The organism is Maribacter sp. TH_r10, from assembly GCF_033101095.1.
Lineage (GTDB): Bacteria > Bacteroidota > Bacteroidia > Flavobacteriales > Flavobacteriaceae > Maribacter_A > Maribacter_A luteus.
This window is the reverse complement of sequence record NZ_JAWMPY010000006.1, coordinates 1-115,343: the sequence shown is the minus strand read 5'-3', so window position 1 is coordinate 115,343 and position 115,343 is coordinate 1. Positions and strand designations below refer to the sequence as shown.

The 115,343-nt window shown below is 39.7% G+C and carries 87 protein-coding genes (1 of these 87 running past the window's edge); 50 read left to right on the top strand and 37 right to left on the bottom strand.

Annotated features, from left to right (window positions below):
* The 3 genes from gap to R3X28_RS14440 all read right to left on the bottom strand — a co-directional run.
* On the bottom strand, nt 1-971 hold the 5' portion of the coding sequence (gene gap / locus R3X28_RS14450; protein WP_154364969.1) for a type I glyceraldehyde-3-phosphate dehydrogenase. It extends 31 nt beyond the left edge of the window; 971 of the gene's 1,002 nt are visible here — the first part of the coding sequence; its start codon is at nt 969-971; its stop codon lies off the left edge, out of view.
* 22 nt (nt 972-993) lie between these two features.
* Complete coding sequence (gene pfkA, locus R3X28_RS14445) at nt 994-1,977, bottom strand: 6-phosphofructokinase (RefSeq protein WP_317665180.1); 984 nt, start codon at nt 1,975-1,977, stop codon at nt 994-996.
* Between the two features lie 158 nt (nt 1,978-2,135).
* The gene (locus R3X28_RS14440; RefSeq protein ID WP_317665178.1) at nt 2,136-6,521 is read right to left on the bottom strand and encodes a translocation/assembly module TamB domain-containing protein; all 4,386 of its coding nucleotides are present in this window, start codon (nt 6,519-6,521) and stop codon (nt 2,136-2,138) included.
* A 90-nt stretch (nt 6,522-6,611) separates the two neighbouring features.
* On the opposite strand from R3X28_RS14440, the gene tsaD reads away from it, so the two are divergent.
* The 9 genes from tsaD to R3X28_RS14395 all read left to right on the top strand — a co-directional run bounded on the left by tsaD (nt 6,612) and on the right by R3X28_RS14395 (nt 20,605).
* Nucleotides 6,612-7,673, top strand: a complete 1,062-nt coding sequence (gene tsaD / locus R3X28_RS14435) for a tRNA (adenosine(37)-N6)-threonylcarbamoyltransferase complex transferase subunit TsaD (protein ID WP_411556614.1) — start codon at nt 6,612-6,614, stop codon at nt 7,671-7,673.
* Nucleotides 7,674-7,683: 10 nt separating this feature from the next.
* Nucleotides 7,684-8,034 (top strand): TfoX/Sxy family protein, encoded by a 351-nt coding sequence (locus R3X28_RS14430; protein WP_282056612.1) that lies wholly within the window; start codon nt 7,684-7,686, stop codon nt 8,032-8,034.
* A gap of 15 nt (nt 8,035-8,049) precedes the next feature.
* Complete coding sequence (locus R3X28_RS14425) at nt 8,050-8,757, top strand: 16S rRNA (uracil(1498)-N(3))-methyltransferase (protein ID WP_154364980.1); 708 nt, start codon at nt 8,050-8,052, stop codon at nt 8,755-8,757.
* Nucleotides 8,758-8,780: 23 nt separating this feature from the next.
* Nucleotides 8,781-9,431 (top strand): DUF4159 domain-containing protein, encoded by a 651-nt coding sequence (locus tag R3X28_RS14420; RefSeq protein ID WP_317665173.1) that lies wholly within the window; start codon nt 8,781-8,783, stop codon nt 9,429-9,431.
* 3 nt (nt 9,432-9,434) lie between these two features.
* Complete coding sequence (locus tag R3X28_RS14415; RefSeq protein WP_317665171.1) at nt 9,435-10,523, top strand: AI-2E family transporter; 1,089 nt, start codon at nt 9,435-9,437, stop codon at nt 10,521-10,523.
* Nucleotides 10,524-10,596: 73 nt separating this feature from the next.
* Complete coding sequence (locus R3X28_RS14410; protein WP_317665169.1) at nt 10,597-11,712, top strand: THUMP-like domain-containing protein; 1,116 nt, start codon at nt 10,597-10,599, stop codon at nt 11,710-11,712.
* 363 nt (nt 11,713-12,075) lie between these two features.
* Complete coding sequence (locus R3X28_RS14405) at nt 12,076-15,267, top strand: TonB-dependent receptor (RefSeq protein WP_317665167.1); 3,192 nt, start codon at nt 12,076-12,078, stop codon at nt 15,265-15,267.
* Between the two features lie 9 nt (nt 15,268-15,276).
* Nucleotides 15,277-16,971, top strand: coding sequence for a RagB/SusD family nutrient uptake outer membrane protein (locus R3X28_RS14400; RefSeq protein WP_317665165.1), 1,695 nt, complete (start codon nt 15,277-15,279; stop codon nt 16,969-16,971).
* Nucleotides 16,972-17,275: 304 nt separating this feature from the next.
* Nucleotides 17,276-20,605 (top strand): VCBS repeat-containing protein, encoded by a 3,330-nt coding sequence (locus R3X28_RS14395; protein WP_317665163.1) that lies wholly within the window; start codon nt 17,276-17,278, stop codon nt 20,603-20,605.
* A 97-nt stretch (nt 20,606-20,702) separates the two neighbouring features.
* Here the strand turns inward: R3X28_RS14395 and R3X28_RS14390 are convergent, their stop codons facing one another.
* From R3X28_RS14390 to R3X28_RS14380, 3 genes are all read right to left on the bottom strand, one after another.
* Nucleotides 20,703-22,211, bottom strand: a complete 1,509-nt coding sequence (locus tag R3X28_RS14390; RefSeq protein ID WP_317665161.1) for a sulfatase — start codon at nt 22,209-22,211, stop codon at nt 20,703-20,705.
* Nucleotides 22,212-22,216: 5 nt separating this feature from the next.
* Nucleotides 22,217-23,944, bottom strand: a complete 1,728-nt coding sequence (locus R3X28_RS14385) for a glycoside hydrolase family 9 protein (protein ID WP_317665159.1) — start codon at nt 23,942-23,944, stop codon at nt 22,217-22,219.
* A 265-nt stretch (nt 23,945-24,209) separates the two neighbouring features.
* Nucleotides 24,210-32,828: a T9SS type B sorting domain-containing protein gene (locus R3X28_RS14380; RefSeq protein ID WP_317665157.1), complete on the bottom strand. Its 8,619-nt coding sequence runs from the start codon at nt 32,826-32,828 to the stop codon at nt 24,210-24,212.
* Nucleotides 32,829-32,968: 140 nt separating this feature from the next.
* On the opposite strand from R3X28_RS14380, the gene R3X28_RS14375 reads away from it, so the two are divergent.
* Nucleotides 32,969-34,090 (top strand): PQQ-dependent sugar dehydrogenase, encoded by a 1,122-nt coding sequence (locus tag R3X28_RS14375; RefSeq protein ID WP_317665155.1) that lies wholly within the window; start codon nt 32,969-32,971, stop codon nt 34,088-34,090.
* Between the two features lie 10 nt (nt 34,091-34,100).
* Complete coding sequence (locus R3X28_RS14370) at nt 34,101-34,502, top strand: c-type cytochrome (protein ID WP_246200132.1); 402 nt, start codon at nt 34,101-34,103, stop codon at nt 34,500-34,502.
* 6 nt (nt 34,503-34,508) lie between these two features.
* Here the strand turns inward: R3X28_RS14370 and murQ are convergent, their stop codons facing one another.
* Nucleotides 34,509-35,321: an N-acetylmuramic acid 6-phosphate etherase gene (murQ, locus tag R3X28_RS14365; RefSeq protein WP_317665152.1), complete on the bottom strand. Its 813-nt coding sequence runs from the start codon at nt 35,319-35,321 to the stop codon at nt 34,509-34,511.
* 5 nt (nt 35,322-35,326) lie between these two features.
* Entirely contained in the window at nt 35,327-36,076 is a 750-nt protein-coding gene (locus R3X28_RS14360; RefSeq protein ID WP_154365004.1) for a DeoR/GlpR family DNA-binding transcription regulator, read from the bottom strand.
* Nucleotides 36,077-36,260: 184 nt separating this feature from the next.
* Here R3X28_RS14360 and nagB point away from each other — a divergent pair, with 184 nt between their 5' ends.
* From nagB to R3X28_RS14340, 4 genes are all read left to right on the top strand, one after another.
* Nucleotides 36,261-38,189, top strand: coding sequence for a glucosamine-6-phosphate deaminase (gene nagB, locus R3X28_RS14355; RefSeq protein WP_317665150.1), 1,929 nt, complete (start codon nt 36,261-36,263; stop codon nt 38,187-38,189).
* 65 nt (nt 38,190-38,254) lie between these two features.
* Nucleotides 38,255-39,775 (top strand): glycoside hydrolase family 10 protein, encoded by a 1,521-nt coding sequence (locus R3X28_RS14350; RefSeq protein WP_317665149.1) that lies wholly within the window; start codon nt 38,255-38,257, stop codon nt 39,773-39,775.
* Nucleotides 39,772-41,046, top strand: coding sequence for an MFS transporter (locus R3X28_RS14345; RefSeq protein WP_317665148.1), 1,275 nt, complete (start codon nt 39,772-39,774; stop codon nt 41,044-41,046). Before R3X28_RS14350 ends, R3X28_RS14345 begins: the two co-directional genes overlap by 4 nt.
* On the top strand, nt 41,039-42,634 hold the full coding sequence (locus tag R3X28_RS14340) for a glycoside hydrolase family 3 protein (RefSeq protein ID WP_317665146.1): 1,596 nt from the start codon (nt 41,039-41,041) through the stop codon (nt 42,632-42,634). Before R3X28_RS14345 ends, R3X28_RS14340 begins: the two co-directional genes overlap by 8 nt.
* 91 nt (nt 42,635-42,725) lie before the next feature.
* Here R3X28_RS14340 and R3X28_RS14335 read toward each other — a convergent pair whose 3' ends face one another.
* A complete protein-coding gene (locus tag R3X28_RS14335; protein WP_317665144.1) occupies nt 42,726-43,532 on the bottom strand; it encodes a DUF1080 domain-containing protein in 807 nt (268 codons plus the stop codon).
* An 89-nt stretch (nt 43,533-43,621) separates the two neighbouring features.
* Nucleotides 43,622-45,133, bottom strand: a complete 1,512-nt coding sequence (locus R3X28_RS14330) for a Gfo/Idh/MocA family protein (protein WP_317665142.1) — start codon at nt 45,131-45,133, stop codon at nt 43,622-43,624.
* 347 nt (nt 45,134-45,480) lie between these two features.
* Between R3X28_RS14330 and R3X28_RS14325 the strand changes: the two genes are divergently transcribed.
* Nucleotides 45,481-46,557: an anhydro-N-acetylmuramic acid kinase gene (locus tag R3X28_RS14325; RefSeq protein ID WP_317665140.1), complete on the top strand. Its 1,077-nt coding sequence runs from the start codon at nt 45,481-45,483 to the stop codon at nt 46,555-46,557.
* 10 nt (nt 46,558-46,567) lie between these two features.
* Here R3X28_RS14325 and R3X28_RS14320 read toward each other — a convergent pair whose 3' ends face one another.
* Together R3X28_RS14320 and R3X28_RS14315 are read right to left on the bottom strand one after the other, a co-directional pair.
* Nucleotides 46,568-47,236, bottom strand: coding sequence for a 3'-5' exonuclease (locus R3X28_RS14320; RefSeq protein WP_317665138.1), 669 nt, complete (start codon nt 47,234-47,236; stop codon nt 46,568-46,570).
* Nucleotides 47,237-49,147, bottom strand: coding sequence for a DUF294 nucleotidyltransferase-like domain-containing protein (locus tag R3X28_RS14315; RefSeq protein WP_317665137.1), 1,911 nt, complete (start codon nt 49,145-49,147; stop codon nt 47,237-47,239).
* A 195-nt stretch (nt 49,148-49,342) separates the two neighbouring features.
* Here R3X28_RS14315 and R3X28_RS14310 point away from each other — a divergent pair, with 195 nt between their 5' ends.
* From R3X28_RS14310 to acs, 10 genes are all read left to right on the top strand, one after another.
* Nucleotides 49,343-49,762 carry a terminase gpP N-terminus-related DNA-binding protein gene (locus R3X28_RS14310; RefSeq protein WP_154365022.1) on the top strand — a complete coding sequence of 140 codons (420 nt, stop codon included), beginning with the start codon at nt 49,343-49,345 and terminating at the stop codon, nt 49,760-49,762.
* Nucleotides 49,763-49,870: 108 nt separating this feature from the next.
* Nucleotides 49,871-51,091, top strand: a complete 1,221-nt coding sequence (locus R3X28_RS14305) for a hypothetical protein (RefSeq protein ID WP_154365024.1) — start codon at nt 49,871-49,873, stop codon at nt 51,089-51,091.
* Nucleotides 51,092-51,104: 13 nt separating this feature from the next.
* The gene (locus tag R3X28_RS14300) at nt 51,105-51,365 is read left to right on the top strand and encodes a DUF4212 domain-containing protein (RefSeq protein ID WP_154365026.1); all 261 of its coding nucleotides are present in this window, start codon (nt 51,105-51,107) and stop codon (nt 51,363-51,365) included.
* A gap of 29 nt (nt 51,366-51,394) precedes the next feature.
* Complete coding sequence (locus R3X28_RS14295) at nt 51,395-53,170, top strand: sodium:solute symporter family protein (protein WP_154365028.1); 1,776 nt, start codon at nt 51,395-51,397, stop codon at nt 53,168-53,170.
* Between the two features lie 84 nt (nt 53,171-53,254).
* On the top strand, nt 53,255-53,449 hold the full coding sequence (locus tag R3X28_RS14290) for a hypothetical protein (protein WP_154365031.1): 195 nt from the start codon (nt 53,255-53,257) through the stop codon (nt 53,447-53,449).
* Nucleotides 53,442-56,132 (top strand): sensor histidine kinase, encoded by a 2,691-nt coding sequence (locus R3X28_RS14285; protein WP_317665135.1) that lies wholly within the window; start codon nt 53,442-53,444, stop codon nt 56,130-56,132. The genes R3X28_RS14290 and R3X28_RS14285 overlap by 8 nt, the downstream gene beginning before the upstream one ends.
* Before the next feature lie 19 nt (nt 56,133-56,151).
* On the top strand, nt 56,152-56,514 hold the full coding sequence (locus R3X28_RS14280) for a response regulator transcription factor (protein ID WP_154365035.1): 363 nt from the start codon (nt 56,152-56,154) through the stop codon (nt 56,512-56,514).
* A 51-nt stretch (nt 56,515-56,565) separates the two neighbouring features.
* On the top strand, nt 56,566-56,790 hold the full coding sequence (locus R3X28_RS14275) for a hypothetical protein (protein WP_154365037.1): 225 nt from the start codon (nt 56,566-56,568) through the stop codon (nt 56,788-56,790).
* A complete protein-coding gene (locus R3X28_RS14270; RefSeq protein ID WP_317665133.1) occupies nt 56,787-58,679 on the top strand; it encodes an acetate--CoA ligase in 1,893 nt (630 codons plus the stop codon). The genes R3X28_RS14275 and R3X28_RS14270 overlap by 4 nt, the downstream gene beginning before the upstream one ends.
* 13 nt (nt 58,680-58,692) lie before the next feature.
* Entirely contained in the window at nt 58,693-60,600 is a 1,908-nt protein-coding gene (gene acs / locus R3X28_RS14265; protein WP_317665132.1) for an acetate--CoA ligase, read from the top strand.
* Nucleotides 60,601-60,667: 67 nt separating this feature from the next.
* On the opposite strand, the gene R3X28_RS14260 is transcribed toward acs, so the two are convergent.
* The 4 genes from R3X28_RS14260 to R3X28_RS14245 all read right to left on the bottom strand — a co-directional run bounded on the left by R3X28_RS14260 (nt 60,668) and on the right by R3X28_RS14245 (nt 65,570).
* The gene (locus R3X28_RS14260) at nt 60,668-61,885 is read right to left on the bottom strand and encodes a multidrug effflux MFS transporter (RefSeq protein WP_154365043.1); all 1,218 of its coding nucleotides are present in this window, start codon (nt 61,883-61,885) and stop codon (nt 60,668-60,670) included.
* Nucleotides 61,886-61,997: 112 nt separating this feature from the next.
* A complete protein-coding gene (locus tag R3X28_RS14255; RefSeq protein ID WP_154365045.1) occupies nt 61,998-63,539 on the bottom strand; it encodes an acyl-CoA carboxylase subunit beta in 1,542 nt (513 codons plus the stop codon).
* 3 nt (nt 63,540-63,542) lie between these two features.
* Entirely contained in the window at nt 63,543-64,985 is a 1,443-nt protein-coding gene (accC, locus tag R3X28_RS14250) for an acetyl-CoA carboxylase biotin carboxylase subunit (protein ID WP_154365047.1), read from the bottom strand.
* 99 nt (nt 64,986-65,084) lie between these two features.
* A complete protein-coding gene (locus R3X28_RS14245) occupies nt 65,085-65,570 on the bottom strand; it encodes an acetyl-CoA carboxylase biotin carboxyl carrier protein subunit (protein WP_317665131.1) in 486 nt (161 codons plus the stop codon).
* Nucleotides 65,571-66,060: 490 nt separating this feature from the next.
* On the opposite strand from R3X28_RS14245, the gene meaB reads away from it, so the two are divergent.
* From meaB to R3X28_RS14230, 3 genes are all read left to right on the top strand, one after another.
* On the top strand, nt 66,061-67,065 hold the full coding sequence (gene meaB, locus R3X28_RS14240; RefSeq protein ID WP_154365051.1) for a methylmalonyl Co-A mutase-associated GTPase MeaB: 1,005 nt from the start codon (nt 66,061-66,063) through the stop codon (nt 67,063-67,065).
* A gap of 38 nt (nt 67,066-67,103) precedes the next feature.
* The gene (locus tag R3X28_RS14235; RefSeq protein WP_317665130.1) at nt 67,104-68,192 is read left to right on the top strand and encodes a glycoside hydrolase family 76 protein; all 1,089 of its coding nucleotides are present in this window, start codon (nt 67,104-67,106) and stop codon (nt 68,190-68,192) included.
* Between the two features lie 185 nt (nt 68,193-68,377).
* Nucleotides 68,378-69,967, top strand: a complete 1,590-nt coding sequence (locus R3X28_RS14230) for an aspartate:alanine exchanger family transporter (protein WP_154365056.1) — start codon at nt 68,378-68,380, stop codon at nt 69,965-69,967.
* A gap of 110 nt (nt 69,968-70,077) precedes the next feature.
* Here the strand turns inward: R3X28_RS14230 and R3X28_RS14225 are convergent, their stop codons facing one another.
* From R3X28_RS14225 to mce, 10 genes are all read right to left on the bottom strand, one after another.
* Nucleotides 70,078-70,317, bottom strand: coding sequence for a cysteine-rich CWC family protein (locus tag R3X28_RS14225; RefSeq protein WP_317665128.1), 240 nt, complete (start codon nt 70,315-70,317; stop codon nt 70,078-70,080).
* Nucleotides 70,310-71,014: an ATP-binding protein gene (locus R3X28_RS14220; RefSeq protein WP_317665126.1), complete on the bottom strand. Its 705-nt coding sequence runs from the start codon at nt 71,012-71,014 to the stop codon at nt 70,310-70,312. Before R3X28_RS14220 ends, R3X28_RS14225 begins: the two co-directional genes overlap by 8 nt.
* A 183-nt stretch (nt 71,015-71,197) precedes the next feature.
* On the bottom strand, nt 71,198-73,327 hold the full coding sequence (gene scpA, locus R3X28_RS14215) for a methylmalonyl-CoA mutase (protein WP_154365059.1): 2,130 nt from the start codon (nt 73,325-73,327) through the stop codon (nt 71,198-71,200).
* Nucleotides 73,328-73,332: 5 nt separating this feature from the next.
* Nucleotides 73,333-75,123: a methylmalonyl-CoA mutase family protein gene (locus R3X28_RS14210; protein ID WP_317665124.1), complete on the bottom strand. Its 1,791-nt coding sequence runs from the start codon at nt 75,121-75,123 to the stop codon at nt 73,333-73,335.
* A 55-nt stretch (nt 75,124-75,178) separates the two neighbouring features.
* On the bottom strand, nt 75,179-76,465 hold the full coding sequence (locus R3X28_RS14205) for an acetyl-CoA hydrolase/transferase family protein (RefSeq protein ID WP_154365061.1): 1,287 nt from the start codon (nt 76,463-76,465) through the stop codon (nt 75,179-75,181).
* A gap of 44 nt (nt 76,466-76,509) precedes the next feature.
* Nucleotides 76,510-77,832: a sodium ion-translocating decarboxylase subunit beta gene (locus tag R3X28_RS14200; protein WP_282056557.1), complete on the bottom strand. Its 1,323-nt coding sequence runs from the start codon at nt 77,830-77,832 to the stop codon at nt 76,510-76,512.
* A 77-nt stretch (nt 77,833-77,909) separates the two neighbouring features.
* Nucleotides 77,910-78,329 (bottom strand): biotin/lipoyl-containing protein, encoded by a 420-nt coding sequence (locus R3X28_RS14195; protein WP_282056556.1) that lies wholly within the window; start codon nt 78,327-78,329, stop codon nt 77,910-77,912.
* Between the two features lie 59 nt (nt 78,330-78,388).
* Entirely contained in the window at nt 78,389-78,757 is a 369-nt protein-coding gene (locus R3X28_RS14190) for an OadG family protein (RefSeq protein ID WP_154365064.1), read from the bottom strand.
* A complete protein-coding gene (locus R3X28_RS14185; protein ID WP_154365065.1) occupies nt 78,754-80,313 on the bottom strand; it encodes an acyl-CoA carboxylase subunit beta in 1,560 nt (519 codons plus the stop codon). The genes R3X28_RS14190 and R3X28_RS14185 overlap by 4 nt, the downstream gene beginning before the upstream one ends.
* Before the next feature lie 30 nt (nt 80,314-80,343).
* Entirely contained in the window at nt 80,344-80,751 is a 408-nt protein-coding gene (mce, locus tag R3X28_RS14180) for a methylmalonyl-CoA epimerase (protein ID WP_154365066.1), read from the bottom strand.
* A 458-nt stretch (nt 80,752-81,209) separates the two neighbouring features.
* Here mce and udk point away from each other — a divergent pair, with 458 nt between their 5' ends.
* From udk to R3X28_RS14135, 9 genes are all read left to right on the top strand, one after another.
* A complete protein-coding gene (gene udk / locus R3X28_RS14175) occupies nt 81,210-81,818 on the top strand; it encodes a uridine kinase (protein WP_154365067.1) in 609 nt (202 codons plus the stop codon).
* A gap of 6 nt (nt 81,819-81,824) precedes the next feature.
* Nucleotides 81,825-82,157 carry an FtsB family cell division protein gene (locus R3X28_RS14170; RefSeq protein ID WP_154365069.1) on the top strand — a complete coding sequence of 111 codons (333 nt, stop codon included), beginning with the start codon at nt 81,825-81,827 and terminating at the stop codon, nt 82,155-82,157.
* A 214-nt stretch (nt 82,158-82,371) separates the two neighbouring features.
* On the top strand, nt 82,372-83,145 hold the full coding sequence (locus R3X28_RS14165) for a ParA family protein (RefSeq protein WP_154365071.1): 774 nt from the start codon (nt 82,372-82,374) through the stop codon (nt 83,143-83,145).
* Nucleotides 83,146-84,048, top strand: a complete 903-nt coding sequence (locus R3X28_RS14160; protein WP_282056552.1) for a ParB/RepB/Spo0J family partition protein — start codon at nt 83,146-83,148, stop codon at nt 84,046-84,048. It begins immediately after the preceding gene.
* Nucleotides 84,041-84,688, top strand: coding sequence for a DUF5683 domain-containing protein (locus R3X28_RS14155; protein ID WP_282056551.1), 648 nt, complete (start codon nt 84,041-84,043; stop codon nt 84,686-84,688). The genes R3X28_RS14160 and R3X28_RS14155 overlap by 8 nt, the downstream gene beginning before the upstream one ends.
* Nucleotides 84,689-84,692: 4 nt before the next feature.
* Nucleotides 84,693-85,394 (top strand): 4-hydroxy-tetrahydrodipicolinate reductase, encoded by a 702-nt coding sequence (gene dapB / locus R3X28_RS14150; protein WP_317665114.1) that lies wholly within the window; start codon nt 84,693-84,695, stop codon nt 85,392-85,394.
* A 94-nt stretch (nt 85,395-85,488) separates the two neighbouring features.
* On the top strand, nt 85,489-87,231 hold the full coding sequence (gene lepB, locus R3X28_RS14145; RefSeq protein ID WP_317665112.1) for a signal peptidase I: 1,743 nt from the start codon (nt 85,489-85,491) through the stop codon (nt 87,229-87,231).
* Nucleotides 87,232-87,293: 62 nt separating this feature from the next.
* Complete coding sequence (locus R3X28_RS14140) at nt 87,294-87,929, top strand: WbqC family protein (protein WP_317665111.1); 636 nt, start codon at nt 87,294-87,296, stop codon at nt 87,927-87,929.
* Nucleotides 87,922-88,245: a DUF6122 family protein gene (locus R3X28_RS14135; protein ID WP_246200133.1), complete on the top strand. Its 324-nt coding sequence runs from the start codon at nt 87,922-87,924 to the stop codon at nt 88,243-88,245. Before R3X28_RS14140 ends, R3X28_RS14135 begins: the two co-directional genes overlap by 8 nt.
* On the opposite strand, the gene R3X28_RS14130 is transcribed toward R3X28_RS14135, so the two are convergent.
* From R3X28_RS14130 to R3X28_RS14100, 7 genes are all read right to left on the bottom strand, one after another.
* Nucleotides 88,225-89,244, bottom strand: a complete 1,020-nt coding sequence (locus R3X28_RS14130; RefSeq protein WP_317665109.1) for an endonuclease/exonuclease/phosphatase family protein — start codon at nt 89,242-89,244, stop codon at nt 88,225-88,227. The genes R3X28_RS14135 and R3X28_RS14130 overlap by 21 nt on opposite strands.
* Nucleotides 89,245-89,246: 2 nt before the next feature.
* Nucleotides 89,247-90,119, bottom strand: coding sequence for a rhomboid family intramembrane serine protease (locus R3X28_RS14125; protein WP_317665108.1), 873 nt, complete (start codon nt 90,117-90,119; stop codon nt 89,247-89,249).
* A 2-nt stretch (nt 90,120-90,121) separates the two neighbouring features.
* Nucleotides 90,122-90,865, bottom strand: a complete 744-nt coding sequence (locus R3X28_RS14120; protein ID WP_154365084.1) for a rhomboid family intramembrane serine protease — start codon at nt 90,863-90,865, stop codon at nt 90,122-90,124.
* Nucleotides 90,866-92,722 carry a DNA mismatch repair endonuclease MutL gene (gene mutL / locus R3X28_RS14115; protein WP_317665106.1) on the bottom strand — a complete coding sequence of 619 codons (1,857 nt, stop codon included), beginning with the start codon at nt 92,720-92,722 and terminating at the stop codon, nt 90,866-90,868.
* A complete protein-coding gene (locus R3X28_RS14110) occupies nt 92,722-93,021 on the bottom strand; it encodes a riboflavin synthase subunit beta (RefSeq protein WP_154365088.1) in 300 nt (99 codons plus the stop codon). Before R3X28_RS14110 ends, mutL begins: the two co-directional genes overlap by 1 nt.
* Nucleotides 93,022-93,144: 123 nt before the next feature.
* Nucleotides 93,145-93,627, bottom strand: a complete 483-nt coding sequence (gene ribH, locus R3X28_RS14105; RefSeq protein ID WP_317665103.1) for a 6,7-dimethyl-8-ribityllumazine synthase — start codon at nt 93,625-93,627, stop codon at nt 93,145-93,147.
* The gene (locus R3X28_RS14100; protein WP_317665101.1) at nt 93,627-94,394 is read right to left on the bottom strand and encodes a tetratricopeptide repeat protein; all 768 of its coding nucleotides are present in this window, start codon (nt 94,392-94,394) and stop codon (nt 93,627-93,629) included. The genes ribH and R3X28_RS14100 overlap by 1 nt, the downstream gene beginning before the upstream one ends.
* A 124-nt stretch (nt 94,395-94,518) precedes the next feature.
* On the opposite strand from R3X28_RS14100, the gene recF reads away from it, so the two are divergent.
* The 3 genes from recF to R3X28_RS14085 are packed head-to-tail and all read left to right on the top strand — an operon-like array spanning nt 94,519 to nt 96,316.
* On the top strand, nt 94,519-95,604 hold the full coding sequence (recF, locus tag R3X28_RS14095) for a DNA replication/repair protein RecF (protein WP_317665099.1): 1,086 nt from the start codon (nt 94,519-94,521) through the stop codon (nt 95,602-95,604).
* Nucleotides 95,601-96,020: a hypothetical protein gene (locus tag R3X28_RS14090; protein ID WP_317665097.1), complete on the top strand. Its 420-nt coding sequence runs from the start codon at nt 95,601-95,603 to the stop codon at nt 96,018-96,020. Before recF ends, R3X28_RS14090 begins: the two co-directional genes overlap by 4 nt.
* Nucleotides 96,020-96,316 (top strand): DUF721 domain-containing protein, encoded by a 297-nt coding sequence (locus R3X28_RS14085; RefSeq protein ID WP_154365098.1) that lies wholly within the window; start codon nt 96,020-96,022, stop codon nt 96,314-96,316. The genes R3X28_RS14090 and R3X28_RS14085 overlap by 1 nt, the downstream gene beginning before the upstream one ends.
* A 75-nt stretch (nt 96,317-96,391) precedes the next feature.
* Here the strand turns inward: R3X28_RS14085 and R3X28_RS14080 are convergent, their stop codons facing one another.
* Complete coding sequence (locus R3X28_RS14080; protein ID WP_154365100.1) at nt 96,392-96,811, bottom strand: nucleoside-diphosphate kinase; 420 nt, start codon at nt 96,809-96,811, stop codon at nt 96,392-96,394.
* 338 nt (nt 96,812-97,149) lie between these two features.
* Here R3X28_RS14080 and R3X28_RS14075 point away from each other — a divergent pair, with 338 nt between their 5' ends.
* The 3 genes from R3X28_RS14075 to R3X28_RS14065 are packed head-to-tail and all read left to right on the top strand — an operon-like array spanning nt 97,150 to nt 99,871.
* A complete protein-coding gene (locus R3X28_RS14075) occupies nt 97,150-98,166 on the top strand; it encodes a bifunctional oligoribonuclease/PAP phosphatase NrnA (RefSeq protein ID WP_317665096.1) in 1,017 nt (338 codons plus the stop codon).
* The gene (gldI, locus tag R3X28_RS14070) at nt 98,163-98,717 is read left to right on the top strand and encodes a gliding motility-associated peptidyl-prolyl isomerase GldI (protein ID WP_317665094.1); all 555 of its coding nucleotides are present in this window, start codon (nt 98,163-98,165) and stop codon (nt 98,715-98,717) included. Before R3X28_RS14075 ends, gldI begins: the two co-directional genes overlap by 4 nt.
* Before the next feature lie 5 nt (nt 98,718-98,722).
* Nucleotides 98,723-99,871: a peptidylprolyl isomerase gene (locus R3X28_RS14065; protein ID WP_317665092.1), complete on the top strand. Its 1,149-nt coding sequence runs from the start codon at nt 98,723-98,725 to the stop codon at nt 99,869-99,871.
* A 133-nt stretch (nt 99,872-100,004) separates the two neighbouring features.
* Here R3X28_RS14065 and R3X28_RS14060 read toward each other — a convergent pair whose 3' ends face one another.
* On the bottom strand, nt 100,005-100,472 hold the full coding sequence (locus R3X28_RS14060) for a CBS domain-containing protein (RefSeq protein WP_317665090.1): 468 nt from the start codon (nt 100,470-100,472) through the stop codon (nt 100,005-100,007).
* Between the two features lie 94 nt (nt 100,473-100,566).
* Nucleotides 100,567-102,027 carry an aminoacyl-histidine dipeptidase gene (locus R3X28_RS14055; RefSeq protein ID WP_154365110.1) on the bottom strand — a complete coding sequence of 487 codons (1,461 nt, stop codon included), beginning with the start codon at nt 102,025-102,027 and terminating at the stop codon, nt 100,567-100,569.
* A 30-nt stretch (nt 102,028-102,057) separates the two neighbouring features.
* Between R3X28_RS14055 and R3X28_RS14050 the strand changes: the two genes are divergently transcribed.
* From R3X28_RS14050 to R3X28_RS14040, 3 genes are all read left to right on the top strand, one after another.
* Nucleotides 102,058-103,170: a DUF3810 domain-containing protein gene (locus R3X28_RS14050; RefSeq protein WP_317665087.1), complete on the top strand. Its 1,113-nt coding sequence runs from the start codon at nt 102,058-102,060 to the stop codon at nt 103,168-103,170.
* 570 nt (nt 103,171-103,740) lie between these two features.
* On the top strand, nt 103,741-106,686 hold the full coding sequence (locus R3X28_RS14045) for an amidohydrolase family protein (RefSeq protein WP_317665085.1): 2,946 nt from the start codon (nt 103,741-103,743) through the stop codon (nt 106,684-106,686).
* A 25-nt stretch (nt 106,687-106,711) separates the two neighbouring features.
* A complete protein-coding gene (locus R3X28_RS14040) occupies nt 106,712-108,007 on the top strand; it encodes an amidohydrolase family protein (protein ID WP_317665339.1) in 1,296 nt (431 codons plus the stop codon).
* A gap of 9 nt (nt 108,008-108,016) precedes the next feature.
* On the opposite strand, the gene R3X28_RS14035 is transcribed toward R3X28_RS14040, so the two are convergent.
* On the bottom strand, nt 108,017-109,084 hold the full coding sequence (locus tag R3X28_RS14035; RefSeq protein ID WP_317665083.1) for a tyrosine-type recombinase/integrase: 1,068 nt from the start codon (nt 109,082-109,084) through the stop codon (nt 108,017-108,019).
* Between the two features lie 324 nt (nt 109,085-109,408).
* Here R3X28_RS14035 and R3X28_RS14030 point away from each other — a divergent pair, with 324 nt between their 5' ends.
* From R3X28_RS14030 to R3X28_RS14020, 3 genes are read left to right on the top strand one after another with little or no spacing between them, the layout of a single operon-like run.
* Nucleotides 109,409-112,222 carry a DEAD/DEAH box helicase family protein gene (locus R3X28_RS14030; RefSeq protein WP_317665081.1) on the top strand — a complete coding sequence of 938 codons (2,814 nt, stop codon included), beginning with the start codon at nt 109,409-109,411 and terminating at the stop codon, nt 112,220-112,222.
* Nucleotides 112,222-113,679 carry a restriction endonuclease subunit S gene (locus R3X28_RS14025; RefSeq protein WP_317665079.1) on the top strand — a complete coding sequence of 486 codons (1,458 nt, stop codon included), beginning with the start codon at nt 112,222-112,224 and terminating at the stop codon, nt 113,677-113,679. The genes R3X28_RS14030 and R3X28_RS14025 overlap by 1 nt, the downstream gene beginning before the upstream one ends.
* Before the next feature lie 10 nt (nt 113,680-113,689).
* Complete coding sequence (locus tag R3X28_RS14020; RefSeq protein ID WP_317665077.1) at nt 113,690-115,213, top strand: class I SAM-dependent DNA methyltransferase; 1,524 nt, start codon at nt 113,690-113,692, stop codon at nt 115,211-115,213.
* The last annotated feature ends 130 nt before the right edge of the window (nt 115,214-115,343 follow it).

The window sequence follows — 115,343 nt, the reverse complement described above, 5'->3', positions numbered from 1 at the left end:
ACCATTTTATTGGAGAAACCTGCTTCGTTATCATACCAAGAGATAAGTTTAAAGAAACCAGGGTTCAATTCAATACAGGCCTCTGCATCAAAAATACTAGTCCTTGAATCCCCAACAAAATCTTGGGAAACCACAGCCTCTTCAGTATATCCTAAAACACCTTTCAATTCTCCTTCTGAAGCAGCTTTGAATGCTTTTTTGATCTCGTCCAAAGAAGTTTCCTTAGAAACCTTTACTGTTAAATCAACAACAGAAACATCTGCAGTAGGCACCCTAAAGGCCATACCTGTCAATTTACCTTCCAAAGCCGGGATTACCTTGGTTACCGCTTTTGCAGCACCTGTAGAAGCAGGGATAATGTTCAACATAGCACTTCTACCACCTCTCCAGTCTTTTCTAGAAGGACCATCAACGGTCATTTGTGTAGCAGTGGTTGCGTGTACAGTAGTCATTAAAGCTTCTTCTATACCAAAGTTATCATTCAACACTTTAGCCAATGGAGCCAAACAGTTCGTAGTACAAGATGCATTTGAAACTATGGTATCAGATGCTTTTATCTCTTTATGGTTAACACCATAAACGAACATTGGCGCGTCTTTTGAAGGAGCTGAAATAACAACTTTTTTAGCACCACCATCAATATGGTATTGGGCAGTTTCCAAAGTTGTGAAGATACCTGTACATTCCGCAACAATTTCAGCACCAACAGCATCCCACTTAATTGACTTAGGATCTCTTTCTGCAGTAATTCTTACCGTATTACCGTCAACTATAAGGTTACCATCTTTTACTTCAACTGTTCCATCGAACTTACCGTGAACAGAATCGTACTTCAATAAATATGCTAAATGATCCACATCTAACAAATCATTGATGGCAACGACCTCTACATTATCGTTTTTCGCTGCAACACGAAACACCAATCTTCCAATTCTACCGAATCCGTTAATACCTATTTTCAATTTTGACATTTTTCACTAATTTAAATTAAAATTATATTGACATTATATCCGAAACCCTTATGAGTTCCTTATCTATTTTCGTATGACCTTTAATGGCCTTATTTATCGGGGTAAGTATTATCTCATTATCCTGTATACCCACCATTAAGTTGGTTTTCCCCTCTAAAAGTGATTCTACGGCCTTAACCCCCATTCTACTGGCCAAAACACGATCGTAACATGAAGGCGAACCACCACGTTGCATATGCCCCAGTACGGACACCCTGACATCATAGTCCGGGAAATTATCCTCGACATAGTCTTTTAGCTCAAAAATATTCTTTCCGGTTTTATCGCCCTCCGCAACTATTACTATACTTGAAGATTTACCCGACTCCTTACTTCTTTTAAGGGATTCCAACAATCTTTCCCTTCCTAAATTCTCTTCCGGTATCAAAATCTCCTCAGCTCCTGCCCCTACCCCAGCGTTCAAAGCGATATGGCCAACATCCCGACCCATTACCTCAACAAAGAACAATCTGTTATGTGAACTTGCCGTATCCCTGATTTTATCAATCGCCTCTACCACCGTATTCAAAGCCGTATCAAAACCTAAAGTATAGGTGGTACCGAAAATATCATTATCTATAGTACCGGGTATTCCGATAACCGGGAAGTTGAATTCCTGATTGAATATCATCGCTCCGGTAAAACTACCGTCACCCCCAATGACAACAAAAGCATCTATGCCTGCAGCGATTAAATTATCATATGCTTTTTGGCGACCTTCCTTGGTCCTGAATTCTTGGCATCTTGCGGATTTCAAGATCGTACCACCTTTGTTTATGATATTGTTCACACTACGTGCACCCATGGGTTTGAAATCACCCTCTATCATACCTTGATAACCTCTGTAAATCCCTATACACTCGACCTTTAGATAAGCACAGGTCCTAACAACTGAACGTATTGCCGCGTTCATGCCCGGAGAGTCTCCTCCTGAAGTAAAAACACCTATTTTTCTTATATTATTCATATAGAAAATTAAGCCAACAAAAGTAACAAACTTTTACCACAAAAAGAACTCTTTGACCCTTATTATTACACCTCAAATTACACTAAATCGTTTTCGGATATAAATAAATTTAAGAGTGTTTCAAATAACACATTACAAAGGCGTAATGTTGTAAAAAATCACAATTCTTTTGTTTTTACTTGAAAAATTATCAAACTATCCCGACCCATCACCTGAACCGGGTTGGTATTGCTTTGTTTTGGGACATCATCAACCTTATCGCGCTTGAACATTTTCCGCATGAGTTCTTTAAAACTATTGAAATCCACCTCATAGGACAACCCCACCCCTTGGGTATACCCCTGGCGATCTCCTAAGAATGCCTGAATCTCATTTTCCCTATTAAAGAACTTCGCACTCAACGTTCCTTCCTCATTTAAAAGCAACTGCAGTTCAAAGTCACCCGCAACAACGGTTTCGGTAGCACCACCAACAGGAACCCCCACCTTACCGTTTAATAAGACCCTATCGCTAATTTGGGTAGATACGGTCACCCCTATCCGGTTTTCGGTCTCAATATCCGTACTGGCGTCCTGTATGCCCTGTTCATAAGAAAGACCTAAATTGAACTTATCATTACCACCACTAAGTACCTGGTTCAACAATCCCGAAGCGGATTGGATCAAATTCCCCGTAACCGCCTGTGAATTAATACCACTTTGGTCATTGACAAACGTTCCTTGGGCCAAAAGAAAAATCGCATTCTTCTCTTCTACTTGTGGATCTTGCAGGCTATATTCCAACTCTGATTTGATTATTGAGCTCGTACCTGGGAATTCGATACCAAAATCTATCTCAGGACTCTCAAGCTTATCTGTAAGGTGAATGATCACATCGGTAGCAATTCTTCTCGTATACCCAGAATCTTCGAGTAAAGGTGCCGGGTTCGCATTTAAGGAATAAACAGCCTCCATATTCAACTCTGCGGATAAAGGATCACGATCCCATACGATAGTGCCCCCTGGTTTTACCTTAAAGGTCTTATTGATCACGCCCCCGAACTTATAATTGAACTCACCGGTGACCACAACGAAATCCCCGAACATCTCGAACCTATCCTTGGTGTTTATACGAATCAACAAAAGTCCTTCACCGGTACCCTTTAATGAACTACCTGTTTTCTGGTCGGTAACTATTTCCACTTCCGCATCTGGGGTAACGTCCAAGTTGAATTCCATCTCCAATCCTTGAATCTCATCCAAGACCCTTTGTACGTTTTCCGCATCGGTCTCATCTTTTTCAATGAATTTTATATATGAGTAATCACCAACCGTTGCAACATCACTCAAAGGTATTTTTAGAGAGGTTCCTTTAGCCGTTTTACCATCTACATTTATGGTCAAAGCTTTTGTTGAACCAAAGATATGGCCAGAGCCATTTAAAAAGCCCGTACCATAATATAATACCTCTTCTTCGAACGGAGTATCCAAAATCAAGAACCGGTCGTTATTCGTATTTACTTTTAAATCGAGCTCCCAGTCCTTAAAGAAGCTATGTGTTATTGAACCGTCTAAGGTAGCTTTGGTGTTACGGGCAACGTCGGTAATCGCTATTTCTTCAAAATTGAATGATTGCTTAGCCAGCCTCACCTTCGAATTTTGGGCAAAACCATAATCCACATTCAAATATGGAATTGCAAGTCCTGCATTGTTCAGGGTGAGCAGACCACTAAAATTAGGGTTATCTATATCACCCGAAAATTTAGCACTCCCAAAAAGATCGCCCCGGATATTGGTTATCACATCTTCCCCCAAGGGACTAAATGGCTCCAGATCAAAACCATTGAAATTAACCATTAGGTTGGCCTGTGGCAACTCGGTCTTATTCTCTATATCCCCAATGATACTCAATTTCTCTTTCCCACCATCCATTATTTGGGCATTGACCACAAAATCAGTCAAATCCCGATTACCGACTATACCTATCGACAAATCGCCCAAAGGCATATCGTTAACAGAAAAATCAGTGATTCCCAGATTTGAAGAAGGCAGATACACTTCATCCTTTTGTAAAACGTTCAACGTACCATTTACCTCACCCCCCAATTTTAAACTATCTATAGATGGTGTGATTTTATCTAGGGAAACGATCTTGAATTGAAGTTCTAAGTCCTTATAGGTCGAATCTGCCAATTGCCCTCGTAGACGAATTTGTTCGCTTTCGCTATTGTTCATCACGATTTCTTCAATCTGAATACTATCGAGTGTCCTATTTACTATTACCTTGTTCTTGGAATTACCCTCCTTATTAAGAATCCAGGTGTTGTTCTTAAAACTGATATCCGACCTTTTTAAGCCAATTACCGACCTATTCTGTTTATTGAAGGTGTGATAAAAATTAAGGTTATAACTGTCATTGTATTCACTGCCCCCTTTAAACTCTGCCCTAAAGAACAAAGTGTCTTTTAATGTCGTATTGATCAGGTTAAAATCCTTGACATCGTAATAATTGGTAGAAAGGTCCCCCACAGAGACAAATGTGTTGAACAAAGGGTTCTTGTTATCTATCTTAACATCTATATTATCGGCCTCATTGCCAAAAGCGATAATACTAGGCGATTTAAACGTGAGTTTAAAGTCGCCTTCATCCGCAATAATATTACCCTTTATAAATGTATTGGGGTCGAATTTCACTTCAGGGAAGAAAACATCCACGATTTTGTTATAGATCTTAAAATTAAATGCCAATGTTTGACCGTCAGAAATCTCATAGGGTTTATAGTTGGTGTATATGCTACCCAAGGAGTTTTGAACCAATCGACCCAGTTCCTTGACCCGGAAATTCCCTTTTAGATAACCGGTTATGATATCGGGCGAATTTATATCTATGATCCTTGTGGAATCATTCTCAAAAGATGACGAGACCTTAAAATCATCGAAGTAATAGGTATCGTTCACATTTTGAAAAACAGTCTTCGTAAAATTCACGTCCCCCACGATATTGTCCAACGAATTACCGCTTATATCAATATTCACATTTCCTTTGAAAACGGAAATACTATCATTTATGAAATTCAACCGTTTTAAGTCGGCATGTTCCACATTGGCAATGAAATTAAAATTGTTGTGATCTTCCCCAAAATCAGCCAATCCTTTAAAATTGAATTTAATGTTGGGGTCGTTACTGAATATAGATCCATCAAAAAGTTGTTCTTTAAGAACACCTGAAACCTTTAGGTTCTTATAATCATAATTATTGAAATTAACCGAGTACACTTCCCCTATTACCTCCGTATTGAGCTTTTCCTTTACAAAACCTTTCCCTTCAACATTAAAGTCCAAGGTTGTTTTCCCCAATCTTTCATTATCGACAAAATAACCCAGATCAAAATCGATTAAGGAAACAAAGCCTTGATAAGCTGCATTTTCTATGTTGTTGAAATCGGTCAATTCCAAATCCGTATAACTGCTACCTATGGCCGTATTTAAGTTTACCTTGGCATAGACCGAACTTTCGGTTACCGTAGCGTCTCCCCTTACGGTAAACTGACCGAACTTACTAAATGCCGAGGACATTGATTTACTACCTAAGAAATTCGGCATCAACGCCCGCAATTCATAATAAGTACTGGTCACATTTTTCATCTGGGCCTTCATCACAAAAGGAGCATCTTTTGAAAAGAGGTTCTTAAAATTAAAATCGCCACGCACTCCGGTATTTTCAGACAATAAAAAAAGGTCGTCTGTATTAAGGTCATTAAGGACACCGCTGACTTTTGATGAAAAAGAAACCATTTTCCCTTTCCCGAATTGATCGTAAAGCAGGTTTATTTCATCAAGGGAAACGTTTGAATCGGTGAACTCAGCCGATAGCCTTACTTTGTTCAAAAAGTCTTGAAAATCCTTTCTTTCGTAATCAAATACCAAGTTACCGATCAATTTGGATTTGGGTGTTTCGATACTTAGGGTATCGAAACTCATTCGCTGTTTGGTGTATTTAAACTTCGTTGCAAGCTTTTTTACCTCAAGATTTCTTTTATCAATGAATGACAATGCCCCTATATCGGTTGAAACCTCTGGACCTAAAATCAAAAAATCCTCTGCGGATATTTTCAACTTTTTAAAGTTCAAGGTCTCTTTGTTCTCCAGGTTTTCATCGATCAGTTTAAAAGTACTATTCGCAATTTCAACATTGGAAGAAGAAAAAAAGAAGGGAGGGGTTCCCGGGTCCCTTGGCTTTTTATCATCAAGCTTATCAATGAAAACTTCTAAATTGGTACTGCTGGAGTCTTTATAGGTAATCAACTTAAAATCAAGTCCGTCAATATCAATATGCCCAAATTCCAACCTACCATTGGCCAAATTCCTAGCACTTAAGACCGAAGTTCCCAATTCATCAATATAAAACAGTGTATCCTTCTTAAAATCCTCAATATAGATACCCTTGATGGCCACATCCCAAGAAATCAAAGAAAGACGTATCTCATCAATATTGATATTGGTACCATACTCCTTATTTAAAGTATTGGTGGCATATTTGGCAAAACGTGTTTGCACAAAAGGCATGGAAAGTATTATAGTGCCCAACACACAGATGAGCAATAATACCAAGAGTATTCTAACCAGTATTTTTCTCAGTTTTCTGATAGGGCTATAATGTTTTACCTTTGTACTTCAATTTTTATTCCAAACCTTGTGGAAACAGAAACCATTTATATTCTTGCCATAGAATCGTCTTGTGATGACACATCTGCGGCCGTTTTGTGCAATGACAAAGTCATTAGCAATGTTGTTGCAACCCAAAAAATCCATGAGGAATATGGGGGCGTTGTACCCGAGCTTGCCTCTAGGGCACACCAACAAAACATTGTTCCCGTGGTACACCAAGCTTTGCTCAGAGCAAATATCGACAAAAAACAATTATCAGCCATAGCTTTTACGCGCGGACCGGGACTTATGGGCTCACTATTGGTAGGAACGTCTTTTGCCAAGTCATTGGCACTCGGTTTGGACATCCCGTTAATAGAGGTCAACCACATGCAAGCCCATATTTTGGCCCATTTCATTACCGATGAAAACAACCCGAAACCAAGCTTCCCTTTCTTGGCCATGACCATTAGCGGAGGACACACACAGATCGTTAAGGTCAACGACTATTTTAATATGGAAATATTGGGCGAAACCTTGGACGATGCAGTCGGTGAAGCTTTTGACAAAAGTGCCAAAATACTCGGCTTACCCTATCCCGGCGGGCCTTTAATAGATAAAAACGCCAAATTGGGGAATCCAAAGAAATTTCAATTTCCGAAACCAAAGGTCGGTGAATTGAATTTTAGCTTTAGCGGATTAAAAACAAGCATTCTGTATTTTATTCAACGGGAGACCAAAACAAACCCCAATTTCATAGAGGACAACCTGAATGACATTTGCGCCTCTATACAGTATACCATTATCAATATTTTGATGGATAAACTTAAGAAAGCCGTAAAGGAAACCGGAATAAAACAAGTGGCCATTGGAGGTGGGGTTTCCGCAAATTCCGGAATACGTACGGCATTGAAAAATGCCGAAAAAAATTACGGATGGTCTACTTATATCCCTAAATTTGAGTACTGTACCGATAATGCGGCCATGATCGGAATTGTGGGCTACCATAAATACAAACAAAATGTATTTACTTCCCAAGATGTTACGGCAAAAGCCAGGTACATTATATAACAGTAAAAAAATGGCCTACGACCAAAATCTGGAGCAAAGATTGGATTATGCCTTTGACGTATTTCCTAAAGGGTTTACAAAGGACATTACAAAAAAGAAAATGTTCGGCGGATTGACCTATCTTTTCAAAGGCAAGATGACTATAGGGATTTTTAAAAAAGATCTTATGGTTCGTGTAATCGATAGCAAGATGGAAGAAATGCTAAAAAAGGATTATGTTCGCCCTATGGATTTTGCAAAAAGCCCAATGAAAGAGTTCGTTTATGTCTCCCCTAAAGGATACCGGACAGAAGAAGCCCTCCAAAATTGGATTGAATTAGGAATAGAACATGCCCAAATAAGATTACAGGGCGCCAAATAGAAACAGTCAACGATTATGCAATTATTTTATTATCCAAAATTAGACAATAGCACGGCCCAGTTTGTTTTTACACCAGAGGAAAGCCACCATATTGTAAAAGTTTTACGAAAAAAAGAAAACGACACCCTGCTTATAACCAACGGAAAAGGGCGCATTTTTGAAGCTAAGATATTATTGGCCGATGCTAAAAAATGCAAGGCACAAATAACCTCAACCAAGAAAAAACATCGAAAAATGTACTGGTTCCATTTAGTGGTAGCCCCTACGAAAAGTAACGATCGTTTTGAATGGTTCCTTGAAAAGGCCACGGAAATTGGTATAGATGAGATCACACCCATCATTTGTGATCGTTCTGAACGAAAAGTAATAAAGCCGGAACGCATGGAAAAAGTATTACAGTCCGCAATGAAACAATCTATGCAGGCCTACCTTCCAAAACTGAATCCGGCCGTAACCTATAACGAGTTCATAGAACAAGAAAGAGAAGGGCTCTTGTTCATTGCGCATTGCGAAGATGACGAAAAAATGGAATTAAAAAGACGTGTGGCCCCTGATAAAGACATAACCATCCTCATTGGTCCTGAAGGTGATTTTTCGAGAAATGAGATCGATAAGGCCTACGAAAAAGGTTTTCTCCCTGTTTCATTGGGCCAAAACAGACTCCGAACGGAAACTGCGGCCATTGTGGCCTGCACCACAGTAAACTTGATCAACAACGGGTAAATTCATATTATTATATTGTAAGAATGGGATATTCCAAACTTCTTTTTCTATTGTTTTTTACAGCGTTGGCAAACACGGGCAATGCTCAAGAAATTGCGATTCTCAAATATAAAGGGGGAGGCGATTGGTATGCAAATCCCACGGCATTACCCAATTTAATCCAATTTTGCAACTCAAATATCGGAACCAAAATCAAAGAACAACCCGAAACAGTGGAGATAGGCGATGTTACCATATTTCAATATCCGATGCTTCATATGACCGGGCACGGTAATGTTCTGTTCTCCCAAGAAGAAGCGGACAACCTAAGGACCTATTTGCTATCAGGTGGATTTTTACATATCGATGATAATTATGGTATGGAGCCTTATTTACGCAAAGAACTCACCAAAGTTTTCCCGAACACTAACCTAGAAGAACTAGGAGTTGACCACCCTATCTTTAAAGAACATTATCAATTCCCTGACGGATTGCCTAAAATACATGAACATGATGGTAAACGCCCCCAAGCTTTCGGTATAAGCATTGACGGTAGATTGGTGCTCTTATTTACCTATGAATCCGATTTGGGCGATGGTTGGGAAGACCCTTCGGTACACAATGACCCGGAAAACGTACGCACAAAAGCTTTACAAATGGGTGCGAATATCATATCTTATGCTTTTAAAAATTAACGAATGACAGCCAAAACGATCTCAGACGGCATTTTAAGGGCGATAACCATTCTACTTGGGATTAGCCTAGTATTATTGTTCTTATACAAAATACAATCGGTTCTGGCTTATTTGGCCATAGCCTTAGTAGCCTCATTATTAGGAAGACCCATAGTAATGTTTCTACGAAAACGATTAAAATTCAACAATACCTTGGCCGTCATCGTTACCATGTTATTGCTAATAGGAATCATAGCGGGGATCATAGCACTGTTCGTTCCCCTTTTGGTTGCCCAAGGCCAAAACCTATCCCTTTTGGATATTGAGGCCTTGCAGGTTAATGTAGAAAACCTTTACCGACAGGTAACTGAATATTTTGGATTAAGCTCATCGGAAATTGAACAAGGCATCAAAGAATCGAAAGTTTTCGCCAACCTGAATTTCGGGTTTATTCCTGATGTCCTCAATTCATTTGTTAGTGTTCTGGGAAGCTTGAGTATCGGTTTGTTCTCCGTTCTATTTATCGCATTTTTCTTCTTAAAGGACAGCAAATTGTTTGAGCAAGGCTTAATGGTCTTCATTCCTGAAAACAAAGAAGGCCGTTTAAAAAAATCATTGAACACCATAAAGGATTTACTTTCAAGATACTTCTTGGGACTCGTTTTACAAATCCTTATCCTGTTTGTAATCTACTCTATTGTACTGTTCATTTTCGGTATAGAAAATGCCATCGTAATAGCCTTTTTATGTGCCTTGTTGAATTTGATTCCTTACGTGGGCCCGATCATTGGCGGAGTGCTTATGATGACCTTGACGATGACCAGTAATCTTGGGTCCGATTTCAGCACGGTAATCCTACCAAAAACCGTCTATGTAATGATAGGATTCATCATAGGACAATTGGTAGATAATTTCTTTTCCCAACCTTATATTTTTTCGAATAGTGTTAAGTCACACCCCCTCGAAATCTTTCTCATCATCATCATAGGAGGATTACTTTTCGGTATCACGGGAATGATCATTGCAGTGCCAGGATACACGGCTATCAAGGTGATTTTAAAGGAATTTTTAGCCGAAAACAAGATTGTAAAATCCTTGACAAAAAATATATAGTATCACTTTGAATAAAGATATATTAAATACTGGTGTACAGGATTTTATAAACTCTAAAATACACACTGACATCATGTCAGTTTTACTTAAAAAAAGTCCTTTTCCCAGTATAAGCCCCAAAGAATTGGCCGAACAGATCCAAGCTAAGGAAAAGTGTGAAAAAAAGCTTCCCACTTGGTTCAATACTGAAAAAATTTACTTCCCCAATAAGTTGAATATTGAACAATGTTCTTCAGAAACCACAGCTGAATACAAGGCGCAAATCGTGGGTGGAAAATCACTGGTTGATATGACCGGGGGCTTTGGTGTGGACACCTACTTTTTCAGCAAGAAAATCGACGCTGTTTTTCATTGCGAAATCAATGAAAAACTTTCTGAAATAGTTGCCTATAATTTTAAGATTTTAGGACTAAATAATGTCCATACCACACCAATGGACGGTATGGAATTCCTTAACGGTACTGACCAAGAATTTGATTGGATATTCATTGACCCATCAAGACGATCCGAGAGCAAAGGAAAAGTTTTTTTATTGTCGGATTGCAGTCCAAACGTAGTAGAACAATTACCTCTTTTATTCAAAAAATCCGACCATATTTTAATCAAGACTTCTCCGTTATTGGATATTTCAATCGGACTCAACCAATTAAGCAATGTTAAAGAGATACATGTTGTTGCCATTAAAGAGGTCAAGGAATTATTATGGGTCTTAGAAAAAGATTATGAGGGTGATGTAAAAATAAAGACGATAAATTTTACCCAGCCCAAGATACAAACCTTTGAATTTGATCTTTCAGAAGAGAAAAACGCTTTAGCTTCACTTGGCTTACCTCTTTCCTATTTATACGAACCAAACGCAGCAATTTTAAAGGCCGGTGCTTTCAAACAAATTGCCAAATTTTTTAAAATAGACAAACTAGGTGATCATTCACACCTTTACACTTCTGCAAATCTTATCGAATTCCCTGGACGAACATTTCGTATTGAACAAGTAATGGGATATTCCAAAAAAGAACTTAAGCCTTACCTGGGTACGAAAGCCAATATTACGACCAGGAATTTTCCCGACAACGTTGCCAAAATCAGAAAAAAATACAGGATCCATGATGGTGGTGAGGTGTATTTGTTTTTCACAAGATTGATCAACAACAAATTAGTAGTGATACGTACCACAAAAGTAACGGAGTAATCACTTGATTAACAATTAACTCCATTTTTTCAGATTAGAACAATTCTAAATTAAGGATTGTGAATTATTCATATCTACCATTTACTTGGAAATTAATCAGTGTGTTTTACCCTGTTTACCTTCCTAACCCCCATAAACATTACGAAAACGTTTGAGTAGGGCTTTTTCGCAACTCTATTATGTTAATTTTAACAAAACAAATAATATCAATATTTGACAAAATATGACATGTTAAATCACCCTTCATTCTATAAATTTGTTAATATAACCTTAATTTATTGCGAACTATATACATTTTTTAGGCAAAAATTAAGGTTTTACTACATCACTATTTATTATTAAACTAACAAAACAACAAGGATTATGAATCAAAAACATGATTACAAATCGTTAAAGCCTAAAGGAAGATTCACTTCTTTCGGAATTGGGCTTTTATCGTTCATGATTTGCTTAAGTGCCCAAATGGCCTTGGCAAATTCTGAAACATCATTTTTAAAGGTTGATCTGGAAAGTTCCTATCAATCCATTATTACCGGAACGGTCTCTGATGAATCGGGACCACTACCTGGAGCGAGTATCGTTATCAAAGGTACGACCCAAGGAACACAAAGTGACTTTGATGGTAAATTTACATTAGAAGCGGATAGCGATGCTGTCTTGGTAATCAGTTACATTGGTTATCATACACAGGAAATTGCTTTGGATGGTAATACTACCATTAATGTGGTTTTGGCCGAGGATGCAAGTTTATTAGAGGAAGTAATCGTAATAGGTTACGGTACCCAAACAAGAGGTGACATAACCGGTTCGGTTGCATCTGTTGATATGGGTGAAGCGCTAAAAGCCCCTACGTCCAACGCTGCTGAAGCCTTGCAAGGTAGAGCATCTGGTGTAACGGTAGTAAACAACAACACTCCAGGAGCCGCTCCTAAAATCAACATTCGTGGTTTTGGTACTACCAACAATACCGACCCGCTTTATATTATAGACGGTGTACAGACTGATGACGCTAGTTTCCTAAACAACCTTAACCCAACCGATATTGATCAGATGAACGTTCTTAAAGATGGTGCTGCCGCAATCTATGGAGCAAGGGCATCTAACGGGGTTGTAATCATAACAACCAAAAGTGGTGGTTATAATATGGATAAGGCGGAGATTTCAGTTGATATGTATACCGGTTTTTCCCAAATTTCAAATGCTCCTGACCTATTGAACACACAACAACATGGAGAAATGCTTTGGGAAAGCCAAATCAATGACGGCACAACCCCCTCTCATGCACAGTATGGTAGTGGGGCAACACCAGTCGTCCCTACTTCAATTATAGGATACACAAGGGTAGAAACTTACAACCCTATTGTATACTATCCTGTTGGAGAATTGAATGCGACGGTTAAACAACCTAATGGTACCGATTGGATCGATGCACTTACCCGTACCGCTCCCATTTCCAATATGTCCGTTTCCCTTTCAAACGGAACCGAATCAGGCAAATATTTCATGTCTGTTGGTTATTTGGAAAGTGACGGTATTCTTAATGAAACTGGATTCAGTAGGGTAAGTACGAGATTGAACTCTGAATTCAAGATCGGTGAAAGATTAAGAATCGGGGAACACTTGAATGTTTCTTACTCTAATACCAGAACAGGAAATTCCGAAGCTATGGAGATGACCTTAAGAATGTCTCCGTTAGTTCCTGTTTATGATGATGAAGGCGAATTTGCCGGATCCGCTGCCCCTGGATTAGGAAACGGCAGAAACCCTGTAGCCTTGAATTATAGGACTAGAAACGATTACAATAAGAGATATGCCGTTTTAGGTGATATTTACTTAACCTATGATATTCTAGATGAATTAACCTTCAAAACAACATTGGCCGGTGGATTCAACACTTTTGATTCCAGGGCTTTCACTTCTTTGGATCCTGAATTCAGTGAACCGATATCCGATCGATCATTAACAGAGCAAGACCAAACCAATTATAACTGGATTTGGACGAACACCTTAAATTACAACAAGTCTTTCGGAGAACATAATATTAACGCCCTAATCGGTGTTGAAGCGGTTAAAGGATCTGGTAAAGGAAAAAGTATAACCCGTACAGGTTATCTCTTTGAAGACCCGGATTTCTACCTTTTAAGTAATGGTACGGGCTCACCAAACGTAGATTACGCGTATGATGGTTACAATACCTTATTTTCTGTTTTTGGTACTGCCAATTATTCATATATGGATAAATATTTCGTTTCCGCAACAGTACGTCGAGACGAATCATCTAGATTCATAGGGGATAACAAAAGTGATATCTTCCCTTCTTTCAGTGCAGGTTGGTTAATGAGTGCTGAGGATTTCTATCCACAAGATGCCTTTGTAGACCGATTGAAATTAAAAGGATCATGGGGTAAATTAGGAAACCAATCCTTACCGGTAGACAATCCTACATCCAATATTTCTATCTTAAGCGACCAGTATGCCAATTATGCTTTAAGTGGAGCCAGTATTGCGACAGGAGCAATTTTGAGTCAAGTTGGTAATACCGATCTTAAATGGGAAACCAGTGAGACTACGAATTTTGGTATAGAATTGGGAATGTTGGAAAACAAATTAACGTTTGAAGCAGAGTATTTCAATATCACTACCAAAGATTTGATTACCCAAGATTATGGAGCCATCAGTACTACCGCTATTGATGCCAGTGCACCATACGTAAACCTAGGGAACATCAAAAATACCGGTTTTGATCTAAGTGCCGGGTACAGGGATGAAACTGATTCTGGTTTATCCTATGGCATTACAGCTAACTTGTCCCATTATAAAAATGAAGTTACCGAGCTCATTGACGGTACACCTGTAACGGGATCCGGAACCAATTTAAGGGGCCAAACCCCAACAAGAACGGAAGTCGGTGAACCTTTATCCTTTTTCTATGGTAGAAATGTTGTTGGATTTACAGATGAAGGAAGGTTCCAATACGAGGATGTTAACGGCGATGGTACCGTTGATGATGAAGATAGAACAAAAATCGGATCACCGCATCCTGATTTCACTTACGGAATCAACATGAACGCTGCTTACAAAGGATTCGATATTTCCTTGTTCTTTAATGGTTCACAAGGGAACGAAATCTATAATTTCAATAAGTACTATACTGATTTCCCAGCATTTGTTAACGGTAATAGAAGTACTAGGGTTTTGGATTCATGGACTCCAACAAATACCAATGCAACATTACCTGCATTGTCAACTTCGATTACCAATAATGAAGGTGATCCAAATTCCTATTATGTAGAAGACGGTTCATACCTACGATTAAAGAATACGCAAATTGGGTACACCTTACCTCAAAAAATATCAGATAAAATTGGTATGAAATCTTTGAGATTGTATGTGCAGGCCACTAATTTATTTACCATTACAGGTTATGAAGGCTTTGATCCTGAAATTGTTTCTAATTTAGACAGTGGCGAAAGTGCCAACTTAAGTCTGGGTATTGATGGTCGGGTATATCCGGCTTCAAAGGTGTTTACTTTGGGTGCAAATATTAAATTTTAAAAAAAAAAGATGAAAAGAATAGTAACATATTTATTTATGCTAATAGGTATATTGGCATGTAGTGACGATTTTACTGAATCGCCCGCAATCGGGTCATTAAGTGATGAAGCGCTTAAGAACGAAACTGGCGTTGATCTTTTGCTGGTCGGTGCCTATTCCGCTTTGGATGGTGTTCGAAACAATGAATTTGGCGAAGGATGGTCAATGTCAGGAGACAACTGGATCATGGACGTTTTAGCAGATGATGCCCATAAAGGGAGTACCGATGGGGATCAGCCAGAATTATATAACATCGAAACCATGAACTGGACCACAGGTGGTTCTTATTTCTTAGGAAAATGGGGTGTTATTTTTGCCGGTATCAACAGGGCCAATGCCGTTATTTCATTAATCAACTCTATTGAAGAGGGAGATTTTTCCTCTCAATTGGCCGAGGCTCGTTTTCTAAGGGGCCATTATAATTTTGAACTTCAAAAAATGTGGGGAAATGTTCCTTATATCTCAGAGGAAAATTATGCAGCGACTGAATTCAACCAACCAAATCCAGGTGACATTTGGGACGAAATCGAAGCTGATTTTCAATATGCGATCGACAATTTGCCGTCTACTCAAGAAATGGTAGGTAAACCAAGCTCTTGGACCGCCAAAGCTTTCTTAGGAAAGGCTCATTTACACCAATCTGATTGGGACACCGCTTTTCCTCTCTTGAATGATGTAGTTCAAAATGGTCCTTATGACCTTTTACCTGATTTTGTTGACAACTTTAGATTGGCAGGTGACAATAGCGTTGAGTCTATTTTCTCTATTCAATTTACCACGGATGACGGGCAATCATACAACGCCAATGTCAAGGGAGCACTTAATTTCCCTAACCCAGGACCTTTTGGCTCTTGCTGTGGGTTTTATCAACCCACCCAAGATCTGTTGAATGCTTTTCAAACAGATGGTACAACAGGGTTACCTTTATTGGACACATATAACCAAAATGATGTGACAAGTGATTTTGGCATTGATTCCAGTGAACCGTTTACTCCTTATGCTGGTCCTTTAGATCCTAGATCGGACTACACTGTAGGTCGTCGTGGCATCGATTACAACGGATATGGCGAACATGTAGGAAATGATTGGATCAGAGCGGAATACACTGATATATCCGGTTCTTATCTACCTAAGAAAAACGTATATTGGTCCGGTGAAACCGGGAACATAGCAACTGGCTCATGGGGTCAACAACATTCCGGTGTCAATTACCATATTATGCGTTTTGCAGATGTATTGTTAATGGCAGCTGAGGCTGCAGTCGAGAAAAGCAGCCCTGATTTACCACTGGCACTTGAATATGTAAATAGGGTACGAAATAGAGCTAAAAACTCCAATTATATGCAAGCTGTTGATGATTCTGGTGATGCTGCCAACTATGTAATAGAACCTTATACTGCATTTTCCGATGCTACATTTGCCCGTAACGCCATTCGTTTTGAAAGACGTTTGGAATTAGGGATGGAAGGCCACCGTTTGTTCGATTTAAGAAGATGGGGTAATTTCGTAGAAGTTATGACTGAATATGCTGAAAATGAAGGCCGTACCATCCCACCATTTGGTGATGAGGTTGGCACTTATTCCGATATTCATTATAATTTTCCAATTCCAATTACCGCAATTGATCAAAGTGGAGGTATTCTAACACAGAATAGCGGCTACTAGTAAAATTATTTTTTTTCTTGAACAGGGCATTTATCAATGCCCTGTTTTTGTTTATAATCATTTTTAATCAAAACTTTAATTAATTTTTACTCTAATATTAGCCCCATGTGATTTTAGAGAATATTTGCCCAACTATACTCTAGTATTCCATTGCCCAAAACTGAAAATTAGTATCTTTTTTGTTTATCGATTTCTATTTTTTACCTTTCCATTCACTTTAGAGCGTTGCGAATTTCCCAAACACTTTCAAATAGTTTAATCAGGTCCTAAATTACCCGGCCCATAAAAAAGCAATTAATTAAAAATGAAAAAAATAAGTTTGTTTTTTCTTGTAGTGACAATATTGGTTTCATGTAATAAAAAAGAGGACACCCTATTCTCTATGGTTTCATCGGATCATTCCGGAATAACCTTTAACAATAAAATTACCGAAACTGATAGCTTCAACATATTGACCAGTGAGTATATTTTCAATGGAGGGGGTGTAGCCGTTGGGGATTTTAATAATGACGATAAACAAGACCTCTTTTTTACAGGAAACCAAGTGGCCAACAAACTGTTTATAAACCAAGGCGATTTTAAATTCAAGGATGTATCCAAAATAAGTGGTATCGAGGCATTTAACAGGTGGAAAACCGGAGTATCCGTAGTAGATATCAACAATGATGGTTTTTTAGACATCTATGTATGTACGGCATTGTTCCCCAACTCTACGGAAATGGAGAACATATTATTCATAAACCAAGGTCTTGATGAAAACGGCATTCCAACATTCAAGGATATGGCTAAAGCATATGGTATTGCAGATGCCGGAAACACCATGAACGCTACATTTTTTGATTATGACAAAGATGGCTTTTTAGACCTCTATGTGTTGAATAATGTTGATATTCATGAGCTACCATCAAACTATCGTGCAAAAATCATTGATGGTTCGGCCTTAAGTAACGACAAATTGTACCATAATAATGGTGATAACACCTTTACCGATGTAACCCTAGAAGCCGGAATCACAATCGAAGGTTATGGTCTTGGCCTGGCAATTGCCGATTTGAATTATGACGGCTGGCCAGATATTTATGTCAGTAATGATTATCTCACCAATGACCTTCTTTATATCAATAATGGTGATGGCACCTTTTCCAATAAAATCGACAAGCTTCTAAAGCATCAGGGTAGGTTCTCTATGGGTAATGATATATCGGACTACAATAATGATGGTTATTTGGACATCATGACACTCGATATGTTAGGTGAGAACAACCACAGGCTTAAGACGACAATGCGGGAAAGCAGGTACAACGATTATATTTTCAATGAAAAATTCGGATATGAATATCAGTTCTCGCGGAACATGCTTCAAACTGGTCAAGGTGATGGAATACCTTATCAAGAAATCGGTTTAATGGCCGGGATCGCCAAAACTGATTGGAGCTGGTCTCCCCTTTTTGTAGACATGGACAATGATGGTTATAGGGACTTATTGATCACGAACGGATTTCCTAGGGATATAACCGATCTTGATTTTGGGGAATTTGAATTCAATGTACGACGTTATATGAAACCTATGCAGATATTGGACTCGATCCCAATAGTCAAAATACCAAATTTTGCTTACAAGAATGATCAAAATGGTCTTTTTACCGACGTAGGCCAAGAATGGGGACTTAACGTGCCCTCTTTCTCCAATGGTGCCGTATTCGCTGATTTGGATAATGATGGGGATATGGATTATGTCGTCAACAATATCAATGACGAAGCTTTCCTTTTTGAAAATACATTGGATAAAAACCTTGACCTTGCACACAATTATCTAAAGGTAGATTTAAAAGGGCCTAAAACGAACATATCGGGAATCGGGGCGAAAATCGCGATTAGACTGCAAGATGACACTATTCAATACTATGAGCATCATTTAAGCAGGGGCTATATGTCCTCCGTTCAGGATATCGCCCAATTTGGTTTAGGAAAAGAGCATCTTATAAAATCACTTGAAGTAATCTGGCCCGATGGCAAATTTCAAAGAATCAACGATGTTGAAAGCAATCAAACCATGGTTTTGGATCATAAGAATGCGACCAAGGTAAATCCGATTGAAATCACCTTCCCTTTCATTCCTAAAAAACCAACATCTATATACGCAGAAGTTACCGATAGTTTAGGAATTGATTATGTACATGACGAAAAAGATATGATCGATTATAATGTGCAACGCATATTACCCCATAAATTAACCCAGAATGGCCCTTGTTTGGTAACAGGCGATATAAATGGTGACGGTATCGAGGATTTTATAGTAGGAAGTGCATCCGGTAATTCCCCTCAAATATTTTTACAGAAAAAAGACGGCTCTTTTAAAAATTCCCAACTTTTCACCGAATTAAAGGATATGAAGTTTGAAGAAGAAGGTTTGGCCCTTTTTGATTTGGAGAATGATGGTGACCTTGACCTTTATTTGGTCTCAGGTAGCAATGAATTTGAAAAAGGCAGTACCTTTTATTCCGATCGCTTAATGATCAACGATGGTCAAGGAAACTTTTCTTTAGCCCCTGATAAGATGCCGGAAATCAAAGCCAGTGGTTCCGTGGTAAAAGCACATGATTTTGATAGCGATGGTTATACCGACCTCTTTGTAGGTGGCCGAACGCCATTTGCGGAGTTCCCAAAGCCAGAGAGAAGCTTTCTTCTAAAGAACGACAACGGTGTTCTTAGAAATGCAACCGATGAATTATGCCCTGCCCTAAACGATATCGGTATGGTTACCGATGCAATTTGGACGGATGTTGATCAAGACGGACTCAGTGATCTTATCTTAGCCGGTGAATACATGCCTATCACAATATTCAAGAATGAAAGATCTTCTTTCCGAAAATTAAGGGAAACCGGTATAGACGGTCTAAATGGTTGGTGGGAAAGCCTATTGGCCCATGATTTTGATGGGGATGGTGACCTGGATATCGTAGCTGGTAATTTAGGGGCGAACAATTTTTATCAACCCACCAAAGAAAGGCCTGTAACCTTACTTGCCAAGGATTTTGACAATAATGGCACAGTAGATCCTGTAATGTTCGCCTATTTCAAAACCGACTTTAATGATCCAACTTATAAATCTTATCCGACAAATTTTTGGGGAGACCTTTATGGGCAAAGTCCATTATTTAGGGCTAAGTTCAATTCGTACAAAGAATATGCAAAAACCACGGAAAATGATCTATTGACCCCTAAGGAAATGAAAGATGCCATGAAATTGTCAGTTAATTATGACAAAAGCAGTTATTTCGAAAATTTGGGCAATGGCAAATTCAAAAGTCACCCATTACCACTAGAAGCCCAAATTGCGCCGATTAACCGTATGGCAGTAACGGATTATGACAACGATGATATAAGTGACCTTTTATTGATCGGAAACAACTTTGGCAATGAAGTTTTCATCGGTCGTCTTGATGCATTCAACGGCGGATTACTTAAGGGGGATGGCCATGGGGGTTTTGAGACGATCAAAATCAAAGAAAGTGGATTTTTGGTTACCGGTGATGCCAAGGACATGGTAATACTCCAAAACGCCCAAGGAAAATCCCCATACATTATCGTTTCCCAAAACAGGGGTAGGATTAAGATTTTTCAGAAGAACTGAGAATTAAAAAAATCATCCAAAAGGTTTTTGTTTGCTAACCTCTTGGATGATTCTTTAGAATATAAAACCACTTATTAATCTTAAGCACCCTTATAAATCAATACTCATTCTTATGCTTAAAATCACCTGTACGATATTTTATCGTACGCTTAAGTGGTATCTGCATTCCATTGGTGCTTTCTAACCAATCATAAATCGCAGTCGACATTTCTTTGGCAATTTCCTGCTTATCAGGATCAGCTATCAAATTGTACATCTCATCAGGATCATTTTGAAGGTCGTAAAGTTCATTACGATCCCAAATGCCTTGATACTTGATATACTTGTATTGGTCTGTTCGCATTCCGAAAACCGTAGGGGTCATAGGAAAGTCATACTCCCAATAATACTCATAAAAAACCTCTTTACGGGAAGGGGCATTGGTATCACCCGTGAGTATTGGAATAAAAGAAACTCCTGGCATATTATCGGGCTGTTTTACCCCTGCTTCTGCCAAAATAGTGGGACCTATATCTATATTCTGTACCATTTGCTCGGGTTTTTTACCCCCTTCAAACAACTCGGGACAACGAACCAATAAAGGAACTTTTACCGATTCTTCGTAAAAATGTCTTTTATCTATAAGTCCGTGCTCACCCCAACTAAATCCATTATCCCCCATATAAATGACCAAGGTAGATTCATCCAAACCTTCTTTTTTCAAGTACTCCATAATAGTACCTACACTTTCATCTACCCCTAACAAGGTCTCGCAATAATCAACTACTTTATCATAAATACCATCATTCCCATGGTACATATAATCGACCCCGTGCCAACTTACCCGCTGGTCGGCAACCCATTGGGGCCAATTTAAATCGCGATACTCCCCGGTCTTGGTTTGATCATACGTTGAAGGTAGATCTATTCTTTTACCTTTGTATTTTCCTTTGTGACGTTTGGCCGGCTTAAAAGCTGCATGTACGGCTTTATGCGATAAATACATGAAAAAGGGTTTATCCTTATCTCGATTATCCAACCAATCAACAGCATGTTCAGTAAGTAAATCGGTGATATAAGTTGAATCTTTATAAGCAACCCGTTTACCATTGATATTCAACGTAGGGTTGTAATACACCCCCTGTCCCGGAAAACTTTCCCAATGGGTAAAGCCAGGTTGGGGTTCATCCCCATGATCACCCATATGCCATTTTCCGAAAAATGAGGTCTGATAACCTGCCTTTTCGAGGTACTGTGGAAAATAAACAAGATTACCTGGATCTGGCGCCTGATTATCCACTATGGTGTGTGAGTGCGAAAATTGACCGGTCAAAATCGAAGCTCTACTGGGCGAACATAAAGAAGTGGTAACAAATGCATTGGGAAGGTAAGCCCCTTCAGATGCCAATTTATCCATATTGGGGGTTTCTAACCAAGGTACTTTTCCCGTAAAGCCCATATAATCATACCTATGGTCATCCGTTAGGATAAATATTACATTACGAGGTTTCTTTTCAACCTTTTTTACCGGAGATATGATAGTGTCCGACACGTAATGCGCATTGGCCCTATTCCCGCATAAAACCAAACAACAAAAAGTAAAAAATAATGTTCTTAATGATTTCATATTTTTCATTTCGATTCTTGTTCTAAAAATCCAAGGATGTACGTTAAAGGGGCATTCCAATTTAAACAGATTTCATTACTTGCATAACTTGGCTCTTGATCTACCCAACTTTTCATAGGCGGAGCATTATCCGGATATACTACCCCGGATGCCGCATCTTGCTTTCCAAAATTAGGTCCACCACACACAAAACCGGGCACAGGTTCCACTATTTCATCGGCTGCGCTTTGCCTATGATGAATATTCATTGGGTATTTACTACCAAATCCGGTTACGAAACTATACCCTGTCGCATTATTACCGAATATATAATCGGCACATTGTTGTACGCCTCTCAAATATTCCGGTTTAGAGTTTAAACGATACGCCTGCGCCATTATCATAGCGGCATTGAGAACATCGCTGTTTGAACCCCATTGAAAATCATCGATTGGTTGAAAATAATCCAAACCCCCTGCTTTTTTGACCAAGGCATCTGCCCTTTCACCTATACCGGTTTTAAGTGCTTTGTACAAACTCACAGGAATGTCTTCCTTGTTTTCCAACAAACTGAACATTCCCGAAAACTTCATGAACTTAGCCCAATTATCACCTTTGGCGAATTCAAAATTCAATGGATTTTTATTTATCCCGTCCAAATAAATCGCTTCCTTGGTCGCGATAAACAATTCAGCATTGGCCCAAAACCATTCCTCTTCAAAGTTTTTATCCCCATATTGTCCCGTACTTACATCTTCCGGATTTAAAAATTCAATGTTCGGGTTTTCAACGGCCCAATGATAGGCTTTTTTAGCCGCTGAGAGACATTGATCGGCATAGGTAGGTTCAATATCCTTGAACACCCTATAGGCCTGCGCGGCGCATGCAGCAAAATCCAAACTGGCCGCAGTACCTTTACCTACAATAAAGCGTTGACTTGTTGCTTTATCGGGCATTACTATTCCTTCGAAGTTCTTTGTAGTTAATTTGTGGTATAATCCGCCATCATCATCTTGCATGGTCAATAGCCAATCCATCTCATATTTCAATTCATCCAATAGATCGCTTACGCCATTACCGCTCTCTGGAATATTAAGTCCGCCATCAGTAATAATCCCTGGATACTGTTCATACAATGTATAAAACTGACCTAAGGGAAAACTCCCGTTTACAACATATTTGTTATAGTCACCCGCATCGTACCAACCTTTGGTTGAAGAAATATATCCTTCGTTTTTACCGCTGGAAGGATGAAATACCACACTATCGTCAGGGTGCCCCATTTCGCGTTTCCACTTACCGGCATATTTTTCTTCCAAAGCCATTCCCGCTCGTTGATAGTACATGGCCTTAATGGAGCCGATAAAAGCATCGTGCATAACATGGTCCCCAACTTTAAAAGGATAAGAATACCCCAACCCTTCTATATAAATGGAATAATCCCCAGACGTATTCATACCGGTAAAATCAGCTACTTGGATTTGCTCCCCAGCCAACTTCCATTCCTTTGTTTCTGTCAAAGGCCCTGAGAAAACAATTTCTTTGGTTTCATTATTTACCAATGAAAATTCTTTTAACCCCTCTCCATTTACAATAACCGCTTTTTTAGTAGCAAATGGGTAATACCCAACTTGATTCAATCGTATTTGTTCGCTGAATTCCCCATTATTATCCGGGAGTCTTTCTTTACATCCAAAAAGTAAACAGATGACCAATAACGGTAAATAAGCAAACTGGAATATAGGATATCTCATTTTATATTGTTTTAAAATCACCATGAAATTAGCACAAAACAAACTCAGAATTTTCCTTTATTTTATCACTTACCTATTAAAAACCTACAACTTTTAACCACTGGGGAATAATCATGAATAAATATACCATAAACATCATACCAAGCCGATGATCTTCATCTTACGGGAAGGTCAAATATCTTCAATAGTACTATGTTTTTGATTCCCTTAGTAAAAAAATGCCGATTGATAACAATCGGCATTTTTTGTATGAACTTAATTTTATTTATCTGTAAAGTGTAAAATGACCTACATAGCGTAGCTTGGTCTTGTCATTTGCATTGACCACGTACCAATAATCACCTGAAGGTACCGGACTACCGTCATAATAACCGTCCCAATTACTAACCGCATCGAGTTCGGCCACTACCCTACCATAGCGATCATAGATCTTGACCTCAATATTAGGGAAAAATTCACGGTTCTTTGGTGCCCAAACATCGTTATTATTATCACCATCAGGAGTGAAGAAATTAGGTATTTCCAACATTCCCGTAAACTCGAACGGAACTGTTATCAAAGCCTCACATCCATTTTGATCCACGACCCTGGCCGTAACGGTTACACTTTCGTTGGTCGTAAACACATTTTCACTACCATAGGATTCCCCTTGGAAGAAAAACTCATATCCTCCAAAACCTCCACTAGCGGTAACCGTTAACTCATTCGGACCTGTTTTGACTCCATCTATGGTCAATGGCTCATAATTTTCAAGAGTGAACTCTTCAAAACTGGTACAACCATTTTCATGATAAATGTAGATCGTATGATCCCCTGCCGGAAGGTCTCCCCAAGTGGTTGTGGTATCTGCTACATTAATATCATCAACATCCAAAGAAAATAGTAATTGTGGCAATAAATCGGTTTCCTGCATTTCTAGAGACACCGTACTATAGGGGAAGATACCTTCACAACCATATTGTACAATAGCCTCCGCAGTTAAATCGACCCCTATTTCAATTGGAATCAATGCATCGGTTCCGCACATATTCGCATCTTGGACAAAAACAATATAAGTTTCGCCCCCTGCAAGGTTTTCAAAAGTTAAATCATCATTACGAACAAAAACCTCACTACCATCCGAATCAGGACCGACCAACATGGTTTCGTAATAAGATACCGAGGTAATCGGATCTACAAAAGGTGTACCCCCAGAGACCGTTAATTGTGCGGTACCATCGGCAAACCCGATACAGGTTTCAGGCGTAGTCGCAACATCATCTATACTTACGACTGGTGGTTCCGTTACCGTAAGCACGTCTTTTTCAAAACATCCGTTTTCGTCCTGAATCAAGATTTCATAACTACCTGCCGCAAGCTCCTCGAAAGTATATGTACCTGGATTTGATGGGTCACTAAAGAATTCGTTGAAATTCGGTTCTATCGCGAATTGAATCAATCCAACACCTCCGCTGGTAACCTCAATCGTAATTGACCCGTCCTCATCTCCAAAACAACTTACCGGAACAGGATTTGCTTCGAATATAATCGGTTCAGGTCTTACAATTTCAAAAGGACCCGCAATATCACTACATGTTGCCCCACTTGTTACGACTATATAATAATCAGTACCTGCATCCAAACCTTCGAATGTTCCATGATCTTGTGGCCCACGAACAAGGGTTGCCGTTGCTGATGGACTAAATGCATCAACGGGGTCACCCGAATACAAGTAGAACTGATTACCCCCTACGCCGCCGTTAGCAAAGGATTCTATCCTTCCGTCCAATTCAGATGCACAAGAAATATCATCCGGTAAATTAGGTAATAATGTTATTCCTGTCGCATCGGTCATGGTAATACCATTGGATCTTACGGCCGGACAAATATTTAAAGCGTTTTTCTTTCTTATATCGAACTGATAAGTAATTCCGGCCACACCGGTAAATAATTGCGAAGTACCGGTCATATCGGTATATACCCCGACTTCGATCCCATTCTCAATACGAACATATTCGTAAGTAAACAATGGATCAGGGTTTTCTATGGTTAGTCGTATTTCTCCCATACCACCACAACCAGGAACTCCAGTCTGCACCAATTTAGGCTGTACGGCCGGTGGTGGATCCACATAATAAGGCTCCGTGACGAATGTACAATCAAAACTGGAAGATACTTCTATGGCATACCAGCCTTCACTAATGAAACCACCGGTTGCCCCAATGAAAGTAGGTGTATTCTGCAATCCGCTTGTAGATACTATATCGGTATTATCATTACTGTTAAGGTATAACAATTGATAGTTATATCCAGCTCCGGGATATCCTCCCGTAGCACCGGCGATTGCGGTTACTGCATCTCCCGATGATGTATCATACGCTTCCAATACGGCATTGTTACCCCCTGGACATTGTAAAGCCAATGGTTCACGAATACCAGCATTAATCTGTGGAACCGGGGCCAAATTAATTTCAAACGTATCTGTACAACCTTCTACATCTTGGATTTCAATTTGGTAATCACCACTTGGTAAGTTTTCAAATCTGCTACTGTTCGAAAATGGTACAACCTCTGTGGCATATGTTGCCCCTCCGTCAGAACTTACCAGAAGTCTGTACTCATAAGGGGAACCATCCCAGCCACCTTGACCAGTTGCCTCTATAATACCTGTATCATCATTACATCCTGTATTACCGACCTCTATAGCGGTCACCTCCAATTCCCCGTTCGGTGTTCTTATCGTAGCAACATTACTGTCACTAGAACAATAGGGTACATCATCTGAAATAACCTCAACAAAGAAATTACCGCCTGTTAAACCGGTTATGGTCTCTGGATTATTGGCCGTATCAAAACTACCCGTTGTTAATACCGTGGTTTTTCCTGTATCGCTGGCACTGTAGACATTATAAGTATAGGAACCTATATAATCCGTAACTTCTATAGACAATTCACCGTCATTGCCCGGATTGAAACAAGTTATCGCTTTAGCCTCACTTATAACAACCGTAGGACTAGTTGGCTCTACGACAGTATGTACGGGCATTGGATATGTACACCCTCCTATATTGTCGGTAACCTCAAAAATATAGTCCCCAGCAGCAGGCAAGTACATATCTACATAATCATTGCCTGCAGAATTTGTCACTGGAGTAATAGGAGCTACTGAAACAGCACTTACCGTGAAATCGGTCGTGCCCACTACTTGGATACGTACTCGTTCATCATCCCTACAGTTCAAGGCATCTACATCAATAATCGTTGAAGTAATATCATCTGGTGTAGCCAAAGTCGGTAAATCAAAAAAGGTTTGACAACCATTGCCATCAATGGCATAAACAGTAATATTTTGGGGAGAACCATTATCAACGATTTCAAAAGAATTTGATGATTGAAAATCCGAATACCCCGTAATACTATATTGATAGCCACTACCTACAGTTCCCGGGTTTGAAGGATCTACCGTTACGGTAATCGTAGTAGAGCTATATCTATTGGCACCTGTTTCACATGCAAAAGGTGGCGCTGTTGCCGTAATGACAAAATCATCCGGTTCGGTAATCTCCAAATCTCCTGAGAGGGCCTCACAATTTCTGGCAGAGGTCACGATTACCTCGTAGTTGCCAGGACCCAAATTCGTAAAAGACCCTGAATTGTTCGTTGCTATCGTAGTTCTACTTACAAAGTCGACCAATTCATAACTTATAGGTCCGTCTGCATCAGTACCAGCTTGCAAGACAATATCGATACTACCATCATTATCCCCAAAACAAGTGATATCATGTAAATTGGTTGATTCTATTACAGGAGTAACAGCTGCATCCAAATGGATAATCGGGATATCAAAAAAACAAAATATTGAACCATCGAACATTATATCATCAACTACGGTAACTGAATAGTCACCTGGAAACAAACCAGTAAATACAGTATTTCTTGTAACCAAGGGATCATTTGATTGAGTTATAGAAACCGGGTTCGAATTATAATCAAATCCTGTTAGCTCAAAAGTAAAATCACCACTACCCCCCGTAGTCTGTATAGTTATTTCCCCATCCCCATCATTACAAGTAGTATCGGTCGTAAAACTTCCTGAAGCCGATAAAAATTCGTAAACATGTGCCGTAGCCTGTGAGGTACACCCGTTGGCATCGACCACACCTACAACATAATCACCGGGGGTGGAAACAACATAGGTCCATTCATAAACACTTCCATTCAATACACCATAATGCTCCTCTCCGCCCAAACTAAATAACGGTGTATCTATCGTATCCGGTACACTTACCGTAATATCAAAAGCCGTGGATGTAAAATCACATTGATTAACAACCGTTGTAGTGATAACAGGAGGAGTATCAGTAGGAATAATACTCGCTATTGCAAAAGAGCTACAACCACTAAAATCTTTTACATAAACGTCATAGTCCCCTGCAGGCCCAAAGAAAGTGGTTGCTGAACCATAATCACTAGCAATAGGTACATCACCCTGCGGCATAAAAGCAAAGCTATAGGAAATACCATCACCTCCCCTACCTTGTACGGTAATGGATCCATCGGAATTACAATTCGCAGGGGTCGTATTTAATATATCAATAGCTGGTAGATTTTGATCTATGGTAACTGCAACTGCATCGACGCAAGTATCTGTTAAATTCTCAACAATAATCTGATAATCCCCATAAGGTGCATTATAACTTCCGGTATGTGGGGTCGCCGAAGTAGTAACAGAGGACTCTAAGGTAATTCGTGAGCCGTCCTGTTCGTTCAACAATTCAATCTGTAAAATATCCCCAACAATAAATCCTGTGATTTCATACAAAATCTGACCATCGGTACTTGGGTAACACGCAGCTGGATTTGCTGTAGCCGTCACCTCTAGGGTAGATGGACCTTCAATCGGAGGAATCTCCTGTTCATAAATACATCCAGTTCCTGTATCAGTCACCATCACAGTATATGTAACACCATATTGAATACCATCAGTCGAATTACTGAATGTATGATCGTTTACAGCTGGCGTATTGTTTAATGGGTAGTACGCCGGTTGATGCTCCAATTTTATTTCATAAGAGCCTGATCCACCACTAACACTTACGGCATAGGTAAAGCCACTATCATCACAAATAACAGGTATTGGAGGAGGAATAGGCGTAATCACCACCTCATTGGTCGTTATGGTTACTAAATCTAAATCGGTACAACCGTTGGCATCCACAGTAATTACCCTATAATCGCCTGGTATCAAGGCTGTATCGGTTATCGCGTATGGCAACGAAGATCGAGCCACATCATCTTCCCTAGTAATAAAATTACCAAAGCTATCTTCTATGACAAAACTGAAATTTTCTGTACCGTCTATAACATTGGTAATTTCAATACCACCACTGACTGCACTTAGTGAACAGGTAGCAGGTATTTCTGTAACCATAGCATTGGGTACTGGCGTAGGATCGTTGTTAATGTCAATGGTACCTGTATACAAACATCCTCTTGCATCCTGTATTTCCACATCATATGTACCTACGGCCAAATCCGAAAAAGCACTTTGGGAACCAAATCCTCGATTATCAAAATTAATTAGATAAGGAGGTACCCCACTAGTGGCATCCGGGGTGATGACTACCCTACCATTATCGATAGCACCCCCACAACTTACATCAAAAGTTTCTATTGTTGGTGGATCCAAAGAAGCCGGCGGTGCTAAATATATTGGTGCTGACTCCGCAGAACAAGCACTATTGGTCGTATTTTCATCGAAAATGCGGAATATATAGTCTCCGTCTAAAGTAGTATCGTATAAGAAACTATTGGATGTAAATGTGGTCAATGCCCCCCAAGTAGCCCCGTTATCAGCACTCACTTGATACTGTTTGGTTCCCAACCCTGAGGTATACCCCCCTGTTACACTTACCCTTATTGTTCCAGGGGTTCCTCCACATGGGATTTCAGTTTCAATACTCGTAGAAACACGCAACTGTGGCTCAATGGTTATAGAAAGATCATCACTACAATTATTACCATCAACAACCTCAATAGTATAATTCCCCGGGGTTAGCCCTGTAAATGTTGGACTAGCTTGTAGCGCTCCCCCATTAATACGATACTGATGACCACTTAAAGGTGCCGTACCAGCTGTTGATGTTACTGTTGCAGTTGCACCAAAACTAGGGTCGTAACAAAAATCGGAAGCAGCGTTATCCAAACTTATAGTTGGAGCGTTTAAAGGTTCAAGATCAAAAGTAAAGGTATCTGTACAACCTTCTGAATCTTCAACTGTTAAGGTATATACATCTGAAGGATCCAATGGGTCCGTTCCTTGGCTAAGGTTACTAAATGTCCTACCCGATTTAGGTCCCACGGTAGTACTTCCATCAGGATAAAGCAAGGTATACCTATAAGTACCCCAACCCCCAGTGGCATTAGCAACCACACGACCTAAATTACCATTGGCACAGGTCATGGCCGTTACCACACTGGTACTTAAGTCTATAGGTGAAGCCTCTTGAATATCAAATGAAGCCGTATCGGTACAACCTGTATCCGCATCAGTAACTGTAATGGTATATGTCCCCGCTCCCGAAAGTGGCAATACAACCTCACCATCGCTCTGTGGACCTCCTGAAAACAATCCACTATTGATATCATATGTATAGTTATTCGCAAAACCATCGATTAAAAATGTTCCGGTTCCATCAGTGGCCCCATTACAGACATTTAAATCCCCTCCAGATTTAACCCTTGCCCGGATAGAACTTATTACTGCTGGTGTAAACCCTTCTGTATAGGTACATCCGTTAACGTCGGTTATCTGGAATATATAAGAGGTACTGGTACTCAGACCTACGAAGGTATCACTAGCCCCATTGTCGATAACGCTAGGACTTATAACCGAATAATTGGCTATTGCCGCATTGGCCGTAGCAGTCAACTGTACATCGGAAGATCCCAAAGAACAATTGATATTGCTTTGGGCAAAATCGAGATCCGTTGGTGGATCAACATCCAAAATTGTTATTGGCGTTAATTCCAATCGGCATCCGCCCCCGTCCTCTATCATTGGCGTATAGGTTCCCGGTGATAAATTAGCATACGATGTAGTACCCGTAAAGTTTAGCCCGTCGATACTAAAAACATACCCACTACCAGAGCCTCCGGTAAAAGGCCCAACAAAATCTATTTGACCTCCATTAGTTCCTCCACTACCATCACAGGTACGATCTGTAATTTTGGTCGCTGAACCGGAAATCACCCCTACACTTGAAACTGTTACATCCGATAAGGGCAGGGTACATTCAAATCCTCCTTGTTCATAATGCACTTCTATCTCGTCATAAAGTGTACCTGAAGGCGATGCTGAAACTGATATTTCAGGAGTTGTCTCCCATGCATCCGAACTACTGACCCTATAAGATAGATTATATCCTCTTGCATCAGTGACATTAAAATTAATTTTCGCTCCACCATTGGAGCATGTACCATCTGTTCCCGTTGCTGTTACCGATGGCGGTAGCAGCGTTTCCACACTGGCCGAAGCCGTAATGGAACAACCATTACTATCGGTAATCACTATATCATATGAACCGGCTGAAGTTACCGTATATGTCGTTGATCCCGTATTGGTCATGGCATCACCAAATGCCGGTTGTGCGGCTCCCCCATTTACCGTAAAAGTATATGGTGCGGCTCCACCGGAGGTATTGATCGTAACATCAACATCTGAAATGACATTAGGGGCAATAGTACACCCAAAACTACTATGTACCTCTGTTGAGGCATCAAGAGCAATTAAACCATCACCTATTATTATCGGGTTTCCAAAATCATCTAAACTTTCTTGTGGCGGGTCTATCCCATTTAGTACATCTCCATAACATTGTTGTGTTTCTACTTGAACGGTATAAGTACCAAAACCTACCGCTGAAAAAGTATAAGGATTATCAGAAATTGGAGCTGTGTACTCTTGGACTACCCCACTCGCATCCAACAAGGTGTAAATATATGGTCCGGGTACATCATTGACCGTTACCTCAATAGAACCTGTTTCCCCATAGCATTGGGCATCGACGAAAGTCACCCCGATATCAATATTGCGTTCTTCTATAACTATAGGTGTGTAAGGATATTCACAAGTATTCGGTGTATTCTGCAATCTTGCCTTAACCACATACGTTCCAGGAGTTAAATCGGTAAAAATAGGACCTTGCCAAGGGCCATATCCACTTCCGCTATCAATACTGAACTCATATGCACTGGAAAGATTGGTTATCTGTATTCTTCCCGGTACGTCACAGATATAATCTTGCTTTACAAAGGTCTGGGTAATGGTACTTTTCTTAACCTTAAAATAATAATAGGGTCCTGATCCATTGACCCTTACCCTGAATTCACCTCCTGTAGTTGAAGAAACAGTACTAGCATCAATAGTAAAGTTCTGTGCAGTACTAACCTGAGTATAACAAGAATTTTCCGTTTCGGGACAATCCTCATTAATATCGGCAGAACAAGAACCTCCTAATATTTCCCATGACACAGAACCAAAAGGAGCTCCTGACAAGGAAACAACCCTATCATCGGAATCACCACAAAGATTGAAACGCGCAATAGTACTACCATCATTCGTACATGCAACTTCTTCATCGGCACCTTGGATTATGGTGGTGAACATGGGCATCGGTGATGAAACGTTCAATGATTTTTGTTCTTCTAAAACATTTGACGTTTTGGACGTTTTGGAAACTTCAGTCTCCGAGCTACGTTCTTCCGTAGAAACAACCTTCTCGAGGACTTCCGAAATCCCAACTACAAAATTGTAGTCATAATTTGCAATAGCCGAAGTGCAAACCGCAGAGAATAGCAACAGCAATATGGCATAAAGTATATGCCTTGGGCTTTTTGGAAACATAGGTTAAGTCAGTTATGGCAAGAATATGCTTGGATTGGGGTGCAAGTATATTCTTTAGCGTATTTATTTAAACTTATATAATTCTATTTATCTTTAGGGCTGATAGCCTTTCATATAATATTTAATTTTAACGTCAAAATATGAAGAATAGTATTACATACCTCTATTTATTCGTTATAACGCTAAATTTTTCTTGCGCCCAGGAGCCTGAAAATAAGGCAAATACACCAAATAGCATTCCTTTTACAGCAGAGCTATTCGTCGATGGACTCCAAATACCATGGGGCATGGCGTTTCTTCCTGATGGCAACATGCTCATTACGGAAAAATCCGGGGATTTGATTCACTTTCAAGAAGGGAAAAAAAACTATATAGCAAATGTTCCCAAAGTATATGTTAGAGGCCAAGGAGGTTTAATGGATATATGTTTACATCCCGATTATGAAACCAATGGTTGGTTGTACATAACCTATGCTTCTGAAGAAGGAAACGAAAAAGGAGGACATACTGCTTTAATGAGGGCAAAACTAAAAGATAACAAATTGTATGACAATGAGTTACTTTATAAAGCTGGTCCAAATACCACTAAAGGACAACATTTTGGATCACGTATAGCATTTGATAATGAAGGATATTTATATTTCTCTATAGGCGAACGAGGTGCAAGGGACGAAAATCCGCAAGATATAACCAGGGATGGGGGCAAAATATATAGGTTGAATGATGATGGAAGCGTACCCGAAGACAATCCTTTCATCAATGAAGAAGGTGCTAAAACGGCTATTTACAGTTATGGGCACCGAAATCCACAAGGACTGGTAAAACATCCTGATACAGGGGAAATCTGGGATCATGAACATGGGCCTAGAGGTGGTGACGAGATCAATATTATTGAAAAAGGTGCCAATTATGGTTGGCCTTTGGTTACATACGGAATCAATTATAGCGGAACGCCCATTACCGATAAAACCGAAATGGAAGGCATGAAACAACCCATTCACTATTGGGTTCCTTCCATAGCCCCCAGTGGAATGGCCTTTGTAACTTCTGACAAGTATAAAGATTGGAAAGGTAGTTTATTGGTAGGATCCCTGTCTTTTCAATATCTGGAACGTTTGACCTTGGATGGAACAAAGGTCACGAACAGGGAAAAGTTGTTGGAGAACATGGGCCGGGTCCGCGATGTTCGTCAAGGTCCCGATGGAATCATTTATGTGGCCATAGAAGGCAAAGGAATTTATAAATTAATCCCAAAACAGTAATCCCCCACACATGAAATTAAGACTATTGACCATCTTATTTTTTTTAATTGGCGTATTCTACACCAATGCACAAGAACCTGAATTACAATCCAGTATGGTAAGGGGAAGTGAAATATATAACGACTTCTGCGTGGCTTGCCATATGCCTGCAGGAGAAGGTATTCCTTTTGTTTTTCCTCCTTTGGCAAAATCGGATTATTTAAAACAGCAAAGAACTGCAAGTATCAAAGGTGTGAAATTCGGACAGGAAGGGGAGCTCATCGTAAACGGTGAAACATACAATAACACCATGGCCCCCATGGGATTGGATGACGGGGAAATTGCCGATGTCATGAACTATATCATGAATTCATGGGGCAATTCAACAAACGAAATGGTTACAATTAAGGAAGTGGAGGCTATTACCGAATAATAGTCCCTATGGTCTTACCGCATCCAAGGCCTTTTTGACTGAACCATGTTTTTTAAGCAATTGTTCCGCCTCGTCATAGTCTATACCTAAACCTTCGACCAAGTAACGGGTTCCACGGTCGACCAATTTTGTATTGGTCAATTGCATATTCACCATTTTATTTCCCTTAACACGGCCGATTTTGATCATCAAGGCAGTGGTTATCATATTAAGTACCAATTTTTGGGAGGTCCCACTTTTCATTCGCGTACTACCGGTAACGAATTCAGGTCCAACATTTACCTCTATAGGGATATCCGATACCACAGCTAAAGGGGAACCAGGATTGTTCGTAATGCCACCAGTTAACAAACCATGCTCTTTAGCCGCCTGAAGTCCACCGATTACATAAGGGGTTGTTCCAGATGCTGCAATACCCACGATCACATCATTTTCACAAACATTGAACTCTTTTAGATCCAACCAAGCCTGGTTTACATCGTCTTCCGCATTTTCAACAGCTTTTCTAATCGCAGTATCCCCACCGGCAATCAATCCGATTACCCGGGAGTGGGGCATTCCGAAAGTTGGCGGTATTTCAGAAGCATCCAAAATTCCGAGACGCCCACTAGTACCTGCTCCAATATAGAATAAACGTCCACCTTTATCAAAACGTTCCGCTAAGGCATCGACCAACTTTGTTATGTTCGGAATAACCTCGGCCACGGCTAGAGCCACCTTTTGATCTTCATTGTTAATACTCTCTAAAATAGTGGAAGTACCCATCTTCTCCAATTGATCGTAATTGGAGGGGGTTTCAGTAATCTTTTTATAGTCCATAAAAATTATATCAGGTGTACGTTGTTGTTCCGAAAAAGTTTAAGTTGATCATCATCCGGTGATAACTCCGTGATCATGGTGTCAACCGCTGTCATATCACAGGTTTTATATCGATGTCTCGAATTCAATTTTTTTGATATACACAAAAGTATTGTTTTTTTCGAGGCCTTCATAATTGCTTTTTTAACTTGTACAACGTCCCAATCAAAATCTGTCAACCCGTCCGAGGCATCAACATACCCCGTACCGATAAAACCATAATCCACTTTTATTTCTGATAGGGCATGGGTAGCATTGGCCCCGATGGCAATTTGTGACTCTTTGGAAATTTTACCCCCAATGAAGATAACATCGACCTTCGGTTTTGTGGTCAGCTCCATCGCCACTGGCAAACTCATGGTAAAGCAGGTCAATTTTAAATGCAAAGGAATTATCCTTGCGAACTCCATACAAGTTGTACCACCATCAATAAATATGACCGCATCATTTTTCAGCAAAGTTGCCGCTTTTTCCGCAATGGTTATTTTTTGTGGCAACGCATATATATTGGTATTCCTAGTACTACTGGTAGTAAAACCAAGGGATATGGCACCACCATGTACTTTTCGCAATTTGTTCTCTTGATCCAATTCTTTAACATCCCTTCGTGCCGTGTCAATTGATACGTCCAATTTCTCGGCAATATCGGTAAGTAGCACCCTATTATGTAATTCAACTTGGGACAATATGGCCTGATGTCGCTCTTCCTTAAGCATAACCGTTTATTTTAATCCTTCAAAGATAATAAAAGAATTTAATTGCAGTTTTATTCCTTTTTTTTAAACAAAACCCCTATAAATTATATTATAATGCAATTTACTGCAATTAAAACAGCAAAAAACAGCAATTTGTTTTAAAATACTTTATATTTGTAGCTCAATCATATTCAAGAACAGTCAAATGAGCACACTTTTAGAAAAAACAGCAAAAGACATCAGCTACAAACCCGTAGGTCAATTTGAGGAAACACGTTTTGAAAAAATTCATAATGTAATTTTCGAAGATTCCAATGAAGGCTCCATTCAGGTCGCTAGGGAAATATCAGATCTGATTCGCAAGAAACAGGCATTAGGAGAAAACTGTGTCCTTGGCCTTGCTACAGGCTCATCCCCTATCAAGGTTTATGAGGAATTAGTGCGAATGCACCGGGAAGAAGGTTTAAGTTTTTCCAATGTAATTACCTTTAATCTGGATGAGTACCTACCCATGGACAAGTCGAACATGCAAAGTTATTATTACTTTATGCACGAACACTTGTTCAACCACATAGACATTCCTGCTGAAAGCATCAATATCCCGGACGGTAGCCTTCCGCAAGAAGAAGTGGTAGACTTTTGCCTGGCTTACGAAAAGAAAATAAAGGATAACGGTGGACTTGACTTTCAACTATTGGGTATCGGAAGGACAGGGCACATAGGTTTTAATGAACCAGGGTCACATTTCAATTCAGGGACCCGCGTCATAACCCTTGACCACATCACAAGAGTAGATGCCGCACCAGCCTTTTTAGGTATTGACAACGTTCCCAGAAAAGCAATCACAATGGGGATCGCAACAGTGCGGAACGCCAAAAGAATCGTTCTACTTGGTTGGGGTGACAATAAAGCGAGAATCATTAAACAAACCATTGAAGGCAAGATTTCCTCACAAGTACCTGCCACCTATCTTCAAGAACATGATAATGTAACGTTTGTATTGGATAAAGGTGCAGGTAGCGAATTGACACGGAATAAGACGCCATGGTTAGTTGGACCATGTGAATGGACAGATAGTCTTACCGCTAAAGCAATCGTATGGTTATGCGGTAAAACTGAAAAATCTATCCTAAGCTTAACCGATAAGGATTATAATGACAACGGTATGTCCGATCTTTTATCCTTGGAAGACTCCTACGACTTGAATATTAAAATGTTCAACAAGCTTCAACATACCATTACGGGGTGGCCAGGTGGCAAACCCAATGCCGATGACACCAGCAGGCCGGAACGCGCGGAACCTGCCAAAAAACGTATCATCATATTCAGCCCTCATCCAGATGATGATGTTATATCAATGGGAGGCACATTTGACCGTTTGATCGAACAGGGGCACGATGTACACGTAGCCTACCAAACATCGGGCAATATAGCCGTTTCTGACACAGAAGCATTGAAGTTTGCCGAAATATCGAATACCATAACCCCTTCGACCGAATCCCAAAGTATAATTGACACCCTATTGAACAAGGACGAGAACAGTTTTGATGTCGCGGAGGTGAGGTCATTGAAAGGCGCTATACGTAGAGCGGAATCCTACGCAGCAACCCGTTACTTAGGATTGGAAGATTCCCATGTACACTTCTTGAACTTACCCTTTTACGAAACTGGTACAATTAAGAAAAACAACCTTTCAAATGCCGATATCGATATCATGGCAGACCTTATAAATGATATAAAACCACATCAGATTTATGCAGCTGGCGATTTAGCCGATCCACATGGCACCCATAAGGTTTGTTTGGACGCGCTTTTCGAAACCCTAAAACGCCTTAAACCCGAACCATTCATGAAAGACTGTTGGTTATGGCTATATAGGGGAGCATGGCACGAATGGGATATCAACGAAATAGAAATGGCCGTACCGATGAGTCCAGATCAGGTTTTGAAAAAACGATACGCGATTTTCTGCCATCAATCACAAAAAGACGGAGCAATGTTCCAAGGGGATGATTCAAGGGAGTTTTGGATGCGCGCCGAGGAACGCAACCGAAACACCGCTGCCAAATACAAAGCATTAGGCTTGGCAGATTATGCGGCCATGGAAGCATTCGTGCGTTATAAATTAGATTAATTACACCTCTTAATACATTTTAAAGGCCTATTTTTATTTTAAAATAGGCCTTCTTTACAATTACAATGATCAAAAAAACCAGTTTATTACTAAGCATCCTTTTTTTTGCTTCTTGCTCTGTTTTTAAACCTTTTCCCCAACCGAGGACAGAATTCAGGGGCGTTTGGGTAGCGACAGTAGTCAATATCGATTGGCCAAAGAGCGGTTCAGATTCCATAGAAAAACAAAAAAAAGATTTCTTAAACATCCTCCAATTTTACCAAGACCTTAATTTCAATGCCATAATCGTTCAAGTACGAACGGCCGGAGATGCTTTTTATGAATCAAAATATGCTCCCTGGTCCAGGTTTTTGACCGCAAAGGAAGGGGTAGCCCCAAAAAACGATTTTGATTACCTAGATTGGATGATCAAGGAATCACACAACAGGGGAATGGAGTTTCATGCATGGCTAAATCCGTATAGGGCTACTTTTGACCTTAAAACCGATATTCTGAGTCCTACCCATGATTTTAACCTTCACCCGGAATGGATGATCAAATACGGTAAAAAATATTACTATGACCCAGGCCTTCCTGAAGTTCGAAAAAGAATGGTCTCCATAATGAACGAACTGGTCACCAATTATGACATTGACGCCGTTCATTTCGATGATTATTTTTATCCGTATAAAATCAAAGATGAAATTTTCAAAGATTCGGCCACCTATACGTCAAATGCCCTACCAAACCAATCATTAGATGATTGGAGACGCAGCAACATCGACTCCTTAGTCATGAATATGCACAAGACCATAAAACAGGACAAACCCTGGGTACAATTCGGCATTAGCCCATTCGGAGTATGGAAAAACAAAAGCACGGATCCAAGGGGTTCCGATACCCAAGCAGGGCAAACCACTTACGAGGACCTTTACGCAGACCCTCTTACTTGGATGGAAAATGGATGGATAGATTATATTGTTCCCCAAGTATATTGGAGTATGGATCTTCCTGTAGCGTCCCATACCAAAATTGTGGACTGGTGGGCAGAAAACAGCACCAACACCAATCTATATATTGGAAATGGAGCCTATAAAGTCCGAAACAACAGCGACAAAGCTTGGGACAATAAAAAAGAACTTCCCAACCAATTAAAATTAGCTAGAAAGACCCCAGCAGTTGAGGGCAACGTATTCTTTAGTGCCAAAAGCCTTATGGAAAACAATCCTGATGTTGTAGAAACCCTAAAAAAGAAAATTTACCACTCCCCATCCCTACCGCCAACCTCTCCTTTGGAACCCGAATTACATAGACAAAGAGTGCAACTGGAATCTTGGGAGACTAAAAATGTAAACCACGTACTCCAATTTAAAAACACCGAGCCATATCGTTATGCAATGATTTACCGAACAGGAAAAAAGACGAAAGACCTATATCCCATGAAAAAATTGCTTTTAAAAACAAGTATCGATAACGGCAAGAGTATATCAATCCCATTCATAATACTAAACGACCAAAAAAGAATCGCAATTACGTTCATAGATAAATTCGGTCATGAAAGTACCCCTATCAACTTACCTTTAAACCAACAGAAACTAACTAAATGATACAAAAAGACAAACGGGCCTGGGCTTGGATCCCCCTGCTCTATTTTACCCAAGGACTACCTTATGTGTTGGTGGTGACCGTATCTGTAATCATGTACAAAAAACTAGGGGTAAGCAATGAAGATATAGGACTGTACACCAGTTTATTGTACCTCCCATGGGTTCTAAAACCACTTTGGAGCCCTTTTATAGACCTAAAAAGCACAAAACGGAATTGGTTTTTGGCCATGCAACTCGTTATTTCAATAGCCCTATTGGGTGTGGGTTTAAGCCTAACGACCCAAATGTTCTTTATGACCACCTTAGCGTGCTTTTGGATGGCAGCTTTTGCTTCCGCGACCAATGATATTGCATCAGACGGATATTACATGTTAGGTCTTACGGAAAAAAAACAATCCTTTTTTGTCGGTATCAGAAGCACATTCTATCGTTTGGCAATGGTTACCGGTGAAGGATTGATTGTAATCCTTGCTGGTTTTTTAGAACAGAAATACGGGGACAATACGAAAGCTTGGAGCATTACCATGACGGCAACGGCCTTTCTGATGTTAGCCTTGACCGTATCAAACTTTTTCGTTACACCCAAATACGAATCCTCAGAGGCCATTGCCAAACAGAAACCGAAAGGGTTTTGGGAAGTCTTCGCATCTTTCTTTAACAAACCAAATATTGGCATCGCATTGACCTTTATCTTAACCTATAGGTTGGGTGAGTCACAACTTGTAAAGATGGTCTCACCATTTTTATTGGATCCTTTGGAAAAAGGAGGGCTCGGATATTCAACCGAACAATTGGGAACTATTTTCGGAACGGTTGGAGTCATATTCTTATCATTAGGGGGAATTTTAGGCGGAATCTTAATATCAAGGGACGGACTGAAAAAATGGATGTTACCCATGGTCCTATCGCTTAACATACCCAATATTCTTTATGCAATACTCGCCTTTACCAAAACCACCAGTATAGTAGCAGTAACGACCACGGTAATCTTTGAGAAGTTCGGTTATGGCTTTGGCTTTGCCGCGTTTTTAATGTATCTGATATACATTGCCGAGGGCAAATCCAAAACATCGCATTATGCCATAGCTACAGGGTTCATGGCCCTGGGAATGATGTTACCCGGAATGATCAGTGGATATATTCAACAATGGCTGGGTTACGGGGGCTTTTTTATCTGGGTCGTCATAGCCTCTTTACCTGCTTTATTCTTATTGAAATTCATTACCTACCCTGCCGATTTCGGCAAAAAAACAAAAAACACCGATGCATAAATTGCTTCCATACGAATTAGCAGCCCAAGAATTGACCCCTATTGAGAAAATTGGGCAACTGTTCATGCCCGCTGCGTTCATTAATGATTCAGAAGAAGAAATAAAAATCTTGGAACGACTCATAAGCGAAAATCATATCGGAGGGCTTTGTTTTTTCCATAGTAGGGCAAGTGCGGCCACCAATTTTGAAGGTAAAAAAAAGATTGTTTACAATGAGCAAAGTTTTGAAACACTACAAAAACTTATACAACGTTACCAAAACAAATCCAAGCATAGGTTACTTATTGCCATTGATGCCGAATGGGGCTTGGCCATGCGGATTGAAAACACCCCTCAGTACCCATATGCGCTAACTCTGGGAGCAATCAAGGACAATAACGAACTTGTATATCAAGTGGGAAAGAACATTGCCTATGATTGCAAACAAGCAGGTATTCATTATAATTTAGCCCCTGTTTTGGACATCAACAACAATCCGAAAAATCCGGTTATCGGTTATCGGTCATTTGGTGAGGATAAAATTAATGTAGCCCAGAAAGCATCCGCGTATATAAGTGGTATGCAAAGTGAAGGTGTTCTCGCCAGTATAAAACATTTTCCTGGTCATGGAGACACTGCCACAGATTCCCATTTAGGACTTCCTATCATAAAAAAAACGAAGGAAGAGTTACTCGACAATGAATTATTTCCGTTTAAGAAACTGATAAATGAAGGGATTGATTCCGTGATGGTAGGGCATCTTTGTGTACCTGCGCTATCCAACGGAAAAGAAATACCTTCGAGCATTTCAAAGGACATGATCAAAGGTATTTTACGGGATGAACTTGGTTTTGAAGGCGTTGTGATATCCGACGCCCTGAACATGCATGCCGTTTCTAAAAACTACCCTATACAAGGTGAATTGGAGTGGTTGGCCTTTGATGCCGGAAACGATATTCTTTGTTTTGCAGAAGAGGTTGAAGCCGGAATGGAAATGATTTTGAAAAAAGCCACCAATCGGCAAATAGAAGAATCGTTTGCTCGAGTTTGGTCTTTGAAAGAAAAAGCTATCCGAAATGAACCCGAAACATCTTCCTTACTTAGTACACCCGAATCACTTAATGAAAAAATAGCGAAATCTAGTCTTACCCTTGTACAAGGCACTGAAAATGACATAACCTCTTTTCGGGAAAAGGGCTTCATTGGTTTTACAAATACCATGATAAGTGAAAACCCGTTTTTCCAAATGATTACCAAGGAGAATAGTTTTCATATGCATTCTTTCTTAGACACTTCTCTTGAAAAAATTGGGGAATTGACCAAAAAAGAAGAAAACCTTCTTATGGCCATTGTACCTCCACAAGCTAAACCAATCCATGATTTTGGTTTTTCAAAAACTGAAATAGACTTGTTCAACAAAATGATCCATACAAAAAATGTTGTTCTTTATTTTTTTGGCAACCCTTATGCTCTGGAACTTTTTGATTACAAAAATGCCAATGCGGTGATTATGGCCTACCAAAACTTCAATACCTTCCAAAAGGTAGCTGCCACCCATTTTTTGGGCAAACTAGCTGCCAAGGGCGAACTTCCCGTTCATCTAAAATAAAGGTCATGCCGATTGGCGAACCTATAACAACAAAAAGCCCCATAAAATCCTAAAATGATAGTATGGGGCTTCGATTATAATTATTACTTTATTACAATTCCTTGATCTTTATATTACGGAACCATACATCATCGCCATGATCTTGAAGACCAATATATCCTTTTGAAGGTACTTCGGCCCAATCAGGATTCAATGCAGGGAATTTACTACCTGCAACCATCTCCTTCCATTCTGGAGTCCATAAATGATACTCAACTACGTTCTCACCATTTTGATTATGGATAACGGTACCTTTAAACACGGTAAGTTCCACGGTATTCCATTCACCAGCAGGCTTGGCATTCTGAGGTTTTGCAGGAATCAAATCATATAACGACCCCGCCATGCGATTTCCATCTTTGCCTAATTTAGCATCAGGGTGCCGCTCATTATCCAAAACCTGCATTTCAGGAGCTGTTTTCCAGATATAATCCAACTCTTCTTCCCCTAGGTAGAAGATACCTGAATTTCCTCCTTCAGAAATTTTCCATTCCAAACTAAGTGTAAAGTTTTGGAACTTCTTATCGAAAATAATATCACCTCCATCTTTTGAACCTGCCTCGCCCCGTCCAGAGCCGATCATATGCAACGTGCCATCAACGATTTCCCATCCTTCTGGAAAGTGGTCTTTTTTATAACCGCGCCATCCTTCGGAGGTCTTGCCATCGAAAAGCATAACCCAGCCTTCGGCTTTTTGTGCTTCGGTGAGTCCATTCATAGGGGCCTCTTCAACGGTTTCCTTAACCATTTCAGCTTCGGTTGCCGCTTCTTCTTTTTGTTCTGCTTTTTTCTCCTTGCAACTATTGAGTATTGGGAGCATAATCAATCCGAAAATAAAAACTAAACTTATTTTTCTCATTGGTATCTATTTATTGATTTTAAGAACAGAACCGGCCCATAAAGGCTGGTTCTGTATTTTTAAACTTTGATATATCGCTTTTTACAATTCTATTTTGGCATATCTGGCAATGACCAACCATCCCTATAGGTATGTTTAACCAATTCCTCGGCGTAGGCATTCGCATTCATAGGATCTGTCCAATCTTTGTTAAAGGTTGGGTGACCATCGTGAATTTTGAATCCGTCTTTGATAACGGTCTTGATTTCCTCATTTGAACCGATATTGGTGAATTTCATGTTTTCACCATCCCATTCAAGTGTTTTGTTCAATGCCTGTAAACGCACGGCCAATACTCCCATTACTACCATCTCATTAAAAGGACCTGCCTCAGCAAAGTCGGATGTACATGGTTTTCTGTTTTCGGCACTTTCTTTACAAGCACGTACCCAATCCATTTCATGGGCTCCGGAATTCCAGCTTAAACCTAATTCATCCTCAACCCTACGTTCTGTTTTAGGAGCTGATATTTTTTTACCTGACAACAATTCTGGCTCAACACCATAGCAACCTACGTGAAGAATATCCTTAGTTCCATAGAAGAAGGTTCCACCACCACTTTTATTCGGGTTTTTACCTGATGGCCAATTATCGGGCAACATAGGTTTAATACCACCATCGTACCAGCTTACATCTACTTCTCCCAACTTCATTTTACCTTTTCTGCCCCTTGATGGGAAAGTAAGTTTTACAGCTTGTGACACGGGAGCCGAATCGTTCAATAACAATGAGGAACTCGCTTGCACCTTGGTCGGGTACCCTAATTTCAATCCTTCAAATACAGGATGTAAGATATGGCATGCCATATCTCCTAGCGCACCTGTACCGTAATCCCACCATCCTCTCCAGTTCCATGGATGGTATACTTCATTAAAGGGACGCATTTTTGCAGGACCCGTAAACAAGTCCCAATTCAATGTATCAGGTACCCAATCCCCTTTTTCAGGAGTATTCAGTCCTTGTGGCCAAATAGGCCTATCAGTAAATGATTCAACTTTGGTTACATCCCCAATGGCACCACTCCATAAAATCTCACAAGTTTCGGCAACACCGGCACCTGAGGCACCTTGGTTACCCATTTGGGTAGCTACTTTATGCTTATCGGCCAATTTTGTCAATAATCTGGACTCATAAACGGAATGGGTCAATGGTTTCTGCAAATAAACATGTTTACCCATTGTCATCGCATTAGCAGCTATAACGGCATGCGTATGATCCGCAGTGGCAATTACGACCCCATCTATCTGATCCGCCATTTCATCGAACATCTTACGCCAATCCCAATATTTTTTGGCGTTTGGATATCTATCAAAAGCGCCTTTGGCATATTTCCAATCAACATCACAAAGTCCTACAATATTTTGGCTTTCCAAATTCTTTAAATTGGCTAGTCCCATACCTCCTACACCAATACCTGCAATATTCAATTTATCACTCGGTGCTACATGGCCAAGTCCACTGACAGCATACGACGGTACAATCGTAAACGCAGCTGAGGCAGCCAAGGTTTTGCCGACAAAATCTCGGCGTGATAAAGTGTTCTCTTTCTTCGTCTTACTCATATTGTAATACTTTATAATTGGTTAATTAAACAGTGAATCAATTTATACTAGGAACCATCTAATTAAAGTAGCAAATGAAAATTGCCAAACTACTATCTTGGTATTTCAGATTTCTACTTTAAAAACAAATGGCTTTAAAAATTCATAATCCTAAAATTAAACATTTTTGATAAAAATGAATAGGTAAAAACAGCAGAATAATAATTTAAATTGAACTAAAAATAGATTTTTGCAAATTTCATATAAACAAATGCAAAAAATGTATCATTTGGTTTTAATATTTAAGAGTGAAACACATTACCTTTCGGTATTTTTGATACTTAACAAACTACAAAAGCATCTTCATTATGAAAACATACAAGGTCATAGGACTTATGTCGGGCACTTCTTTGGACGGACTTGACCTCACTTATTGCCATTTCACAAAGACTTTGGATCGTTGGGAGTATAAAATAATGAATAGCAAGAGTGTTTCTTATTCTCCTGAAATGAAGGATAACTTAAAAGATTCGATCCACCTTTCTGCCGATTCCCTCTTGATCTTAAACAATACCTATGGTGAATGGCTTGGTAAAGAAGTAAATACTTTCATTCTAGAAAATGACCTGCAGGTAGATTTCATAGCGAGCCATGGGCATACGACACATCATCAACCAATGAACGGACTCACCTATCAAACAGGGTCTGGCCAGCATCTTGCCAATACTTGCCATCACAAAGTAGTATGTGACTTTAGAACCAATGATGTTGCATTGGGAGGCCAGGGAGCCCCTCTTGTGCCCATAGGTGATCGATTATTGTTCGGGGAATATGATTTCTGTTTGAACCTTGGTGGTATCAGTAATATCTCTTTTGAAAAAAACGGTCAACGCATCGCTTATGATATTGGTTTGGCCAATATGATCCTAAACCATATTACACAAAAAATAGATTTGAATTATGACAAAGGAGGAGCTTTAGCGAAAAGTGGAAAACTCAACGATCAAATGCTTGAGGCATTGAACAACCTGGAATATTACCGATTACCATATCCCAAATCCACAGGATATGAATGGTTTACAGAAGAAGTAGTCCCCATTGTCGAAGCCACTAAGGATAGTATCGAAAATCTTTTGCACACCTCAGTTCATCACCTATGCGAACAGATTGCCATACAGGTCCTAGCGGTTAAGAGTACATCACCGGCCAGCTTATTGGTTACTGGTGGTGGCGCTTTAAACGACTTTCTTGTGTCAACATTAAAGTCAAAATTAGGTGAACAAGTCAACGTTGTGGTACCTTCGAAGGAATTAATAGAGAATAAGGAAGCCTTAGTGTTCGCGTTAATGGGTGTTTTACGCATGGAACGTGAAATCAATGTACTCTGTTCGGTCACTGGGGCCAAAAGGGACTCTTCCTGTGGTGTCCTATATTGGCCAAATTAAACTACGCCCATTATAACAACCCCCTGCGATCCCAATTAAAAAAAAGATCACCTAAAACCAGGATTCTATTCTTAGATAGATTCGCAACTACCTTCAAGAATACCATTGCCGTCAAGAAAGCATCACCGGCCGCCGTATGCCTATCATGTTTTTTTAGATTGAAAAGTGAACATAAACGATCTAAGGAAAAGTGTTCTTCCCTGTCTTTGCAAAAATCTGTTTTCTTAAAAACGATTCCAGTGTCGAGCACTTTATTCTTGAGCTTTGGAAGCCCCATTCTATCTAATGCTATATTGATCATCGCAATATCAAAAGCTGCATGATGAGCCACCAAAACAGCATTTTCAATATAACCCAAAAAGATTTTTATCGCCTCTTGTTCGTTTAATTTCGGAACATTGCCCTCTTTTAAGATTCCATGAATACCCACGGTCTCGGGATTGAAAATCTCCTGCTTCACATACACTTCCAAAGAATCCCCTACATCTATCTTTAAGTTATTGATAGCAACGGCCCCAATAGACAAAATACGATCTCTTCCAATATCGAGGCCTGTAGTCTCCGTATCGAAGACCACAAAACGAACCTTATCCAAATCCGCTGACGTTTTATCTTTGAAATGACGTGCATAATCCTTCCAAAAAACCGGTGTATCCCTATTAAAAATATTACTGAACATTTACATCATTTGAGCAAGGTTAAAACGTACTTTTATCAATTCCTGAATATCTTTTATAGAACCAAAACATCCTTTCAATTTTAGGCGATTGGCCTTACTGAGCGAATTTAAATCTATAAACCTTCCTGAATCACCCTGCTTAAGTCCCTCAACCGTCCTAAAACGTAATAGGATCTTGAAAGCGTCTATACAAGCGTTATAAACATCCCCATTCTGTGGTTCTAATTCGGCAAGTTTTTTAAACCTCTCAATCGTATTGTTATGATCCTTGATGTTTTTTGAAAGAACCAGGAGCCTAGCCGAATCTACCAAAGGCATCATAGCCCTAGCCTTAATATCGAAAAGATCCTTATGCTCTCCGCTGGACTCTACCAAGAACTGTCTGAAAAAACTTAATGGTGGCGGATTCTTTATGGCATTCAGAGCTAGGAAATTTAAAAATATGGTATACCTATCTATTGAGTTAAAAATGCTTTCCGACATCTGTTCAACTAAAGCCGAATCCCCATAAGCCTTTTCATAATCAAAGAAAATGGTGCAGAGCATTATCTTGTCTTCATCAGGTTTGGTAACCCAATCATTGAATTGATTATTCCATTCGGAGAGCGACAAACACCATTTCGGATTACTCGCCATCATCTGCGCAGGACAAAACTCGAATCCTACGATATTCAATTTTATAGTAACCAGTTGGGCCAATTTTAGAAAATAGGCCTTGGTTTTCGCCTCATCTTCCAAAGCTACATCTGCATATACTAGTGCATTGTCCTGATCGGTCAACAACAATTGCTCGGCCCTACCCTGACTACCCAGTGAAAGCCAAGAAAAAGCTACAGGAGGTTGACCTTGCATTTCATCTATACTTAATGAAATCGCTTTTTGGGTAATGGCCTCATTAATCGCGGATACAATTTTTGAAACGAAGCCTATTGGGATATGCTGATCCAGGTACCGCTTCATCAATCCTTGGGCTTTCATTCGAATATCACGGAGTTTTTCAGCAGTTTCGGCGCGTTTTACCTCCTTGATCAAGAAAGAAGGATTATTACTTTGGGCAACAACGATATCATGTTCAGAAAGCACACCTACCAACTCGGAATGGGGTGTCCCATTTTTTGTGATGCAGAGGTGCGTTATTTTATTGCGCAACATTGTTATTTGGGCCTCAGCTATCGATACATTTTCTGCTATGGTTATAACCGGGAAGCTCATAATACTAGTTACTATATCTGAGATAGCGAATTTACCTGTAGCTATTTTGGTTCGTAGATCCTTATCGGTGATTATCCCTATGGGTCTGTTTTCCTTAGTAATGATTATGGAACCCACTTTTTTTGCGGTCATGGTCAGTGCCGCATTCCCGATCTGGGTATTCGGCGGACAAGTCACTGGTGTTTTTTTGTAGGTAACATTCTGAATAAAAGCCAAGTGGCCAGTTTCCTTATCAAACTCACCTTCGGTGGAATATAATCCTGCTCTATCTTTATCCGAATATCGGTCCAAGGTATTGGAAGCAAAGCTCGCCATGATAAACTTATTCGCTTCAATATTGCTGGTTATGAATTCATCCAACAAGTCCGATGATATGGCATATACGATACACTCTTCAATAGCTTTGGCACTCAATCTATAATTACTCTGGCGAATTAGCGCCCTTAATCCGAATATATCCCCTTCATCACATTCATCAACAAGAACATCCAATCCCCGAAAAATACCCACAGCACCATCTTTTACGACATAGAAAGCATCATGCAAGCTTTCATTTTCCTTGAAAATATAATCCCCAACTTCATAATAACCGACTTTGACCTGCTCGCAAATGGTCATCAACTGGGCATTATCCAAGGTATTGAAAGGAGGAAAGTCCTTTAAAAAATCGTAAATACGTTCTGCAATGGTATTTTTCACATCTTAAAGATAATCAATGAAATTCACTCACAATCAAAGAATTATCATCTTCATTTAAAATTTGAAATAGTGAGATGGCCTTAATAGGTACAAAGCTTTATTAGTTATCCAATAATACGGTAAATAATCAAGTGAAAATATCGGCATTATTTATATATTTTGCTAAATTAATATATTTATGCTAATTTTATATATATGAAAATAAACAGCTGTCCCAATTGCGGATCCGAGAAGTTTGTGAAAAGTGGAATCATTAAAGATAGGCAACGCTACAAATGCAAAGCGTGTAATTATTTCTTCTCGGTCAACAAAATAGGCAAAAGCATAGACCAGTATTATGTAAACAAGGCATTGCAATTATATCTAGAAGGTCTGTCCTATCGAGAAATTGAACGTATTTTAGGTATTTCACATGTAAGTATATTAAACTGGGTTAAGAAATATAACATCAAAAGACCCTATAATCCCGACTACCACCCAACCTATAAAATATTGAATGCAGTTGAACTTTCGCACTATTTTCAGGATACCGACAATCTTTCAGGTGCTGGGGTCGTGGTTACCGAACTGGGCGACAAGTTCATGCTCATTAAATGGGAGCGATTTAGAAATTAGCTATACTTAATTACCATTTATATATATTGTTTTTTATTTAACACTTTCTTTTGAGGAGTTTAGCAAAGCACACAAAACCAATTTGTTACTAACTTAACTCCTAACTTTATGAAGAAACATGCTTTACTCCTGGCAGGGCTATTCTGTACCTTTCAGTTAATGCATTCACAAGGGTCACCCGATTATAATGGTGGCCTTAAAGTGAAACTAGATGAAGAAGGCAATAAATACCTTCGTGTCATTTCATGGGCCCAAGTACAAGGCACATACAACTCCGATGCACCGGACAATACGAGCAGCACGAGTTTCAACCTCAGAAGGGCCCGTGTTCTGATGTTCGCCCAGATCAACAAAAAATTCATGATCCTTACCCATTTCGGGCTTAACAGCCTAAATAGCGGAACTTTGTCACCGACAGGAAAAGGCGAAGGCTCCCAACTGTTCTTCCATGATGTTTGGGCACAATACAATGTTGGTGAGGACCATGTTGTTGGTGGTGGTTTACATTATTTCAATGGGATATCAAGGTTGAACAATCAGAGTACCTTGAACTTTATGACGCTGGACAATAATCGCCAGTCGTGGTCAACCTTAGGCCTTACCGATCAATTTGCCAGGCATATTGGTGTTTTCGCCAAAGGTAAATTCGGCAAGTTACAATACAGGGTCGCCATAAATGATGCGATTACCAACGGTCTCGACACCCGCACGCCCGAAGCAAACGGTGCCGCGGTTTACGCTGGCAAAAGATTACTGGGTTCAAAAGACTCCGGTAAGGCATATGCCGGTTATTTTGATTTTAATTTCTTGGACCAAGAATCGAATTTCCTTCCTTTTAAGGTAGGTTCGTACTTAGGTACCAAAAAGGTATTTAACATTGGAGCCGGATTTTTTCTACATCCTGGCGGATCGGTAATCGCGGATGCCGTTGGAAATCTGGAAAAAGAAGATGTTAGCATATTCGGAATCGATGCCTTTTACGACACCCCATTAGGGGATGACGGTAGCGCACTGACGGCTTACGCCACATACCAGAGCAACGACTATGGCAGGGATTACCTATTTAGCGCTTATGGAACGGGAAGCATGCTGTACTCGCACTTAGGCTACGTTTTTGCCGGTGATAAAACAAAAACCAGATATCAACCTTATGTGTCATTTGCTTCTAACAGCTATGACGCCACTGACGATAACAGAAATGTTTTTGGTATTGGGGCAAACGCCTATTTAAACGGTCATAACTCCAAATTAACACTGGAATACAAAAACCAAAAGTTTGGTGATACTGACACAGGGGCCATTACCCTTCAAGCAATGATTTACCTATAAAAAACCAACAACTATGAGTGAAAAACAAAAAAAGGCCACCGCCTATTGGAAAGAAAACCTAAAGTATCTGATCATACTGCTTTCTATATGGTTCGCGGTATCGTACGGCGCAGGAATACTATTCAGGGAAGCCCTAAATGAGTTTCGTTTAGGCGGATTCAAACTGGGATTCTGGTTTGCACAACAAGGTTCTATCTATGTCTTCGTGATACTGATTTTCGTTTACGTAAGATTGATGAACAAACTAGATAAAAAATACGGTTACGACGAGTAATCCATTCACTAACCAAAAAAATAAAAATTATGAGTGTTCAATTATGGACTTGGATTTTAGTTGGGATTACTTTCGCCCTGTATTTCGGAATTGCCATATGGGCAAGGGCCGGATCTACTAAAGAATTCTATGTGGCCGGTGGTGGGGTTTCCCCATTGGCAAATGGTATGGCTACGGCAGCCGACTGGATGAGTGCCGCATCGTTCATCTCTATGGCCGGTATCATTTCCTTTGCTGGTTATGATGGATCGGTTTACCTAATGGGATGGACCGGAGGATACGTGCTTCTTGCCCTACTCCTTGCACCCTATCTTCGAAAATTCGGAAAATTTACCGTACCTGATTTTATCGGTGATCGATATTATTCCAATACGGCCCGTACAGTAGCTGTTATTTGTGCATTGATCGTTTCGTTTACATACGTTGCCGGTCAGATGCGGGGTGTGGGAATCGTATTTTCACAATTCTTACAGGTCGATATTAATATCGGAGTAATCATAGGTATGGCCGTAGTTCTTGTTTTTGCTTTCTTAGGTGGAATGAAAGGGATTACCTATACTCAGGTAGCACAATACTGCGTGCTGATTTTTGCCTTTATGGTACCGGCATTTTTCATCTCTATGCAAATGACGGGTAACCCAATTCCTCAACTGGGAATGGGTGGCAAGGTCGAAGGAGGTACTTTTCTACTGGATAAGTTGGATACCCTTCATACCCAATTAGGATTTAACGAATACACCAGTGGGACAAAATCAACCTGGGATGTTTTTGCCATTACACTTGCCCTAATGGCAGGTACCGCAGGATTACCACATGTTATCGTACGTTTCTTTACCGTACCTAAAGTTAAAGATGCACGTAAATCTGCCGGATTGGCTTTACTGTTCATCGCCATACTTTATACAACGGCACCGGCCATTGCGGTTTTTGCCAGAACCAACTTGATCGAAACGGTAGATAATAAATCTTATTCAGAAATTCCCCAATGGTTCAAAAATTGGGAAGATACAGGTCTGATCGCTTGGGCTGATAAGAATAATGACGGAAAAATACAATATGTTGCCGGCAGTGCCCTAGAAGGTAAAAAACCTGCCTTCACAGATGCCCGTGGAGCCAATGGCGAACGTCTTATTTCAAATGCCAACAGTTCTTCCAATGAACTTTATGTAGATAGGGACATCATGGTATTGGCCAATCCTGAAATAGCCAATTTACCAAACTGGGTAATAGCCCTAGTGGCCGCAGGTGGCTTGGCCGCAGCTTTATCAACTGCTGCAGGATTACTACTTGTAATATCAACATCGATTTCACATGATTTGATCAAAAAACAGATTAACCCGAACATCTCTGAAAAAGGGGAGTTAATGGCGGCCCGTATCGCAATTTTGGTTGCTATCGTTATCGCAGGTCTTTTCGGTATTTATCCGCCCGGCTTTGTCGCAGCGGTTGTCGCCTTGGCATTTGGTCTCGCGGCAGCCTCATTCTTCCCTGCTATCATCTTAGGGATTTTCGATAAAAGAATGAATAGTAAAGGGGCCATTGCCGGTATGATCGTAGGTATCACATTAATGCTGTTCTATATGATTCGGTACAAAACGGGATTGATCGGTGTCATGGATGCAAGACCCGCAAGTGAATGGTGGTTTGGAACCTCTCCAGAAGGATTTGGAACCATTGCCATGATCATCAATGTAATCGTTTCAGTGGTGGTCTCAAGAATGACCCCTCCACCACCGGAAAATGTACAGGAAATGGTTGAAAGTATTAGAATACCTAGTGGAGCTGGTGATGCAAGTTCCCATTAAAATAGTTAGTTGATTATTATAAAAAGCGGTACTTCATTCTGGAGTACTGCTTTTTTCATATATTTATTATTACAGCCCCATAAAATGAAAAAACGCCACGAACAGAAATTGGTCATTGTATCCATAGCCCTTTTATTGGTATTGAACATTCCTATAGTCTTGGTTTTTAATTTAGACGGCGCCATTTTTGGCATTCCCTTATTCTATTTCTATGTTTTTACGGTCTGGATTCTCTCCATCATCATATCTTATATAGTTCTAAAAAGATATTATGAATAACTATTTCTTGATCATTATCATCTTGTGTTACTTGGCAGTACTTTTCTACATTGCCTTTATTGCTGAAAAGAACGCTAAAAGTAAATGGGTAAACAACCCTTATATCTACACCTTGTCCCTTGCAGTATATTGCTCCGCCTGGACGTACTATGGCAGTATTGGCACGGCGGCAAGTTCTGGCGTAGGCTTTTTACCGATATATCTGGGTCCGGCCATAGCAGTACCTTTATGGATCATCGTACTTCGTAAAATCATTCGGATTTCCAAACAACATAAAGTATCATCCATTGCGGATTTTATTTCTCTTAGATATGCGAACAACCGATTTTTGGGGGCTTTAATAACCGTTTTATGTATTACGGCCACTGTTCCATATATTTCATTGCAATTGAAGGCGGTAGCAGAATCATTTGCAATAATGACGAATGAAACCCATGGCATCACCGCAAGTATTTTTGACGACTCTACCTTTTACATTGCTTTGATATTGGCGATTTTCGCCACATTTTTTGGCACTCAGGCAACAGATGCTTCAGAAAAACATAAGGGAATCGTAACTACGGTGGCTTTTGAATCGCTCTTAAAACTTACTTTCTTTTTAATTATTGGTGCATACGTCACCTATTATCTTTTCGATGGCACACAAGACATATACGACAAGGTTTCAATAACGCCCGATTTCAACAATTTAGTTAAACTTTCAGGCTTGGAAGGAGGTATTGATTGGGGGTTTATGATATTGCTATCCTTTACTGCGATATTTTTATTACCTAGACAATTTCAGGTTTCCGTATTGGAAAACACTAGGGAAAAACACTTAAAAAAAGCCATTTGGTTGTTCCCTCTCTATCTATTGCTCTTTAACGTATTCGTGATCTTTATTGCTTGGGCCGGTAAATTGACTTTGGAAGAAACAGCCAATCCGGAATACTATGCACTATTACTCCCATTGAACAGTAATCATACTTTTTTGGCTTTATTGGTATTTCTCGGGGGGTTATCGGCAGTAATTTCCATGGTTGTGGTATCTACCTTGGCTTTATCAAAAATGATCAGTAACAACCTGATTATCCCATATGGTTTCTTGGAAAAATTTATCAAGGCAAAACCGGAAGAAAATGCCATCTACATCAAAAACATAAGACGCATATCTATTTTTACGGTAATCATACTTGCCTATTTTTTTTACAATAACTTTTCCATAGAACTTTCTTTGTATTCCATCGGGCTGATTTCTTTCGTTATCGTAGCCCAATTAGCGCCTTCTTTTTTCATTGGCCTATATTGGAACCGTGGTTCTTCCTTAGCTTCGATATTGGGTATAATCCTAGGCTTTTTAATTTCTGCATATACGTTGATCCTGCCATTTACGATAGAGGCATTTACGGGTAGTAGTGAATTTACGGAATTTGGGTTATTCGGAATCTCCGCATTAAAGCCCTATGCCCTATTCGGCATTGATTTCCTGAGTCCGCCCGCCCATGCTTTTTTCTGGAGTTTAACGGCCAACATCTTATGTTACCTGATTATTTCATTGGCTTTCAAAGGACATTACAGGGAACGTAATTACGCTGAAATGTTCGTCGATAGCAAGAACTATTCCTCGCTTCAGGATAGCGCCTTGGTTTGGAAAGGGGAAGCCTATGTGGCCGACATAAAAAACGTATTGACCAAATTTTTAGGGGAAGCAAGGACCCAACGTGCCCTACAGATCTTCTTTAGAAAATATGATATCCCTAGCGATACACAAATGGCCGATGCCCGTTTGATCAATTTTTCAGAGAAATTATTGACCGGAAGCATTGGTGGGGCATCTGCAAAAATCTTGATTGCAGGGGTAGTAAAGGAACAAGAGATAAGTCTTCCCGAGGTTTTGAAAATCCTGGAAGAATCCAAAGAAACCATTATCAGTAACAAAGCCTTACAGGATAAATCTTCAGAGCTAACTCTTTTGACCGCAAAACTCAAGGATGCCAATGAGGAACTGATTGTAAAAGACAAACAAAAAGACGAGTTTTTGGATACCGTGGCGCATGAATTGAAAACGCCAATTACAGGAATCAGGGCCGCCTCTGAACTCCTGATGGATGATGACGACGAAATGCCGGTTGAAATGAGACAGACTTTCCTGAAAAATATCGTTGATGATTCCGATCGTTTATCTCGATTGATCAACAATATATTGGATTTTGAAAAACTCTCCACGGGCAGGGAACAATTGAATTTAAAGAAACGCAACATTCAGGATACCCTTAAAAAAGCAATCGGTAATACACAGCATATCGCAGCGAAAAAGGAAATTGAAATAGTAAACAAAAACCGTTTTCATTTTGAACTTCCTTACGATGAGGATCGTATTTTGCAGGTCCTGACCAATTTGCTTTCGAATTCAATCAAATTCTGCGAACCAAAAAAAGGAATAATAACGTTGGACTATAAATTAGGGAATGATTGTATCGAAGTTTTTGTAAAGGACAACGGGAAAGGGATTCCCGATGAGGATATAAACTATATATTCGATAAATTCTATCAATCTAAAAACCAAAATACGATAAAACCCCAAGGTAGTGGATTGGGGCTGGCCATAAGCAAACAAATCATTGAAAAACACCATGGCCGCATTTGGGTAGAAAAAGGAAGTAAAGTTGGAACAACTTTTGGATTTAAGCTACCTTTTAATTAAATTGTAAGCACTATTGGGAATGAAAAGAATATTGATAGTCGATGACGAGCCGAATATTGTGATGACTTTGGAATACGCCTTCAAGAAAAAAGATTTTGAGGTTTATATCGCAAGAGACGGTGGGGAGGCAATGCAAATACTTAAAAACAATATTCCCGATGTGGTATTACTCGATATAATGATGCCCAATGTAGATGGTTACCAAACATTGGATCATATTAAAAAAAGTGAAGCTTTAAAGAACACAAAAGTTGTGTTCCTTACCGCGAAAAATAAAATTTCAGATATTGAAAAAGGATTGAAACTTGGGGCGGATAAGTATTTGACCAAGCCTTTTTCAATTAAAAAGATAGTTTCAGAAATACTAGAACTTCTTAATTAACAATTGGTTTTGTGTGCAAACAACACCTTTGTCTAATTAATGTAAGTTAAAATGAAATTACGTCTTAATCCTTTGACATCGGATATTCTTATCTGTGTCTATGCCGTTGTATCCCTTTATCTACGTTTTAAATTTGAAAGCGAAACGGCAATCAGTCCTATGAACTCCATAGTCATGGGAATTTGTTTCGTGGTTATTCTTTGGGTACTTATTAAACTTAAGGTACTTAACCCCAATTGGTTTGGACTTTTCAATGCTAAAAAAACCAAGTCATGAAGTATCAGGAATTCTACAAAAAAAGTATTGAAAATCCGGAACGGTTTTGGGAAGAACAAGCCCATCAGCTGCAATGGTACCATACCCCCAAAAACATACTTTCCAATGACGACAATGGTTATCCCCAATGGTTCGTCGACGGAAAATTAAACCTCAGCTATTTATGCATAGACAAACATATTGAAGATGGTTTTGGAAGGCAAAATGCCATAATTTATGATTCGCCGGTAACCAACACCAAAGAAATCATCACCTATAATCGCCTGCAAAAAGAAGTTTCCAAACTAGCTGGGGCATTAAAGGATTTAGGACTAAAAAAAGGGGATACCGCCATCATATATATGCCCATGATTCCACAAGCACTATATGCCATGCTTGCCTGTACACGAATAGGTGTCATCCATTCCGTGGTATTTGGAGGCTTTGCCCCAAACGAGTTGGCCATAAGAATAGATGATTGTACGCCCAAGGTTATTATCACGGCATCTAGCGGTATTGAGATAGACCGAATAATACCCTATAAACCTTATGTTGACAAAGCTATTGAATTGGCTTCCCATAAACCCGAAAAGGTAATCCTCTTTCAAAGACATTTGGGTGCCGCTACTCCTGCAAAACCATATGATATAGATTATTTGGAAGCGATTAAGAATGCAAGTCCCGCCGAACCGATTGAGGTGGAATCGAACCATCCTTCCTATATATTATACACATCCGGCACGACAGGGACACCTAAAGGGATAATCCGTGATACGGGTGGCTATGCAACAGCCTTGAAATTCTCAATGAAGTATATCTATGGTGTAGACCCTGGTGATGTTTATTGGGCAGCCAGTGATGTTGGTTGGGTGGTTGGCCACAGCTATATTGTTTACGGCCCATTATTAAATAGAAACACTACAATTCTTTTCGAAGGAAAACCTATAAGAACGCCCGATGCCTCAACTTTTTGGAGGGTGATCAGTGAGCATAAGGTAAAAGTGATGTTTACCGCCCCAACAGCAATAAGAGCAATCAAGAAAGAAGACCCTGAAGGAAAAATGATCAACGATTATGATCTATCTAGCCTTAAATATCAGTTTTTGGCCGGTGAACGTTGTGATGTTTCTACCTTGAAATGGACAGAGGACAAATTAAAGGTCCCGGTAATCGACCATTGGTGGCAGACCGAATCGGGCTGGCCCATGTTGGCAAATATGGTCGGGGTTGAATTGGCTAAGGTAAAACCGGGATCGGCAACCTTTCCGGTATGTGGTTATGATATTCAGATATTGAACGAGGACGGAGAAGTTCTAGGACCAAATTCAGAAGGTTATGTTGTGGTAAAACTGCCACTGCCCCCTGGTAATTTGAGAAACATATGGGGCAATCCCCAAAGATTCCAAGCTGGCTATCTAGAGCGTTTCCCCGGGTATTACTTTTCGGGTGACGGAGGTTATAAGGATGAGGAAGGTTATGTATTCATTACCGGGCGGGTCGATGACGTTATCAACGTTGCGGGACATAGGCTCTCAACCGCCGAAATGGAAGAAATAGTCGCTTCACATTCCCAAGTGGCCGAGTGCGCGGTAATAGGGATCAACGATGACCTTAAAGGTCAAATACCATTGGCCTTGGCAGTTACCAAATCTGGAAACGAAATTGCCGAATCGGTCATCCAAAGTGAAATTATAAAGGAAATCAGAAGTCAAATTGGGCCCGTAGCATCCTTGAAACAGGTTATCCTGGTGAGTAGATTGCCTAAAACACGCTCTGGGAAAATCCTACGTAAATTATTACGAGGAATCGCAGACAATGAGGATTATAGCGTGCCTTCGACGATTGATGACCCCTTAATCATAGATGAAATATCAAAAGCATATAGAACACATAAAATAGAATCCAACTAAAAAACGAATAATAATGAGTAATTATCACATTAAACATCTAGAAGAATATTATCAGGTATATAGAAAATCTGTGCGTAACCCCGAGGGCTTTTGGGAAGAAATCGCAGAAGAACATTTTATTTGGCGAAAGAAATGGGACAATGTTCTAGAGTGGGATTTCTCTAAACCGGAAGTAAAATGGTTCCAAGGCGCACAGCTCAATATTACCGAAAACTGTATAGACCGGCATTTACCTACACGAAGAAACAAAACCGCCATCCTTTTTGAACCTAACGACCCTAAGGAAGAAGCCTTGCATATTACTTACGGACAATTATTTGAGAAGGTTTGCAAAATGGCCAATGTATTGAAGGCCAATGGCGTTAAAAAAGGTGACCGTGTTTGTATATATCTTCCGATGATACCAGAACTGACCTATGCCGTTTTGGCCTGTGCAAGGATCGGGGCAATACACTCGGTGGTATTTGCAGGTTTTTCATCAAATGCACTAGCTACGCGAATCAATGATTCCGATTGTAAAATGGTAATTACATCCGATGGTTCATTTAGAGGAAGTAAATCAATCGACCTAAAAGGAATCGTGGATAAGGCTTTGGAAGATTGTCCCGGTGTTAATACCGTCTTGGTCGCCAAGCGGACCAAAAGTGATATTGAGATGATAGAGGGTAGGGACAAATGGCTAGCGCCCTTAATGGCAGAGGCCTCTGCAGATTGCGATGCTGAAACCATGAATGCCGAAGACCCCCTTTTTATTCTTTATACCTCTGGGTCCACAGGCAAACCCAAGGGTATGGTACATACTTGTGGTGGTTATATGGTTTATACGGCATATACGTTCAAAAACATTTTCCAATATCGTGAAGAGGATGTATACTGGTGTACTGCTGATATTGGTTGGATTACCGGCCATTCCTATATCGTTTATGGTCCATTGGCCAATGGGGCTACTTCGATAATGTTCGAAGGGGTCCCCTCCTATCCCGATTTTGGTCGTTTTTGGGAAGTGGTGGAAAAACATAAAGTAAATCAGTTTTACACCGCACCTACGGCTATTAGGGCCCTGGCCAAAGAAAATTTGGATTATTTGGAGAAATATGATCTTTCCTCATTAAAGGTTTTAGGTTCTGTGGGAGAGCCGATAAATGAAGAAGCTTGGCATTGGTACAACAATAATGTAGGTAAGAAAAAGAGTCCGATCGTAGATACTTGGTGGCAAACCGAGACGGGTGGAATCATGATTTCCCCTATACCTTATGTTACACCGACAACACCAACATTCGCCACATTACCCTTTATAGGAATACAACCGGCCTTAATGGATGAGGAAGGCAAAGAAATTAAAGGTAACCAAGTAGAAGGCCGCCTATGTATTAAATTCCCCTGGCCTTCGATTGCACGAACTATTTGGGGCAATCATGAACGTTATCGGGATACTTACTTTTCGGCTTACAAAGACATGTATTTTACGGGTGATGGCGCCAATAGGGATGCCGTTGGCTATTATAGGATTACAGGTCGGGTAGATGATGTGATCATCGTTTCTGGCCATAATTTAGGTACCGCACCTATTGAAGACGCGATAAACGAGCACCAAGCAGTTGCTGAATCTGCCATTGTAGGGTTCCCACATGATGTTAAAGGAAACGCACTTTATGGTTATGTTATCTTGAAAGAAACAGGGGAAAGTCGTGACAGGGATAACGTTCGTAATGAAATAAACCAACAGATTACCGAACTTATAGGCCCCATTGCCAAATTGGATAAAATTCAATTCGTATCAGGATTGCCCAAAACCCGAAGTGGTAAAATTATGAGAAGAATTTTACGTAAAATCGCGAGTAACGACACTTCCAACCTAGGGGATACCAGTACCCTATTGAATCCTGAAATTGTAAAGGAAATCATGGATAACGTTTTATAAGAATCTGGTAGAAACCAACCTGACCAAACCGTTCTTAGGCCAAACCTTTGAACGGTTTTTTATGTATTTAGGCCATGACCTTTGCTCGCCTTGAAGCCCTTCTCCTCACCAATATAAAAATAGCAAGGGATACCATTCCACAAATCGCCAAACCCATGAACATGGGTAACACCGATTTTTGGATAAAACTGCCCACAAAGGCCGCTATGGGAATGGACAATAAAGTAGAAATAAAACCTGTAATCGCAGCACCTATTCCCGCTATATGTCCAATTGGCTCCATGGCTATGGAACGAAAATTCCCCCACATAAAGCCCAAGCAGAAAAACTGTAAAGAAAGAAACCCGATCAATATTGCTACGTCAGGGTTTCCTGAATTCCAGAACAATAGTACATATATCAATGCTACACTGCTGAATATGGAAAGTGCGGTCAAAGAAAGTCTTCGCATTCCAAATTTCAACACAAGGGTTCCGTTTAAAAAAGTTGACAAACCAATGGATACCGACAAACCGGCGAAAATCAATGGAAAAGCCTCCTTTAATCCATAAATATCCTCGAAAATATGTTGTGAAGAACTTAAATACACCAAAAAAGAACCTGTGATCAAACCAGATATCATGGTAAATGCCAAGGTTTCTTTATACTTAACCAATTCCTTAAGTCCATCTACGAAAATATGACTTGAAAAAGGTATTTTATATTCGGGATGCAAGGTTTCCGGTTGTCGTTTCCAGAACCATATACACACAACCAATGCAAGGATCAATTGCAAATAGAATATCGCCTGCCAGCCAAAAAAGCCCATAACCCCCTTACCAATAGCAGGAGCTACAACAGGGACCAGAATGAAAAATGCGGTTACAAACGACATCACCTTGGCCATATAATCACCCTTATAAGTATCCCTGATAATCGAGATACTAATGGTCCTAGCGGCAGATAGCCCTATACCCTGGAATATTCGCCCAACGATCATCCATTCCAACGAAGGAGCCCAAAGACAAAGGATACTTGCGAGTGTAAAAACACTGAACCCTAAATAAACCATAGGTTTTCTACCAAATGTGTCGGATAACGGCCCAAAAAACAATTGACCTATACCCAAACCTAAGAAAATCATGGTAATCAGTAATTGATGATCGGTAGAATCCAGGCTATTTATGGCCACACCGATATCGGATAATGCCGGCAACAAAGCATCTATCGCCAATGCGGCAATAGACATCAATGCCGCCATTAAGGCTACAAATTCAAAATTCGGTTTTACATTTTCCTCTTGCATCGGGCAAAGGTAGCCATATCCCTTTTAATTTTTCATTAATAAAAAATCAAATCATTGTAAGAAAGAATATCTTTATTGGTTTACGAAGATTCAATAATCCATCCTCAAAAGCTTATAAAGGTATATTCCCATGCTTTCTGTCGGGCTTTACTACCTCTTTCCCTTCTAACATACTAAAGGTCTTTATCAATTTACGCCTTGTATTTTCAGGACGAATGACCTCATCGATAAATCCTCGTCTTGCCGCACGATATGGGTGTGCAAACTTCTCAGCGTATTCGGCTTCTTTTTCGGCTAATTTAGCGGTTGGGTCATCAGCTTCCGTGATTTCCCTTTTAAAAATTATCTCACTGGCCCCTTTGGCCCCCATGACGGCTATTTCAGCTGTTGGCCAAGCGTAATTAAAATCTGCCCCAATATGTTTGGAGTTCATTACATCATACGCACCACCATAAGCTTTACGGGTAATTACCGTTACCCTAGGCACAGTCGCTTCACTCAAGGCATACAATAACTTTGCTCCGTGAACTATAATACCATTCCATTCTTGATCGGTTCCCGGTAAAAACCCAGGAACATCAACCAATACTAAAAGCGGAATATTGAAAGCGTCACAAAAACGGGTGAAACGAGCTGCTTTAATCGAGCTTTTCACACCTAAAACACCGGCCAAGAACATAGGTTGATTGGCAATAATACCAATACTCCTACCTCCCAACCTAGCAAAACCCACAATCATGTTCTCTGCAAAATCCTTATGGATCTCAAAGAATGAATCCTCATCAATAATACCTTTGATGACCCCATGCATATCATAAGGCTTGTTCGGGTTTTCCGGAATAATGTCCTTCAACACTTCCCTGACCTCGTCTTTCAATTCATACGGCAATTTTTCCGAAACTTCTTTATTGTTCTGTGGAAGATACCCCAATAACTTTTTAAGGTCTTCCATACATTCCACATCATTGGCCGATGTACAATGGGCCACCCCTGATTTAGAGGCATGGGTATTCGCCCCACCAAGCTCTTCAGACGTAACCTCTTCATTGGTAACGGTTTTCACCACATTAGGACCTGTTACGAACATATAACTTGTTTCCTCAACCATTAAGGTGAAATCGGTCATTGCAGGTGAATAAACCGCCCCACCGGCACAAGGGCCCATTATGGCAGAAAGCTGTGGAATTACACCCGAAGCCTGAACATTTCTATAAAATATATCGGCATAACCACCTAAAGAACGAACACCCTCTTGTATCCGTGCCCCTCCCGAGTCGTTTAAACCAATAATCGGGGCGCCGACTTTAACGGCCAAGTCCATTACCTTACAGATTTTCTCGGCATGCGTTTCTGATAGTGCCCCACCAAAAACGGTAAAATCCTGGGCATAGACATAAACCAATCGCCCATTTATAGTACCATAACCCGTTACGACACCATCACCGAAATACTGCTTCTTTTCCATACCGAAATCAGTGGATCGGTGTGTGACCAAAACCCCCATTTCTTCGAAAGACCCTTCATCTAAAAGATAATCGATACGTTCCCGAGCGGTCAATTTTTTCTTGGCATGTTGTTTATCAATACGCCGTTTGCCACCACCTCTGTGTGCCAAAGCCTCTCTTTCTTCGAGTTTTTTCAATCGTGGATCCATAATTTATTGTCTTGGGGTTCTTAGGATTTTTTGGTCTTCCCTGTATTTCTTTAATGCGATGATCGCTGCAATTCTAGCTTCTTCATGTGTTTTGGCCTTGAGGACTTCAGGAGAATAATGATCTTTTACAAAATGGGTATCAAAGTTGCCGGTACGAAAGGCATCATGCTCACAAACGAATTTACCAAATGGCAAGGTTGTTTGCACGCCCCTTATGGTATAATCACTAATCGCCTTTAACATTTTCTGGATGGCTTCCTCCCTGGTTTCCGCATAGGTGATCAACTTGGACAACATAGGATCATAATAGATCGGCACCGCCATACCTTCTTCAAATCCATTATCAACACGAACGCCAATACCTGTAGGTAACTTATAGGTTTCCAATGTTCCGATACTAGGTAAAAAATCATTCAACGGATCCTCGGCATACACCCGAAGCTCAAGTGCGTGACCTTTGATTTTAAGATCTTCCTGTTTCATTTCAAGGGCTTCGCCTCGGGCAACGCGAATCTGTAATTCGACCAGATCAACACCGGAAATAAGTTCACTTACCGGATGTTCTACTTGAAGCCTTGTATTCATTTCCAAGAAATAAAAGTTATGGTCGGCATCTAACAGAAATTCAACTGTGCCTGCTCCCAAATAATCACAGGCCTTTGCCACTTTAATGGCCGCCTCTCCCATTTTTTTACGAAGTTCAGGTGAAAGAACGGATGAGGGGGCCTCTTCGATTACTTTTTGGTGCCTTCGTTGTATACTGCACTCCCTTTCAAAAAAATGAAGGATGTTCCCATGACTATCGGCCATTACCTGGATTTCGATATGTCTTGGGGATTTGACATACTTTTCAATGAATACGGATCCATCACCAAATGCCGAAGTTGCCTCACTAATGGCCCTGTTCATTTGGGACTCCAGGTCTTTTTCCTTTTCTACGATGCGCATGCCTTTACCCCCGCCCCCGGCTGAAGCCTTTATTAAAATCGGGAACCCGATTTCCTTGGCTATCGTTTTGGCCTTTTTAACATCGGTTATCGCCTCATCAATGCCGGGAACCATGGGAATATCATATTTTTTGACGGCCTCCTTAGCCGCCAGCTTACTTCCCATTACCCTAATAGCCTTTGATTTGGGGCCTATAAAAATGATATTGTTCTTCTCTACTTCTTCAGCAAATTCAGCATTCTCACTCAAGAATCCGTATCCTGGGTGAATGGCATCAACATGTAATTTTTTGGCAACCTCAATGATCTTCGAAATTACGAGATAGGATTTATTCGATTGTGGTTCCCCGAGACAAGCGGCTTCATCTGCAAATTTCACATGGGGTGCATCCCTATCTGCCGTAGAATAAACCGCAACCGTCTTTATACCCATTTTTTGGGCAGTTCGCATGACGCGTATCGCAATTTCACCCCTATTCGCAACTAATATTTTTTTCATCTGTACTTTTTGTTTTTCCATATTCTTCAGATGTAATTCGCTATTTATCGTTTGTGTCAATTTAAAGTCGTAATCGATTGGAATCAATTCAGAAGGAGCTTATTCAAACTCTATCAACAATTGTTTTTTCTCTACGGCTTCCCCTTTATTTATTGATATGGATTTTATGGTTCCCGTTCTCGGGGACGCAATTACATTTTCCATTTTCATGGCTTCCAAAATCAACAAGGGATCTTCTTCCTTCACGGTCTGGCCAATGGAAACATTTATTTCCAGGATAAGGCCTGGCATAGGGGCATGTATGGCATCGACATTCTTGGTAGAACCGGTTGAGAACCCCATTTCATTGATCAATAGATCTAGATCATCCGAAATGACCGTTTCATAGGTGCTGGTATTAACCTTTATGGTGTATTTTTTCTTATTGAAATCCGAAGATAGGATTTCGGCAAGGAACGGTTTGTTATCCTTTAAAATATGGTACGTTGTTTCTGAAGTGGGTAAGGCATCCAAACTTGAAATATCTTGGTCCATAATATTGAGAGACATATCATGGTTTACGTTTACCTTGAATTTTTTATTCATAGTCGGTGCGGTTTAGAATTATCTATTTTATTATTCAAAATCAGGCCATAGGTACCATAAATTTATTCTTGGGCTTCCAATACCGATCCAAACCCCCACTCTTCATATTTGAAAAAGCCAATGGCCTTTTAAAATCTTATTTCATTTTTTTGGACATTCAATACGCTTACATATTTCTAAAGGAATTACATGAACAAGTATAACTATAAAAAAAGAAACAAAAAATGAATTTTATCATTTATTGACAAAATACACCCTCTTTTATCTTCGTTCTGATGATCTGAAATATAAATTATTGATATATTAAAAATACCAAGATGTCACTACTCATAAATATGAATCTTAATTATGGTGCTTTTACCTTTATGACTACCTTTGTCACTTTCATTTTTTAAGCTAAATCCTGTTGAGGAAACACCTCATTTTCCTTACGGAAAACAGAGCGTTTTTTTCGTTTAAAAAGAGATAACACGATTTTACCCAGTACTCCATGACAAACTACAAACCAAAGGGAAGACTAACTGCAAAAGAATATATTGATGGTATTTTAAAGGGAGACAGGGTTATCCTATCCCGGGGCATCACCATTGTAGAAAGCAATTTAGAAAGCGATAAAAAACTGGCCAAGGAAATCATACAGGCGATACTGCCCCATTCGGGAAATTCGATACGAATCGGTATTACCGGGGTTCCCGGAGTTGGGAAAAGTACTTTTATCGAAGCCTTTGGCAAATATCTTATCGGCCAAGGGCATAAAGTCGGTATCCTGTCCATTGACCCAAGTAGTCAACGTTCAAAAGGTAGTATTCTTGGAGACAAAACCCGAATGGAAGAGCTTGCCAATATGGAAGATGCCTATATTCGACCTTCTGCAACCGGCGATACCCTTGGGGGCGTGGCCAATAAAACAGGGGAATCCATGTTACTTTGTGAAGCTGCGGGCTACGATATTATACTGATCGAGACCGTTGGCGTAGGACAATCCGAAACTGCCGTTCACGGTATGACCGATTTCTTTTTGCTGCTGATGTTATCCGGAGCAGGTGATGAACTCCAGGGCATTAAAAAAGGAATCATGGAGATGGCAGATATGGTCGTCATCAACAAGGCCGACGGGGACAATATCAAGAAAAGTGAAATGGCCAGACGCCAATACCAAAACGCTTTGCACATTTTCCCATTGTCCGAATCCGGATGGAGTCCGGTTGTTACAACAGCCTCTGCCATAAAGAATATCGGTATAGATACCGTTTGGGAAGAAATCTCGAAGTATAAAAAACAGGTTGATGAAAACGGTTACTTCATAAAAAACAGGAACCATCAACAAATTAAATGGATGTACAATAATATAAATGAGGAATTGAAACAATTGTTCTATGGCTCAAAAAACATAGCCGATCATTTATCCGACTTGGAAAAGGATATCATTTCCTCTAAAATCTCACCTGTAGAGGCCGCCCAAAATATTATCCAAGAATTCAAGAATTCCATTTAAGGTTCTATTATCGACCTAAGAATTAAAATTAGTTTTCAATGAAGAAATCGATACTATTTATTTTTGTATTTCTCTCGGCAATTCAATTATCGTTGGGCCAAGAAACCATTGAAGACCAATCAAAGGAATTAGTGCGCTATTTAGATAATTGGCATAATGAGGAAACCGGTCTTTGGGAAACCACATCATGGTGGAATGCCGCAAACATCCTAACTGCCCTTATCAATAATGCCAAGTTGACCAAAAACACCGATTTTAAGGAAAGTATTGAGGATATTTTCAATAAGACGAAGGAGTTCGAGGTTGAGGCCACGGAAACGAAACCTGCATGGGTCTGCAAGAATTACATCAACGAGTTTTATGATGATGAAGGTTGGTGGGCACTTGCTTGGTTAGATGCTTGGGAGTACACCGGGGAACAAAAGTACTTAGATATGGCCAATATCATTTTTAAAGATATCACTACAGGATGGAGCGATACCGGTGGATTATATTGGAAAAAAGAACTGGAGTTCAAAGGATCTATCAGTAATGGCCTTGCCCTAACATTGGCCACAAGATTGCATTTGGCCGGTACCAAAGAGGTAAATGGTAAAACAGCGCTACGTTGGGCGATATCCATTTGGGATTGGATGATCAAATCGAAATTGATAAATAGCAACGGGAACATGCAAGATGGGATTCGGTTTAAAAACGGAAAGGAATCTATTACAGAAAATGTTTGGACCTATAATCAGGGCGTTGTTCTGACGGGTTTGGTAAACCTAAAAAAGATAACAGGCGAAAAGCATTATATAAAAAGCGCCCATGACCTTGCCAAGGCAACAGTAAAAAACATGACGAATAGCGATTTGGTCTTGGTCGAGAAAAGATGTGAACCGGATAAATGCCGTCCGGATTCCAAACAGTTCAAGGGTGTCTTTATGCGGCATCTTATGTTCTTAAATGAACAAAGCCCAAAAAAAATGTATAAACAATTTATCAAAAAGAATGCTAATGCCATATGGAACAAGGCCATGAACAAAGGTAAACAAGCCCCTGGCGTGGTTTGGGATGCGCCTTCGGAGCCAAATGCAGCGACGGTTTCCTCCGCTCTTGATGCATTCAATGCCGCCTTATCACTGTAGTATTTAAGTTAATTCGTGATGGTGTGGTGGTGTTGTACTTTTTCAGATGACCCAGTGTAAAGGCCATAATTATGAATTCGATAGCATTTTTAACGATTTAGTTTTTTAGGAAATATAACAAATGTCAGTTTCAGCAACTTTTTAATAATTTACTTTTGTCACTTATTTTTTCAAAATAAACCTTCATGCACTTTTTAGACACTACCTACCTCGTTTTATTCTTGATCATTTGTATCGGATTCATCATTGGAAACATAAAAGTAAAAGGGATATCATTGGATATTTCCGCCATTATATTCGTCGCCCTTCTTTTTGGACATCTTGGCGTTTCACTTCCGAATATCCTTCAAAAAATAGGATTGATATTGTTTATCTACACCATAGGCTTGCAGGCCGGTCCCGGATTTTTCGATTCTTTCAGAAAAGACGGGAAGAACTTGATGATCATGGCGACCATAGTAATTATATCCGCCGCCGTTTTGGCCCTACTTGCCATTGTGGTTTTGGATATAGACAAATCCATCGCCATTGGTTTAATGGCCGGCGCACTTACAAGTACACCGGGTTTGGCAACGGTAATCGATATAACACATTCACCATTGGCATCTATCGGTTATGGTATTGCCTACCCATTTGGGGTCATCGGAGTTATCCTGTTCGTTAAACTGTACCCGAAATTTTTAAGAATAAACCTTACCAAAGAAGAAAAAGACTATGAGGCGAAGGCACTTAGTCATTACGAAACCATTACCAGGGCCAATTTCGTTGTAGAGCACGAAGGGGCCATAAATAAAACCATTGGGGAACTTAGGGTACGCTCCATGACCAAAGGGGTTATTTCAAGGGTTATGCACGACGGAAAGGCCTTTACCCCTAAGAAAGATACGGTATTACACAAAGGCGATTACGTGCGGGTCGTAGGAAGCGAAGAATCGCTAAGACGGGTCGAATTATTGATTGGACCAAAATCAGATGTTGAAATCGCCTTTGGAGAGCAGTATGTATCCCAATCCTATTTGATGACCCGAACTGAATTGGTGAATAAATCATTAGGGGAATTGAATTTGAGGGAAAATTTCAATGCCACCATAACCAGAATACGAAGAAGTGGTATAGATTTATCACCAAATTCAACCCTAAAATTACAGATCGGGGACAAATTGATGATCTCTAGCGAAAAAGACAATGTTTCCCAGATATCGCAATTGATCGGGAATAATAAAAGTGAACTTTCCGACACCAATTTTTTTCCATTGGCATTGGGTATCGTCATCGGTATTTTGGTCGGAGGGGTTTCCATCAATTTTGGGGATACGTTCAGTTTTAACCTAGGTCTTACAGGAGGTGTTCTGATTGTTGCCATGATATTAGGCCGTGTAGGCAAAACCGGGAATGTTTTATGGATGATGAGTGGCAATGCCAATCAACTTCTGAGACAGTTCGGACTAATGCTTTTCTTGGCTGTTGTGGGAACTGAAGCAGGGGCCACATTGGTAGAGACCTATTCACAATATGGCATTAAACTATTCTTGGTCGGTGGTTTAATGACTTTTCTACCCATGCTTTTCGCCGCGATTGTTGCCCGTATCTTTTTCAAAATAAACGCCTTGACCTTATTAGGAACCATTACGGGATCAATGACAAGTACCCCTGGGTTAGCCGCTGTTGATACAATGACCAAAACAGACGCACCATCCTTAGCCTACGCAACGGTCTACCCTATAGCGATGGTACTTTTGATTATTTGTACTCAGATTTTAGGGCTATTGTTCTAATTGTTCTAATAGTAGGGAATCGGTATTAAAAAGAGCATTGTAGGCTTCACTAGTGACGAACATATGTTTTTAGCCCTTCGGGATTTCGCAATAGCTTGAGGCGAATAAATTTACCTTTTAGTCTTACCCGACAGCTTATCTATATTTTCCTGGAGTAGGTTGTTATGGTACTCGACCTTTACTGCTTGCATACAGGAAGCGCAAAGGCAATCGGTATACCTTTCCCTTAAATATGCACGTTCTTCCTCATTTAACGTTACCATGGTGCATTGACATAGTAATATGGAACCCACTTTACATTCGAAGACCGTATTACATCTTGGACAATTTTTATCCTCGTGTTTATTCATTCGTTTCCAAGGGTATTAAATCACAGAACCAAAAACCGTTAGTAGTTTCCCCATTTTTATATTCCCGATACACTTTTTCCCCTACAGTGAATTGAACTGGGTTTTTAAAATAGGGAGCATCGTAACAAAAGGTATGGAATTCGCCGTTTTCACCACAAGGATCCACCCCTTCGGGCAAATCGTTTATAAAATCCTCATCGATGATCCTTCCGACAAACGACTCGTCCAAGACGGCAGCGTTCACGCAGACTACAATGGTCTTGAAACCTTTGCCCAAGAAATCCTGGGTCAATTGGGTGGTATCTTTTTTCCATAACGGGAAGACAGTTTTAATACCAACTTGCGCTAGTTGTTGCTCACGATACACCCTTAGGTCTTCCAAGAAAATATCACCAAAACCAGCATATTCCATTCCCTCAGCTTTTAATTCTTCGACCTTTTGGCCCATCAGTTTTTCATATTCACCATTTGAAGGACTCTCTGGCAACGCCACCCTATGGCTTGGCAAGCCAATGGACTTAACTTGTTGTTCCAGCATTTCAATCCTTAACCCATGCATGCTGACCCGATTGAAATGTGCATTTACGGTCGTTAGTATACATTCAACATTATATCCGGGGTCCTGCAAGAGGTAATGGAGCCCAAGAGCGGCATCTTTACCACTGCTCCAATTCATATAAGTTCTAAGCTTCGTCATAAATAATTTGGATGGATGACTTTAGGGTTAAAAAATGATAAAGTTAATCAGTAATGTTCATATCCATGAATCATAAAACCACTATCCAATAAAAAATCAGATAGTGGTTTCTTTTTATTTGAGAGCAATTTTCGCCTTAGTAAATGATAGACCTTGACAAAAACCGCTTAAGGAAACAAATCCTTATTGCTCTAAATATTTCTCCATTATTGTAATGGCAGATTCGGAAATTACGGTACCAGGTCCGAATATGGCAGCTACTTTCCTTTCCAATAAATAGTCATAATCCTGTTCGGGAATTACTCCACCTGCAAATACCATGATATCAGGTCTTCCAAGTTTTTCCAACTCACCGATCAATTGTGGTATCAATGTTTTGTGCCCTGCAGCCAAACTTGAAGCCCCTACAAAGTGAACATCGTTCTCAACAGCCTGTTTCGCAACCTCCTCAGGAGTTTGGAACAAAGAGCCCATATCTACATCAAAACCTAAATCCGCAAAACTAGAGGCAACCACCTTGGCTCCCCTATCATGGCCATCTTGCCCCATTTTAGCAATCATCACCCTTGGGCGACGACCTTCAATTTCGGCAAACTTATCGGCCAATTTTTGTGCTTTTTCAAAAGTACTATCGTTATCCACTTCTTTACTGTATACACCACTGATTAATCTAGTATCTGCTTTATGACGACCAAAATGAACCTCTAAAGCATCTGAAATCTCACCTAAAGTAGCAAAATTCTCGGCAGCCTCAACGGCCAATTCCAATAAATTCCCTTTACCTGTCTCAGCACATTTCGATAATGCGGCAAGATTGGCATCAACAACTGATTGATCCCTATTGGCACGTAGTTTTTTAAGACGCTCTATCTGTGAATCACGAACGACCGAGTTATCAACCTCAAGAATCTCGATATTGGCTTTCTCTTTGGTCCTGAATTTATTCACACCTACCAAGATATCCTGACCAGAATCCAATCGGGCCTGTTTACGGGCCGAGGCTTCCTCGATACGCATTTTAGGTACCCCGGTCTCGATGGCTTTTGCCATTCCGCCCAGTTCTTCAACTTCTTCAATCAATTTCCAAGCTTTTTTGGCAATCTCCTGGGTTAGGTACTCTACATAGTAAGAACCGGCCCATGGATCGACCGCTTTGGTCATCTGCGTTTCATCCTGGATATAAATCTGTGTATTACGAGCAATACGGGCAGAGAAATCGGTCGGTAAAGCAATAGCTTCATCCAACGCGTTTGTATGTAAGGATTGTGTTCCTCCCAATCCGGCAGCCATAGCTTCGATACATGTACGGGCAACGTTGTTGAAAGGATCTTGCTCACTTAAACTCCATCCTGAAGTCTGACTATGCGTACGCAATGCCATTGACTTTGGATTTGTTGGGTTGAATGATTTTATGATCTTTGCCCATAGCATACGTGCGGCACGCATTTTGGCGATTTCCATAAAGTGATTCATACCAACCGCCCAGAAGAATGACAAACGAGGAGCGAATTCATCGATTTTTAAACCGGATTTCAATCCCGTTCTAATATACTCCATTCCATCAGCCAATGTATATGCCAACTCAATATCGGCCGTTGCACCAGCTTCTTGCATGTGATAACCGGAGATAGAAATTGAGTTGAACTTTGGCATATTCTTAGTGGTGTAATCAAAGATATCACCAATAATTTTCATTGAAGGTAATGGTGGGTATATGTATGTATTACGCACCATGAACTCTTTTAAGATATCATTCTGGATGGTACCAGAAAGTTTATCCAAAGAAACGCCTTGTTTGCGGGCTGCAGCAATATAAAAAGCCATAATGGGCAATACCGCACCGTTCATTGTCATGGAAACCGACATTTTATCCAAAGGGATCTGATCGAAAAGGATTTCCATATCTAAAATAGAATCTATGGCAACCCCGGCCTTACCAACATCACCGGTTACACGGGGGTGATCGGAATCGTACCCACGGTGCGTGGCCAAATCGAATGCGACAGAAAGTCCCTTTTGACCTGCAGCCAAGTTTCTTCGATAGAAAGCATTAGATTCCTCAGCAGTTGAGAAACCTGCATACTGGCGGATCGTCCAAGGGCGCATGGCATACATTGCACTATAAGGCCCTCTTAAAAAAGGTGGCACACCAGCGGCATACCTTAAATGCTCCGCATCCTTAATATCTTCGGCTGTAAATTGTTTTTTTACCGGTATTCCTTCAGGAGTATTCCAAACGTCTTGATTCTCTGAAGTAGCAGCCGTTTGCTTAACAGCTGAATTTAATTTTATATCTGAAAAATCTGGTTTCATACTTCTTAAGATTTTAGTGTTTTTTGAACTTTTTCCTGAATACTTGAAAGTGTTACCAGAACATCGGTTCTCATATTTACAATTCCGTCTAAACCTGCTTCAGTCAGTTCATCCATATTTTTAGGGGCACCGGCCAACAATAAAACCTTGCTGGTAGTAATGGCCCTAAATGCTTTTATAAAGTCGAGTGCCGTTTCATCATAATCCTGATCGGAACTACAAATAACCACTACGTGCGAATTTGATTTTGCACTTTCCGTAGCAGCAACCGCAGCGCTTTCAAAACTTTCTTCTTGATGAACGTCAAAACCACTAACACCGATAAAATCGTAAGCAAAAGCAGCTCTAGCCTTACGCATGGTCAAATTACCATAACTTGCCAACTGGACTATAGGACGTACCTTGGTTTTCGCAACCAATTCTTCGGTCTTTCTTCGCATGGCCTCGATTTCCAAAGAAGCCCTTCTTGGAGTCAACAATTTTGGATTATCTTCCGCACCTCTAGAAAGCAAATCGGATGCAACGCTTTCCATTAAATTGGGATATTTGTTCACCCCGACCATAGGAAGCCTACGCTGACTGATCAATTTTAATTTTTGTAAACGGATATCAGCGATTTGTTGTTGGATCGTTTCGTTTTCAAATGCCGCATAAAAACCTCCTGCGGTTTCGATAGCCTTGAACAATTCCAAAGCTTTTTCCGCAATTTTAGTAGTAACCTCTTCAACATAGTAAGATCCATCTACTGGATTCGTTACTTTACCAAAATAGGATTCTTCCCTTAATATCGTGGTTATGTTACCCGCTATTCTATTTGAAAACTCTGAGGGCTCTTTAAATTCCTTATCATAAGGATCAATTAAAACGCCATCAACATTACCCAATATTGCGGACATGGCCTCTGTGGTAGCGCGCAACATATTCGTATTCGCATCTGTTATTGATTTACTCCAGATAGAAGTTTTTGCCGTAACTGTTTTGTTAACCTCGGCTACACCATATTTAGCAGCAATTTCGGCCAATAAACTATTAAAGGCCCTAAATTTACCTATCTCAACAAAATACTCTAAACCAATGGCCAGTTTAAAGTTCAAGTTGTTGAATATATCATTGGTATCTACACCTTTTTCAGTTAATTTATCGGTTAGGAAAACCAAAGAATTCAAGGTGTAGGCAATCTCTTGCACTTGGTTAGCACCTGAATCCAAATATTCAGTTCCCGAAATCGTGATTGCCTTGAAACTTGGGAAATCAGCCGTTAATTTGATCAATTCTGAAACAACTTCAATTTGACCTTCATCAAAAGAACCTGTGGTAACATAATCGGAAATTATTCCCGCATCAATATATCCTTTCAAGTCTTTTCCTTTGGCAACCTTCACCAATTCAGCCGTAAAGTCAACGGCGTTGTCCGCCAACTCAAAAGAAACCGCAATTTCATTTAAATCGATACCGTTCAACAGGCTTGCGGCCGAAACATTTCCCTTTACTTGGAAAATGATTCCGTTCATTCCTTCTTCAACGGCTTTTAAGGCTAACTTATTTCCACTCTCTGCGTTTGCCACGGCAACGCTTCTATAATTAAATAGGGATTGGGAATTTTCCCCTGTATTTTTAAGTTGTTCAATTTTGCTATCAGCATTATAACAAGGTTGGATATTGATTCCCGAAAGGTTTTTCCAAACCAGTTTCTTATCAAAATCTGCTCCTTTTAAATCTGCCGTCACCCTTTCCATCCACTGCTCGGTAGAAACCGGAGGGAATTCTGAAAAAAGTGATTTATTCTTATCGTTCATAATATGTGCTATTAGTAATGATATATTAATTTGCTATTCTATATCTTTTAAAAAACTACACCGAAATGGTACTTCCGAATCTTTCGAAGATAGCTTTATCAAGTTCTTCCCTGCTATCTGGATGTGCAATATCCCTTAGCGCAACTGCCCTTTGTTTCAAGCTTCTTCCGAACAGTTCGGCAACACCATATTCCGTTGCCACAAAACGCGCATGGGCACGTGTAGTAACAACCCCAGCCCCTGGTTTTAAAGCAGGTACGATTTTAGATACCCCTTTTAATGTTGTTGAAGTAATCGCACAGATCGGTTTTCCTCCTTTTGACAATGCCGCACCTCGCATAAAGTCCATTTGCCCACCAACTCCTGAGAACATTCTTGTACCGATTGAATCAGCACAGATCTGACCGGTCAGATCCACTTCAATAGCAGAGTTTATAGCGGTTACCTTAGGGTTTTGACGAATGACCGCTGTATCGTTCACATAAGCGATGTCTTTCATTTCAATTTCTGGGTTATCATCCATAAAGTCATATAAACGACGTGTACCCATTGCGAAACCTGATACGATTTTATAAGGATTCGTTTTTTTCTGCGAACCGTTTACGATACCTTTTTCAACGAGGTCAACGATACCTTCTGAGAACATTTCTGTATGTACCCCTAAGTTCTTGTGATTGTGCAAAAACGTTAAAACGGCATTAGGAATTCCTCCAATACCCATTTGAAGTGTTGCACCATCCTCTATGATCCCAGCGATATTTTTACCTATAGCTTTTTCTGTTTCAGAAGGATCCACAAAGCTCATTTCGTAGATTTCCTCTTCGATTTCAACACAAGCATCAAAGTTTTTAACGTGAATTTGTGCGTCGCCAAAAGTACGTGGCATTAACGGATTGATCTGGGCAATTACTTTTTTACCTTGCTCAATTCCAGATAGGACAATATCAACCGAAACCCCTAAGGAGCAGAAACCATGCTTATCTGGAGGGGAAACATTGACCATAACGACATCAAGATCCATATACCCTTCCCTGAACAAACTAGGGATATCACTTAAAAAAATAGGAATATAATCAGCGGTATCACCTATTCTTTTTCGAATATTACCCCCAATAAAGAATGCATTGGTATGAAAGCTTTCCCTATATTCAGGCTCGGTATACCCGCATTCACCTTCAGTATGCAAGTGTACGATTTCAACATTCCTTAATTCAGGAGCCCTTGCGACCATTGCTTTAATCAAAGCTTGTGGTGTTGCTGAACCACCTTGAATCAATACCCTATTTCCAGATTCTATCAATTTTACAGCTTCATCAGCTGACATTACATTCGGAATTTTCATCTTTCTAATTTTTATATCTAATTATCCAATCTAAATACGTTCAATTATGCTAAGAAACTCAACAAAATACCTGCTGCGATAGCAGAACCTATAACTCCTGAAACGTTTGGAGCCATGGCATGCATCAACAGATAATTATGCGGGTCTGATTTTAGCGCCTCGGCATGTACAACCCTAGCACTATCAGGAACTGCCGAAACCCCTGAAGCACCGATCAACGGATTGATCTTATTATCCCCTTTAAGGAATAGGTTCATGAATTTTGCAAAAAGTAACCCTCCCATAGTGGCAATCACAAATGAAACGGCACCTAGTGTAAAAATCAACATTGAATCCTTGGTGATAAATATATCCGCTTGTGTTGAGGCACCTACCGTAACACCTAGCAATATAGTAACAATATCGATAAGTTTTGTTCTGGCCGTATCGGCAAGACGTTCTGTTCTACCAGACTCCTTTAATAAATTACCGAAGAACAACATACCCAATAGTGGTAATGCACTGGGAGAAATAAAAGTAGTCAACAATAGAGCTACGACAGGGAAAATCATTTTTTCCTTTTGTGTAACGGCCCTTGGTGGTTTCATCCTGATTTTCCTATCCTCTTTATTAACCAACAACCTCATAATAGGTGGTTGAATAACGGGAACCAAGGCCATATAAGAATAAGCGGCAATGGCAATAGGTCCGATCAGGTTTTTAACAGTTGTTCCATCAGGGAGGATATTGACACCATTCGCCAATTTAGATGACAAGAATATCGCCGTAGGGCCATCTGCCCCACCAATTATGCCAATTGCACCTGCCTCAGGCAAAGCGAACCCTAGATAAAGCGCACCCAAGAATGTTCCAAAAACACCGATCTGCGCTGCAGCGCCCAATAACATCAATTTTGGATTGGCGATCAAAGAGGAAAAATCGGTCATTGCCCCGATACCCAAGAAAATCAATGGGGGATAAATCCCTTTTACCACCCCAAAATATAGATAATTCAATACAGATCCCGTCTCGTAAATACCGGTTTGGTTACCTGCAACAAAAGGTATATTCCCAATTATCACACCAATACCTATAGGTATCAACAACAAAGGTTCGTAATCAAATTTTATACCTAAATAGATAAATACAATACCGATGAGGATCATAATGATATGTCCCCAAGTGGCATTGGCAAAACCAGTATAATTATAGAATTGCTGCATACCGTGCACGGCATTTCCGAACACCCCTTGATCTTCCTGAACTGTTGGTTGCTGATTAACGGTCTCTATTTCATCTTTAGGGTTCACATCACCACTGAATCCCAAAACAGGTCGTATAAAGATCAGTAATGATAGTACTCCGAATATTAAAAGTATTTTCTTCATTTTATGTTTTTTTGCGAGTATTTGCAAGGCACTGGTTCTGCAAGAAAGCAGGGACAACACCTACAATTACGAAATTTCTACTCAAGTTCTATCATTACTTCGTTCTGCAATACTTGCTGACCAACACTAACATTCACCGCAGTAACGGTTCCTGCTTTTTCGGAAGCGATGTTGTTTTCCATTTTCATGGCCTCTAACACCAATAAACGGTCGCCTACTTTTATGGTATCCCCAACTTTAACATCAAGGGAAAGTACTACTCCCGGAATGGGCGCGACGATCTTTGTCTTTGATGAACCTGGATTTACCTTTAAAGGCTCTGCAGGTCTTTTTGACGCTGCACGAACCAAAGTAGGTGTTTTGGCTTTTTTGGTTTCCTCCTTCATTTTTACGGAATAGGAGGTTCCGTTTACTTCCATTTCAATGATATTTCCTTCGTGCGAAAGAATCTTTACATTGTAATTGTTATTCTGGATATTAAAATTAAAGTGTTTCATTCTTTTGGTTGTTTCTTGTTACCGGATCTGCTAAAAAATTATACGACAAACCAATATTTTTATTTAAGTTTTTGATGTGTACCATAAATTTTGGAACTCCAAGGAGAATATAATTTTCTGGCTTGTTTAATGGTCAATACGGCATTTTCATCATCATGCTGTTCATTTAAATACAAATGAATAGCTGTTGATATGGCCGCTGCAACTTCGCCGGTAAAATTCTCATCGGCGGTGATAGGAATATCCTTGATCTTTTTGTCCCTTCCTTTGGTAATGATCCGATATAGATATAACATCACCGGCAACCCAAATTGAAAGAACAATGAAAGGATCAATAATGCACTGAAGACAATTAGAAGTCCAGTCAACAATATAACATACCCTTCACTGATCTGATCTGCTTGCATACTCATAGTCAATAACATCATAATGGTAAGTTTGAGTGTTTTTTAGGAGGGTTGACCTCTTTCTTGTTCGAAAGTAATTCCAAAGCCCTAACTATTCTGAAACGAGTGTTTCGAGGCTCAATAACATCATCGATAAAACCGTATTTGGCCGCTACATAAGGGTTGGCAAATTTCTCAGTGTACTCATCTTCTTTCTTGGTGATGTACTTGCTTTTCTCATCGGCATCCTCGATTTTACGAATATTGCTTCCTTCGAGTACCTCAACAGCTCCTTTTGCCCCCATTACCGCAATTTCAGCAGTTGGCCAAGCATAGTTCAAATCACCTCTTAATTGCTTACAGCTCATTACATCATGGGCACCACCATAAGATTTACGTAAAGTTATGGTTACTTTAGGAACGGTTGCTTCACCATAAGCGAACAATAATTTGGCTCCATGAAGGATGATTCCACCGTATTCCTGTCCTGTTCCTGGCAAGAACCCAGGTACATCTACCAATGTGACGATAGGAATATTAAAAGCATCACAGAAGCGTACAAAACGTGCTGCCTTTCTAGAGGCTTCAATATCCAATACACCGGCATAATATTTAGGTTGGTTGGCAACGATACCTACTGAACGACCATTGAATCTAGCAAAACCTACACAGATATTACGTGCATAATTCCTATGAACCTCTGTAAACTCACCATTATCGACAATGATAGAAATAACATCTACAATATCATAAGGTTGGTTCGGGTTCTCAGGAATGATTTCATTCAAGGCATCTTCTAAACGATCTATTGGGTCATCACAAGTTATGCTTGGTGGATCTTCAAGGTTATTTGAAGGCAAGTAACTCATTAATTTTCTAATCAACAACAAGTTCTCTTCATCACTTTCTGCCAAGAAATGCGATACACCCGATTTTGTAGAATGTATATTGGCACCACCTAATTGTTCTGCCGTTACCACTTCCCCTGTAACTGTTTGTACAACCTTAGGACCTGTTACGAACATGTAACTGGTTTTGTCGGTCATAACGGTAAAATCGGTCAATGCTGGAGAGTAAACCGCTCCACCGGCACAAGGGCCTAAAATTGATGAAATCTGTGGTATAACCCCAGAAGCCATAATATTTCTTTGGAAAATCTCGGCATAACCGGCCAAAGATCTTACCCCTTCTTGAATACGTGCACCACCACTATCATTAAGTCCGATTACAGGAACTCCGATTTTCATCGCCATGTCCATAATCTTACAAATCTTCAATGCATAGGTTTCCGAAAGTGATCCACCGAAAACAGTGAAATCCTGAGAGAAAACATAAACGATCCTACCGTCTATGGTACCGTGACCGGTAACCACACCATCGGAAAGGAAACGCTGTTTATCCAACCCGAACGATTTTGTCCTATGGGTTACGAACATATCGAACTCCTCGAAACTATCTTCATCTAACAATAGATCAATTCTTTCCCTCGCGGTAAGTTTACCTTTAGCGTGTTGGGAATCAATCCGTTTTTCACCACCACCTAATCTGGCTTCGGCCCTTTTCTCAATGAGTTCATTGATTTTTTCTTGATTTGCCATTCTTATTTATATTGGTTATTTGATTCCTAATTATTGTTTTTTTGAGCAAAGTTCAGTTAAAACACCGTGTGTGGATTTAGGATGCAAGAATCCGATGTTCAATCCTTCAGCACCTTTCCTAGATACTTTATCAATTAAGCGAACACCTCTTTCTTCGGCTGTTTTAAGGGCTTCATCTGTATCTTTGACCGCAAATGCCAAATGATGTATACCCGGTCCTTTCTTTTCAATGAATTTACCAATAGGACCATCCGGTGAAGTACTTTCCAGTAATTCTATTTTTGTGGAACCTACCATGAAAAAGGCGGTCTTCACTTTTTGATCGGCCACTTCTTCAATAGCGTAGCATTTTAGGCCCAACACTCCTTCGTAGTATTTTATCGACTCTTCGAGATTATCTACGGCTATTCCTAAATGTTCAATGTGGGAAATGTTCATGGTTGTTGAATTTTACGTATGATTATTATTAAAAACTATTCCTTTAAAACCTATTTTATTGAAATTAAGGGACAAATTTACCCCCAACTTCTACCCGATTTTATGACAGATGTCATAAAATATAATAAAATCAACTAAAAATGACCCCATTATGCCTTTTATTCTCAGGAATCTACGAATCATGGATTAGTCTATCACTGCATACTGGGACAACTTTACTTGTTTAATAAAATTAGGAAATGAAATCAATAACCAACGATTTCATTCATGAAGGAATCATTAAGTATTACAATACTGTTTTTCACACCCATTATTCTATGGCCGAGCCCTTTATAAAATAAAGAACAAGCAAATATTTTACCTCTTGTAAGAATCAAAAAAGCCCAAGTTCAGGTAAGAAGCAAATTTCAAAGCTTGGTTTTCGTCCCAAATCGCTATTTTTGCCAAAAAAACTAAACATGTTGATAATTGGGATTGCTGGAGGTACAGGCTGTGGAAAAACTACAGTGGTCAATCAAATAATCAATGAATTACCAACCGATGAGGTCGGTGTAATTTCTCAGGATTCTTACTATAACGACCTTTCGCACTTACCGTTACCGGAACGGAAAAAAACCAATTTCGATCATCCGAAATCTATTGATTTCCCTTTATTGGAAGAACACTTAATAGCATTAAAATCAGGGCAATCGGTACAGCAGCCGGTTTATTCGTTCATTGATTGTAACAGGACCGACGAGACCGTTGAAACCTACGCAAGAAAGGTAATGATCGTAGAAGGTATTTTAATCATGACGAATCCCAAAATACGTGAAATGTTGGATATTAAGATATATGTACATGCCGATTCGGATGAGCGTTTGATCCGAAGACTGAAACGGGATGTAAATGAACGGGGTTGGAACATGAACGAAACTTTGGACAAGTACCAATCTACCCTTAAACCCATGCATTTACAATTCATTGAACCGACCAAGGAATATGCCGACATCATTATTCCGAACAACAAATACAATACCGTGGCCGTTGATATAGTACGCACCATCATTACCGAAAAATTGGTATAAAACACTATGGGTTTCAAGGATCTTAAAAAAAAGAAATGGTTTTCCTTCTTAACGAACATCTACGTTCTGGTGCTTACGGTCTTCGTTATCTGGATGCTTTTTTTCGACACCAATTCTTTCATGATCCATCGGGAATTGAGAAAAGAAATAAAAAATCTTGAAAAAACCCAGCAATTCCTGCGTAGCGAAATCGAAAAGGACAAAAAAATCATTGAAAAATTATCTGACACCAATGAACTCGAAAAATTTGCAAGGGAACAATACTATCTCAAAAGAAAGAATGAGGAGATCTACCTGATTGAATATGAGGACAGCCTGAATATTGACAACAAAAAATAGGAAGTAACCTATGTTTTCACTTAAAACAGGATTCCCAGAATAACCCCACAGCTGAAAACCTTAAAACACCTTAATTCTTGAGTGCCGGACATCCAAAATTTATAACTTTAACTCAATTTAACGCCCCTAGACCCCGTTATTCACCCTGTGTTAACAAAATTCATTTTATAACGCCATAAATAATTGTATTTTTAACCCCTAACTTACTATGATTATGGGCAAGATTATTGCTATAGCAAATCAGAAAGGTGGTGTAGGAAAAACTACGACTACCGTAAACCTAGCGGCCTCACTAGGTGTTCTGGAAAAAAAAGTACTCTTAATCGATGCGGACCCCCAAGCCAATGCAACATCAGGATTGGGTATAAATGTTGATGAAATCGAAACAGGCACCTATCAATTACTTGAGCACACCAAAACCGCCAAAGAAACCATTATCCATACGGATTCCCCGAACTTGGACCTGATTCCGTCACATATCGACTTAGTGGCCATTGAAATAGAACTGGTAGATAAGGATGAAAGGGAATATATGTTGAAAAAGGCTATTGTTGGGCTTAAAGAAGATTATGATTACATTCTGGTGGATTGTGCCCCGTCTTTAGGACTATTGACATTAAACGCCTTGACCGCCGCAGACTCCGTTATTATCCCGATACAATGTGAGTATTTTGCTTTGGAAGGATTGGGGAAACTTTTGAACACCATTAAAAGTGTACAGAAAATACATAATCCCGAATTGGATATCGAAGGGCTTTTATTAACCATGTTCGATTCCCGGCTTAGATTATCGAACCAAGTGGTGGAAGAAGTACGCAAACACTTTTCCGACATGGTATTCGATACCATTATACAAAGGAACGTTCGTTTGAGTGAAGCCCCTAGTTATGGCGAAAGCATTATTAAATATGATGCGAGTAGTAAAGGCGCGACCAATTACCTGAATTTGGCGAATGAATTATTGAAGAAAAACAAGGAAACCGTTTAAATGGCGAAGGCAACAAAAAAACAGGCACTGGGCCGTGGACTTTCCGCCCTGTTAAAAGACCCTGAGAATGATATACAATCCGTTTCGGATAAAAATGCCGATAAGGTAGTCGGTAATATTGTGGAACTTGACATTACGGCCATTGAGGTCAACCCTTTTCAGCCTCGTTCCAGTTTTAACACCGAAGCCCTTGAGGAACTTGCTTCCTCTATTCGCGAACTTGGTGTAATACAACCCATAACCGTTCGTAAACTCGATTTCAACAAATATCAGTTGGTATCCGGGGAAAGACGTTTTAGGGCATCGAAAATTGTGGGGCTGGAAACCATTCCCGCATACATTCGTATTGCCAATGACCAAGAATCGTTGGAAATGGCCTTGGTCGAAAACATTCAAAGACAAGATCTAGACCCTATCGAAATAGCACTTTCCTATCAACGATTAATAGATGAAATTCAACTGACACAGGAAAAATTGAGTGAACGTGTGGGCAAGAAAAGATCCACGATCACCAATTATATGCGTCTATTGCGGTTAGACCCCATCATACAAACAGGGATAAGGGATGGTTTTATGAGTATGGGCCACGGAAGGGCATTGGTTAACATTGATAAAAAAACCGACCAAATCGCTTTATACGAAAGAATTATCGGCGAAAACCTTTCTGTACGTGACACGGAACGGGCCGTAAAAGCTTATCAAGAAGGAAACGGTTCCACAAAGCAAGTAAAGAAAAATGCAGCCCCACCACCGTTCACCAAAAAAGCTTCAAAAGAACTCGGCAACCATTTAGCCGCTAAAGTGACCGTAAATGCTACGGAAAACGGAAAAGGTAAAATTATGATCCCTTTCAATTCCGAAGAAGAATTCCAACGTATTAAAAAATTAATCGTAGGTGAATAAATTCCTTCTTACTCCATTATTTTTCATATTGGCCATCCTCACTACCTCAGGGCAGGAAAATGATTCCATTCCCAAAGCCAAGGATTCCCTCGACCTTGAATTAAAGGAAGAAGGAATTGTAGTTCAGGACATAATGGTCGAGAAAAAAAAGGAAATAAATCCTTTGGCCCCAAGTAAGGCCGCATTTTATTCAGCCGTTCTTCCAGGGTTGGGACAAGTATACAACAAAAGATATTGGAAAGTACCGATCGTTTACGCCGCTTTGGGCGTTGGCGTATATGCTTACAAGTACAATGACGATTATTACAAGCGATTTAGAACAGCGTACAAAAGAAGGTTGGCAGGATTTACAGATGATGAGTTTTATGATATAAACGGGGATAATGCCGAAGGGGCCGACCCAGATTTGGATTCAGACGATTTGGAATATCAACAAGAGAACTATCAACGTGATCGCGATTTATCGTTGGTACTCACCATTGCCATGTATGCCTTGAACATTATTGACGCCAATGTAGATGCCCATTTAAAACAATTTAACGTTGATGAAGATTTAAGCCTTGATGTACACCCATATTTAAATCTGAATCCCGTTACCAGTGACCCCAATTACGGGCTCGCTTTTACCATTAAATTTTAGACTTATGAATATAGCCTTGTTCGGATACGGAAAAATGGGCAAGATGATTGAGAAAATCGCTTTGGATAGAGGACACAAAATTGTGGCTAAAATAGACGTGGACACCAAAGAAATAGATTTTTCCCAAATGGATGTGGCCATTGATTTCAGTATGCCTTCCGCTGCTTATAAAAACATTGAACAATGCATTTCTCACAATGTACCCATTATCTCCGGAACGACCGGTTGGTTGCAGGATTATGATAAAGCCGTGGCCCTGTGCCAAGAGAAAAAAGGGGCGTTCATCTATGCCTCCAACTACAGTTTGGGAGTGAATATATTTTTTGAGCTGAACAACTATTTGGCCAAAATGATGCAGCATTTAGACCAATATAAGGTTAGTATGGAAGAAACACACCATACACAAAAACTTGATGCCCCGAGTGGCACGGCGATTACCTTGGCAGAAGGTATCTTGGCCAACTCCAAATATCAAAACTGGAGTCTTGACCAAGGTAAAGAAGACGAGATAGTGATCAAGGCAATTAGGGAGAACGATGTTCCCGGCACACACGTTGTTGACTATAGTAGCGATGTTGATAGCATCGAAATTAAACATACGGCACATAATCGGGAAGGTTTTGCCCTAGGAGCAGTAATAGCATCGGAGTGGATTATTGGCAAAACAGGGGTGTTCTCTATGCGAGATGTGTTAAACCTTGGTTAAAAGCGTAACAAAAAAAGATCTAAAAGACTTATGGATTATTGATGTTATCAATACTTCTAAAATATTCATCCCATTTCAATAAAAAATAAAAAAGATGAACGGTACCCAGTGGATTATTTTCATATTGATCATTCAGGTCATTCATTTTCTAGGAACTTGGAAATTATATGTAAAAGCAGGTAGAAAAGCTTGGGAAGCGGCAATTCCCATATATAATGGCATTGTATTGATGCAGATAATCAACCGCCCCAAATGGTGGGTCATCTTACTTTTTATCCCCATCATCAACCTTTTGATGTTTCCGGTGATATGGGTAGAGACCATTCGAAGCTTTGGCAGAAAAAGCCTGATGGAATCTTGGCTTGTCGTATTGACACTAGGTTTTTACATCTATTATGTAAATTATACGATGGATGTGAAACATATCAAAGATCGTAGCTTGCATCCAACAACCGCACTAGGAGAATGGGTGAGCTCTATAGTTTTTGCAGTTGTTGCCGCAACATTGGTTCACACCTATTTTATTCAACCTTATGTAATCCCCACAGGTTCTTTGGAAAAAACACTTCGAATCGGTGATTTCCTTTTTGTTAGTAAGTTCCATTACGGTGCAAGGGTTCCCATGACCACTATTGCAGCCCCTATGGTGCACGACACCATTCCTGGTTTGGGCATACGGTCTTATGTAGCGGATGTGGACCCAAAAACCTATAAAACTTCGCTATTGAACAAAACCCACCTGCCATATTTAAGGTTGCCAGGTGTAACAAAAATAGATAGGAATGACATTGTGGTATTCAGTTGGCCAGCGGATACGGTATACCGGTTTTTCAAAAAAGAAAGGGGAGTAAAAAAACCGATCGATAAAAAATCGAATTATGTGAAGCGCTGTGTAGGTATCCCTGGTGATTCATTGGCCGTAATCGATGGTTATGTCTATATAAATGGGAAGCAGACCGTTTTACCGGACAGGGCCAAACCTCAATACGACTACATGGCCTATTCCCAAAAAGGGGTTTCCTCGAGGCTTTTAAAAGAACTTGGTGTAACCGATTTTAATCGTATTTATGTCACATCCCAAATCAACCAAAACCAATTGAATGTGATTATGCCCTACTTACTAGGAAGTAGACGGGCTGAATCCGGAAACATAGAACTTATTACGAATCATTTAGGAATTCCAACTAACGTAATCAGAAGTGCTGGATTGTCCTTAAAAGAACAGACCGATAGACAGCGCCTATTGACCATTACTGAAGACCTGGCAGAAAAGTTGAAGAACAATGCCGCATTGGATTCAGTGGTTAAAATCATTTCCCCAAAAGGGGAAAAAGGTTACAATATATTTCCCCAGGATAATTCCTATGCATGGAACAACGACAACTTCGGCCCTATTTACCTACCGGAAAAAGGTAAAACCGTGGACTTGAACCTTGAGGTTCTTCCCCTTTATAAAAAAATCATAAAGGATTATGAAGGAAATACCTTATCCGTTAATGGGAGGGAAATTAGTATTAATGGAAAACCGACCGACACCTACACCTTTAAACAGGATTATTACTGGATGATGGGTGACAACCGAGATCATTCCGAAGACAGTAGAACGTGGGGCTATGTACCGGAAAACCATATTGTAGGTACGCCGATTTTCATTTGGATGAGTATCGACAACTTTAGGGACGGTTGGCGTAATTGGAGTATTCGTTGGGACCGTGTATTTACGACCGTTAATGGTTCTGGCGAACCTGTTTCCTACTTTAAATATTTTCTTTTGGCATTGGCCGGTTGGTTCGTCTTCGATTTTTTCAGGAAAAGAAGAAAGAAAGCTAACGACTAATACCAATTTGAAAGTTTCTAAGCCAGAATAAAAGAATCTATTCAATAAAATATTAGTACAAAGTGAAAACCCTGATTCATCCTACATATTTTCCCAATATAGTTACTTGTGCTATAATGGCACAAAAAGATGTAATCTGGGAAGTCGAGGATAATTACCAAAAACAAACCTATAGGAACCGTTGCTATATCTGTACGGATCGCGGCCGACACCTAATGAGTATCCCGGTTAAACACGTCGGGGGCAATCATGGCAGACAAAAATATAAAGATGTACGGTTGGACAACGATTACCAATGGCAACGACAACATTGGCGTACCCTTGAAACCGCCTATCGCACTTCTCCCTTTTTTGAATTTTATGAAGACGAGCTTCATGCGGTTTTCGATAATTCCTATGAGTTTTTGTTGGATTTTAACCTGAATGCCATTCAGGTCATAAATTCATGTTTACAAATTGATACGGGAATGGCCCGAACAGCGTCGTATGAAATAACCGTAACGGATGAAGTTTCGGACGGTCGATTCTTGGTAAGATCCAAACAAGAACAAGGTTTTTTACAAGAACCTTATGAGCAGGTATTTAGTGATAGACATGGATTTGTAAAAAACACCAGTGTTCTAGACCTACTTTTTAATGAAGGCACCAATGCTTTGACCTATCTTAAAAATTTCAATCTTGACTTTTTAAATGCTTAGGTTCACACTACACTATGGCATACACTTCCTTGTCCCCATCATTGTTGCTTTCTATTTTTTTAAGGGACAAAGTCTAAAAATTGCCCTCTTTCTATTATTGGGCATCCTGATCGATGTGGACCACTTATTGGCCACTCCGATATTTGATTCAAATAGATGCAGTATTGGTTTCCACCCCCTTCATAGCTATTGGGCCATTTTCATGTACACCTTATTTTTATTTTTCAAAAAAACACGGATTCTCGGGCTTGCTTTGATGATTCATATTTTAGCAGATACCGTTGACTGCATTATGTTATTCCTTCAATCGGAATGAAGCCATAACGGGAGTGTGATCTGACAAACGTACATCAAAGTTTTTGTGGGAGGTTATTTCTAATTCAGGATCGGTCAAGATAAAATCAATACGAAAAGGTAAGAATTTAAAAGTATAAGTGTTACCTAGGCCAATCCCCTTTTCTTGAAACGAATCTTTCATATCACCTTTAATAGTGGCATAAACACTGGAGAACTGTGTATTGTTGAAATCGCCACATATAATTTTTTTATAGCGTACTTGATTGGCATGTTCTTTAACCAAATTAGCCTGTTGCTGTTGTTTTTGAAAGGACTTATTCAAGCGATTGAACAATCTATCAGGTGCTTCCCTTTTAAATGAACGCGGCCTTACTTTATAGGATTGTAGATGAATGTTATAAACCCTTAAAGTATCTGTTCCCTTCAAAATATCTGCATAAATACCATCATTGGCCGAATCGGGGAAATTAAATGCCCCCTTATTGATAATAGGATATTTTGAAAAAATAGTTTGTGGACTTTTGTCTGACTCATTTGGTATAATAAATCTATACGGGTAATGATTAAACTTTTTCCTAATTCTACTATCAAATTCCTGAAGGCATAAGATATCTGCATTTTGCCGATTAATGAAATTGATGATTCTCTCTTTTGGTATAGGATTTCTCATCCCTTCGATACCATTAAATCCCCCAACATTAAATGTCAATATTTTTATATCTCCTTCTTCAAGTTCGTCATTGGCATCTAAAATCTTAAAAAATGAATCTTGGGTAAAGTATCCGAACAAGAGTATCAAAATCGGTAAAAGTATTTGTCTTTTTCCCTTAAGCGCCCAATACACAAGAAAAAATGCATTGGCCACAACTAAATAGGGAAGGAAAAGACTGGGAAATGTAAGGAAGGAGAAAACACCCCAACTTATAAAATGCGAAATACATGCAAGCAGCATGAACAAAGCCGCTAGGACATTTAAGAAAAATACCAGTTTGTTGAACTTACTAAGACCTTTTCCCAAAATTAATCCTCTTTACCGGCTTGAAACAAAAAATCCTTTTCATCTTTCGACAGGCTTTCGTAACCTGATTTACTGATCTTGTCCAAAATGGTATCTATCTTTCTCTGATGGCTTTCCTTCTTATACTTTTTACTCGAAGAAGTTGTTTTGGTATTGCGATAAACTGTTTTCATTGGCGCCTTTTTCTCGGACTTTTTAAATAGATTGATAACACTATCTACCATTTTGGAAAATCCTTCACCAATGTCTTTACCGTTCAATAATTGTCGAGCATAAATATACCCCAACAAGGCTCCTCCCAAATGCGAAAAGTTACCGCCCGGATTCATACCCATTGATAATTGCACCAAATCCATGACTACGATAAATGCTCCTAAATACCAAAGTTTAAGATTAAAGAAAATCAATCTGACCTCTTGGTTGGGAATATAAGCACATATAAAAATCAATATGGCCCTTACCCCTGCGGAAGCTCCAATCAATGCGGCATTGACCTTAAAAAACGCCGGAAAAACATTATAACCGACCATAAAGAACAGTCCACCCAATATAACGCCCAAAAAATAGACATTCAAAAACCTTCTTCCGTTGAACAAGTTTAAAAATATGCGTCCCACATAATACAGCACCAGCATATTCCAGAAAATATGGCCAATCCCTGCATGAAAAAAGGAATAAGTAACAAGCGACCATGGTTGCATTAAAAAATCGAAAAAATCTTTGGGCAACTGAAACCATTGCACTAGAATGTCTGGGTTTGTTCGGAACAATAACGTAAACAATCCGTTTACGATGAACACCAAAACATTAACCACGATCAATTTCTCCGCAATGGACAATCTGGCATAATGATATCTTAAATTACCTGTATTCATTTCTAATTCCAACGATTATTATTGAACTGGTTTTTCTTCCAGTACCACATCATAATAAATCCGGCTATAGCTCCCCCAACATGGGCGAAATGGGCTATGCCTTGACCAAAAATACCATAACCGGTTACTCCGGAGAAAAGATCCAAAGCGATTAAAACCGGAATAAATATTTTCGCTTTAATGGGTATGGGCAAGAAAATAAGAAACAGTTCACTGTTAGGGTACGACATACCAAACGCCACCAAAACCCCATAAATGGCTCCTGAAGCACCGACTGCGGGAGTATTATAAGCACTAAGGAAATTATCAATCGTACTTTTCGAAGCAATATCATACCATGCCGGACTATATTGTCCTCCTGAGATAATCTCCATAACCTGGCTTTTTGCAATCCCTGAATTCACCAAAGCTTGCATACCTTCATTAAAATAATAATAATTCACACCTGTATGGATCAATGCAGCCCCTAATCCTGCCGAAAAATAAAAAAACAGGAATTTGTTCCTACCCCACATACGTTCCAAAGGTGTTCCAAACGCCCAAAGTGCATACATATTGAACCCAATATGCGCTATGCCGCCATGCATGAACATGTGGGTGACCAATTGCCATAATCCAAAATTCCCATTCTTTGGAAACCAAAGCGAGAACCATTCGTACATCTGATCCCCGTAAAGCGAAGTGGCCACGAAAAAAAGTACGTTTATTATCAATAAATGCTTTATAGCATCTGTTATCCTACCCATCTAAATAAATTTTTTATCAATATCATTTTCGGTAATGGTCACATATACCGGTTTGTTAAACGGACTCCATCGAGATTCCTTACAAGCGAATAAATCATTAACCAATGCCAATTGTGAGGTGTTGTTCAACACTTCCCCCGTTTTAACCGATAAAGTCTTTGCCAAGGTCTTCGCCAATATATCGGTTTGGGAAAAACTATCCTCGGTAACCTGCATTTGGAAATCGGAAATCAATTGATCCAAAACCATGCCAACCTCACTCTCCGATACTAAAGGAGGTACACCGGTTATACGTACTTCTTCCCCATTAATATGTGAAAATATAAAACCAATACTTGTTAAACTATCTTTTATTTCCTTCAAAATATCAATATCGCTCTTTGAAAAGGATAATTGCAAGGGAAACAACAATTGTTGGCTTACCGCTTCATTCACGGTTATATTCTTTAAAAACTGCTCATATAGCACCCTTTGATGGGCCCTACTCTGATCAATGACCACCATACCTGATTTAATAGTGGTGACAATATATTTTCTTCTCAATTGAAAAGTAGTGGCAATAGATTCCAGGCTTTCTTGATGTGACTCAAAAAAACTACCTGTATTGGATTCAGATTCGAATTTTACACTGCTGAAACCATCATCCTGGCCAACCTTGGACTCTAACCCCACATATAAATTCTCCCATCCTTCGGTATTCTGATTTTTATAGGATTTAGTTCCCGCAGGTTTTGTCGAATTTGCAACTTCTTGAAAAGGATTGAATGCCCTATCTACGCTTACGTTAGGCTGTACGGCATTCTTATCCCTGTAATTGTATGGGGTTTCCAGGTTCTGATCCTGATCAAAATCCAGCGCAGGTACAACGTTGAACTGTCCCAAACTGTGTTTTATAGTGGATCTTAGAATAGCATATAAGGTATGCTCATCATCAAACTTAACTTCTGTTTTCGTTGGATGTATATTGATATCGATAGAAGCCGGGTCAACATCCAAATAAAGGAAATACCCCGGATAAGAATCCGATTTTATCAAACCTTCAAATGCTGCCAATACCGCATGATGTAAATACGGACTTTTTATAAATCGGTTGTTTACAAAGAAAAACTGTTCTCCCCTACTTCTCTTGGCAAATTCAGGTTTATTTATGAAACCCGATATTTTGACTACCTGCGTCTCTTCATTTACGGGCACCAATTTCTCATTGGTCTTACTGCCGAAAATATGCACGATCCTTTGCCTTTGGTTCGCTTTTGGCAAATTAAAAAGCTCACTACCGTTATTATAAAAATTAAAGGCGATATTCGGATGGGCCATGGCTACCCGATGAAATTCATCTGTAATGTGCCGTAGTTCAACTTGATTCGATTTGAGAAAATTACGTCTGGCGGGAATATTGAAAAACAAGTTCTTAACCGACATTGAGGTGCCCTTAGGGGCCACACAAACTTCTTGGAACTTTATCTCACTGCCTTCTATTCGTAAATGGGTCGCCATTTCATCCTGTTCGGGCTTTGTCTGCACTTCAACATGGGCTATTGCCGCTATTGATGCCAAGGCTTCACCCCTAAACCCTTTTGTATTTAAACGGAAAAGGTCTTCGGCCTTTTGTATTTTGGAAGTAGCGTGCCTTTCGAAACCCATTCGGGCATCGGTCGGAGACATCCCTATTCCGTCATCAATGACCTGAATAAGGTTCTTACCACCATCCTTTATAATAAGTTTTATAGAATCTGCACCGGCGTCTATGGCATTTTCCAATAATTCCTTGACTACGGATGCGGGTCGTTGTACCACCTCACCTGCTGCAATCTGATTAGCAACATGGTCGGGTAAAAGTTTAATGATATCTGCCATTATCGCTTATAGAATATGGAGATGTCAAAATCGATTATATACAGGAAAACAAGTATCAAAACCGCCAAAATTATAATTAAACGCATCTTCATATTACGGTCTCCCTCCGTTTTCATATCATCGATGGCCGAATTGAACTTACCTTTGATTCCCCTCGGGGTATCTACGGTACTACGGAACTTATCGAACTTCGATTCTATTTTAAAAGGGTTTCCTTTACCCTTATCATCATAGAAACGAGGTTTATAGTCGTACTTTCTATTCTTACTGATTCTTGTAAATTTCTTTAGAATACCCATTGTTTTCAAAGTTACTTAAAATCAAAAAAAATGCGGTATAGGTATTCCCAAAATTTGTTAACAGCCTAAAAATGGGAAATTGCCGGAATTTATTTTTGGTGTTAGGTAATAAAACCTGGAACCTTATTGGCCCAAAACAGCCATTTTTATAGCTGCAACAGCCGCCTCTGCACCTTTGTTACCATGTTTGCCACCACTACGGTCAATGGCTTGTTGCATGTTGTTATCGGTAAGTACACAAAAGATTACGGGTGTGTCGTGCAAGACATTCAAATCCTTTATACCTTGGGCCGTGGCACTGCAAACAAAATCAAAATGTTTGGTTTCACCTTGTATTACGCTACCTATGGCAATGACCGCATCTACCTGCTGGGTTTCGATCATTTTTTTTGAACCATAAGTAAGTTCAAAGCTACCGGGCACATTCCAACGAATGACATTTTCTTTAATAGCCCCGCAATCGACCAAGGCTTCTAACGCCCCTTCATACAGACCCTCAGTAATTTGGGAATTCCATTCAGAAACAACAATCCCAAAGCGAAGGTTTTTCGCATTTGGGATCGTTGCTTTATCGTATTCGGATAAATTCTTATTCTCTGTAGCCATTAATTTGTGCTTTTGGCCATTGCAATAAAAGCATCAATGGTATTGGCGGCATCTGATTTAGGAAACTCGTCCTTTATTCTCTGAAAATATTTCAAGGCCTTATCGTTTTGCTTCAATTCCAAAGCCGTAACACCGGATTTATAGAGGAATTTAGGTGTGGTAAAGTCATTATTACTATGTTTGACCGCACTTTCATAATAGCCCAAGGCATCCTCAGGTTGTTCCAATTGCATGAACGCATCTCCCAATCCACCTTTCGCAAGGGCCCCTAAAATAGCGTCATCGGAAGAGAATTTTTCCAAATGATCAATTGCTTCCTGATAATTGTTCATATCCAAATAAGCCATTCCTGCAGAATAATTAGCCAAATTGGCCGCTTTTGTACCGGAATATTCTTCAATGATATCCAAGAAACCATATTTACCCTCTGCACCGTTCAATGCCAAGTTATATAAAGAATCTTTTGCTGTGGTGGTATTCAGGGCTTGTTCAAAATATTGTTGTGGATATAACAACTCATTGGTCGCTTCGGCATCCTTAGGTTTTTGAATAAATTGGATATATGCCAAATAACCCAAAACGGCAACGGCAATGAGACCAATGACCCCTAGGATGTAATTCTGGTTTTTGGAAACCCACTCCTCGGTTTTCGAAGCACTTTCGTCCAAGGTACTGAACACCTCGGCCGTTGTACTTTCCTGTTCATCGAATTTTTGCTCTTCAACTTTATTTTTAGGTTTGTAACCCCTCTTTTTATATGTTGCCATTGGTAATTTTATTAATCGCGCAAAAATAAAGTTTTTATTGAAATCCGAAGCGGTATTTATTCGTTATTTTTGATATTTTGCAAGATACCCTTGTTCCATTTTTTAAAAAACCGAGGTTTCCATAATGTTTCTTAAGAGATTATCGCTCATCAATTATAAGAATTTTGACACACAGACATTTGATTTCGACGTAAAGATCAATTGCTTTGCTGGCCCTAATGGAATTGGGAAAACCAATGCCTTGGATGCCATTTACCATCTCACCTTTGGTAAAGGTTATTTTAATCCTGTAGCCACCCAAAACATTAAACACGGGGAAGAATTTTTCGTTATTGAGGGTGAATTCGAAAAATCGGATCGGGAGGAAAAAATTGTTTGCAGCCTTAAAAAAGGCATGAAAAAAATCATAAAACGAAACGGAAAGGCCTATGATCGTCTATCGGACCATATTGGGTTATTGCCCTTGGTCATTATTTCACCGGCAGACCGGGATTTGATTATTGAAGGTAGCGATACACGTAGAAAATTCATTGACGGGGTCATTTCACAATCCGACAAAGAGTACTTACAGACACTTATAAAATATAACAAGGTGCTGCTACAGCGTAACTCCTTACTGAAATACTTTGTGGCCAACCGCACTTTTGATCAAGCCACCCTACAGGTCTATGACGAACAATTAAACAACTACGGCACAAAAATATTCAACAAGCGCCAAAAATTCATTGAGGCATTTATACCTATTTTCAAGGAACAATACAATGCCATTTCCGGCGGTAATGAAGAGGTAATGTTGAATTATGACAGTAAGTTACAACAGAAAGACCTACTCACATTATTGTCTGAGAGCCTGGAAAAGGACCGTATATTACAGTATACATCCGTAGGGATACATAAAGACGATCTGAGTTTTGAGATTGCCGGCCACCCCATTAAAAAATTCGGCAGTCAAGGCCAACAGAAATCGTTTTTAATCGCTCTGAAATTCGCCCAGTTCCATTTTATAAAAGAGCAGGCCAAAACCACTCCGATCCTTTTATTGGATGATATTTTTGATAAGTTGGATGAAAATCGGGTCGCCCACATTGTAGGCCTTGTTGACAATGAGAATTTTGGTCAGATCTTTATCAGTGACACCCATGCCGAACGCACCGAAAACATTATTAAGAACATACATCAATCTTACAAAATATTTAAACTGGAATCATGAAGCGAATTTTATTTTTCGGTATCATATTGATACTTTCATCATGTAAAGAAAAAGTCTCGACAGAAGATCTAACCTTATTGAACGGTTACTGGGAAATAGAACAGGTTAACTTGCCGAATGGCGATACCAAGGCATATTCGGTAAATACCACCGTTGATTATATTCAAATTAAAGATCATTCAGGATTCAGGAAAAAGGTATATCCCCAACTCGATGGAACCTATGACACTTCCAACGATTCGGAACATTTCGAATTGATCGAAAAACCGGAGGGATATGAATTTCATTACAAAACCGAATTGAGTGAATGGACAGAAAAACTCAATTCATTACAGGCGGATTCATTTTCAGTTACAAACACTGACAATATTACTTATACCTATAAACGTTTTCAACCCATAAACGTTCAAAAATAATGACAGCACAAAAAAAAGACAACGTACCATTACGCGACGCCCTTAATGATTTTATACAGAAGAACAAACTTCAGAAAGGCATTGACAAAGTGAATGCCCGTGAAGCTTGGGTAAATTTAATGGGTAATGGTGTAAACAATTATACTACGGCCATTGAACTTCGTAATGAGACACTATATGTTTCCTTATCCTCATCGGTTTTGCGTGAAGAGTTGAGTTTGGGGAAATCTAAAATAGTACAAATGTTGAATGAGGAACTCGGAAAAGACCTTGTCAAGAAAATAATACTGCGATAAAAGAAAAACCTGCAAGGAAATACCATTAAATTGGTATCCCTGCAGGTTTTATTTGAATTTAAAAGTCTTCTGGGTTTAGTAAACTTCCCTTCCTGAAAAATGAAAAGCACCTTCTATTGCTGCATTTTCATCACTATCCGATCCATGCACCGCATTTTCCGAAATACTGGTAGCAAACATTTTACGAATGGTACCTTCTGCAGCTTCGGCCGGATTGGTGGCACCGATTAAAGCCCTAAAATCCTCAACGGCATTTTCCTTTTCCAAAATAGCGGCTACGATAGGACCCCGGGTCATAAATTGGACCAAATCAGCAAAAAACGGACGTTCATTATGTATTTCATAAAATTTTTCAGCATCGCCCTTGCTCAACTGGGTAAATTTCATGGCTACGATTTTGAATCCCGCAGAATTGATTTTCTCAAGGATGGCTCCAATGTGTCCTTTTTCAACCGCATCGGGTTTGATCATCGTAAAAGTTCTATTTGTTGTCATTTTTAAAAAATTTTGTCAAAAATACGTTTAATTCCCAAAAATCCTAAAGCTACTTAAATTAATATGATTGCTACATTTGAGCCAGCAAATGGCCTTGCCTCCAAAACATTACCCATTAATGATTGGTTTCATCATGTAGGTTGCAAGAACCAAAAGCTACGATGAATGTATCGGGGTCGGAAATATGAAGACCGAATCCCTGTTTTGGTTTGCAACTTACCAAAAGTAAGCTTACCACTAATAGGAAAAGAAATCGATTCATTTTCTTGATGGGCTTATACTATGTAAAAATAGGTCATTGTGATGAAAGTCCATGCTATATTACTATATTTGGTGGCATGAATTTAGAGGACATAAACGCGGTAGCAAAGCTGCTTTCCGAACCCCAGAAAATAGTAATCATACCCCATAAGAATCCCGATGGGGATGCCATTGGCTCAACATTGGCCTTATGGCATTACCTAAAGAATAGGGGACAGAACGCCCAGATCATAGTTCCGAATGACTTTCCAAAGTTTCTAAAATGGATGCCCGGCCAAGATGAGATCATGAATTTTGAAAAGGAAAATTCCCAATCGAAAGCACTGATCAATGAGGCTACGATAATCTTTACCTTGGATTTCAACCATCTGGGGCGTATTGCACAAATGGAACCCGTTCTAATTGAAAGCGACGCCACTTTCGTCATGATAGACCACCACCAAGCACCTGCCGATTATGCACAATATATGTATTCGGATGTCTTAATGAGCTCTACCTGTGAAATGGTCTACAACTTTATTGAGTTTTTAAGGGATGAGGACAAGATCACCCCAGAAATGGCAATCTGCCTTTATACGGGGATAATGACCGATACGGGTTCGTTCAAATATTCGTCCACAACAAGTAGAACCCATCGTGTAGTCGCTAACTTGATCGATAAAGGAGCGGAAAACACAAAGGCACACAATCTTGTTTTCGATACCAATACACCAAACCGATTGCATCTTTTGGGTTGCGCCCTAAAGAACATGGTTATTTTGGAAGAATATAATACGGCCTATATAACCCTCAGCCAAGATGAACTGGATACGTACGGTTTTCAAAAAGGCGATACCGAAGGATTCGTGAATTACGGACTTACCCTTCACGGCATACGTTTTGCCGTGATCTTCATAGAAAACAGGGAAGAAGGCATTATTAAAATATCATTCCGATCGGAAGGGGAATTCTCTGTAAACGAATTTGCCAGAAAGCATTTTAATGGAGGCGGGCATACCAATGCAGCCGGAGGACGCAGCGATATACCTTTAAAGGAAACCGCTGAATATTTTGTATCGCTTTTAAAAGAATATAAGACCCAATTAAACCCATGAAACAGTTTTCCTTATTTTTGACGGCCCTATTACTATTCGGTTGCGGAAGTCCCGAACCCAGACGGCCCGTACAAACGAAAAGTGGCCACATCAATTCCTCTATTGAACGTAGTAAAAAATTGTTGGCCTTGGAAGAAAGCATGATTAATGAAATCATTAAAAAGGATTCACTTCACGAATACAACCATAGCAATACCGGAACTTGGTATTATTATGAACAAAAGAACGATCAGGCCGATTATACCCCACAACCCGATGACCTTGTTACCATGACCTACAACGTAATAGGGTTCAACAACGACACCATATACACCCAAGAAGAAATTGGTGTTTTCAATTACAAAGTAGATAAACAAGAACTTTTCCCCGGACTACGGAACAGTATAAAATTATTGAAGGAAAACGAGACCGCTACCTTCCTATTCCCTTCTTCCCTAGCCTATGGCTATCACGGGGATGAACGTGAAATAGGGGTAAACGTACCCATAAAGGCCACGGTTACCTTATTAAAAATTCAAAAACAACAAGATAGTATTCAAAAATTAAACTGATAACAATGAGAAAACCCTTTCTATTTTTACTTACTCTTTCAATGGCCATTGTGAGCTGCAAATCGAGCAAATACACCGATTTAGGCGATGGCATCTTCGCAGATATACAAACCAACAAAGGTGATATCGTAGTTAAATTGGAAGATGAAAAAACACCCATAACGGTGGCTAACTTCGTTTCCCTTGCAGAAGGAACAAATCCTTTCGTAAGTGAGGAATACAAAGGCAAAAAGTATTATGACGGAGTCATTTTCCATAGGGTCATTAAAGATTTCATGATCCAGACAGGCGACCCAACCGGCACAGGAAGTGGCAATCCAGGGTACAAATTCAAAGATGAGTTCAATGATTCATTGACCCACCATAAGGCCGGCATTCTTTCCATGGCAAATTCGGGTCCTACCACCAACGGTAGCCAATTTTTCATTACCCACAAAGAAACCCCTTTCCTAGACGGAAGACACACCGTTTTCGGGGAAGTCGTAAAAGGGATGGATGTAGTAGACTCTATCGCAAATGTAGAAACCTCAAGAGCCCCACAGAAAGACAAACCTGTTGAGGATGTGGTTATGAACTCGGTAGAGATTATCCGTAATGGTAAAGCCGCCAAAAAATTCGATGCCGTTCAGGTCATGACCGATTATTTCAATGCCGAGAAAAAAAGGTTGGCCGAAGAAGAAAAAGAGAAGAAAGCCCTTCAAGAAGCCTATGATAAAATGTTGCCGGAATTTAAAGCCGCCTTGGCTGCCGATAAAGAGAAAGCGAATACCCTGCCATCAGGTTTACAGATTTTGACTTTGGTCGAAGGTACGGGTGAAAAGCCAACCGTTGGACAAAAAGTAAAGGTATTCTATGCTGGTTACCTGGAAGACGGTACTCTCTTCGACAGTAACTATGAAGAAGTGGCCAAAAAGTTCCTTCAATTCAATGAACGTAGAAAAGCCGGTCGAGGTTACGAAGCAATACCTATGCCATATAGCCCAGATGCCGGATTGATCCCAGGTTTCAAGGAAGGACTTTTGACCATGAAAGTCGGTGACAAGGTTCGATTGTTCATTCCCCCATATTTAGGTTACGGAGAGCAAGGTAGTGGCCCTATTCCACCGAATTCAAACTTAATATTCGATTTGGAGATCACAGGAATCACCGAATAGCAATTAATTCTTAATTAAAAAAATCCCGAAATCATATTTGGTTTCGGGATTTTTTTATGCCTTTTTTTCAGTACAGATTATTTACCCTTTGAATGAAACATTAAAGGTTATAATCGGAACTTTACCGTAAGGATCATTTTTTCCAATTCTGGGATTTTAACATAACGGTAGCCTTTAGAATATCCTTCTGGGAAATCTGGCCTACTAATTTACCCCCTTCCACAATGGGAAAACGCCTTCGTTTATCATTGAGGAATTTGTTCGCCGCATCGAAGATATTCATATTACCGTCGATGGTCTCAACGTTGCGTACCATCTTCTTTTCAATGGAACCATCTTCCATGGGCATATTGTAATAACGACTATCACTTATGTGTTTAATACAATCCCCTTCGGATATGATCCCCACTAACTCATTCTTGTCATTGACCACGGGTCCGCCAGAAATCCTATTGCTGATCAGAGCATCGATTACTTCCTCGACAGATTGTTCTGGCCGAAAAGTTATAAGCTTCGTGGTCATATAATCACTGACCTTTAGTGGAATTTCCTCTGTGGCGTTTTGATTTTTTCTTGCTCCTTGAAAACTTTTTATACCCATAACCTTACATTTTACTATTACTTAAAGTTAAATAATATAAATAAACAAAATGAATATTACAAGTTAATTTATTATGCCATTCTTTCAATAAATGTTAATTTTTGGGAATATCCTTAAGCACCTCCAATACGAATTTCCAGAACTTTTGCACGGATGCAATGCTCGCTCTTTCATCTGGGGAGTGGGCTCCTTTGATCGTTGGGCCAAAACTGATCATATCAATTTCGGGATAATTTTGTCCTAGTATCCCACATTCCAACCCGGCATGGCAGGCCACTACCCTTGGTTTTTCATTGAATAAAGACTCGTATTTAGCTTCTAACACCTTTAAAATATCAGAATCAGGATTGGGGTTCCAACCGGGATAGTCACCATCCAATTCAACTTTGAAATCGGCCATTTCGAAAGCTGATTTAAGGGCGTTCGCCAAATCCATTTTTGCGGAATTAACCGATGATCGGGTTAAACAACCTATTTTTATTTGTCCGTCTTTGACCAAGACACGGGCGATGTTGTTCGACGTTTCGACCAAATCAGGTATGGCCGCGCTCATGGCATATACACCATTGTGGGCCGCATAAATTGATTTTATGACTTTATCCTGACTAGCTTCCTCCATTACTTTTGCCGGAGGTTCTGACAAAACCATGGTAATCGACAGCTCGGGTTCTTTAACCGACAACTCGTTCTTTATCGTCTTTGCCCACTGCTTGAATGCACTTTCAAAGTCATGGGCATCGTTTCTTTTCACCGCAATTTTGGCAAAACTTTCCCTAGGGATGGCGTTACGCAAACTACCCCCGTCTATCTCGGAAATCTGTATATCGAAAGATTCCATGGCATTGAAAAGCAAACGGTTCATGATCTTGTTCGCATTTCCCAATCCTTTGTCTATGTCCATTCCACTATGGCCGCCCTGTAAATCTTTTACGGTAATGGAGCACCCAATCGCATCAGGACCAACAGCTTCCTCTTTATAACTTCGTGTTGCCGTTACATCTATTCCTCCGGCGCAGCCGATATCTATCTCATCATCATCCTCAGTATCCAAATTCAATAGGATATCACCTTGCAATACCCCACCTTCAAGCCCCATGGCCCCAGTCATTCCTGTTTCTTCATCAATGGTGAACAATGCCTCTAAAAAAGGATGGGGAATATCGGTACTTTCCAACAAGGCCATGATCGTAGCCACTCCCAATCCGTTATCCGCACCCAAAGTGGTTCCTTTGGCCCTTACCCAATCACCATCGATATACATTTTTATCCCTTCTGCATCAAAATCGAACTTTGTATCCGCATTCTTTTGATGTACCATATCCAAATGGGATTGCAGGGTAACTTTTTTCCGGTCTTCCATACCTGCAGTGGCCGGTTTTCTGATGATCACGTTCCCCACCTTATCCGAAAAGGTTTCCAACCCAAGGGACTTACCAAAATCCAACATGAACTTTATAACTCTTTCTTCTTTTTTCGAAGGTCTGGGCACTTCGTTCAAATCAGCGAATTTATTCCAAACACACTGTGGTTCCAACTGTCTTACTTCTTTACTCATACTATAATTTTTGCACTTCAAAAGTACGGCATGCGAGCGAGATTTAGGGTATTAATCCCTATTTTTGAAACCATGGTCGATAAAATCAAAAATTGGGTCGCGTTATCTATAATTCCACAGATTATCCTTGTAAAATGGCTGGGAAACCACCCGGATACCATCGAAAAGTATTATAGTAATGAGCTGTATCCTATGATCTCGGGGTTCTTTAGGATTTTATACGGATGGATTCCCTTTTCTATCGGCGATATCCTCTATTTTACATTATCCCTTTTGGCAATCAGATATGTTTGGGTACATAGGCTGCACATCAAAAACTATCCCCTATTGTTTATTCGGAACATCGTATTTATCCTGTCGATCGCGTACTTCACCTTTCATTTGCTATGGGGACTCAATTATTATCGCGAACCCATTGCCAAAAGGTTCGCTCTTGAAGACCGACATACCGATACTGAACTATTGACCTTGACGGAAGCTTTGATAGCAAAAACCAACGCATTACAATACCAGATTACCAAGGATACGGCTTTGGCAGTTGCTACACCCTACACCAAAAAAGAAATTTTTGAAAAAACCTTGATCGGATATGAAAATCTTGAAAAAACCTATCCCTTCTTGGCTTATCGGCATCCGAGCATTAAAACCTCACTTTTCAGTACGGGATTAAGTTATATGGGGTATGGCGGTTACCTGAACCCGTTTACCCATGAGGCACAAGTAAACGGGCGACTCCCGAATTTCAGGTTTCCTGTGGTTGCGGGACATGAAATTGGCCACCAAGTTGGCTATTCCGCAGAGAACGAAACCAATTTCATAGGGTATTTGGCCACGCTTTACAATCCCGATACGTATTTTCAATATTCCGCCTACGCTTATGCCTTAACGTATTGCCTTAGTGACTTAAGAAGAAACGACGAAGCCAAATTCAAGGAAATGTATGCCAAGTTGAATCCGGGCACACGAAAGAATTTTGAAGAAATGGCCGCTTTCTGGCAATCTTTCGAAAATCCTATGGAACCGGTTTTTAAATCCATTTTCAATACGTTCCTAAAAGCGAACAATCAAAAAAAGGGTATAAAGAGTTATAATGCCGTGGTTTCACTTATGGTAACGTATCATAAGGAACATCCGATACAGTGAACAGTAAGCAGTGTTCAGTTGATCATCTTTAAGTTAAAAAGTTAAGAGCGAAGAGCTAACAGCCATAAGCGAAAAGCCAAAGACCAACAGCTAACAGCCAAAAGCTAAAAGCCAAAAGCCAACAGCCATAGGCTAACAGCCAAAAGCCAACAGCTAAGAGCCAAAAGCTAAGAGCCAAAGGCCTATAAGAGAGTAAGCAGTGATAAGTGGGCAGTGATCAGTTGATCATCTTTAAGTTAAAAAGTTAAGAGCTAAAGGCCAATAAAGGAGTAAGCAGTGATAAGTGGGCAGTGATCAGTTGATCATCTTTAAGTTAAAAAGTTAAGAGCGAAAAGCTAACAGCCATAGGCCAACAGCCAAAAGCCAACAGCCAAAAAAGAGTAAGCAGTGGTCGGTCTGCAGGTATTTGATAATTATGTTACGGAATTTGGATTTTTGACCTTCGGAATCCCTCCTTTTACTCAACCTCTAGCTTTTGACTTTTACACTAAAACGTTAAAAAAAGTTAACGCATTTACGTTGTTTAAATGCTTCCTCTATCTTTAGTTGCTTAACTACTAAACCAACTCTATGAAAATGAAACTCTTGGCACTTACACTGCTTTGGTGTAGTGCAACCTTATTTGCCCAAGATTACTTTCCCGAAAACGAAGGGGTAAAGTCAAAAAACAACAATTACACGGCCTTTACGAACGCTGAAATCTATGTAACACCCACACAGGTCGTAGAACAAGGAACCTTACTGATACAGAATGGCAAGGTGGTACAGGTAGGTTCATCGGTAACCATACCCAAGAACACCGTTACCATTGATCTAAAAGGTAAAACAATCTATCCTTCTTTCATCGATATCTATTCGGATTTTGGGGTTAGCAAACCTAAAAAAGCGGAAGGCTCAAGACGATCCCCACAATACAACCCTACACGGGAAGGTTTTTATTGGAACGACCATATAATGCCCGAAAAGAATGCGATCAACGCATTCAAATACGATGAAAAAAAGGCCAAGGAACTTAGAAATGCAGGTTTTGGCGTCGTTAATTCACATATACAAGATGGTATTGCCCGAGGCACGGGAATACTTATCGCCCTGAACGGAAAGGGTGATGATTCCCAAAGGGTCCTAGATGACCGTTCGGGCCAATATTTCTCTTTTACAAAAAGCATAGCTTCAAGACAAAGCTACCCCACTTCCTTAATGGGGGCGATGGCCTTGGTTCGCCAAATGTACACCGATGCGGATTGGTACGCCAAAGGCAATGTAGATACGAAAGACCGCTCTCTAGAGGCCTTGAATGCCAATAAAGGTTTGGTTCAGATTTTTGCCGCTGGTGATAAGGGCAATATTGTACGTGCAGACGGAATCGGGGATGCCAACGGCATACAATACACTATTCTAGGTGGAGGCGATGAATATGAAACCATTGCCGACATAAAAAACACCAATGCCCGACTCATAATCCCGTTGAATTTTCCTGATGCATTTGATGTAAGCGACCCGAACCAAGCCATGTATGTTGCTTTGGAAGATATGAGGCATTGGAACCAAGCACCGGCCAACCCGAAAATACTCGCTGAAAACGGCGTCACTTTTTCATTCACCCTGAACGGATTGAAGTCCCCCTCGAAATTAATGGATAACCTACGAAAAGCCATTACTTACGGACTCCCGAAAACGAAAGCCCTAGAAGCGCTTACGACCGTACCTGCACAGATAATGGGCCGCTCGGATAAAATAGGATCTTTACAACAAGGGCATTTGGCCAATTTCCTGATCACTTCAGGAGATATATTCGCTAAAGGCACCACCTTATATGAAAATTGGGTTCAGGGTACCAAGAACGTCATCACCGATTTGGACCTTATTGATATCAGGGGTGAATACGATTTAAAATCTGCTGGGGAGACCTTTGCTCTCTCTATTTCCGGCAAAGCCGAAAAACCCAAAATAAAAGTCACTAAAGATACCGTTACCTATTCCTCCAAAATGACTTTTAAAGATGATTGGTTGCTACTTTCATTTTCAAAAGATGACCAATTGTACCGTTTATCGACCTTGGTAAAAGACAGCTCGATCCCTTTAACGGGTTCATTGTCCTTACCCAATGGTAAAGAAGCCCCATTTACCATAACCAGGAACAAGCCCTTTGCTGAAAATAAAACAGAAAAGGCAGCTGTGGGCACTCCTGAAATAGTACCTGTTACGTACCCGAATATCGGTTATGGGTATTCAGAGATCCCTAAACCGGAAAATATACTGTTTAGAAATGCCACGGTATGGACAAGTGAAGAAGCCGGAATCCTGGAAAATACCGATGTACTGGTAAAAGACGGTAAAATCGTAAAAATAGGCAAAGGCCTAAATGCAGGCCGGGCAAAGGTCATTGATGCTACAGGCAAACATTTAACAGCAGGCATTATAGACGAACATAGCCATTTGGCGGCCTTGGCCATTAACGAGGCCGGACAAAACTCCTCCGCAGAGGTGAAAATGGAAGATGTGGTAGACCCTGAGGATATTGATATTTATAGGAATTTGGCAGGTGGGGTTACCTCCTTACAATTGCTACATGGTTCGGCCAATCCTATCGGCGGCCGATCTGCCCTATTGAAACTGAAATGGGGAGAAAGTGCACAGAACATGATCTATGACAATTCTCCCAAATTCATAAAATTCGCATTGGGGGAAAATGTTAAACAAAGTAATTGGCAAAGTTTCAGTCGTTTTCCACAGACACGAATGGGTGTTGAACAAGTATTCATGAACTACTTTCAGCGGGCCAAGGAATACGAGGTAAAAAAGAAAAGCGGCAAACCTTATCGCCACGATGAGGAAATGGAGACCCTGGTCGAAATACTCAATGGGGAACGTTTCATCAGTTGCCATTCCTATGTGCAGAGCGAGATCAATATGCTGATGAAGGTCGCTGAGAAATTCAATTTTAAGGTAAACACCTTCACCCACATATTAGAAGGTTACAAAGTTGCCGATAAAATGGCCGAGCACGGGGTGGGCGCCTCAACATTCAGTGATTGGTGGGCCTATAAATATGAAGTAAAGGATGCCATACCCTACAATGCGGCCATAATGCAAAACCAAGGCCTTACGGTAGCCATTAATAGTGATGATGCCGAAATGTCGCGCAGATTGAACCAAGAAGCGGCCAAAACCATCAAATACGGCGGTGTTTCAGAGCTTGAAGCCTGGAAAATGGTCACCATAAATCCGGCAAAACTACTACATATAGATGAGCGTGTGGGCAGCATCAAAGAAGGCAAAGATGCCGATCTGGTACTTTGGAGCGACAATCCTTTATCCGTCTATGCCAAGGCAGAGAAAACATTGATCGAAGGTGCCACCTATTTCGATCTGGAAAAAGATAAATTACAGCGTGAATCCATTTCCGTAGAACGTAACAAACTCATCGGAATGATGCTCAAGGAAAAAGAAAGCGGCGCCAAAACCCAGGCCCCAAGGAACACTAAAAAAGAAAAGTTTCACTGCGATTCACTCTAAAAAGGTAAAGAATATGAAAAATACAATGAAAAATCCGATATATGGTTTTGTTCTCGCCCTAGTTACTTTTTTTATGGGAACGGCACAACAAACCCCTGCCCCAAAGCAGCAAGAAGCGATATCTATCGATGGGGTCACGGCCCATTTGGGTAATGGAAAGGTCATTGAAAACGCCTTGATCATGTTCGAGGACGGCAAGCTGACATTCGTTGGTAATGCCATGACCAAGATCGCCAGAAGGGGAACGGTCATTAAAGGTAAGGGCAGGCATGTATACCCAGGTTTCATAGCCCCGAACAAATCGTTGGGACTGGTAGAGGTAGATGCAGTACGTGCCACCATTGATCAGGACGAAATCGGGGAAATGATTCCGCATGTCCGTAGTCTTATCGCTTATAATGCCGAATCGCAAGTAGTAGAAAGTATGCGGCCCAACGGCATACTCATAGGCCAAATAACCCCCCAAGGTGGGCGTATTTCGGGCACATCGTCGATTGTACAGTTCGATGCCTGGAACTGGGAAGATGCCGCGGTAAAAGTAGATGACGGTATTCATTTGAATTGGCCGAACACCTTTCGAAAAGGTCGCTGGTGGATGGGTGAACCGCGAGGTTACCAGCCCAATAAAAAGTACGCCGAACAATTGAAAGAAGTGGAAACCTTCTTGCAACATGCAGCTGCTTACAACAAAAGTGGGAGTACACAGTTGAATCCGGCATTTGCCGCCATGAAAGGGCTTTACGACGGTTCACAAAAATTGTATATAAAAGCCGATGGGGAAAAAGAGATCATCGACGGGATAACCATGGCCAAGGAAAACGGCATAGAACAGGTAGTATTGGTGGGCGGTTACCATGCCTTTAAGGTCACCGATTTTCTTAAGAAACATAACATTCCCGTTTTGGTACAGCGTACGCATAGCCTGCCTACCTTTGATGATGAGGATTATGACCTACCGTATAAATTACCAAAGTTATTGACCGATGCCGGGTTATTGGTAGGCTTACAGAACGGTGATGCCGCCAATTTCCAGACCCGTAATCTACCCTTTTATGCCGGACAAGTCGTAGCCCAGGGGATGGACAAGGAACAGGCCCTACAGCTCATTACCCGAAACAACGCCCAAATTTTAGGCCTGCAAGATTCTTATGGCACGTTGGAAGTGGGCAAAAGTGCCACCCTTTTCATTGCTGATGGCGATGCGTTGGACATGAAGGGCAACCAGATTACCAAAGCGTTCATTGATGGGAGGGATATTTCTTTGGAAACCCACCAAACCGAATTATGGAAACGGTATAAAGGCAAGTACGGCTCTAAATGAATTCTTTGATTACAGGGAATCCAATGGACTGGTAATGTTCGATAAGCTCCTAGGTGTTACTTTGGTATACACCTGGGTTGTTTTTATCGAATTGTGTCCCAACAATACTTGTATGAAACGCATATCGGCACCCGCCTCGAGTAAATGTGTGGCATAGCTATGCCTTAAACCATGAACCCCGATTTTCTTTTTAACCCCTGCTTTTTGCATCGCTTTTTTAAAGGCCTGTTGAACACTACCCTTTGAATACGGGCCACCATATTGGCCTTCCAATAAAAAGACCTTTGGCCTATAATCTTTGTAATAGGTTCGTAAACCAGAAAGCAATGAAGAAGGCAAAGGCACATACCTGTCTTTCTTGCCCTTTGCGCCGACAACCCTCACGACCATTCTACTGCTGTCTATATGTTCCAATTTAACACTTACGACCTCTGAAACCCGTAGTCCCATACCGTAACACATTTTTAGCGCAATGGCATGTTTAGGGTTGGTGGTAACGTTCAGTATTTTCTTCACTTCCGCTTTGCTTAGCATTTTAGGCAAAACAATGGGTTTTTTAGGCCTTGGAATATCGAAAAACATTTTAGGCCTGTGCATAACCTGTTCAAAATAAAACTTTATCGCATTTATTTTTCCATTCATTTTTCGCTCCCCCATCTTTTCGGTTTTCACGCAATAGAGAAAATAATCTTTAAGCCTATCAGGTGTAAGGGAATTTAGCTCATAGGAACCCAAAAGCCTTAACAGATGCGCCATTTCGGAAAGATATATTCTTTGTGTATTGCCGCTATAGGCTTTAAGACTAAGCTGATTCTGCATATTCAAATACGCTTGCCGATTTACAGGGTGAATTCCTATGACTTTTTTTTCATTGAAATCGGGTGGTTTCATTCCTAATTGTTGCCTTACAACGGGCAAGTCTGGCAAATACCATGATTTTTGGGTTTTACTCCATTTTGCCGAGGGAAATCTTTTTCTAAGATTGTCTTGCAATGTTTTATTAAAAGGAAATTGAACTAGAATGACCTTTTTACCCCTATGTTGATCAGGCAAAAAATTATAATGGGCTAAATTCATTGTGTATTTTGTATATCATTTTTTAAATATACCTAATTGTGATATACAAAATGAATAACACCATAAAAATTGTTATCCCTTATAATGACAGGTCTAAGTGAAAAATGTGTAAATTGGAGGTGAATATAAAACATGCACATATTTATGTGTTACCTGCAAGCTGAAAAAAAGCCAGCCGCACAAATAGCACATTTGGTTTTTGCCGACACACAAGCCAAAACTTAAAAAACCAAAAGAGCTATTTTTTGCCAACGCTCGACATTCCGTTAGCCGAAAAAAATGTAAATTGACAACCGAAAAACAAATTAAAAATTAAACTAGTGAATGACTGAAAATATTAACCAAAATCCTGAACAAATAGCTCGTGATAAAATAGACGAAATGCTACGTGAAGCTGGATGGTTAGTTCAGTCGAAAAAGAAAGTTGACTTATCTGCTGGAAAGGGAGTTGCTGTTCGTGAATATCAAACTGATGTTGGACCTGCCGATTATGTTCTGTTCGTAGACCGAAAACCAGTCGGAATTATAGAAGCAAAACGTGAAGATGAAGGACACAGACTTACAGTTGTTGAGGAACAATCATCAAACTACGCCAACGCAAAATTAAAATACTTAAATAACGACCCTTTGCCTTTCGTGTATGAAAGCACAGGAACAATTACAAGGTTTACAGATTACAGAGACCCAAAACCAAGAGGAAGAAATGTTTTTAGTTTTCATAAACCAGAAACAATTGCAGAATGGTTAAAAAAAGGAAAAAGTCTACGAGAAAGACTTTTATCAATTCCTGCTTTAGATGAAACAGGACTTCGTCCTGCTCAAATTGTTGCAGTTAATAATCTGGAACATTCTTTTAAAAAGAACAGACCAAAAGCCTTAATCCAAATGGCAACTGGTGCTGGAAAAACATTTACTGCTGCAACATTTGTTTATCGTTTGCTTAAACACGCAGATGCAAAACGTATTTTGTTTTTGGTTGACACCAAAAACCTTGGTGAACAAGCAGAGCAAGAGTTTATGACCTTTCAGCCAAATGATGATAACCGAAAATTTACAGAATTATACAATGTCCAGCGTTTATCATCAAGTTATATTGCTTCCGATAGTCAAGTTTGTATTTCTACAATACAACGCCTCTACTCTATTTTAAAAGGAGAAGAATTAGACGAAAGTGCTGAACTTGATAATCCAAACGAAAATTCTTGGCTTCAAAATAAAATATCAAAAAACAAAGCTGTTCCTGTTGAGTACACACCAAAAGTACCCATTGAACAATTTGATTTTATAGTAATTGATGAAGCTCACCGTTCCATTTATAATTTATGGAAACAAGTATTGGATTATTTTGATGCTTTTTTAATTGGCTTAACTGCAACACCTGATAAAAGAACCTTCGGTTTTTTTAATGAAAATGTAGTTAGCCAATATACTTATGAAGAATCGGTAACTGATGGCGTAAATGTTCCTTATGATGTGTATACGATTGAAACGGAAATTTCTCAAAAAGGAGAAACCATAAAAGCAGGTTGGTTTGTTGACAGACGAGATAAACTAACACGTAAAAAACGTTGGCAACAAGAAGATGAAGATACCGAATATAAACGCAACGATTTAGATAAAAAAGTTGTCAATCCTAGTCAAATAAGAAACATCATTCGTGAATATAAAAAGGCATTAAAAACAACTATTTATCCAAATCGTATTGACGAAAATGGAGATTACGAAGTTCCAAAAACATTAGTCTTTGCAAAAACGGATAGTCACGCAGACGATATTATAAAAATAATTCGTGAAGAATTTGACGAAGGAAATGACTTTTGTAAAAAAGTGACTTACAAAATCGAAGAAGACCCTAAATCCGTATTGAACCGTTTTAGAAATTCTTATTATCCACGAATTGCAGTTACAGTTGATATGATTGCAACTGGAACAGACGTAAAACCTTTAGAAGTTTTATTGTTTATGCGAGATGTAAAAAGCATCAACTATTTTGAGCAAATGAAAGGTCGTGGAACACGAACTATCAATAGTGATTCGTTGCAATTAGTAACTAAAACAGCCAAAACAAAAACGCATTTCGTAATTGTAGATGCTGTTGGTGCTACCAAATCTAAAAAAACAGACAGCAGACCTTTAGAGCGTAAAAAATCTGTACCAATGAAAGATTTATTGGGAGCAGTAACAATGGGAGTTGCAGACGAAGATTTGTTTTTGTCTTTAGCAAACCGATTAATCCGTTTAGAAAAACAAATTACAGAAAAGGAAAAAGATAAATTATTAGAATTTTCTGGTGGTAAAAACTTAAAACAAATTACCAAAGAATTAATTACTGCTTTCGACCAAGACGAAATTGAAACGAAAGCACAAATTGAAATTGATAAAATTCCTGTTCAAGACCAAACACCTGCTTTAATAGAAGAAGCTAAAAAAGATGCACAAGAAGCACTTATTTTAGAAGCAAGTAAAACATTTAACGGAGAGTTAAATGGTTATTTGGATAATGTTCGTAAACAACACGAACAAATTATTGATAGCGTAAACATAGATACGGTTACAAAAAGCGAATGGGAAACCACTTCTGTAGATAAAGCAACAGAAATTGTAAAAGATTTTACTGAATATTTAGAAACCAACAAAGACGAAATTAAGGCTTTGAGTATTTTTTATAACCAACCTTATAACCGTAGAGACATTACATTTAAAATGATAAAAGATGTGATGGAAAAACTACAATTAGAAAAACCATTATTAGCACCAGATTATGTTTGGGATGCTTATTCTACTTTAGAAGAAGTAAAAAGCAAACAACCAAAAGACGAATTAACCGCTTTGGTATCTTTAATCAGAAGAGCTTGTGGTATTGACAGCGAGTTAAAAGCATACGACACCACAATTGAAGCCAATTTTAACAAATGGATTTTCCAACAGCATACAGGTCAACACAACCGCTTTTCGCAAGAACAATTAGATTGGTTAAGAATGATAAAAGACCACGTAGTTAGTAGTTATCATATAGAAATAGGCGATTTAGATTACACACCTTTTGATGCCAAAGGTGGAAAAGGAAAAATGCACCAATTATTTGGTAACCAAATGAATGAAATTATTAACGAACTCAATGAAGTACTTGCAGCATAATGAAAGAAACTTGTTTAATAAATTATAAAGATGCTGTTTTTAAAATTTCCACTACAAAACAAAAATTAAAGCAGAAAGAGTATTTGCAGATTGGAGAAATACCTGTTATTGACCAAGGTCAAGAAATTATTGGAGGTTATACCAATGATAAAGACAAAGTACTTGACTGTACATTACCAGTAATTGTATTTGGCGACCACACAAAAAATGTGAAGCTTATAAATTTTCCTTTTGCACCTGGTGCAGATGGCACAAAAGTTTTGCAACCAAAAAAACACATATTACCTAAATATTTATCTTATATAACAGAAGTTTTAGTATTTAAAATAAAGGATAATGGTTATGCTAGACATTATCAACTTATTGAAAAAGAAGATTTCCCTTTAGTATCAGTACCTGAACAAAAAGCCATAGTCAAAAAAATAGAAGAACTATTTAGTAGTTTAGATAGTGGCATTACAGACCTCGAAAAAGCAAAAAGACAACTAGTTACATATAGGCAAGCGGTTTTAAAAAAGGCTTTTGAAGGAGCTTTGACCAAAGAATGGCGTGAAAAACAATCCGATTTACCTTCTACAGAAGAAATATTAAAACAGATAAAAGAAGAACGTCAAAGGCATTATGAAACGCAAATAGCTAATTGGAAGCTAGCAATTAGAATGTGGGAGAAAAGTGATAAAACTGGCAAGAGACCTTCTAGAATTTCCAAACCAAAAGAATTTCCAAAAGTAAAATTAGAAGAAATTGAAAACTATGATTCTATTCCTAATAGTTGGTTTTGGACAAGATTTGGAACGGTAACATATAAAATTGGTGATATTGACCATAAAATGCCCAAAACTGTTGAAAAAGGTATGCCTTACGTATCAACTGGTAATATTGGTAAAGACGGTAAAATTGATTTTGATAATGCCAAACAAATATCTAGAGTAGATTTTGATAGATTAGCATTAAAAATTAAACCAGAAAAAGGAGATATTATTTTTCCTAGATATGGTACAATTGGAAGAAACATATTACTTGATTATAGTAAGGAATTTTTGGTGTCATACTCTTGTGCAATAATTAAAAATATAACAAAGATTATGGATGAAAGATTTGCATTATATTATTCTCTATCACCTGTAATTAAAAAAGAAATAAAAAGATATACTGTAGAAACTACTCAAGCTAATATAGGTATCGCTTCGATTGAAAGTTTCGTCTATCCATTATGTTCAAAAAAAGAACAACATCAAATAGTTCAAGAAATTGAAAGTCGTTTGTCTGTTTGCGATAAAGTAGAAGAAAACATTAAAGATGGCTTGCAAAAAGCAGTTGCTCTTCGTCAAAGTATTCTAAAAAAAGCATTTGATGGAACATTGTTAAGTGCAGAAGAATTTGCTAATTGTAAGTCAGATAAAGATTATGAACCTGCTTCTGTTGTGTTGCAAAAAATAAAAGCAGAAAAGAAATAAAAATAAAAAAATGACTGACTCAAGTATAATATCAAAAATATGGAATCTAGCCAACGTACTTCGTGATGATGGTGTAGGTTATGGAGATTATTTAGAACAAATAACCTATTTGCTGTTCTTAAAAATGGCAGATGAATTAAATAAACCACCTTACAATAAAGGTTTAGTTTTTCCAAAACTGAAAGATGTAGAAGGAAACGAAATTGCAGATAGTGAAACTTGTAATTGGGACACACTTTCTGGAAAAAGAGGTGCTGAACTAGAATCTTTTTACAGTCAATTATTGCGTTCACTTTCCACAGAAAAAGGAATGTTAGGTCAGATTTTCACTAAAAGTCAAAACAAAATTCAAGACCCAGCCAAACTTCTAAAAGTCATAAATATGATTGACAAAGAAGATTGGAATATGATGGGAGCTGATATAAAAGGAAAAATTTACGAAGGTCTTTTACAGAAAAACGCAGAAGATACCAAAAGTGGAGCTGGACAATACTTTACACCAAGAGCATTAATACAAACAATTGTAGCTTGTGTACAGCCAAAACCAATGAAAACCATTTCTGACCCAGCGTGCGGAACTGGTGGTTTCTTTTTAGCAGCTTACGATTGGATTGTTGAGAACAACAAACTAGACCGAGAAGAAAAAGAATTTATTAAAAATTCTACCTTTCACGGAAACGAAATTGTTGCCAACACTCGTAGAATGTGTTTAATGAATATGTATTTGCACAACATTGGAGAAATAGATGGAGAATCATTTATAAATCCAAATGATGCTTTAATTGCAGATGATGGAAGCAGATACGATTATGTTCTAGCAAATCCACCTTTTGGTAAGAAAAGCAGTATGACAATTACCAATGAAGAAGGCGAAATTGAAAAAGAAGATTTAAGCTATAATCGTCAAGATTTTTGGGAAACAACTTCAAACAAGCAATTGAACTTCTTGCAACACATAAAAACACAACTAAAAATAGATGGCGAAGCAGCAGTTGTGCTTCCTGACAATATTTTATTTGAAGGTGGAGCTGGCGAAGAAGTTAGAAAGCAGTTAATGAAAACAGCTGATTTACATACAATTTTAAGGTTGCCAACTGGAATATTTTATCGTCCTGGAGTAAAAGCAAATGTGTTGTATTTCAAAAACAAACCTGCAAGTAAAGAAGCTTGGACAAAAGATATTTGGTTTTATGATTACAGAACAAACGTACATCATACATTAAAGAAAAAACCAATGATGATGTCGGATTTAGAAGAGTTTGTAAAACTGTATAATCCGAGTAACATAAACAAACGAAAAGAAACTTGGAGCGAAGAAAATGAAGAAGGCAGATGGAGAAAATACACGTATGATGAAATCATCGCAAGAGACAAAACTAGTTTAGATATTTTTTGGCTGAAAGACAAAAGTTTGACGGATTTAGACAATCTACCAGACCCAGACATTTTAGCGAATGAAATAATTGAAAATATAGAATCTGGACTGAATAGTTTTAGAGAAATAATGGAAACGATAAACGGAGAATCGGAATAGCCAACGCTCAAAGCCATACACATTGCCAAGTCGCTCAAAAGCCAACCGCTAAAGCCAAAACTTGGCAAAGAGTATGGCTTCTGCCAACGCTAGCAAGTTTGCGGAAGAAAAGCCAGCAGGTAACAACGTG

Excerpts from the sequence above, each read along its gene's own strand:
- R3X28_RS14165 (WP_154365071.1), top strand. The coding sequence starts at position 82,372 with ATGGGCAAGATTATTGCTATAGCAAATCAGAAAGGTGGTGTAGGAAAA.
- R3X28_RS14100 (WP_317665101.1), bottom strand. The coding sequence starts at position 94,394 with ATGGCAACATATAAAAAGAGGGGTTACAAACCTAAAAATAAAGTTGAA.
- R3X28_RS14285 (WP_317665135.1), top strand. The coding sequence starts at position 53,442 with ATGAATAACTATTTCTTGATCATTATCATCTTGTGTTACTTGGCAGTA.
- R3X28_RS14195 (WP_282056556.1), bottom strand. The coding sequence starts at position 78,329 with ATGAAACACTTTAATTTTAATATCCAGAATAACAATTACAATGTAAAG.
- R3X28_RS14300 (WP_154365026.1), top strand. The coding sequence starts at position 51,105 with ATGAGTGAAAAACAAAAAAAGGCCACCGCCTATTGGAAAGAAAACCTA.
- R3X28_RS14260 (WP_154365043.1), bottom strand. The coding sequence starts at position 61,885 with ATGCAAGAGGAAAATGTAAAACCGAATTTTGAATTTGTAGCCTTAATG.
- R3X28_RS14415 (WP_317665171.1), top strand. The coding sequence starts at position 9,435 with ATGACAGCCAAAACGATCTCAGACGGCATTTTAAGGGCGATAACCATT.
- R3X28_RS14125 (WP_317665108.1), bottom strand. The coding sequence starts at position 90,119 with ATGAATACAGGTAATTTAAGATATCATTATGCCAGATTGTCCATTGCG.
- scpA (WP_154365059.1), bottom strand. The coding sequence starts at position 73,327 with ATGAAACCAGATTTTTCAGATATAAAATTAAATTCAGCTGTTAAGCAA.
- R3X28_RS14380 (WP_317665157.1), bottom strand. The coding sequence starts at position 32,828 with ATGTTTCCAAAAAGCCCAAGGCATATACTTTATGCCATATTGCTGTTG.
- R3X28_RS14275 (WP_154365037.1), top strand. The coding sequence starts at position 56,566 with ATGAAATTACGTCTTAATCCTTTGACATCGGATATTCTTATCTGTGTC.
- R3X28_RS14110 (WP_154365088.1), bottom strand. The coding sequence starts at position 93,021 with ATGGGTATTCTAAAGAAATTTACAAGAATCAGTAAGAATAGAAAGTAC.
- R3X28_RS14200 (WP_282056557.1), bottom strand. The coding sequence starts at position 77,832 with ATGAAGAAAATACTTTTAATATTCGGAGTACTATCATTACTGATCTTT.
- R3X28_RS14410 (WP_317665169.1), top strand. The coding sequence starts at position 10,597 with ATGTCAGTTTTACTTAAAAAAAGTCCTTTTCCCAGTATAAGCCCCAAA.
- dapB (WP_317665114.1), top strand. The coding sequence starts at position 84,693 with ATGAATATAGCCTTGTTCGGATACGGAAAAATGGGCAAGATGATTGAG.
- R3X28_RS14060 (WP_317665090.1), bottom strand. The coding sequence starts at position 100,472 with ATGGGTATAAAAAGTTTTCAAGGAGCAAGAAAAAATCAAAACGCCACA.
- R3X28_RS14280 (WP_154365035.1), top strand. The coding sequence starts at position 56,152 with ATGAAAAGAATATTGATAGTCGATGACGAGCCGAATATTGTGATGACT.
- R3X28_RS14065 (WP_317665092.1), top strand. The coding sequence starts at position 98,723 with ATGAGAAAACCCTTTCTATTTTTACTTACTCTTTCAATGGCCATTGTG.
- R3X28_RS14360 (WP_154365004.1), bottom strand. The coding sequence starts at position 36,076 with ATGCTTAAGGAAGAGCGACATCAGGCCATATTGTCCCAAGTTGAATTA.
- R3X28_RS14035 (WP_317665083.1), bottom strand. The coding sequence starts at position 109,084 with ATGAATTTAGCCCATTATAATTTTTTGCCTGATCAACATAGGGGTAAA.
- R3X28_RS14270 (WP_317665133.1), top strand. The coding sequence starts at position 56,787 with ATGAAGTATCAGGAATTCTACAAAAAAAGTATTGAAAATCCGGAACGG.
- R3X28_RS14045 (WP_317665085.1), top strand. The coding sequence starts at position 103,741 with ATGAAAATGAAACTCTTGGCACTTACACTGCTTTGGTGTAGTGCAACC.
- R3X28_RS14085 (WP_154365098.1), top strand. The coding sequence starts at position 96,020 with ATGACAGCACAAAAAAAAGACAACGTACCATTACGCGACGCCCTTAAT.
- murQ (WP_317665152.1), bottom strand. The coding sequence starts at position 35,321 with ATGGACTATAAAAAGATTACTGAAACCCCCTCCAATTACGATCAATTG.
- R3X28_RS14375 (WP_317665155.1), top strand. The coding sequence starts at position 32,969 with ATGAAGAATAGTATTACATACCTCTATTTATTCGTTATAACGCTAAAT.
- R3X28_RS14030 (WP_317665081.1), top strand. The coding sequence starts at position 109,409 with ATGACTGAAAATATTAACCAAAATCCTGAACAAATAGCTCGTGATAAA.
- R3X28_RS14190 (WP_154365064.1), bottom strand. The coding sequence starts at position 78,757 with ATGATGTTATTGACTATGAGTATGCAAGCAGATCAGATCAGTGAAGGG.
- R3X28_RS14185 (WP_154365065.1), bottom strand. The coding sequence starts at position 80,313 with ATGGCAAATCAAGAAAAAATCAATGAACTCATTGAGAAAAGGGCCGAA.
- R3X28_RS14440 (WP_317665178.1), bottom strand. The coding sequence starts at position 6,521 with ATGCCTTTTGTGCAAACACGTTTTGCCAAATATGCCACCAATACTTTA.
- R3X28_RS14425 (WP_154364980.1), top strand. The coding sequence starts at position 8,050 with ATGCAATTATTTTATTATCCAAAATTAGACAATAGCACGGCCCAGTTT.
- udk (WP_154365067.1), top strand. The coding sequence starts at position 81,210 with ATGTTGATAATTGGGATTGCTGGAGGTACAGGCTGTGGAAAAACTACA.
- nagB (WP_317665150.1), top strand. The coding sequence starts at position 36,261 with ATGAGCACACTTTTAGAAAAAACAGCAAAAGACATCAGCTACAAACCC.
- R3X28_RS14310 (WP_154365022.1), top strand. The coding sequence starts at position 49,343 with ATGAAAATAAACAGCTGTCCCAATTGCGGATCCGAGAAGTTTGTGAAA.
- accC (WP_154365047.1), bottom strand. The coding sequence starts at position 64,985 with ATGAAAAAAATATTAGTTGCGAATAGGGGTGAAATTGCGATACGCGTC.
- R3X28_RS14135 (WP_246200133.1), top strand. The coding sequence starts at position 87,922 with ATGCTTAGGTTCACACTACACTATGGCATACACTTCCTTGTCCCCATC.
- R3X28_RS14340 (WP_317665146.1), top strand. The coding sequence starts at position 41,039 with ATGCATAAATTGCTTCCATACGAATTAGCAGCCCAAGAATTGACCCCT.
- R3X28_RS14235 (WP_317665130.1), top strand. The coding sequence starts at position 67,104 with ATGAAGAAATCGATACTATTTATTTTTGTATTTCTCTCGGCAATTCAA.
- R3X28_RS14385 (WP_317665159.1), bottom strand. The coding sequence starts at position 23,944 with ATGAGATATCCTATATTCCAGTTTGCTTATTTACCGTTATTGGTCATC.
- R3X28_RS14055 (WP_154365110.1), bottom strand. The coding sequence starts at position 102,027 with ATGAGTAAAGAAGTAAGACAGTTGGAACCACAGTGTGTTTGGAATAAA.
- R3X28_RS14170 (WP_154365069.1), top strand. The coding sequence starts at position 81,825 with ATGGGTTTCAAGGATCTTAAAAAAAAGAAATGGTTTTCCTTCTTAACG.
- R3X28_RS14245 (WP_317665131.1), bottom strand. The coding sequence starts at position 65,570 with ATGAATAAAAAATTCAAGGTAAACGTAAACCATGATATGTCTCTCAAT.
- R3X28_RS14210 (WP_317665124.1), bottom strand. The coding sequence starts at position 75,123 with ATGAACGATAAGAATAAATCACTTTTTTCAGAATTCCCTCCGGTTTCT.
- R3X28_RS14325 (WP_317665140.1), top strand. The coding sequence starts at position 45,481 with ATGAAAACATACAAGGTCATAGGACTTATGTCGGGCACTTCTTTGGAC.
- R3X28_RS14230 (WP_154365056.1), top strand. The coding sequence starts at position 68,378 with ATGCACTTTTTAGACACTACCTACCTCGTTTTATTCTTGATCATTTGT.
- pfkA (WP_317665180.1), bottom strand. The coding sequence starts at position 1,977 with ATGAATAATATAAGAAAAATAGGTGTTTTTACTTCAGGAGGAGACTCT.
- tsaD (WP_411556614.1), top strand. The coding sequence starts at position 6,612 with ATGTTTTACCTTTGTACTTCAATTTTTATTCCAAACCTTGTGGAAACA.
- R3X28_RS14330 (WP_317665142.1), bottom strand. The coding sequence starts at position 45,133 with ATGAGTAAGACGAAGAAAGAGAACACTTTATCACGCCGAGATTTTGTC.
- R3X28_RS14120 (WP_154365084.1), bottom strand. The coding sequence starts at position 90,865 with ATGGGTAGGATAACAGATGCTATAAAGCATTTATTGATAATAAACGTA.
- R3X28_RS14160 (WP_282056552.1), top strand. The coding sequence starts at position 83,146 with ATGGCGAAGGCAACAAAAAAACAGGCACTGGGCCGTGGACTTTCCGCC.
- R3X28_RS14220 (WP_317665126.1), bottom strand. The coding sequence starts at position 71,014 with ATGACGAAGCTTAGAACTTATATGAATTGGAGCAGTGGTAAAGATGCC.
- R3X28_RS14420 (WP_317665173.1), top strand. The coding sequence starts at position 8,781 with ATGGGATATTCCAAACTTCTTTTTCTATTGTTTTTTACAGCGTTGGCA.
- R3X28_RS14370 (WP_246200132.1), top strand. The coding sequence starts at position 34,101 with ATGAAATTAAGACTATTGACCATCTTATTTTTTTTAATTGGCGTATTC.
- R3X28_RS14390 (WP_317665161.1), bottom strand. The coding sequence starts at position 22,211 with ATGAAATCATTAAGAACATTATTTTTTACTTTTTGTTGTTTGGTTTTA.
- R3X28_RS14400 (WP_317665165.1), top strand. The coding sequence starts at position 15,277 with ATGAAAAGAATAGTAACATATTTATTTATGCTAATAGGTATATTGGCA.
- R3X28_RS14305 (WP_154365024.1), top strand. The coding sequence starts at position 49,871 with ATGAAGAAACATGCTTTACTCCTGGCAGGGCTATTCTGTACCTTTCAG.
- R3X28_RS14080 (WP_154365100.1), bottom strand. The coding sequence starts at position 96,811 with ATGACAACAAATAGAACTTTTACGATGATCAAACCCGATGCGGTTGAA.
- R3X28_RS14205 (WP_154365061.1), bottom strand. The coding sequence starts at position 76,465 with ATGAAAATTCCGAATGTAATGTCAGCTGATGAAGCTGTAAAATTGATA.
- R3X28_RS14345 (WP_317665148.1), top strand. The coding sequence starts at position 39,772 with ATGATACAAAAAGACAAACGGGCCTGGGCTTGGATCCCCCTGCTCTAT.
- ribH (WP_317665103.1), bottom strand. The coding sequence starts at position 93,627 with ATGGCTACAGAGAATAAGAATTTATCCGAATACGATAAAGCAACGATC.
- acs (WP_317665132.1), top strand. The coding sequence starts at position 58,693 with ATGAGTAATTATCACATTAAACATCTAGAAGAATATTATCAGGTATAT.
- R3X28_RS14335 (WP_317665144.1), bottom strand. The coding sequence starts at position 43,532 with ATGAGAAAAATAAGTTTAGTTTTTATTTTCGGATTGATTATGCTCCCA.
- R3X28_RS14430 (WP_282056612.1), top strand. The coding sequence starts at position 7,684 with ATGGCCTACGACCAAAATCTGGAGCAAAGATTGGATTATGCCTTTGAC.
- gldI (WP_317665094.1), top strand. The coding sequence starts at position 98,163 with ATGAAACAGTTTTCCTTATTTTTGACGGCCCTATTACTATTCGGTTGC.
- R3X28_RS14395 (WP_317665163.1), top strand. The coding sequence starts at position 17,276 with ATGAAAAAAATAAGTTTGTTTTTTCTTGTAGTGACAATATTGGTTTCA.
- R3X28_RS14020 (WP_317665077.1), top strand. The coding sequence starts at position 113,690 with ATGACTGACTCAAGTATAATATCAAAAATATGGAATCTAGCCAACGTA.
- R3X28_RS14405 (WP_317665167.1), top strand. The coding sequence starts at position 12,076 with ATGAATCAAAAACATGATTACAAATCGTTAAAGCCTAAAGGAAGATTC.
- R3X28_RS14295 (WP_154365028.1), top strand. The coding sequence starts at position 51,395 with ATGAGTGTTCAATTATGGACTTGGATTTTAGTTGGGATTACTTTCGCC.
- R3X28_RS14290 (WP_154365031.1), top strand. The coding sequence starts at position 53,255 with ATGAAAAAACGCCACGAACAGAAATTGGTCATTGTATCCATAGCCCTT.
- mutL (WP_317665106.1), bottom strand. The coding sequence starts at position 92,722 with ATGGCAGATATCATTAAACTTTTACCCGACCATGTTGCTAATCAGATT.
- R3X28_RS14225 (WP_317665128.1), bottom strand. The coding sequence starts at position 70,317 with ATGAATAAACACGAGGATAAAAATTGTCCAAGATGTAATACGGTCTTC.
- R3X28_RS14025 (WP_317665079.1), top strand. The coding sequence starts at position 112,222 with ATGAAAGAAACTTGTTTAATAAATTATAAAGATGCTGTTTTTAAAATT.
- R3X28_RS14075 (WP_317665096.1), top strand. The coding sequence starts at position 97,150 with ATGAATTTAGAGGACATAAACGCGGTAGCAAAGCTGCTTTCCGAACCC.
- meaB (WP_154365051.1), top strand. The coding sequence starts at position 66,061 with ATGACAAACTACAAACCAAAGGGAAGACTAACTGCAAAAGAATATATT.
- R3X28_RS14255 (WP_154365045.1), bottom strand. The coding sequence starts at position 63,539 with ATGGATCCACGATTGAAAAAACTCGAAGAAAGAGAGGCTTTGGCACAC.
- lepB (WP_317665112.1), top strand. The coding sequence starts at position 85,489 with ATGAACGGTACCCAGTGGATTATTTTCATATTGATCATTCAGGTCATT.
- R3X28_RS14040 (WP_317665339.1), top strand. The coding sequence starts at position 106,712 with ATGAAAAATCCGATATATGGTTTTGTTCTCGCCCTAGTTACTTTTTTT.
- recF (WP_317665099.1), top strand. The coding sequence starts at position 94,519 with ATGTTTCTTAAGAGATTATCGCTCATCAATTATAAGAATTTTGACACA.
- R3X28_RS14350 (WP_317665149.1), top strand. The coding sequence starts at position 38,255 with ATGATCAAAAAAACCAGTTTATTACTAAGCATCCTTTTTTTTGCTTCT.
- R3X28_RS14090 (WP_317665097.1), top strand. The coding sequence starts at position 95,601 with ATGAAGCGAATTTTATTTTTCGGTATCATATTGATACTTTCATCATGT.
- R3X28_RS14050 (WP_317665087.1), top strand. The coding sequence starts at position 102,058 with ATGCGAGCGAGATTTAGGGTATTAATCCCTATTTTTGAAACCATGGTC.
- R3X28_RS14320 (WP_317665138.1), bottom strand. The coding sequence starts at position 47,236 with ATGTTCAGTAATATTTTTAATAGGGATACACCGGTTTTTTGGAAGGAT.
- mce (WP_154365066.1), bottom strand. The coding sequence starts at position 80,751 with ATGAACATTTCCCACATTGAACATTTAGGAATAGCCGTAGATAATCTC.